This is a genomic window from Paraburkholderia rhizosphaerae (assembly GCF_004366595.1).
Taxonomy (GTDB): domain Bacteria; phylum Pseudomonadota; class Gammaproteobacteria; order Burkholderiales; family Burkholderiaceae; genus Paraburkholderia; species Paraburkholderia rhizosphaerae.
Map to the genome: position 1 here is coordinate 1 of NZ_SORE01000008.1, position 115,343 is coordinate 115,343.

Annotated in this window: 92 protein-coding genes, 2 pseudogenes and 3 riboswitches (1 of these 97 running past the window's edge); of the genes and pseudogenes, 60 read left to right on the forward strand and 34 right to left on the reverse strand. The window is 62.0% G+C overall.

Features of this window, described 5'->3' with window-relative positions:
• Positions 1 to 446 precede the first annotated feature (446 nt).
• From BX592_RS12115 to BX592_RS12135, 5 genes are all read left to right on the forward strand, one after another.
• Entirely contained in the window at positions 447 to 1,652 is a 1,206-nt protein-coding gene (locus BX592_RS12115; protein WP_134192025.1) for a porin, read from the forward strand.
• A gap of 249 nt (positions 1,653 to 1,901) precedes the next feature.
• A complete protein-coding gene (locus tag BX592_RS12120; protein ID WP_134192026.1) occupies positions 1,902 to 2,894 on the forward strand; it encodes a TRAP transporter substrate-binding protein in 993 nt (330 codons plus the stop codon).
• 98 nt (positions 2,895 to 2,992) lie between these two features.
• A complete protein-coding gene (locus tag BX592_RS12125; RefSeq protein ID WP_134192027.1) occupies positions 2,993 to 3,502 on the forward strand; it encodes a TRAP transporter small permease in 510 nt (169 codons plus the stop codon).
• A 6-nt stretch (positions 3,503 to 3,508) separates the two neighbouring features.
• Positions 3,509 to 4,861: a TRAP transporter large permease gene (locus tag BX592_RS12130; RefSeq protein ID WP_134192028.1), complete on the forward strand. Its 1,353-nt coding sequence runs from the start codon at positions 3,509 to 3,511 to the stop codon at positions 4,859 to 4,861.
• 387 nt (positions 4,862 to 5,248) lie between these two features.
• Positions 5,249 to 10,642: an RHS repeat-associated core domain-containing protein gene (locus tag BX592_RS12135; protein ID WP_134192029.1), complete on the forward strand. Its 5,394-nt coding sequence runs from the start codon at positions 5,249 to 5,251 to the stop codon at positions 10,640 to 10,642.
• A 121-nt stretch (positions 10,643 to 10,763) separates the two neighbouring features.
• Here the strand turns inward: BX592_RS12135 and BX592_RS12140 are convergent, their stop codons facing one another.
• Both BX592_RS12140 and BX592_RS12145 read right to left on the reverse strand, forming a co-directional pair.
• Positions 10,764 to 11,534: an HpcH/HpaI aldolase family protein gene (locus BX592_RS12140; protein ID WP_134192030.1), complete on the reverse strand. Its 771-nt coding sequence runs from the start codon at positions 11,532 to 11,534 to the stop codon at positions 10,764 to 10,766.
• 31 nt (positions 11,535 to 11,565) lie between these two features.
• Positions 11,566 to 12,381, reverse strand: coding sequence for an NAD-dependent epimerase/dehydratase family protein (locus BX592_RS12145; protein WP_243849499.1), 816 nt, complete (start codon positions 12,379 to 12,381; stop codon positions 11,566 to 11,568).
• A gap of 854 nt (positions 12,382 to 13,235) precedes the next feature.
• Here BX592_RS12145 and BX592_RS12150 point away from each other — a divergent pair.
• Positions 13,236 to 14,315, forward strand: coding sequence for a purine-nucleoside phosphorylase (locus tag BX592_RS12150; protein WP_134192031.1), 1,080 nt, complete (start codon positions 13,236 to 13,238; stop codon positions 14,313 to 14,315).
• A gap of 210 nt (positions 14,316 to 14,525) precedes the next feature.
• Here BX592_RS12150 and BX592_RS12155 read toward each other — a convergent pair whose 3' ends face one another.
• Positions 14,526 to 15,419 (reverse strand): LysR family transcriptional regulator, encoded by an 894-nt coding sequence (locus tag BX592_RS12155; RefSeq protein ID WP_134192032.1) that lies wholly within the window; start codon positions 15,417 to 15,419, stop codon positions 14,526 to 14,528.
• A gap of 281 nt (positions 15,420 to 15,700) precedes the next feature.
• Here BX592_RS12155 and BX592_RS12160 point away from each other — a divergent pair, with 281 nt between their 5' ends.
• Complete coding sequence (locus BX592_RS12160) at positions 15,701 to 16,810, forward strand: alkene reductase (RefSeq protein WP_134192033.1); 1,110 nt, start codon at positions 15,701 to 15,703, stop codon at positions 16,808 to 16,810.
• 83 nt (positions 16,811 to 16,893) lie between these two features.
• Here BX592_RS12160 and BX592_RS12165 read toward each other — a convergent pair whose 3' ends face one another.
• Positions 16,894 to 17,364, reverse strand: coding sequence for a MaoC family dehydratase (locus tag BX592_RS12165; protein WP_134192034.1), 471 nt, complete (start codon positions 17,362 to 17,364; stop codon positions 16,894 to 16,896).
• 591 nt (positions 17,365 to 17,955) lie between these two features.
• Here BX592_RS12165 and BX592_RS12175 point away from each other — a divergent pair.
• The 3 genes from BX592_RS12175 to BX592_RS12185 all read left to right on the forward strand — a co-directional run bounded on the left by BX592_RS12175 (position 17,956) and on the right by BX592_RS12185 (position 19,518).
• A complete protein-coding gene (locus BX592_RS12175) occupies positions 17,956 to 18,297 on the forward strand; it encodes a hypothetical protein (RefSeq protein ID WP_134192035.1) in 342 nt (113 codons plus the stop codon).
• A gap of 80 nt (positions 18,298 to 18,377) precedes the next feature.
• Positions 18,378 to 18,626 carry an acyl carrier protein gene (locus BX592_RS12180; RefSeq protein WP_134192036.1) on the forward strand — a complete coding sequence of 83 codons (249 nt, stop codon included), beginning with the start codon at positions 18,378 to 18,380 and terminating at the stop codon, positions 18,624 to 18,626.
• Positions 18,586 to 19,518, forward strand: coding sequence for a beta-ketoacyl-ACP synthase III (locus BX592_RS12185; RefSeq protein ID WP_243849525.1), 933 nt, complete (start codon positions 18,586 to 18,588; stop codon positions 19,516 to 19,518). The genes BX592_RS12180 and BX592_RS12185 overlap by 41 nt, the downstream gene beginning before the upstream one ends.
• Before the next feature lie 213 nt (positions 19,519 to 19,731).
• Here the strand turns inward: BX592_RS12185 and hpnI are convergent, their stop codons facing one another.
• The 4 genes and pseudogenes from hpnI to BX592_RS12205 all read right to left on the reverse strand — a co-directional run bounded on the left by hpnI (position 19,732) and on the right by BX592_RS12205 (position 24,364).
• Positions 19,732 to 20,892 carry a bacteriohopanetetrol glucosamine biosynthesis glycosyltransferase HpnI gene (gene hpnI / locus BX592_RS12190; RefSeq protein WP_134192223.1) on the reverse strand — a complete coding sequence of 387 codons (1,161 nt, stop codon included), beginning with the start codon at positions 20,890 to 20,892 and terminating at the stop codon, positions 19,732 to 19,734.
• A gap of 1,022 nt (positions 20,893 to 21,914) precedes the next feature.
• A pseudogene (locus BX592_RS12195) lies at positions 21,915 to 22,568 on the reverse strand (substrate binding domain-containing protein); the annotation flags it as partial.
• An 18-nt stretch (positions 22,569 to 22,586) separates the two neighbouring features.
• Entirely contained in the window at positions 22,587 to 23,249 is a 663-nt protein-coding gene (locus BX592_RS12200; protein ID WP_134192039.1) for a DedA family protein, read from the reverse strand.
• 107 nt (positions 23,250 to 23,356) lie between these two features.
• Positions 23,357 to 24,364 carry a LysR family transcriptional regulator gene (locus BX592_RS12205; RefSeq protein WP_134192040.1) on the reverse strand — a complete coding sequence of 336 codons (1,008 nt, stop codon included), beginning with the start codon at positions 24,362 to 24,364 and terminating at the stop codon, positions 23,357 to 23,359.
• 324 nt (positions 24,365 to 24,688) lie between these two features.
• Between BX592_RS12205 and BX592_RS12210 the strand changes: the two genes are divergently transcribed.
• Complete coding sequence (locus BX592_RS12210) at positions 24,689 to 25,216, forward strand: Ohr family peroxiredoxin (RefSeq protein ID WP_134192041.1); 528 nt, start codon at positions 24,689 to 24,691, stop codon at positions 25,214 to 25,216.
• A 63-nt stretch (positions 25,217 to 25,279) separates the two neighbouring features.
• Here the strand turns inward: BX592_RS12210 and BX592_RS12215 are convergent, their stop codons facing one another.
• The 3 genes from BX592_RS12215 to BX592_RS12225 all read right to left on the reverse strand — a co-directional run bounded on the left by BX592_RS12215 (position 25,280) and on the right by BX592_RS12225 (position 29,147).
• Positions 25,280 to 26,470 carry an MFS transporter gene (locus BX592_RS12215; RefSeq protein WP_243849526.1) on the reverse strand — a complete coding sequence of 397 codons (1,191 nt, stop codon included), beginning with the start codon at positions 26,468 to 26,470 and terminating at the stop codon, positions 25,280 to 25,282.
• 146 nt (positions 26,471 to 26,616) lie between these two features.
• On the reverse strand, positions 26,617 to 27,621 hold the full coding sequence (locus BX592_RS12220) for a methyltransferase (RefSeq protein ID WP_166676343.1): 1,005 nt from the start codon (positions 27,619 to 27,621) through the stop codon (positions 26,617 to 26,619).
• 470 nt (positions 27,622 to 28,091) lie between these two features.
• On the reverse strand, positions 28,092 to 29,147 hold the full coding sequence (locus tag BX592_RS12225) for an AraC family transcriptional regulator (RefSeq protein WP_134192044.1): 1,056 nt from the start codon (positions 29,145 to 29,147) through the stop codon (positions 28,092 to 28,094).
• A gap of 241 nt (positions 29,148 to 29,388) precedes the next feature.
• Here BX592_RS12225 and BX592_RS12230 point away from each other — a divergent pair, with 241 nt between their 5' ends.
• A complete protein-coding gene (locus BX592_RS12230) occupies positions 29,389 to 30,246 on the forward strand; it encodes a LysR family transcriptional regulator (protein ID WP_134192045.1) in 858 nt (285 codons plus the stop codon).
• Positions 30,247 to 30,276: 30 nt separating this feature from the next.
• Here BX592_RS12230 and BX592_RS12235 read toward each other — a convergent pair whose 3' ends face one another.
• The 3 genes from BX592_RS12235 to BX592_RS12245 all read right to left on the reverse strand — a co-directional run bounded on the left by BX592_RS12235 (position 30,277) and on the right by BX592_RS12245 (position 33,511).
• Positions 30,277 to 30,915, reverse strand: coding sequence for a LysE family translocator (locus tag BX592_RS12235; RefSeq protein ID WP_134192046.1), 639 nt, complete (start codon positions 30,913 to 30,915; stop codon positions 30,277 to 30,279).
• An 86-nt stretch (positions 30,916 to 31,001) separates the two neighbouring features.
• Positions 31,002 to 31,634 (reverse strand): glutamine synthetase beta-grasp domain-containing protein, encoded by a 633-nt coding sequence (locus BX592_RS12240; protein ID WP_134192047.1) that lies wholly within the window; start codon positions 31,632 to 31,634, stop codon positions 31,002 to 31,004.
• Positions 31,635 to 32,131: 497 nt separating this feature from the next.
• On the reverse strand, positions 32,132 to 33,511 hold the full coding sequence (locus BX592_RS12245; RefSeq protein ID WP_425021598.1) for an epoxide hydrolase family protein: 1,380 nt from the start codon (positions 33,509 to 33,511) through the stop codon (positions 32,132 to 32,134).
• 54 nt (positions 33,512 to 33,565) lie between these two features.
• On the opposite strand from BX592_RS12245, the gene BX592_RS12250 reads away from it, so the two are divergent.
• The 5 genes and pseudogenes from BX592_RS12250 to BX592_RS12270 all read left to right on the forward strand — a co-directional run bounded on the left by BX592_RS12250 (position 33,566) and on the right by BX592_RS12270 (position 36,530).
• Positions 33,566 to 34,153 (forward strand): TetR/AcrR family transcriptional regulator, encoded by a 588-nt coding sequence (locus BX592_RS12250; protein WP_134192049.1) that lies wholly within the window; start codon positions 33,566 to 33,568, stop codon positions 34,151 to 34,153.
• A 301-nt stretch (positions 34,154 to 34,454) separates the two neighbouring features.
• A pseudogene (locus tag BX592_RS12255) lies at positions 34,455 to 34,781 on the forward strand (lipid-binding SYLF domain-containing protein); the annotation flags it as partial.
• A gap of 181 nt (positions 34,782 to 34,962) precedes the next feature.
• Positions 34,963 to 35,196, forward strand: coding sequence for a hypothetical protein (locus tag BX592_RS12260; protein ID WP_134192050.1), 234 nt, complete (start codon positions 34,963 to 34,965; stop codon positions 35,194 to 35,196).
• A 163-nt stretch (positions 35,197 to 35,359) separates the two neighbouring features.
• A complete protein-coding gene (locus BX592_RS12265; protein WP_134192051.1) occupies positions 35,360 to 35,767 on the forward strand; it encodes an AtzH-like domain-containing protein in 408 nt (135 codons plus the stop codon).
• A gap of 112 nt (positions 35,768 to 35,879) precedes the next feature.
• The gene (locus BX592_RS12270; RefSeq protein WP_134192052.1) at positions 35,880 to 36,530 is read left to right on the forward strand and encodes an HD domain-containing protein; all 651 of its coding nucleotides are present in this window, start codon (positions 35,880 to 35,882) and stop codon (positions 36,528 to 36,530) included.
• A 45-nt stretch (positions 36,531 to 36,575) separates the two neighbouring features.
• Here BX592_RS12270 and BX592_RS12275 read toward each other — a convergent pair whose 3' ends face one another.
• Entirely contained in the window at positions 36,576 to 37,448 is an 873-nt protein-coding gene (locus BX592_RS12275) for a LysR family transcriptional regulator (RefSeq protein ID WP_134192053.1), read from the reverse strand.
• 303 nt (positions 37,449 to 37,751) lie between these two features.
• Here BX592_RS12275 and BX592_RS12280 point away from each other — a divergent pair, with 303 nt between their 5' ends.
• Together BX592_RS12280 and BX592_RS12285 are read left to right on the forward strand one after the other, a co-directional pair.
• A complete protein-coding gene (locus tag BX592_RS12280; RefSeq protein WP_243849500.1) occupies positions 37,752 to 38,573 on the forward strand; it encodes an HPP family protein in 822 nt (273 codons plus the stop codon).
• 55 nt (positions 38,574 to 38,628) lie between these two features.
• Complete coding sequence (locus BX592_RS12285) at positions 38,629 to 39,165, forward strand: carboxymuconolactone decarboxylase family protein (RefSeq protein WP_134192054.1); 537 nt, start codon at positions 38,629 to 38,631, stop codon at positions 39,163 to 39,165.
• A 193-nt stretch (positions 39,166 to 39,358) separates the two neighbouring features.
• Here BX592_RS12285 and BX592_RS12290 read toward each other — a convergent pair whose 3' ends face one another.
• Both BX592_RS12290 and BX592_RS12295 read right to left on the reverse strand, forming a co-directional pair.
• On the reverse strand, positions 39,359 to 40,729 hold the full coding sequence (locus BX592_RS12290; protein WP_134192055.1) for an undecaprenyl-phosphate glucose phosphotransferase: 1,371 nt from the start codon (positions 40,727 to 40,729) through the stop codon (positions 39,359 to 39,361).
• A gap of 68 nt (positions 40,730 to 40,797) precedes the next feature.
• Entirely contained in the window at positions 40,798 to 41,721 is a 924-nt protein-coding gene (locus tag BX592_RS12295) for a helix-turn-helix domain-containing protein (protein WP_166676344.1), read from the reverse strand.
• Between the two features lie 591 nt (positions 41,722 to 42,312).
• Here BX592_RS12295 and BX592_RS12300 point away from each other — a divergent pair.
• Positions 42,313 to 43,224: a peptidoglycan DD-metalloendopeptidase family protein gene (locus BX592_RS12300; RefSeq protein ID WP_134192057.1), complete on the forward strand. Its 912-nt coding sequence runs from the start codon at positions 42,313 to 42,315 to the stop codon at positions 43,222 to 43,224.
• Positions 43,225 to 43,349: 125 nt separating this feature from the next.
• Positions 43,350 to 45,293, forward strand: a complete 1,944-nt coding sequence (prpR, locus tag BX592_RS12305; RefSeq protein ID WP_208327893.1) for a propionate catabolism operon regulatory protein PrpR — start codon at positions 43,350 to 43,352, stop codon at positions 45,291 to 45,293.
• Between the two features lie 230 nt (positions 45,294 to 45,523).
• On the opposite strand, the gene BX592_RS12310 is transcribed toward prpR, so the two are convergent.
• Positions 45,524 to 45,919: a hypothetical protein gene (locus BX592_RS12310; protein WP_134192058.1), complete on the reverse strand. Its 396-nt coding sequence runs from the start codon at positions 45,917 to 45,919 to the stop codon at positions 45,524 to 45,526.
• A gap of 281 nt (positions 45,920 to 46,200) precedes the next feature.
• Between BX592_RS12310 and bcsD the strand changes: the two genes are divergently transcribed.
• From bcsD to BX592_RS12350, 8 genes are all read left to right on the forward strand, one after another.
• Entirely contained in the window at positions 46,201 to 46,665 is a 465-nt protein-coding gene (gene bcsD, locus BX592_RS12315) for a cellulose biosynthesis protein BcsD (RefSeq protein WP_134192059.1), read from the forward strand.
• 107 nt (positions 46,666 to 46,772) lie between these two features.
• Positions 46,773 to 47,600 carry a cellulose biosynthesis protein BcsP gene (gene bcsP / locus BX592_RS12320; protein WP_134192060.1) on the forward strand — a complete coding sequence of 276 codons (828 nt, stop codon included), beginning with the start codon at positions 46,773 to 46,775 and terminating at the stop codon, positions 47,598 to 47,600.
• Positions 47,597 to 48,385 (forward strand): cellulose biosynthesis protein BcsQ, encoded by a 789-nt coding sequence (gene bcsQ / locus BX592_RS12325; RefSeq protein ID WP_134192061.1) that lies wholly within the window; start codon positions 47,597 to 47,599, stop codon positions 48,383 to 48,385. The genes bcsP and bcsQ overlap by 4 nt, the downstream gene beginning before the upstream one ends.
• Positions 48,382 to 50,616 carry a UDP-forming cellulose synthase catalytic subunit gene (gene bcsA / locus BX592_RS12330; protein ID WP_134192062.1) on the forward strand — a complete coding sequence of 745 codons (2,235 nt, stop codon included), beginning with the start codon at positions 48,382 to 48,384 and terminating at the stop codon, positions 50,614 to 50,616. Before bcsQ ends, bcsA begins: the two co-directional genes overlap by 4 nt.
• 13 nt (positions 50,617 to 50,629) lie before the next feature.
• Positions 50,630 to 53,383, forward strand: a complete 2,754-nt coding sequence (gene bcsB / locus BX592_RS12335) for a cellulose biosynthesis cyclic di-GMP-binding regulatory protein BcsB (RefSeq protein WP_243849501.1) — start codon at positions 50,630 to 50,632, stop codon at positions 53,381 to 53,383.
• A 46-nt stretch (positions 53,384 to 53,429) separates the two neighbouring features.
• Positions 53,430 to 54,650 (forward strand): cellulose synthase complex periplasmic endoglucanase BcsZ, encoded by a 1,221-nt coding sequence (gene bcsZ, locus BX592_RS12340; protein ID WP_134192227.1) that lies wholly within the window; start codon positions 53,430 to 53,432, stop codon positions 54,648 to 54,650.
• Positions 54,623 to 59,563 carry a cellulose synthase subunit BcsC-related outer membrane protein gene (locus BX592_RS12345; RefSeq protein ID WP_134192063.1) on the forward strand — a complete coding sequence of 1,647 codons (4,941 nt, stop codon included), beginning with the start codon at positions 54,623 to 54,625 and terminating at the stop codon, positions 59,561 to 59,563. Before bcsZ ends, BX592_RS12345 begins: the two co-directional genes overlap by 28 nt.
• A 179-nt stretch (positions 59,564 to 59,742) precedes the next feature.
• A complete protein-coding gene (locus BX592_RS12350; RefSeq protein WP_134192064.1) occupies positions 59,743 to 60,618 on the forward strand; it encodes a LysR substrate-binding domain-containing protein in 876 nt (291 codons plus the stop codon).
• Positions 60,619 to 60,768: 150 nt separating this feature from the next.
• Here the strand turns inward: BX592_RS12350 and BX592_RS12355 are convergent, their stop codons facing one another.
• Entirely contained in the window at positions 60,769 to 61,851 is a 1,083-nt protein-coding gene (locus BX592_RS12355) for a calcium:cation antiporter (protein ID WP_134192065.1), read from the reverse strand.
• A gap of 156 nt (positions 61,852 to 62,007) precedes the next feature.
• Here BX592_RS12355 and BX592_RS12360 point away from each other — a divergent pair, with 156 nt between their 5' ends.
• Positions 62,008 to 63,162, forward strand: a complete 1,155-nt coding sequence (locus BX592_RS12360; RefSeq protein ID WP_134192066.1) for an acyl-CoA dehydrogenase family protein — start codon at positions 62,008 to 62,010, stop codon at positions 63,160 to 63,162.
• A gap of 123 nt (positions 63,163 to 63,285) precedes the next feature.
• Here BX592_RS12360 and BX592_RS12365 read toward each other — a convergent pair whose 3' ends face one another.
• Positions 63,286 to 63,657, reverse strand: coding sequence for a BON domain-containing protein (locus BX592_RS12365; protein ID WP_134192067.1), 372 nt, complete (start codon positions 63,655 to 63,657; stop codon positions 63,286 to 63,288).
• Between the two features lie 344 nt (positions 63,658 to 64,001).
• Between BX592_RS12365 and BX592_RS12370 the strand changes: the two genes are divergently transcribed.
• Positions 64,002 to 64,652 (forward strand): DNA-3-methyladenine glycosylase, encoded by a 651-nt coding sequence (locus BX592_RS12370; protein ID WP_134192068.1) that lies wholly within the window; start codon positions 64,002 to 64,004, stop codon positions 64,650 to 64,652.
• Positions 64,653 to 64,842: 190 nt separating this feature from the next.
• The gene (locus BX592_RS12375; RefSeq protein WP_134192069.1) at positions 64,843 to 65,181 is read left to right on the forward strand and encodes a DUF4148 domain-containing protein; all 339 of its coding nucleotides are present in this window, start codon (positions 64,843 to 64,845) and stop codon (positions 65,179 to 65,181) included.
• Positions 65,182 to 65,395: 214 nt separating this feature from the next.
• Here the strand turns inward: BX592_RS12375 and BX592_RS12380 are convergent, their stop codons facing one another.
• Positions 65,396 to 65,833, reverse strand: coding sequence for a CBS domain-containing protein (locus BX592_RS12380; protein WP_134192070.1), 438 nt, complete (start codon positions 65,831 to 65,833; stop codon positions 65,396 to 65,398).
• A gap of 231 nt (positions 65,834 to 66,064) precedes the next feature.
• Here BX592_RS12380 and ribA point away from each other — a divergent pair, with 231 nt between their 5' ends.
• The gene (gene ribA / locus BX592_RS12385) at positions 66,065 to 66,712 is read left to right on the forward strand and encodes a GTP cyclohydrolase II (protein WP_134192071.1); all 648 of its coding nucleotides are present in this window, start codon (positions 66,065 to 66,067) and stop codon (positions 66,710 to 66,712) included.
• A gap of 165 nt (positions 66,713 to 66,877) precedes the next feature.
• A complete protein-coding gene (locus BX592_RS12390; protein ID WP_134192072.1) occupies positions 66,878 to 67,822 on the forward strand; it encodes an RHS repeat-associated core domain-containing protein in 945 nt (314 codons plus the stop codon).
• A 287-nt stretch (positions 67,823 to 68,109) separates the two neighbouring features.
• Here the strand turns inward: BX592_RS12390 and bluB are convergent, their stop codons facing one another.
• Genes bluB through BX592_RS12410 form a run of 4 tightly spaced genes read right to left on the reverse strand, consistent with a single transcriptional unit; the run spans position 68,110 to position 71,190 of the window.
• Positions 68,110 to 68,850, reverse strand: a complete 741-nt coding sequence (gene bluB, locus BX592_RS12395; RefSeq protein ID WP_134192073.1) for a 5,6-dimethylbenzimidazole synthase — start codon at positions 68,848 to 68,850, stop codon at positions 68,110 to 68,112.
• Positions 68,834 to 70,147, reverse strand: a complete 1,314-nt coding sequence (locus BX592_RS12400) for a cobyrinic acid a,c-diamide synthase CobB (RefSeq protein ID WP_134192074.1) — start codon at positions 70,145 to 70,147, stop codon at positions 68,834 to 68,836. Before BX592_RS12400 ends, bluB begins: the two co-directional genes overlap by 17 nt.
• A 3-nt stretch (positions 70,148 to 70,150) precedes the next feature.
• The gene (cobO, locus tag BX592_RS12405) at positions 70,151 to 70,753 is read right to left on the reverse strand and encodes a cob(I)yrinic acid a,c-diamide adenosyltransferase (RefSeq protein WP_134192075.1); all 603 of its coding nucleotides are present in this window, start codon (positions 70,751 to 70,753) and stop codon (positions 70,151 to 70,153) included.
• Positions 70,753 to 71,190, reverse strand: a complete 438-nt coding sequence (locus tag BX592_RS12410) for a cobalamin biosynthesis protein (RefSeq protein ID WP_134192076.1) — start codon at positions 71,188 to 71,190, stop codon at positions 70,753 to 70,755. The genes cobO and BX592_RS12410 overlap by 1 nt, the downstream gene beginning before the upstream one ends.
• A gap of 161 nt (positions 71,191 to 71,351) precedes the next feature.
• Positions 71,352 to 71,585, reverse strand: a riboswitch (cobalamin riboswitch).
• 95 nt (positions 71,586 to 71,680) lie between these two features.
• A riboswitch (cobalamin riboswitch) is annotated at positions 71,681 to 71,985 on the forward strand.
• A 64-nt stretch (positions 71,986 to 72,049) separates the two neighbouring features.
• On the opposite strand from BX592_RS12410, the gene cobW reads away from it, so the two are divergent.
• The 4 genes from cobW to BX592_RS12430 all read left to right on the forward strand — a co-directional run bounded on the left by cobW (position 72,050) and on the right by BX592_RS12430 (position 78,792).
• A complete protein-coding gene (cobW, locus tag BX592_RS12415) occupies positions 72,050 to 73,141 on the forward strand; it encodes a cobalamin biosynthesis protein CobW (protein ID WP_134192077.1) in 1,092 nt (363 codons plus the stop codon).
• A gap of 91 nt (positions 73,142 to 73,232) precedes the next feature.
• Positions 73,233 to 77,045: a cobaltochelatase subunit CobN gene (cobN, locus tag BX592_RS12420; protein ID WP_134192078.1), complete on the forward strand. Its 3,813-nt coding sequence runs from the start codon at positions 73,233 to 73,235 to the stop codon at positions 77,043 to 77,045.
• On the forward strand, positions 77,042 to 78,121 hold the full coding sequence (locus tag BX592_RS12425; protein ID WP_134192079.1) for a magnesium chelatase ATPase subunit I: 1,080 nt from the start codon (positions 77,042 to 77,044) through the stop codon (positions 78,119 to 78,121). The genes cobN and BX592_RS12425 overlap by 4 nt, the downstream gene beginning before the upstream one ends.
• 26 nt (positions 78,122 to 78,147) lie before the next feature.
• Entirely contained in the window at positions 78,148 to 78,792 is a 645-nt protein-coding gene (locus BX592_RS12430; protein ID WP_243849502.1) for a vWA domain-containing protein, read from the forward strand.
• 52 nt (positions 78,793 to 78,844) lie between these two features.
• On the opposite strand, the gene BX592_RS12435 is transcribed toward BX592_RS12430, so the two are convergent.
• The 5 genes from BX592_RS12435 to cobG all read right to left on the reverse strand — a co-directional run bounded on the left by BX592_RS12435 (position 78,845) and on the right by cobG (position 84,470).
• The gene (locus tag BX592_RS12435) at positions 78,845 to 79,777 is read right to left on the reverse strand and encodes a flagellar brake protein (protein WP_377681482.1); all 933 of its coding nucleotides are present in this window, start codon (positions 79,775 to 79,777) and stop codon (positions 78,845 to 78,847) included.
• 148 nt (positions 79,778 to 79,925) lie between these two features.
• Positions 79,926 to 81,686 (reverse strand): precorrin-3B C(17)-methyltransferase, encoded by a 1,761-nt coding sequence (gene cobJ, locus BX592_RS12440; RefSeq protein ID WP_134192081.1) that lies wholly within the window; start codon positions 81,684 to 81,686, stop codon positions 79,926 to 79,928.
• Entirely contained in the window at positions 81,674 to 82,420 is a 747-nt protein-coding gene (locus BX592_RS12445) for a precorrin-2 C(20)-methyltransferase (RefSeq protein WP_134192082.1), read from the reverse strand. Before BX592_RS12445 ends, cobJ begins: the two co-directional genes overlap by 13 nt.
• Positions 82,421 to 83,047, reverse strand: coding sequence for a precorrin-8X methylmutase (locus BX592_RS12450; protein ID WP_134192083.1), 627 nt, complete (start codon positions 83,045 to 83,047; stop codon positions 82,421 to 82,423).
• Positions 83,040 to 84,470 (reverse strand): precorrin-3B synthase, encoded by a 1,431-nt coding sequence (gene cobG, locus BX592_RS12455; protein WP_279589184.1) that lies wholly within the window; start codon positions 84,468 to 84,470, stop codon positions 83,040 to 83,042. The genes BX592_RS12450 and cobG overlap by 8 nt, the downstream gene beginning before the upstream one ends.
• Before the next feature lie 98 nt (positions 84,471 to 84,568).
• A riboswitch (cobalamin riboswitch) is annotated at positions 84,569 to 84,746 on the reverse strand.
• Positions 84,747 to 84,942: 196 nt separating this feature from the next.
• Here cobG and BX592_RS12460 point away from each other — a divergent pair.
• From BX592_RS12460 to cobM, 5 genes are all read left to right on the forward strand, one after another.
• Complete coding sequence (locus BX592_RS12460; RefSeq protein WP_134192085.1) at positions 84,943 to 85,572, forward strand: hypothetical protein; 630 nt, start codon at positions 84,943 to 84,945, stop codon at positions 85,570 to 85,572.
• Positions 85,573 to 85,644: 72 nt separating this feature from the next.
• Positions 85,645 to 87,036, forward strand: coding sequence for a precorrin-6y C5,15-methyltransferase (decarboxylating) subunit CbiE (cbiE, locus tag BX592_RS12465; protein WP_243849503.1), 1,392 nt, complete (start codon positions 85,645 to 85,647; stop codon positions 87,034 to 87,036).
• Positions 87,036 to 88,124, forward strand: coding sequence for a cobalt-precorrin-5B (C(1))-methyltransferase (locus tag BX592_RS12470; protein WP_134192086.1), 1,089 nt, complete (start codon positions 87,036 to 87,038; stop codon positions 88,122 to 88,124). Before cbiE ends, BX592_RS12470 begins: the two co-directional genes overlap by 1 nt.
• A complete protein-coding gene (locus tag BX592_RS12475) occupies positions 88,121 to 88,852 on the forward strand; it encodes a cobalt-precorrin-6A reductase (RefSeq protein WP_134192087.1) in 732 nt (243 codons plus the stop codon). The genes BX592_RS12470 and BX592_RS12475 overlap by 4 nt, the downstream gene beginning before the upstream one ends.
• Positions 88,853 to 88,943: 91 nt before the next feature.
• Complete coding sequence (gene cobM, locus BX592_RS12480; protein ID WP_134192088.1) at positions 88,944 to 89,684, forward strand: precorrin-4 C(11)-methyltransferase; 741 nt, start codon at positions 88,944 to 88,946, stop codon at positions 89,682 to 89,684.
• A gap of 82 nt (positions 89,685 to 89,766) precedes the next feature.
• Here cobM and BX592_RS33770 read toward each other — a convergent pair whose 3' ends face one another.
• The 4 genes from BX592_RS33770 to BX592_RS12495 all read right to left on the reverse strand — a co-directional run bounded on the left by BX592_RS33770 (position 89,767) and on the right by BX592_RS12495 (position 92,644).
• Positions 89,767 to 89,904: a hypothetical protein gene (locus BX592_RS33770; protein WP_166676346.1), complete on the reverse strand. Its 138-nt coding sequence runs from the start codon at positions 89,902 to 89,904 to the stop codon at positions 89,767 to 89,769.
• A 482-nt stretch (positions 89,905 to 90,386) separates the two neighbouring features.
• Positions 90,387 to 90,650, reverse strand: coding sequence for a hypothetical protein (locus BX592_RS12485; RefSeq protein WP_134192089.1), 264 nt, complete (start codon positions 90,648 to 90,650; stop codon positions 90,387 to 90,389).
• A gap of 282 nt (positions 90,651 to 90,932) precedes the next feature.
• On the reverse strand, positions 90,933 to 92,417 hold the full coding sequence (locus BX592_RS12490) for a sodium:solute symporter family protein (protein ID WP_134192090.1): 1,485 nt from the start codon (positions 92,415 to 92,417) through the stop codon (positions 90,933 to 90,935).
• On the reverse strand, positions 92,414 to 92,644 hold the full coding sequence (locus tag BX592_RS12495) for a DUF3311 domain-containing protein (RefSeq protein WP_134192091.1): 231 nt from the start codon (positions 92,642 to 92,644) through the stop codon (positions 92,414 to 92,416). The genes BX592_RS12490 and BX592_RS12495 overlap by 4 nt, the downstream gene beginning before the upstream one ends.
• A gap of 332 nt (positions 92,645 to 92,976) precedes the next feature.
• Here BX592_RS12495 and BX592_RS12500 point away from each other — a divergent pair, with 332 nt between their 5' ends.
• From BX592_RS12500 to BX592_RS12580, 17 genes are all read left to right on the forward strand, one after another.
• Positions 92,977 to 93,648, forward strand: a complete 672-nt coding sequence (locus BX592_RS12500) for a MarC family protein (protein ID WP_134192092.1) — start codon at positions 92,977 to 92,979, stop codon at positions 93,646 to 93,648.
• 101 nt (positions 93,649 to 93,749) lie between these two features.
• Positions 93,750 to 96,104 (forward strand): putative bifunctional diguanylate cyclase/phosphodiesterase, encoded by a 2,355-nt coding sequence (locus tag BX592_RS12505; RefSeq protein WP_243849504.1) that lies wholly within the window; start codon positions 93,750 to 93,752, stop codon positions 96,102 to 96,104.
• Between the two features lie 92 nt (positions 96,105 to 96,196).
• A complete protein-coding gene (locus BX592_RS12510; protein WP_134192093.1) occupies positions 96,197 to 97,114 on the forward strand; it encodes an NUDIX domain-containing protein in 918 nt (305 codons plus the stop codon).
• A gap of 238 nt (positions 97,115 to 97,352) precedes the next feature.
• On the forward strand, positions 97,353 to 97,580 hold the full coding sequence (locus BX592_RS12515; RefSeq protein WP_134192231.1) for a PAAR domain-containing protein: 228 nt from the start codon (positions 97,353 to 97,355) through the stop codon (positions 97,578 to 97,580).
• A gap of 27 nt (positions 97,581 to 97,607) precedes the next feature.
• Positions 97,608 to 100,367, forward strand: coding sequence for a type VI secretion system Vgr family protein (locus tag BX592_RS12520; RefSeq protein WP_134192094.1), 2,760 nt, complete (start codon positions 97,608 to 97,610; stop codon positions 100,365 to 100,367).
• A 48-nt stretch (positions 100,368 to 100,415) separates the two neighbouring features.
• Positions 100,416 to 103,559, forward strand: a complete 3,144-nt coding sequence (locus BX592_RS12525) for a DUF6531 domain-containing protein (protein ID WP_134192095.1) — start codon at positions 100,416 to 100,418, stop codon at positions 103,557 to 103,559.
• A gap of 2 nt (positions 103,560 to 103,561) precedes the next feature.
• A complete protein-coding gene (locus tag BX592_RS12530; RefSeq protein ID WP_134192096.1) occupies positions 103,562 to 104,491 on the forward strand; it encodes an RHS domain-containing protein in 930 nt (309 codons plus the stop codon).
• Positions 104,492 to 105,062: 571 nt separating this feature from the next.
• A complete protein-coding gene (locus BX592_RS12535) occupies positions 105,063 to 105,887 on the forward strand; it encodes a ferritin-like domain-containing protein (RefSeq protein WP_134192232.1) in 825 nt (274 codons plus the stop codon).
• A 30-nt stretch (positions 105,888 to 105,917) separates the two neighbouring features.
• The gene (locus BX592_RS12540; protein ID WP_134192097.1) at positions 105,918 to 106,790 is read left to right on the forward strand and encodes an SAM-dependent methyltransferase; all 873 of its coding nucleotides are present in this window, start codon (positions 105,918 to 105,920) and stop codon (positions 106,788 to 106,790) included.
• 121 nt (positions 106,791 to 106,911) lie between these two features.
• Positions 106,912 to 107,175 (forward strand): acyl carrier protein, encoded by a 264-nt coding sequence (gene acpP / locus BX592_RS12545; RefSeq protein ID WP_134192098.1) that lies wholly within the window; start codon positions 106,912 to 106,914, stop codon positions 107,173 to 107,175.
• Between the two features lie 137 nt (positions 107,176 to 107,312).
• Entirely contained in the window at positions 107,313 to 108,230 is a 918-nt protein-coding gene (locus BX592_RS12550) for an alpha/beta hydrolase family protein (protein ID WP_134192099.1), read from the forward strand.
• Positions 108,231 to 108,271: 41 nt separating this feature from the next.
• The gene (locus tag BX592_RS12555; RefSeq protein ID WP_243849529.1) at positions 108,272 to 109,003 is read left to right on the forward strand and encodes an SGNH/GDSL hydrolase family protein; all 732 of its coding nucleotides are present in this window, start codon (positions 108,272 to 108,274) and stop codon (positions 109,001 to 109,003) included.
• A gap of 208 nt (positions 109,004 to 109,211) precedes the next feature.
• On the forward strand, positions 109,212 to 109,292 hold the full coding sequence (kdpF, locus tag BX592_RS35145) for a K(+)-transporting ATPase subunit F (protein ID WP_134192233.1): 81 nt from the start codon (positions 109,212 to 109,214) through the stop codon (positions 109,290 to 109,292).
• 138 nt (positions 109,293 to 109,430) lie between these two features.
• Positions 109,431 to 111,137, forward strand: coding sequence for a potassium-transporting ATPase subunit KdpA (kdpA, locus tag BX592_RS12565; RefSeq protein WP_134192101.1), 1,707 nt, complete (start codon positions 109,431 to 109,433; stop codon positions 111,135 to 111,137).
• Between the two features lie 12 nt (positions 111,138 to 111,149).
• Positions 111,150 to 111,848 carry a potassium-transporting ATPase subunit KdpC gene (kdpC, locus tag BX592_RS12570; RefSeq protein ID WP_134192102.1) on the forward strand — a complete coding sequence of 233 codons (699 nt, stop codon included), beginning with the start codon at positions 111,150 to 111,152 and terminating at the stop codon, positions 111,846 to 111,848.
• A 25-nt stretch (positions 111,849 to 111,873) separates the two neighbouring features.
• The gene (kdpB, locus tag BX592_RS12575; protein WP_134192103.1) at positions 111,874 to 113,970 is read left to right on the forward strand and encodes a potassium-transporting ATPase subunit KdpB; all 2,097 of its coding nucleotides are present in this window, start codon (positions 111,874 to 111,876) and stop codon (positions 113,968 to 113,970) included.
• A 72-nt stretch (positions 113,971 to 114,042) separates the two neighbouring features.
• Positions 114,043 to 115,343: the 5' end (the start) of a sensor histidine kinase gene (locus BX592_RS12580; protein ID WP_134192104.1), read on the forward strand. 1,378 nt of this gene lie beyond the right edge of the window; only the first 1,301 of its 2,679 coding nucleotides appear in the window; the start codon lies at positions 114,043 to 114,045; its stop codon lies off the right edge, out of view.

The window sequence follows — 115,343 nt, forward strand, 5'->3', positions numbered from 1 at the left end:
CGCGTTTCACGCGCGGCTACGGCGCGATGCACCAGATTCACGTGATGCAGGCCGACAAGGGCTGCGACTTCGATTTCCTGCAGCGCGGCGGCGCCAACGCCGACGCGCGGAGTGCGACGCGCGCGAACGGCGGCGGCGAGCCGGAAATTCATTGACGTAACTCAGTGGCGTAACTCGGTGGCGTAACAACGCGGCGGCACATGCACGCGTGCTGCTGAGTCACCACGCCGGAGGGATTCCGGCACTGGCTTGATAAACGCGGCGCGGCAGCGCGAGGAGACCGGGCCGCCGCGTGCGAAAGACGACCTGCATATCAATGCCGCGCGCATCGTCGCGGGCCGGGGGATATGCGGCAACGAGGCGATGGCTGGCGGCCGGGAGGCAGTCAGGACACTCGTGCGGTGCGAACGGCCGCGATTACACCAATCAAAAAAAGGGACAATCAGATGAGACATTACAAGGAAGCTCGAATCGCACTCACCGGCGTCGCGGCGATGTTGGCCTCGGCCGGTGTGTCCGCCCAGAGCAGCGTGACCCTCTACGGCGTGGTGGATACCGGTCTCGCATATCTCAGCAATCAGGCGCCGTCGACCGGCGCGACCTCCGGCGGTCACTCGGTGGTCAAGATGATCGAAGGCGTGTGGGGCGGCGAGCGCTTCGGTTTGAAGGGCTCCGAAGATCTCGGTGGCGGCAATAAGGCAATCTTCCAGCTCGAGCAGGGTTTCAACGCGACCAACGGCACCGCGTCGAAGACCGGCCTGATGTTCAGCCGTGCGGCGTGGGTCGGTCTTGCGAATCAGCAGTACGGTGTGCTCACGCTCGGCCGCCAGTACACACCGTACTACAACATGACCGCGCAATACGGCCCGACGCCATGGCTGACCGGTGCATTCGGCGCACACCCGGGCGATCTCGACGCACTCGATACCGACTTCCGCATCAACAACGCGGTGGTCTATACGACTCCGTCGTTCTACGGCTTCAGGATGAGCGGTATGTACGCGCTCGGCGGCATCGCGGGTAGCTTCAATGCCGGCTCGACGTGGAGCGTGGGCGCGCAATATCTCGCGGGACCGGCGGGCATCGGCGTCGGCTTTGCGCGCTTTAACAACGCGAATGTGAACGGCGGCCCGTGGAGCTCGAGCTCGACCGCGTATTCGGGCACCGGCGAGCAGGGCGTGAGCGCGATCACGAACGGCTACCAGAACGCAGCGGCGCAGCAGCGCTTCGCAGTGACCGGCGGCTACCAGTTCAACAGCAAGTGGGACGTGTCGGCGTCGTACACGAACGTCCAGTACATCCCGGGCATTGCGTCGGGCTTTCCGGATACCGCGATCTTCAATACCGGCGGTGTCGTGCTGCACTTCCATCCGGCCGACCCGTGGGATCTCGCCGCGGGCTATGCGTATACGTGGGCCACCAAGGCCAACGGCATCCAGGACGCCGCGACCTATAGCCAGATCAACCTGACGCAGCTCTACAGCCTGTCGAAGCGCACGCGCATCTATCTGCTCGAAGCGTATCAGCGCGCGAATGGCCAGACGCTGAACAACGGCAAGATCATCAACGCGACGGCGAACATCGCCGAGGAGTCGGCCGCCGCGACTCGCAGCCAGTTCGCGGTGACCCTGGGTATCAACCACCAGTTCTGATGCCGGTCTGTCCGGCGGACGGCTCGCTTGCCGCCGCCGCCGGGTCATGGTTAAAGACTGATCAGGGTTTCTACCGGCCCGCAACCCGTGAAGATGTTTATAGAATTGCGCCTTGTCTTACAACACAGCAGAAGTTGTCATGCGCTCAACATCACGAGACAAGTTGATGCGTGGAGTCAGACAGTCCGACCGGTGGCGCCGGATGCCGCGCAAGCAATCAGTCAATGTCATATCAGAGGAGATCTCAACATGAAACAGAAGCTCGTCCTGTCCGGCCTGTCGGCGCTGGTCGCGGCCTCGTTCCTGACTTTCGGCGCCGGCGCGGCGCAGGCGCGCACGTTCCGCGTCGCCGACGTTCATAGCGACACATTCCCGACCGTGATGGCGCTCAAGTTCATGGGCGACGAGATCAGCAAGTCGACCAACGGCAAGGACAGCGTGAAGGTGTTCGGCAATAGCGCGCTGGGTTCGGAGAACGACACCATCCAGCAGGTGCGCATCGGCGCGATCGACATGGTGCGGGCGAACGGTTCCGCGTTCAACGACATCGTGCCCGAGTCGATGATTCCGTCGCTGCCGTTCCTGTTCCGCGATATGGATCACTTCCACAAGGCGATGTACGGCGCGCCGGGCAAGAAGATTCTCGATGCGTTTGCGGCGAAGGGCATGATCGCGCTGACCTTCTACGAAAGCGGCGCGCGTTCGATCTACGCGACCAAGCCGGTGCTGACGCCGGCTGACATGAAGGGCGTCAAGGTGCGCGTGCAGCCGTCGAACCTGATGGTCGACGAGATCAAGGCGATGGGCGGCACGCCAACGCCAATGCCGTTCGCGGAGGTCTATACGGGCCTGAAGACGGGGCTTGTCGATGCGGCGGAGAACAACATGCCGTCGTACGTCGAGACCAGGCACTATGAAGTCGCGAAGGTGTACTCCGAGACCGAGCATTCGATGACGCCGGAAGTGCTGGTGTTTTCGAAGAAGATCTGGGACACGCTGACGCCGCAGGAACAGGCTGCGATCCGCAAGGCGGCGGACGACTCGGTGCCGTACTACGAGAAGCTGTGGAGCGCGAAAGAAGCCGAAGGCATGCAGACGGTCGAGAAGGCGGGCGTGACCGTGGTGCCGGCGACGAAGGTCGACCGCGCGGCATTCCAGAAGGCGATGAAGCCGGTCTGGGCGAAGTATGAAACGACGCCTGAGATGAAGCAGATCGTCGACCAGATCGAAGCGATCAAGTAAGCGCATCGTCTGCGCGTTTTTCGACTGGGCAATCAGGAGCGGCAGTCGGGGCAGGTCGTGGCGTCGCACACGGGCTGCCCTGTGCGCAAGGAGAACGGATGAGGTTCTTGCGGAATTTCAACAGTATCGTCGCGCGCTTGATGACGGTGTTCGCGGCGGTGTGCCTTGCCGTGCTGGTTGTGCTCGTGATGTACAGCGTGGTGATGCGCTATGTGTTCGACGACGCGCAGGATTACGTCGAGCCGATCGGCCTGTTGCTGGTGCTGTTCATTGCCTTTATCGGCGCGGCGCTCAAGTTGCGCGACGGCGGCCATATCGGCCTCGATTCGCTGGTGAAAGCGATGCCGCCGAAAGTGCAGCGGGGGATGGTCGCGTTCCAGCACGTGTGCCTCGCGGTGTTCGCCGTCGCAGTCTGCTTCGGGTCGTGGGAGATGGCGATCACCACCTTCGACGATCAGATCCCGATTCTGAATCTGCCCGAAGCAATCCGCTATCTGATTCCGCTTGTCGCGAGCGTCTGCATCATTCTTTTCTCGCTCGAACATCTGCTGACGCTTTTCTCCTTCGAACCTACGCTGACGCTCAAAGAGCGCGAGCGACAGACCTGACCCGCCATGGAACTTGCGATTCTCACCGGCAGTTTTCTGGTGCTCCTTGTGCTCGGGGTGCCTGTTTCGTTCGCGCTGGGCCTCGCCTGCGTGGTGACTTATCTGCAGGAAGGCTTGCCGCTGGCGACTGCGATGCAGTCGATGGTGTCGGGCATCAATGCGTTTTCGTTTCTTGCGGTGCCGTTCTTTATTTTGTCCGGCGAACTGATGCTGCACGGCGGGATTGCGGACCGCATCCTGCGTTTCGCGCAGGCGACGGTCGGGCACTTCCGGGGCGGGCTGGGCATGGCCAACGTGGTTGCGTGTACGCTGTTTGGTGGCGTATCGGGTTCGCCGACCGCGGATACGTCGGCGATGGGCGGTGTCGTGATTCCGTTGATGAAGCGCGAGGGGTATAGCGCTGCGTATGCGGTCAATGTCACGACGCATGCGTCGCTGGCCGGCGCGTTGATGCCGACGTCGACCAACATGATCATCTACGCGCTCGCCGCGCAGGGTATTACGGGCGTGGTCGCGGGGCAGGCGATCAGCGGCGTGTCGATTGGCGACCTGCTGTTTTCGGGGCTGATTCCGGTGCTGTGGGTGATGGGCTTCGTGCTGGCTGCCGCGTACTGGCAGGCGGTACGCCATGGCTACCCGCGCCGCGCAGATGGATCGACTGCGCTGCCGAAGTTCCCGGGCTGGTATGCGGTGGCGCGCGCCTTTGTCGGCGCGCTGCCGGGGCTGATGGTGATCGCGATTATCCTGTTCTGCGTCGCGAAGGGAATTGCGACGGCGACCGAGGCCGCGGCGATTGCGGTCACGTATTCGCTGATGCTGACGTTCATCGCGTATCGCACGATGACGTGGCGCAAGCTTTCGATTGCGCTGGCGCGCGCCACTCGCACGACCGGTGTGGTGCTGCTGCTGATCGGCGTATCGAACATGCTGCGGTTCCAGATGGCTTATCTCGAGATTCCGGAGGCGATCCAGCAACTGCTTGAACATGCAACGACTATTCCGTGGCTGATGCTGCTGTATATCAACATCATTCAGGTGTTTCTGGGCACGTTCGTCGATATGGCTGCGCATATCCTGATCACGACGCCGCTGTTCCTGCCGATGGCGATGCACTTCGGTGTAGGGCCGGTGCAGTTTGGCATCATGATTCTGCTGAACTGTTCGCTTGGGCTCGTGCATCCGCCGATCGGATCGGTCCAGTTTATCGGGTGTGCGATTGGCGATGTGTCGATTGGCGAAACTTCGAAGACGGCGTGGCCTTACTACCTCGCGATTTTTAGCGCGATCAATATCGTGACTTACTTTCCGGCGTTTTCGACGTGGTTGCCGAGTTTGATTGCGGGGCATCCGGTGTATTGAGTGTTTGACACGGAAGACTAAACAGGAAGCGCTTGCGAGCTGCACCCCGGGCGCCGGATAACGATCCGGCGCCCGGGGTGTTTCTTTTATCTGCGCGTCGAAAATCCGCACGTGAAGTTCACGAACAAAAGCTGCGGTGCGGTGGAGAAGGTTTCCGAACAATGGTTAGCCTATCGACTAACTGCATGACTGTTAGTTCGAATGGAAGCGATTGCTTGAGATGTCTTTAGTTGCCGATCCTTTTTTGTATTTCGACTGAAAACGTTAGTGGTTTTTCGAAAAATTCTTGTGGAAAACAAACGTGGCTTTTGAAAATTATTGTTCTATCTTCAGGGGAGGGTGTCAGGTAAGAGCGCCTGATTCGGTTTTACCTCGCGGAGATAGATCATGGCCTCCTCATCAGGTAAAGATAGCGCAGGTAAAACGGACGGGAATCGAGGCGGTGGCTCATCCGGCGGAGCCGTTAGTGCATCGGCCGACGGGAGTTTCAGTCAATCGGGCGCGCTGTCGTATTTGAGTTTTCGCCGCGGAGAAGTCGACCCACGAACCGGCAGTTTCAATTATCGAATTTCGGTTGCGCGATTGGTCGGGAACCGGCAAATGGGGCCGTCTATCGATCTTGCGCTAGGCTATGATCACTTCTCGAAAAAATGGACCGATTTCGGTCAGGGGTGGGCACTGAATCTGAGCAGATTTATCGATAGTGACCCATATAAACAGGTGGTGTTACGCGACGGTCGAATTATCGATCTGAAGTTGAACTCGAGCAGCGGTGCTTACGAAATTCAGACTGTGGGGGTGACCGATTTCAAATTTACGAAGCTTGATAACCCGCCCGGCGGCTTTCAGATTGCCTATAAGGACGGAATCGTCGAAACGCTCGCTGTAGTGAAGGACGGGGATACAAGCTGCTATGTAACAAAAATAACGAATGAGAAGGGCTATAGTTTGAATCTTGAGTATCGAATATCGCCGCTCCTGATGGATGTCAATCTGGCGAAAATATCTGACGAATATGAAAATAATCTGATAACATGCGGGCCGCTCGCTTATAATTTCAATACCGGTATCGGTTCCGTAGAAGTGACGCTGTATAGCGGGAGTGGGGAGGTCGAAAGTAACATCACGTTCAACACCTCCACCATGCTGGTGCCCGGGGTTCAAACTCTGGAAAGCTGTAGCGTCGGAATCGATCCACCCGTCAAGACGGTCAAGCTGGCCTACGAGTTAAGAAATAAAACGGATACGGCTCCCGGATTTATGGTGATCACGCAAGTGCAAAGTGATTTTGGTGGCCCGGCGACGGAGACCATCAGCTACGGCGATGACATTAAGGCGCCGCAAGGCGCGCCCTGGGACGTTTTGCCTGCTGTGAAAACGTACGAACTAAAAATAAAATCAGCCGGAACGGATGTCGATAGAAGTGAAAAGCGTGAATATAGTTATGGCGATAGCGAAGATTTCAAAAATTTTCTTGGTTATGACGGGGAGGCTGTGTGGGATGATAATGCAATAGATAATATCTATGCTCGTCCTTCAGATTACTCATATTTTACAACTGAAATTGTGACGATGGATAACGGCGCAAACTCCAGTCAATCAATTTCGCGCACCTATGACAAGTTCCACCGGTTAGTCAGTGAAGTTCAGGAGGTAACGCCGTTTTCGTCATCAGTCAAATTTCTTCAGGTGTTCAGAGCGTATCTTTATCAGGGGGAGGTCGATGCGGATTATCAATCACTTCCATCGCAGTATCAGTTACCTGCCAATGTCGTGGTGCATTATACGGAAACGCAGCCGGATCCGGATGATCCTGAAAACGAAATTGAATATATACGGGAAACAACGCAGGCCACGGATTACGATGAATATGGAAATATACTTAGGCAGGCCGAACAGAATGGTATGGTTTCCGAGTATCAATATTACCCGGCTGAAGGCGTCGAAGATGAATGCCCTGTCGAAAAGAACGGCTTTGTTCGTTATGTCCAGATGATCGAAAGGCACCGGGACGGCGACAGCACCAATCTGATCCGAAACCTGTATCTGTACGTTTCAACTCAAATCAAGGATGGTTATTCCTACGCGGTAGTCGCAAGCGTGGAAGAACACAGAAAGCTGAATGACGTATGGACTAACGAGTCGCAACAGACGGACTACGTGTACTACGATGTGACGCCAGATCAGGGCGACAACCTCGGCAGGCTAAAGTCCAGCACGCTGATCCTGAACGGCGTCAGTGGAATTGTCACCTCATACCGCTACCGGTATTCGACGGACGGCCGGACCTTGACTACCGCCAGGAAAACAAAAGGCGTCGAGGGCACCAGTCTGACCGAAGCTACGACTGTCTCGGCACTAACCGGCTGGTTGCTGAGGACCGTCGACAACCTCGGGGTCGCGACTAGTCTTGCCTATGACAGCGTTGGGCGCCTGACTTCGCTCACGCGCGCGCCAGGCACGGAGTTCGAGAGCAAAACGACCTACAGCTATGCGGTTGACGCAGAGACTTACCTGCATACGAGAACCGAGAACGTGCCGTCGATGGCCGAGGTCAAGCTGACTTACGATGCATTGGGCAACGTCGTGAAACAGGAGGTCGGCGGGACGGTCACCCGTAAGGCCGAGTTCGACACTCAAGGGCTTCTGGCGAAAGAGATTTTTCATGACGAAGGCGTACCGAAGACGGATGGTACTGAGGTATCGCTGGATCTGACGGACGTGTACGAATATGACGGGTTCGGCAATATGGCGACCGCGTCGTATCACGATGGAACCGGAATCGACCGGCATTTCAATATTGGCAACGCGGTGCTGACGGAATACAGGTCGACCGCAACCGGCGACGCTGCAGACCTCAAATTCAATTGCACGGAAACACAGCACGACAAGGCCACGATGGTGCCATTGGTCGTTCGCGAATACGACAGTGATGGTTCGACACTTCGAACTGAAACGACATACGGGTATGACGTGCTGTACCGGTTGTCAAGCGTGCATATAGCCGATGCGGCAGGGACGGAGGAGGAGTACGAAGTCTACTCGTACGACTTCTCCGATCGCATTCAAACGCGCGTGGAACAGGTTCAGACCGAGATGGCGCGAACTACCACGTACACCTACTGGGAGTATGGTGTCGAGCCGAAGTTGACGAGCCTCGCCGTCGACGGCGTCGTGTTGGCGAAGCAGTCGTATGACGATCTTGGGCGTCTTTCGACGACGGATCGGAACCCTGATCTGCCGGAGAGCGACAAGTTGACCACGTACACCTACGCCGCAGGTTATTCGGTGCCGGACACCGTGTTGAACCCTCGCAAGATGCGCGTCGATTGCACCTATTTTCCGCAACTGGGTTGCTTGCCGAAGACGGTGGTACCGGAACAGGATGGAGCGAGCGTGACCTACGCGTACGATAAGGACAAGGTGAAACTGACGAGCGAAACCTGTACCTCGGGCACCGACGTCATGACGCGGACAATCGAGTACGACGCCAATGCGCTGATCAGCAGCGAAACGATCACCGCACCCGCGGGGCAGAGCTATAAGAACGAGTTCACTCGCACCGCTGCTGGAGCGCTCAAGTCCATTACGGTAACGGACGGAAACTACCCACCGAAGAAAGTCGATTACTTTTACGATGACTGTGGCCGGATATCGCGTCTATCGTTCAGCCGCAATGGAGCGAAAGAGCTCGTTATCGATTTGAGGTTTTACTTCGGCGCCTTACCCGGGTATGCAAATTACGATTTTCAGCTGCCGGCCGATCCGAAGGTTTGCTATGCAAACCTGTTTGCGTACGACTACAAGTTACGTTTGTTGCACAGGAACTATGGATTAGTGCAGGGGGAGGATCCGGGGGATTATCAGCCATTCTCGTATGCCGATGCGCAATACGACGATTTGGGCCGGGTGGTCGAGCAACTGGTCGGAACCGTATCCGCCACCGATCCCGATGCGGACCGTGTGACGAAGATCACTCACGCATTTGACAAACTGGGCCGTCTTGCCAGTTCAACTGTGGACGAGGCCTCGACAACCGTGTATCCGAAGGATAGGAACGGTAACGACGTCACGGAATACACGTTCACTTACGACGCCTACGACAACCTGGTTTCCTCGGAGTCGATAGCGAAAGAAACGGGTGCGATTACCACGACCGGGTACGAGTACGCGGGAAAGAACAAGTTCGAGATGACAAAGGCGTCGCAAGGGGGAGGTGCTGACGTCATGTTGACTTATGACGACTCGGGCAATGTGTCAACGATAGCGTGGGCGGACGCCAGCAAGCCGAGCGTTACGTTGTCCTATGACATTTATGAGCAGCTCGTTGGAGCACAGGATGCGGGCGGGGAATCGACGCCTGCGAAGACAGTCGCATTGAGTTACGGCATTGATGGGAAGCTTCAGAAGGAGTCACTGACCACCACCGAAGCCGACCAGTCGACCGCACAGCAGGTCACTGCATTCGGGTACTGCGACGGTGAGTTCAATACCTCGTGGCGCAAGCAGACACCCGGCGACACCGATGCGCAAAGCGCGTCCTATGTCGGTGCGGGCGCGGCCACTGACGCAATGAGCATCTTGCAAGGAAGCAAGGATAACTACACGAAAACCCGCTCTCTTTTGCTACGCGATGTGGCGGGCAGCGTGTACGGCGAAGCGGATCCGGATACCGGGGTGGCGCCGGACGTCACACCGATCGCGTACAGCCCATATGGGTATGCGGGCGACTTGATGGCGCAGCCGTCCTGTGACCCGATTCGCTTCAAGGGGGCGCGATTCGACCCGCTCACCAGTCTGTATCATCTCGGCGATGGCAATCGTTCGTACGATCCGTCGTTGATGCGGTTCCTGCAATACGATGTCGTCAGTCCGTTTGGAGACGGGGGGCTGAACCCCTACGCGTACTGTGGCGCAGACCCGGTCACGTACTTCGATTTGACCGGCAACGACCGCAATCTGCCGATCGTATTGGGTGTGCTTGGCATTGTGTTCGGGCTATTCGCGTTTGGCTTCGGAATTGCGGCGGCGCTAGCCGCGGCGAGCAGCGTGTTCGGCGCCGTCGCGGCGGGCGGCGCGATCATCGGGGGACTTGCGGGTATTGCCGGCGGCGCATGCGGGATCGCCGGAGCAACGGTGGAGGACGAGGAAACCGCGCGTCAATTGCAAACAGCCTCATTTTCGCTGGACATTATCAGCCTGATTCTGGGTGTGGGGTTTGCCGTGCTGCCGGCGCTGCATCGTGTTACAAGACATCTGGTTGCGAAGATTTCCACGGCGAGAGTGCTGAGGGCAAACACGCAGTTCACTCACATGGAAAAAACGGGCTTTGCGATCTCTCCGGCGGTCCGCATTGATGGCATCGATGAGCCGGTGCATCTTTTGAAGGCCCACGGGGGCATCGGCAAGCTGACCATGCCGTCGCGAATACCTGACAAGGTGCGCCGATTGACAGGTACTACCGATTACTACTATCGCGAAACAGTGACTACGGAGAATTTCGACAGATTTGCGACGCGGGTAGATGAGCTGCTACGCACGACATACACGAAAAGCGATCCCAATGGGGCTGTGTTGATGCTCGCTTGCGAAGGGTCCCTGACAGGTCACATGGCGAATGCACAGGCGCTTGCGAAATTGTGGAACAGACCGACTTACTCATTTCCGGGACCGACGGTCCATACAGCTTTTGCAAAGGCGGCGAAAGGACCCGGATCGGATATGGTTGCTTACGCAGCACCATGGTTTCCTAAAGTGCGTGGGCCGCATCCGCGCGCCTAGGTTCGTCGCCTTACGCAGTGCCAGCGCGACGCCCGCGACTTCAATCCAGTCAGTCACGTGCGTCGCGGTCGTGCGCAAACCGTGCAGGCGGCCGCATTTCGCGGCCGCGCAATGCACCGCATCAGGCCCCCGCCTTATACCGCGCCACCAGCTGATCCGCCCCCCGCGTCAGAATCCCGACATCCGACCCAACCGCGGTAAACGTGCACCCCAATTCAATACACCGCCGCGCCAGCGTTTCATCACTCGCCAGAATCCCCGCCGGCTTGCCCGTCGCCACAATCCGCTTAAGCGTCTTCTCGATCGCATCAACCACTTCCGGATGCTTCAGATTGCCGATATGTCCAAGCGCCGCGGACAGATCGCCCGGACCAATGAACACGCCATCCACGCCATCAACCGCGGCAATACGTTCGAGGTTCTCCAGACCCAGTAGGCTCTCTACCTGCACCAGCACGCAAAGCTCGTTCGCGCAGTCCTTCACATAGTTCGAAATACGCCCGAACCCCGACGCGCGTGGCGCCGATGCATATCCGCGCACACCATCAGGCGGATAACGCGTATAAGCGACCGCGTTGCGCGCATCTTCCTCGGTCTCGACGTACGGAATCAGCAACGTCTGCGCGCCGACATCAAGCAGACGCTTGATCGTCACCATGTCGTTCCAGGGCGGCCGCACGACCGGCTGCGTAGACGAACCAAGCATCGCCTGCAACTGGCCATGCAGCATATGCAGTTCGTTCGGCGCGTGCTCCATGTCGAGCACCAGCCAGTCGAAGCCGACGCCCGCCAGCAACTCGACCGACCCATGATGCGCAAGACTCGACCACAAGCCAATCTGTTGCTGGCGCGCGGCGATCGCGCGTTTGAATCGATTCACGGCGAGCTGCATGCGGTTCTCCGTAACGATGAAAGAGGGCCAGTCAGCGCGTCGTGTGGCGTCGCTGCGGTGGCGTGAAATCGAAGCTGGCGAAGCTGCCGCCCTGATAGCGCTGCGCGACGCCTTCGAGCGGGTTCGGCCGTGCCAGAATCTCAGCGGCAAAGTCTTCGGCATTCTGCCGCGGCCGGTAACCGAGGCGGGCCGCACCCGCGTTGTCCCAGTAGCTCCGCGTATTCGCGGATACGCCCCAGACCACCTGATAGCCGATGTCCGGCACGTCGATCGACTGTTCGATCAGATGCAGCAAGTCGTCGAAACCGAGCCACGTGCTCAGATGCCGGAACTCGGTGGGCTTTTCGATGCAGCTGCCGATGCGTACGCAGACGCTCTCGATACCGTGCTTGTCCCAATACAGACGCGCGATGCCTTCGCCCCACATCTTGCTCAAGCCATAAAAGCCGTCGGGGCGGAATTCGCAGTCTAGCGCAAGCTTGTCTTCGACCGGATACATGCCGATCGAGTGATTCGAACTCGCGAAGACGATGCGGCGCACGCGATGGCGGCGCGCGCCCTCATAGACTTCGACCAGCCCGCGCAGATTGTTCTCGATGATTTCCGGCAGCGCACGCTCGACGCTTGTGCCCGCCATATGGATCAGCGTGTCGATGCCTTCCAGCAGCCGGTCGACCACGGCCGGTTCGCGCAGGTCGCCATGCATCACGTCTTCGCCGGGCACGAGCGGCTCCAGCGGCTTCGAGCCGGCCGCTGAACGCAGATCGACGCCGCGCTCGAGCAGTGCGCGGCGCAGCACGCGGCCCAACTGGCCGGCCGCGCCGCTCAATGCGATTTTCTTCTTCACGGTGTGTTCGTCCTTGTCGCAAGAGGGGAAATGAGTGCTGGCCATCATCGGACAGCGTGCATAAAGTTGTCAAGCAAATTGGCGGATGGATGTCGGCTTTCGCGGCCTTTGCCACATCATGAAATTGCGCAGCATTTCCGTGTCGAGCTTGTCTTTGTAGCCGTGCAACGCGGTTTGTGCGAGTTGTCCAAGGTAATCGGGATGTACGGTCATTCTGCTTGACAAGTTTTTTCTTGTATAACGACAATTTCGCGATTTGCGGGTGTGCCGTGCTGTGTGGAAGAGCATGGCGCGCCGCGCTCGCTCGAAGCGCTCGGTTTGCCGGCGAACGATATCGCCAATGCAGCGTCGCTCGCGCTACAGAGTCCAATTGCGAATCCGCGCGCGATTAAGGTGGCGGATATCGAGTCGATGCTCATGCGCGCGCACGCAGGCAATATCGCTGCCTGGTGTGGTGTCGCGTCGAGGCAAATTCGCGCGGGTCAGATGGACGCTCAGGCTCGTGCAGTCCGCATGCGCGCTGTCCGATCCGTGTTGCATGAACACGATGAACACCCAGCCGACACCGCGCGGCCTACCTATTCCAGTTGATAGTCGTAGCGCCCGTGCCGTCATGGAATCATCCACAGGCCGAGTTATATCGGCAAATCACGGAAGGGCCGTCCATTTCTGGCGCATGCTTGACGATGCCGTTGAGGAGGGTACTCGCCGCAATCGGTCAAACGGCCGTACCGGACCGTACGCACAAGCCGTTCGTTAATCATCCTCGACAAAGATGCAACATCGATCGCTTCACGCGCACCCCATGGCTATCTTCCCCACTCGATCAGCATAAGAAATGATGAGGACCTAAGATGGTAAATCGCATATCTGGCAAATCAACGGCATGGGTCTGGGCATTGGCTGCCTGCGCGGCGGCCTGCGCGACCACCGCAACCGCGCAGGATGACGATAGTTTCGCGCGTGGCGATGGCGGGTCCAAAGGGCAGCCCGTCAAGGTGATGATCATCTCGATGTTCGGCCCGGAGGGGCAGGTGTGGCTGGACAAACTCGGTCCGTGGCGCGCGATTACGGTGGCAGGGTTGTCGCCGGACTATCCGGCCGTGCAATGCAACCGCCACGAAGTCTGCGTGATGACAACCGGCATGGGGCACGCGAATGCCGCCGCATCGACAATGGCGCTGACGTTTTCGTCGCGTTTCGATCTGCGGCACACCTACTTCATGGTGGCCGGCATCGCCGGTATCGACCCGCAGCAAGGTACCGTGGGCTCCGCGGCGTGGGCCGACTATCTGGTCGACTTCGGGATTCAATGGGAGATCGACGCGCGCGAGATTCCGGCCGACTGGAACACCGGCTATCTTGGCATCAATACCAAAAGCCCGATCGACAAACCACCACTCGACTACCGCACCGAAGTGTTCCAGTTGAACACGCGTCTGGTCGATTCTGCGTTTGCGCTGTCACGTCACGTGACGCTGTCGGACAGCGCGCAGGCGCAGGCCGCGCGCGCCAGATTCAACTATGCGCCGGCCAACCGGCCACCGAGTGTGATTCGCTGCGATACGCTGGCCGGCGATACGTGGTGGTCGGGTACCGCGTTAGGCGAACGCGCGCGCCAATGGACCAAAATCCTGACCGATAACAAGGGTACGTATTGCACGACGCAGCAGGAAGACAACGCGACCTATGAAGCGCTGAAGCGAGCGGCCGCGGATCACCGGGTTGATTTGCAACGCGTCGCGGTGCTGCGCGCCGGTTCGGACTTCGACCGGCCGTATGCCGGGCAGACAAGCGCGGACAATCTGCTGAACTACGCGTCGCAAGGCGGCTTTACGGTCGCGCTCGACAACCTGTTCCTGACGGGCAATCCGCTTGTGCAGGATATCGTGTCGCATTGGAGCGAATGGAAAGATGGCGTTCCGCGGCGCTAGGTGCAAAGTTGAGGGCGTTCTTGGAGTGTTTGCGCGCACAAGCCATTCGCGGCAATGCGCTCAACGTTTAGCCGCGCATCAATGCGTAGTCGCTCCGCTGCCAGGTGATGCACGCGCCCGCTGGCCATGACCAGCGGGCGATCAGCGTTTCGACGCCGCGACATGTGCCCAGACGGGAATCGTCCAGCTAAAGGCGGCGATTCCGTTGAATCAGGAGCCGTCAGGAAACAGATTCCGGCTCAGGAAATCGACGAACACCCGCACCTTCAGCGGCGTCATACGTCCCGATGGCCAGAGTGCGCGAAACGGGATGCGATCGTCGGTGAACGCTTGCAGTACGGCGACGAGCGATCCGCGCGCCAATTGCGCGTGCACTGTAAATTCAGGCACGCAGGTCAGGCCCCTGTGATGCTCGGCGAGCGCGATAAGCGGCTCGACTGCGCTCGCGACGGCCGTCGACGGCAGCTCGACGTCGAACGGCACGCCGTCACGCACAAAAGGCCAGCGCCTCACGCGTCCGGATCGGGAGAAACGATGCTGCAAACACGCATGCGTGATCAGATCTTCGGGCACAGCCGGCACGCCTCGCTCAGCGAGATACGCGGGTGACGCGACGATCACGTGCGAATAGTGGCCCAGCGTTCGCATCGTCAGTTGCGAGTCGTCGCTTTCGCCGGTGCGTAACACCGTGTCGAAACCGTCCTCAATGACGTCCACGATGCGGTCGCTAAAGTCGATATCCAGCTGCACGTCGGGGTACTCGCGCATAAATGCCGCTAGCACTGGCATCAATAACATGCCAACCAGAGGAATGCTTACGCGCAGGCGGCCCGCGGGGGTCGCACGCGACTGGGCTAATTCGGACTCCGCCTCGACGATCTCGCTGAGAATGCGCTGACAACGCGCGAGAAACAGCTCGCCTTCCGGCGTGAGCCGCACACTACGCGTGCTGCGGTGAAATAGCCGCAGGCCAAGGCGCGCTTCGAGCCGGGCAATCGCCTTGCTGACCGCGGACGCCGATATGCCAAGCTGTCTTCCCGCTTCCGCAAAACTCAGCGTTTCCGCCGCGCGCGTGAAGATCGCCATGCCGCTCATGCGATCCATCGCGCCGCTCGTTCGCCCGTTCGCAGACGGTAAATTGCGCGAGGCCGACGGCGCTGACGCGAAGTCCATTTTGACCATCACCCGGCTCCTGAAAGAGGGATGCACCGCAGATTGTGCATCCAGTTTCGACCATCGCACGGAGATTGCGGACATATTTGTCCGCAGTCACTCGACACACAGGCCGTTTTTCTCAGACGGAACGGCGTCTACATTTGCGTCAACCGTAGCCGCTTGTTCGCACCTTCGCGGCTATCCCTGAACTGCATGTGTGGAGAGTCAAAATGTCCAAGCTCTTTTCGAACGTAACAGTGGGTCCGTACTCATTCGACCATCGTGTGGTCCTCGCGCCGCTGACCCGCATGCGCGCCGAAAGCGGCGCACGCCCCGGCGCGCTGATGGCCGAATACTATGCTCAGCGGACATCGCCGGGCGCGCTGCTGATCGCTGAAGCGACTATCGCCGCGCCCAATGGCAACGGCTATCTGGGCGCACCTGGTATGTTCGACGACAGTCAGATTCCCGGCTGGAAGAAGGTGACCGACGCGGTGCATGCAAAGGGCGGCAAGATCTTTCTGCAGCTTTACCATGCGGGCCGCCAATCGAACGCGCAATTGCAACCCGACGGCGGCCGCCCGGTGGGGCCTTCCGAATTGCCGCACGGCGGCCTTGCGTACACGGAGTCCGGCTGGGTGCCGAACACGCCGAATCGCGCGCTTGCGACGGAGGAGATCCCCGGAATCGTCGAGTATTTCCGAACCGCCGCTGAACGCGGTGTGAAAGCGGGCTTTGACGGCATCGAACTTCACGCGGCGAACGGCTATCTGTTTGATCAGTTCCTGCAGGACGGCAGCAACAAACGCACCGACGTATACGGCGGCTCGATCGAGAACCGGGCCCGCCTGCTGCTCGACACCACGCGTGCGGTGATCCCGGTGTGGGGCGCGGACAAGGTCGGGGTGCGCCTCGGCCCGAGTGGTTCGTGGGGCGATATGTCCGATAGCAATCCCGAAGCGCTGTTCGCGCACGTTGCGTCGGCACTGAACGAACTCGGCATCGCGTACCTGCATCTGATTGAGCCGCGCATCGCCGGCAATGTGGAAGACGGGACGCGTGACGCGAACCCCGTTGCCGCAAAGAGCCTACGCGCGTACTTCGATGGTCCGATCATCGCCGCGGGCGGCTTCGATGGCGAAGGCGCCGAAGCGATGGTGCAGTCAGGCGACGCGGATCTCGTCGCGTTCGGCCGGCATTTCATTGCGAACCCGGACTTGCCCGAACGTCTGCGCCGCAACCTGCCGCTAAACGAATACGACCGCGCGACATTTTTCGGTGGCACTGAAGTTGGCTATACCGATTATCCGTTCCATGACGAACTGGCCGTCGCGATATGAAAAGCAACGCTGCGGGCTTTCGATGAGCTAGGACGTCCTGGTCGGGGGGGGCGAGCAAAGCCGAGCCACGCGATCAAATGTGATCAAATCTCCGCGCGTTGAACCTCGACTTGTGGTTTCGACCGTTCGGCAAGCGAGGTCGTCAACACCACGGCCTCGCCTTGCACCACGACGCGACCGTCGACGTCACAGATGGTCTCCAGCACCGCGCGTCGCCGGCCCGTCAGTATTTCTTTTACCGTGACGGTTGCGCAGACGGTATCGCCGATCTTCACCGGATGTCTGAAGCTGAGGTTTTGCGACAGATAAATGGACCCGGGGCCCGGCAGGCGCGCGGCGATCGCAGCGGAGATCACGGAAGCCGACAACATGCCGTGCGCGATACGTCCGCCAAATGGCGTGCGCTTTGCGTATTCTTCATCGAGATGAACAGGGTTACGGTCGCCGCTTGCACCCGCGAACAAAAACACGTCGCGTTCGGTTATCGTCTTCTTGAACTGCGCGCTCATGCCGACCACCAGATCTTCCAGGTCGTATCCACCCACGTCATTCATTCTTGAATCCCCATTGTGGTTTATGCGGCGCCGGCATTGCCGGAGAAAGGTGTCCATGTAGCAAAAGCAGCGAGCGCTCAGCGTAGAACAACTTTGACCCGGATAAAGTGAACTTTTGTCACGTTGCAGACCGGCGTGCGGCGATACTGCGTTCTTCTTCAGGGTTCAATGAGCGCGAGGCGTTCCACCTGGTGACCGGAAGACTAAGCGGCCAACCGATATAACCCGTAAGCTGGATCAGCACCTCAGTCAGTTCGCTACGTGTCCAGCCGATTTGCAAGCTGGACTTCAGGTGCGATCTGACGGCGGCAGGCTGGCTTCTTCACGCAACGCGGCGAGGCTGGGGCAAGAGATCGCGGAGATCGAGAAAGGGGTCAGCGACGCTCGGATATCGCCGGATGCCGAACCACAGTTAGCGAACGACAAGCCGCTGCTTGCGACGATCCGTTCGCTGGTCGCGTCGGTGGCGTCGGATACCGTAAGCCTCGTGGACGATCTGCCGCTCGTGAAGGATCGTCAGCGCGTTCGACTGCGACGATGGCCCTCTCGTTGTCGAGCAGCTATTGGCTGACGACCGCTTCGACGCGATGCGTGGATCGCGACTCTTACTTGTCCGACGCGCGCGGACGCGCACGTCCGGACGTGTTTGAGCGCATCGCACGCCTTCACGCGTCGAACGCAGCGGCGATCTCGCAGCATCGGCCGCGGCAGTTGCGTACGCGCATCGTGTATGCACTGGCTACACGTGGCAAGAGCGTCACGTCGAACGAGCAGATGGTCGCTCATTTGCGTGAGCTGACCAGCGGACAGATTGCCATCAACGCGTTCGATGACGACCACAACTCGATTGTTCGAGTGCCTTCAGTGCAGCGTGTCGCGAAGTTTCTGAACGGCGCAACGGCTAACGAACCGCGTCTGGTCCGCGTGAAATAAGCGCAACTATGCGCGCGAAACAATTTGCTCGAGAAAGGAATGCTTCATTCCCTTAACCTTGATCTTACGGAAATGCCGAAATGAGCAACCAGGCTAATGCGGTAATGGTGGATGGCGTCAATGTGACCACGGAGCAGATTCTCGCGTGGATCCAGCAGTGGACCGAGACGAACAATCTGAAGGTGCCGTCCGATCTGAATCAGACCTTCGCCGAAGCCGGGTTCGACTCGATGCACTCGGTCGAACTGGCCTTCTTCCTCGAAGAACGCCTCAAGATCAAGATCGACGATACGGTGCTGTTCGACTATCCGCCGGGTGACGAACCGTGAACTTGCGTCGATGGTTGATACATCGGACGAGTGGATCGCACAACGCACTGGCATCAAGGAACGACGGATTGCGGCGGATGGAGAAAACACCTCCGACCTTGCGATTCGCGCATCGACCGCCGCACTGAAGCACGCCGGCTTGAGCGGTTCGGACGTTGACCTTGTCGTATTGGCGACATGCACGCCGGATCGCACGATGCCGGCGACCGCCGTTCGCGTGCAGGCTGCGCTCGGTATGACCGCGGGCATTGCCTTCGACGTCCAGGCGGTCTGTTCCGGATTTGTGTTCGCGCTGTCGGTGGCCGACAACATGATCCGGCTCGGTCAGGTGCGCACGGCCGTCGTGATAGGCGCGGAGACGATGTCGCGAATCATCGACTGGAAGGACCGCAATAGCTGCGTGCTGTTCGGCGACGGCGCGGGCGCGGTCGTGTTGCACGGTGAACGCCGGACGGGCGGCCAGTCAAGAGGCATTCTGTCGACGCACCTTCTTTCCGACGGGCGGCATCAGGACAAGATCCATACGGACGGCGGAACGTCTTCGACTCAAACGGCCGGAAAGATGCATCTCGAAGGACGTGAGGTGTTTCTGCATGCGGTCGTCAATCTCGCGGAAGCGTCGCAGCAAGCATTGGCGGCGAACGGTCTGACGCAGGACGATCTGGATTGGGTCGTACCGCATCAGGCGAACCAGCGCATCGTTCATACGCCAGGCGAGAAACTGCATCTGCCGAAGGAAAAGATCGTGCTGACCGTCGACCATCATGGCAACACGTCCGCGGCGTCCATTCCGCTCGCGCTCGCGGAAGCCGTCGGAGACGGACGCATCAAGGAAAACGATCTGGTTCTGACGCCTGCAATGGGGTCCGGCTTCACGTGGGGGCAGCGTTGATCCGGTGGTAGCGATGTGTTCGTGCAGATTTATCGCGTCGGCGACGCGTGAAACGCCGCTGCCGGGTCTTCCCGCGATACGAGTCATACGGCCACTGCGAGGCAAGGCCGGGCCGAGCCGTTGCCCGTCCGGCATATTTCACGGCAAAGCGATGGTGGCCCGTGCTGGCGCGCCGTCCTCGCGACGCGGGCGCTGCGCAGTTCGCATGGCAGCCTATTCGTCATGGACAGGAGACAGTAGCCCGTCGCCGTCGACGTTGAAGCTGAAGCCACGCCACACGACGCGAGTCGAGAAGAAACTCGCGATAAAGATCCCGAACGATAGTATGTCCGACATCGGCAGCAGCCATAGATGCCGATGGGTCTGACGTACCGCGCGGTCGGACTGCCACTTAAGCACGACGCGGGCTGCGAGCGCGACACCGGCAATGCACCAGGCCCACGTCGCGCCGCCGGACATCAGTAGCGCCAGTATCGCAAACGGCAGCGGATGCATCAGTGCGGAACCGAGATGTCCGAGCGGGTCGATCGAACGGATCGTGCGGCTCCAACGCAGTTCGTGCGCGAAGAGCTTCGTGAAGCGGGTCTCGACACACGCATGCCTGACCGCAAACGGCGGGATGGAAACGGTGGCGCCGGTGCGCCGGACCGCGCTGCCGATCGCGTGATCTTCGGCCAGATGATGCGAGAACTGCGCGAGACCGCCGATGCGCTCGAGCATCGCGCGCTCCATTGCAATGGTCTGACCGAAGCACGGGCGCGCCCGTCCAAGCGCAAGCCCGGTGACGACGCCAGGAAGGAAGTGGTAATTCGTCGCGGCGGCGGCGAAGCCGGGCCACCAACCTGGTGCGCACAGACCGCGATACACGCAGGTCACGAGTCCGACCCCGGGCGACTGCAACTCGCCGACGACACGCCGCAAATAGTCGCGCTCGACCGTGACGTCGCTATCGGCGAAGCAAAGCACGTCGTACTTCGCTTGCTCGAGCATATTGACCAGGTTCGCAATTTTTCGGTTCGGACCATACAGCCGCGAATCGACCACGACGTCCACCTGTGCGTGCGGGTAACGTTCGCGCAGTCTGTCGACCGTTTTGAGCGCGACATCGTCCGGGTCGTGTACGCCGAACAGATACTGGATCGGCCCCGGGTAGTCCTGCTCAAAGAAACTGACGAGATTTTGCTCGAGGTTCCACTCGTCACCACACAATGGTTTCACCAGTGTGACGCTCGGAAAACTGGTCGGCTGCGCGCATGAGCGCGCGAAAAAGGCGCGCACGAGCATGGCGGCGAGCCATGTGTAGGCTGTTCCGAGCACCGCGGGCACGGCGAACAGGGCCGCGAGTGTGATGCCAAGAACGTGGACGATATGCAATGCGGGGATATGCGACGCGGCAACCCGCGAAAGCACCACGACGATGCATAGAAAAAGGATCGTGGCGTACCGTTTCGCGCTCGTCCGCGTGGTGCTCCGTAGTTCGCTGCGCGCGTTCATCAGGCCTCACGCGAGTGCGTAAGTCGGGCCGGTGGTTCCAGTGTCGATGTATTCATGAAGAGAGTGAGAGTGATTGTCGCGCGGTTTCGGGATTGTTAAATGAGCGCTTCGGTATGCTTTCCAATCAATTTCGTTTAATTGACATTTCGGTCAGGCATCGCGAATTCGTGCTTCACGTTGTGTAACCGCAAATGGTAGCAGCCGCAACTGAAGAAAATCTTAAGCAGCGCTTTCGTCACCGTGATTTGCGCGACGATTTTTAATTACGCGTGGTTACGGCATTGTTCGTGGGCGATGCAGGGCAATCACAAGACGAAATCGTTTTCCTAGCATAGTTCTATTTCGTAAGCTTTTCGAAGTAACTGGAAAAAACTCGATCGGCATGAGCTGGCGCGTCATGTTGCCGATGCCATTGCGATCCGTCCTGCTGAAGTTTACAAACCTGCGGGATGGCGTGCTGCGGGGAAACGACGTGCATACGACCTGACGAGCATGCTTTTCGTCACTCATGGTTTTCCCCGAAACGAGTGACCACGGCCGATCATCAGGGTGACCCGCGAGACGCAGACTATCCGCACAATATGACAGCCGTGCACGAGCGTCCATTGGCTCGTCGCGCCGCGGGTCGCCGTACGCTTCGTGCCGCCGCTCGCGGCGTCATGCAACAACGAAGGCGCGTCTGCTCTATCGAACCTCCGCGTCCTTTCGATGCCAATCTGCTTCACTTCGAAAGACAATGGGTGGCGCACATGCGCTTTATCCGAACGTCACGCGCTTTCAGTCATGAGCGTGGGGATGACTGGAGTCAGCCGTCGTTCGGTCGAACACCCGTAGAACGAACGCGATGTATGGAGGGGATGGAAACGCCATGCACCCGTTAGCGTGAATGGCGTTCTCCAGGGTTAAAGATCGAGGGCATGCATGCGTGCCGTCATGTAATCGACGAACACGCCAATGTGCGCAGGAAGAGGCTGACGGTCCAGATAGCAGAGGTAGTGACCGCCGTCGTTTGGCGCGTACTGCGAAAGGCATGGTACCAGTCTGCGTTCAGCGAGTAGGCCACAGACCTGATAAGCGGGCAATTGAGCGATTCCGAGTCCATCGAGGACCGCCTGCACAATCAGGCCCGCATCGTTGAACGTGTGCCGTGCGAAACGCTGGTGTCGTTGCACAAGACCGTCAACCTTGAATTCCCACGCCTGGATGCTGTCTGAAGCGATCCGGAAATTGATGCAGCGGTGCCTCGCCAGTTCGGCGACATGTTGAGGCAAACCGTGCGCGCGCGCGTAAGCGGGCGATGCGCAGACAATTCTTTGCATCGGCATCAGCCGACGCGCAACGATGCTGCTTCCGCCCACGCGATCCTCGCTAAACGAGACGTCTATCGGATCTGTCGCCAGGCGGGCGGGGTGATCGCTCAACAGCAGTTCCAGCGCGATCTCCGGATATTGAGTGTGAAAGCCGCTTAATAGCGGTGCGACGATCTTCCGGCCGAATCCCGGCGTCGAGAGGATGCGAAGTTGGGCGCATTGCGGCTCAGGTCGGAGACTCGGCATATAGACGCGTGGAAGACATCATATTTTGGTTGAAGCACCCGCGCCGATCGGTAATCGTTCACGGGTTCTTTCAGGCAATAAGCGCCGGACGTGCCGATACGCTATAACCAGCGCCAGCGCGACGACAATTGCCATCAACGCCTGCCAGCCGTAACGAAAGAAAAGCGCAACCGTGCGGTCGATCTGCGACGCGAACATCGCGCCAACGGACAATGCGACCAACGCCCAAAGGCCAAGCCCGACGCAATCGTGCAAAACGAACGAGCGTAGCTGGACTGCCATTGCGCCGCATAGCGGCGCGGCGATCAACGACAGTCCGGGCACGAAGCGCGCGATGAGCAGCAGACGAACGCCCCAGCGTCCAAAGAAGCGCTCGATAGCGGCCATGCGCGTGCGGTGTGCCATCAATAAGCTGCACACGCAATGAAACGTGCGTTCGCGATAACGCTTGCCGCTCTGAAACCAGACAAGATCGCCGAGCGCGCCGCCGATGACCGCGGCGGCGAGCATCGCGCCTGATTGAGTGAAGGTGGACGACAAACCGTCTGTCGCAAACGACAGGCTCGCCCCGGCGATTACCAGAGTGGGCGACGCAGGCAACGGCAGGCCCACCGAAGATCCAAACACACTCAGGAATACGATCAGCACGCCGTATTGCGCGATCAACTCGTGCGACAACATGATGTTCTCCTTCACCTGCAGCCAGGCGTCAGGAGCAATCGTAGGCGTGGAGAACGCGCGGCAGTAGGACCGCGATGGGGCTCACCGTGTTGACGTTGCCTCAACAATCAAGGGCAAAACGGCAGGGAAACGACTTCGGTGGCGCACTGCAAATCGAGCGCGCGGATCTGCTCGGTCATATAGTCGATAAAGACACGAATGCGCGCGGGCAATTGCTTGCGGCTCAGATAGCACGCATAGTGGCCGCGATCGTTCGGCGCGTACTGCGGGAGGCAGACATGCAGACGGCGCGCGCGCACCAGTTCGCTCACCTGATAGGCCGCGAGCTGCGCAATGCCGTGGCCGGAAAGCACCGCCTGCAACACGAGTTCCACATCGTTGAATACATGCAGCGCTTTCGGAGTGACTTTCTGGCTGACACCGCTCACCTTGAATTCCCATTCGGCGACGCGGCCCGAAGCGAGGCGAAAATTGATGCAGTGGTGAACGTCGAGTTCTTCGACTGTGCACGGCAAACCGTGTGCGCTTGCATATTCGGGCGACGCGCACACCATCATCTGCATCGGAATCAACTGCTTCGCGACGATCTGGCTGTCGTCCATCTTTCCATCACGAAACGCGACGTCGATGCGCTCCGCGGTGAAATCGGCGGGGCCGTCTTTCAGCATGAAATCGATCGAGATTTCAGGGTACGCCGCATAAAAGCCATTGAGCAGCGGCGCGATGATCTTGCGACCGAAGCCCGTTGTCGAGCAGATGCGCAACTGGCCGCGCGGCGGTCCCTGGCGAAGTTCGCGCATGTCTTCGAGCGCCTGGACGATGCGCTCCACGCCCGGATTGCAGTTCTGGTAGAAGAGCTCGCCCTCGCGTGTCAGCGCCGTGCTACGCGTGGTGCGCTGGAAGAGCCGTGCATCGAGCTGCGCTTCGAGTTTCTGGACGTTACGGCTAACCGCCGAACGGCCAATGCCGAGCCGGTCGCCGGCCTTCGCGAAGCTGCCTTCGCTGACCACCGCGAGGAACGAAATCACGCCGGCGTAGCTGGTGGCGAAGCTGGATGCGAGGGTATCTTCGCTCACTGCGGGTGAGGAAGTCGTCAGATCGGTCGAGACGAGCATGCGCGATTCACCGTTCAGTTTTCGAGCCAATGCAGCAAACTACCGCAAAGCTGCGGCAGCCGCCGACCTGTGTCGGCAATCCGCACGAACCGGGACTGAGGCGCCGGGCCGGCATGCGTACGGCCGCCTGCTTTTTCGAATCTGCATTTATACGCAACGCTTACATAGGTTACAACCCTACCTTTCCCTAGCTCATTTTCGTCGGATGTTTCGATTGTTGCTTCCAGGGAAACATCATGCGCACGCGAGGGCCGCTTCCGCGTCGCCCCGCTCGTGTCTACGATGAGCAACAGGGGAAATGGCTTTAACTTAACGACACCAGTCATGGATAAATTGACTCCGCCACCGCTGACACTGCTCGATAAATATCATGGTCCGGAGTTCCAGGGACTGTATACGGCTCAGATCCGCGTGACGGGAGGGGAGGCCGCACACGGCAGAGCGTCCGGTGTGATTCGCTCGGACGACGGCAATCTCGAGCTGGATTTGCGGTTACCCGAGGCGCTGGGCGGTCCAGGTGGCGGTACGAATCCCGAGCAGCTGTTTGCGGCCGGCTATGCGGCGTGCTTTCATGGCGCGCTGATGCTGATCGCCGCGAAAAACGGCATCGAACTGGGCGAGGTCGCGGTCGATGCCGCTGTGACGTTTGGGCGCGACCCCGTGGACGGCATGTATATGTTGACCGCCGACATTAGCATTCATTTGCCCGGTGTCGAGCGCGCGATTGCCGAGCAGCTCGTGCGCAGCACCGAACGCGTGTGCCCATACGCGAAGATGGCGAGGGAGGGAATCGCCAGCGTGATCTCATTGCACGTGGACGTGCCGGCTGCCGATGGCGGTGTAGCAAAGTAAAGCCCGCTGCTGGTTTTAGCAGCGGGCAACGTTGTTTGCCGGCGCCGTCAAGCGAATGGAGCGTTATTTGGGCAACGCGATGCTCTGCCTGACTGCTGTTGTTCTGCAAAGAAGCAACGACAGGAGCACTGCGACGAAGGCGGGAGACGCGATTACCAGATAGATATGACCCACCGAAGCGGCGTGCTTTAGCAAAGAACCCACCGCGAGCGGAGCGAAGACCTGCCCGAAGCGCCCGATCGCCACGACGCCACCGACACCTGACGCGCGTATCGAAGCGGGATAGATCAATACGGCGATTGCCAACAGTTGCGCGCTTGTCGAGCCGATGAACGCGCCCGTAAGCAGCGCGAAAATATCGAGCAACAGCGTGTTTCCGCCCGACTGACCGAGCATACACACGGCGATGGCACCGGCGAGAAAACTCAGCGGCAGCGTGACTTGCGGCCGATAGCGGTCGAGCAGACTGCCTCCGCACAAGGTGCCCAAAACGCTTCCCAGATTGAACACGCCGACGACCAGCGCAGTTGTAGTTTCGTGTGTACCAAGCTGATGCAGGAGCGGGGACGTCCAGAGCGCGACGTCGATCAATACGACAAAGCAGGTCAGCGACACGGACCACAGAAGCAGTGTGGGTCCTGCACCGATGGCGCTCAACACATCGCGGGGGGAAACGCGGGGGAGCTGACGGGTCGTTGTGATCTCAGTTTGCGTATAGCGGTGATCGGCCTTTGTCCACGCGCGTTGCCGAGCCGCCGTTATCGCCATCACGATGACAATGACGAGCGGCACCGCCCCGCCAAGGTAGAACACCCACGGCCATCCCAGCTTCGGCGCGACGTGCGCGGTGAGCATCGCGCCGACAAAACCTCCCGCCGGGATGCCTGCGAACAGCGCCCCCGTCACAACGCCGCGCAGGCGCCGTGGAACAAGCTCGGCACACAGTGCAAGAAGATTCGGCAACGCGGCGCCCAATCCAACGCCGGTCACGAAGCGACACGTCAAAAGCGCAGCGACGCTCTTCATTTGCGGCAATACGAATGAAGACACGGCGAACACGATGACGCTCGCCATCAGGGTCGGCCATCGTCCAAACCGATCGCCGACCGGGCCAAGGCAACACGCGCCTAGCGCGGCGCCGAGCAGGCCCGCGGAAAATATCTGTCCGAATGCGGCAATTGGAATGCCCGTGGCTCGCGCAATGGCAACGGCATTGAAACCGATGGTCTGTGTATCCAACCCGTCCATCAGCACAATCAGCAAACACAGCGCGACCATCGCCCAATCCGGTCGCATCGGCTCGACACCTGCTTCAAAGCTGTTGTCCATTATCTGTTCGGCGCTGATCCGGATAACGAGTGATTCGTTTTGTTTATCGGCGGAAAGGGCGGCTACATGCGCTATACGGCTTCGGCCTCGATTAGCCAGAAGCGGGTGGAACTCGGCTTGACCGCGGTCAGAGCAAATCCGGTCGCGGAGAACAACGCGCGGAACTGGTCAATGCTGCGTTCCCGGCCACCTAGCACGACCATCATCGTTAGATCGATTAGCGGGTTGAAACGGGCGTCGCCCGGCTCACCGACGATCATTTCCGCGACGATCAGACGGCCGCCGGCGCGAATCGATCGTCTGCAATTGCGCAGAATCTCGATGCAAGCAGCGTCGTCCCAGTCATGCAGGATAAGTTTGAGCAGATATACATCCGCTGGCGGCAGCGCATCGGAGAAAAAATCGCCTGAGACTGTCGAGAACCGGCTAGCGAGGCCGCGCTTTAGCGCTGCATGCATTGCCGCGTCGGCAACCTCTTGCCGATCGAACACTACGCCGTTAAGCGAAGAGTTCGCCTCCATAAGCGCATGCACAAAACTGCCGCTCGCGCCGCCGACATCCACGACGACATCAGCGGCACGCGTTTCAACGAGCTTGCCGACTTCGCGATCGAATGACACCGACGCGCTTCGCATCGCGTCGGAAAAGATCGCCCCTTCGGTCGGGAACCGGGAGAAGTATTCCCACAGGTTGCAGCCGAGGGTGGCGACTGCCTGCGGTTCGCCCGTTTTGATCGACACGTCCAGTCGTCCCCACGGCAACCAGTGGGAATCCGCGGTCTGCGCGAGCGCATAGCTTCGAAGCGAGGCCGGGTCGTCTGCACGCAATGTGAGAAGAACTGGCGTCGCGGCAAAGGTGGACGTGCCGCTATCGTACGTCATCAGTCCAACCGACACGCAGGCTCGCATCAAACGATCTGTCGCATCGACATCGAGATTCGATGCTTCCGCGATTTGAGTCGGCGTGCTCAACCCATTGTCGAGATGCTCGACCAGCGAATGAACGCATACCGCACGTATGATCTGCGAAATCTTGAATGCGGCGATCATCTCGAACATCCGGGCGTGCGAGTTCATTGCCGCGGACGACTCAGCGCGATCCGACGACCGCGGGGCGACATTACTCTCTTTCATTTTTGCAAGGACATCCAGGTGCCGATGACGCGACCCAGCCATTGAACAAGTATCACCATGGCTGCTTTTGCACGTTGTGACGTCAGGTGAGCGTCATCAACCGATTGATGCAATGCACCTCAGCGCTCTTGAAAGAAGCACTGAGGCGATTGACTTCCGCTTTACTTTACCGGTTGATCCGAAATTGATTTTGACTATGACGGACGAGTTCGGGTCAAAACGGCCGCGTCACTATGGGCTGCGCTCTGAATTTGCCGAGCGAACCTATAGCGGGAACCTGACATCAAGCATTCGCTTTGCTGTCTTGATGATTCGGCCGCGGCGCCTTCTCGTGCGCGCATCGTCATTGCGGCCGACGGAACCCGCAACACACGGAATACGCCTGCGATGTAAAGGGCCTTTGCCCCCACAAGTCAACCTGGTTTGTGCCACTGCCGCCATTGATTGGGTGTCTCGCCAGTCATCAGCTTGAATACCCGCGTGAAGTGGCTTTGCGCGCTAAAGCCGCACGCTTGCGCGATCTGCGTGATGGTGTCGTCGCTATGCGCTAGCCGCGACTTGGCCTTCTCTATACGAAGGTTCATGAGCCACCGATGCGGCGTCTCGCCTACCTGTTGAGTAAAGGCCCGCGCGAAGTGGCGCACGCTAAGTCCCGCCGCTTCGGCAAGGATCGCAATACTCAATTTCTCGTGAAGATGATTGTCGGCGACCTCGGTGACGCGCTGCAAACGCCACGCGGGTATGAGCACGCGACGCTGGTCAGTTTCCGTCGTGGTGCCCGCGCGTTGCAGCAGATGCGCAATGAGTGCCATGAGTATGCCCTCGGCCAGTAGCGGATCGGTCGGGTTCTGCGCGAGCGACGCGCGCCACAAACGTTTCATTCCGCCTGCGATGAAGGGGTCTTCCCACGTATAGTGCGTGAGCGAATCAAGCGCTTGTGCGAGATTGTCCGGCATCGCGCTACCGAGTACGCTTTGCATCGTACTTGTGGGTAGCAACAGCAACAGAAGCTTGCGATGTCCTTCCACGCGCCACCGGCTTTCAAGGCCGGCCGGCACGACGAGCAGTCGCCCAGGGATCGCGCTGCAATGGCGCCAGCCGTCTCCGATGTTCCATGACCAGCGGTTTTGCGCCACACTCGCGAGCGGCAGCGCTAGCACCGTTTCCGGGATCTCGGGGTCCGTGAAGTCATGATCGGACAGCTCCGCTTCGATCATCCCAAAAGGCAGCCGCCCGCTTAGCCCACGATGCCGCTGCGGAAATGTTGCGTATTCCGAGGTGCGGAAAAACTCTGCGTAGTTTGACCAGCGCTGCCCGGTAGCACGCGGGTTGTCGTTCGATTGCAGCTTGTCGGATGACTCGTTTGCTGCCGTGGCCGACGACGTGGCGTCGTCCGGTGATTTCTTTTCGCTCGGATTACTAATTGCGTTCAAGACGCTTGCCTCGACCAGATACAGTAGTTCGCTCAATCCAGACACGCACGGCCAGATGCCGGCGGATCACCTTTCAAAGTCCGTCGAACGCAGCATCGATGTGCTGCATGCGGAATCTTTCGCTTGTATTGGGGGGGAAGACAGCAGGTCGAGCGCCGCGTTGAGCAGCACACTTCCTCGTCGGACGCAGAAGAGGTGAGCCGCAAACATACCTGAGCGGTTTCACGGATAATAGCGAAACTTTTTTATTGCTTTGATTAGTGTTGCTAATGCGAAGATGACGAAGAATCTTGAGATTGGTTTGCTCCGTGCATTCGTCACGATCGCCGACCACGGCAGCATGACCGCTGCCGGAAATGCACTGCATCTGACGCAAGGCGCGATTAGTCAACGGATCGCACGGCTTGAAGCACTGTCCGGGCAGCTGTTCTTTCGCGATCATCGGGACGTGCGGCTTACGCCAGTGGGAGAGCGGCTACTCGGACACGCGCGGCGTCTGCTCGATCTTCATGATGGCCTGGTCGCCGAGATTGCGGAAGATGCGCTGGCTGGCAAGATTCGTCTCGGCGCGCCGCAAGACCTCGTCAGCACACACCTCGGTTCAATTCTGAAAGCTTTTGCTCAATCGTATCCCCAAGTCGAGGTGTCACTGGTTTGCGACGCATCGCCAGAACTATTGAGAGTGCTCAAGCAAGGGAAGATCGACATCGCGCTTGTCGAGGAATTGCCCGGATCTTCGCGCGGAGAATGCCTGGTTGTCGATCGTCTCGTGTGGGTGGGCGCAAGAGGGGGCACCGCGCATAAAAAAAGTCCGCTACCGATCTCAATGGTTGCGGAGACATGCGCGTTTCGGCGGCCAGTGCTGGACGCGCTTCGTAAGCAGGACAGATCGTGGCGCACGATGTTCGAAAACGGTAGCCACGATGCAACCGTAGCGACCGTCCGTTCCGACCTGGCGATCACGGCGTTCCTTGCGTCGACGGTGCCACCGGGACTCGATATATTGGTGCCGCAAAGCGGACTGCCTGTGCTTCCTTGCTTCGAGATCAATCTTTATCTGTCGGCGCGCAGGAGTCCGCCCGCGGTCGTTGAACTTGCGCGTCACCTGCGGGATGGCATGATGAGATGCCGCTAGACAGCGGCATCTTCGCGTCGCCCCGATCGTTCATGCCAACATGACGAGGCGAATGGCCAGTAGAACCAGTAGAGCGCCTAAGATCACGTCGACCGGGCGACGCAATCTTTCATAGACCGATCTCGTCGATCTTGAAGAAAAGAAGAGGGCAAGTGCCAGATGCCACGAGCCGGCGATAAAGGTAATGGTGAATATCGATGCGCAGCGAACCCAAAGCGGCGAACTCGACGGTAGGGTCGCTGCGAAGAGGCTGCCAAAAAAGACTAGCAAAGTCGGATTGGTCAGGTCGGTAATCAGACCTCGACGCAACGATACCCAGCCGTTAAGCACCGACCCCGGTCGTGTCGGCGCCGACGCGGTCGTTCTTTCCCGGGACATGAAACTCGCCAGAATCAGGCTTGCGCCGAGATAGACCAGGTAGATCGCGCCGAACAGTTTGACGGAATGTACGAGGTTCGGCAGTTTCGAGGTCAGGAAGCCAAGACCGAAGGCCGCTGTGGTGGACCAGATAAAGCAACCGAGTGCGACACCCGCGGCTGCGAAAACGCCATTCCTGCGAGCATTGAGAGAAAGCGACGTGACGTTAACGAAGTCGGGGCCCGGTGACGCACAGGTGACGAAGTAAATCGATGCAAGGCTAACAAGATTGTAGGTGTAAAGGCTGGCCATACGGTTTCCGGTTTATTCGGGAAATCAACATTCCGGCCGTGGTCCCGCTTGATCAGGCAGGACCACGGGTACACCGGGCAACCTGTCTATAGCGAGTAGTACAGTTCGAATTCGACCGGGTGCGTGGTCATGCGAACGCGCTGCAGTTCCGCTCCCTTCAGTTCGAGGTAAGCGTCGAGCATGCCGTCCGTGAACACGCCGCCGCGCGTCAGGAACTCGCGGTCCTTGTCGAGCGCTTCGAGCGCCTGATCGAGGCCGGCACACACGGTCTTCACGATGCAGCCCGACATATCGGTGCTCCACTGCACCGAGTCGAAAATGAAGAATTCGGGTTCCGGACCGAAGAATGCCGTGTCGCCCAGACCGGTGCTCTTCAGGTATGCTTCAGCGCGCTTCGCGAGCGAGCGCGAGTCGCGTCCGTAGCCCTTGCCGTCTGACGGTTCGATCACGTCGCAGGTCAGCACCAGGGTCGATTCTTCGTAGAACGGATCGACGAAGGCAGTGTTCGGATCCGGCACGAGCAGCATGTCCGACGCTTCGATGCCCTTCCAGCCGGCAATCGATGATCCGTCGAACGCATGGCCGCTTTGGAACTTGTCGTCATCGAATGCCGAGACGGGGACCGACACGTGTTGCTCCTTGCCTCGTGTGTCGGTAAAGCGCAGATCGACAAACTTCACTTCATTCTTTTTTATCAGTTCCTTGACTGATGTCACCATGTTATCTCCGTCTATTGCTTCACGTTGTCAGGCACCGTCATCCTGATACGTCATGAGATTAGGATGCCAGAGGGTTGTCGGGGTCTTGCGACTGCATAACGCGCAAAACTAGAACAAGCGACGGACTCACGCTATTCCAGGCCATCATTCGTCCCCATCCTGAACGAAAGAACGTCGCCTGCTGCGGCATTTCCCGTAATACGCAGCGTGAAACGCGTGCAACTAAGTGTTCTCAACGCGCGGCGGCTCCCTCAAACCGGGTACGCGCGTGCTTGAACGAATCCGATTGCCGACTCGCGAAACATCTCGTGCTCCGCGGAGAATGCAAAGTGACCTGAGTTGACAAATTTGACGATCGGGAACGGGGCAGACCTGGTGACGTTGCATTGCGCGCGACGATGCGGCATCCTGGTGACCGTGCGGTCGTGCGCGACTGACGTATTCATTCGTACATGGGAGAGCTCAAAGTACCGGTCGAGCTCAAGCGGAGCTTCGACTCATTGTGTGGAAGTTGCGTCGCGCAATACACGGAAGGCTTGCCACATTTCCGTTGCGAACAGTTCAGGCTGTTCAAGCGCGGCGAAGTGTCCACCTCGGTCGACTTCGTGCCAATAGAAAAGATTCGACCATGCAGCCTCGGCCCACGCACGCGGTGCAAAGTAATTTTCACGTGGCGAGAGGCTGGCAGCCATCGGAAGCTCGATACGAGCGGACGATGCGCGAGTCGATGAAAAAAATGTGTGTTCGCGGATTGTCTTGCCGGCGCAACTCTCCCAGTAAAGGCGGGCACTGCTGGCTCCGGTCCCGGTAAACCAGTAAAGCGAAATATCGTCGAGCATCTGGTCACGCGTCAGCGCATCTTCCGGATTGCCGCGATTGTCCGTCCATTCGCCGAACTTCTCGTACATCCACATCGCCAACGCCAGCGGGGAATCGTTTAGTGCGTAGCCGATCGTCTGCGGGCGGGTGTTCATTTCGTCCGCATAGCCGGCGTTGCGGTCGAGGAACAGGCCGATCGATTGCAATGCCCGCTGCTCGTCGTTTCCGGGACGCGTCGGAAGCACTTCGGGCGCGACCAAAGGCAGGTTCACGTGTGCGCCGATCAGACCTTCGGGCCGCTGGCTGGCCAACGCATGCGTGATTGCAGAACCCCAGTCGCCGCCTTGCGCGACCCAGCGTTCATAGCCGAGCCGTTCTCGCATCAGCACAGCCCACGCTCTTGCAATGCGCTCAATGTTCCACCCTTTTTCGGCGGGTTTATCCGAGAATCCGAAGCCGGGTATGGATGGCACGACCACATCGAACGCATCGTCGGCTCGCCCGCCGAACTTTGTCGGATCGGTGAGCCGTTCGATCACATCGAAAAATTCGATTACCGAACCGGGCCATCCATGCGTGAGAATCATCGGAAGCGCTCGCGGATGCGGCGAACGTGCATGAATGAAATGAATGCCGATACCGTCGATGCGCGTACGGAACTGTGCAAAGCGGTTAATGCGCGACTCGAACTTTCGCCAATCGTATTGATTGACCCAGTAATCGACCAGCGCTTGCGCACAAGCCAGCGGCACGCCTTGCGACCAGTCGTTCACGGTCTCACGCTCGGGCCATCTGACGAGCTTCAACCTTAGGCGCAGGTCGTCGATAGCGGCTTGCGGAACGTGAACTTCGAAGGGCGTAAGGCCTTCCGTGACGGGCGGAAGTGCGAAAGCGGGGCAGCCGCCGGGGATGGAATGTTGCGTATCGGCGGAGTAGCAAGAGGCGGCCATGTTTGGCTCCATGTGCGGCCTGCCAGCGAAGCCATCACTGGCAGAGCGAAGGTGATTGTTTTTTGTGGCATGTGCTACAACTGTGGGGCCATCGTCTTCTTTCCTCATTCCGCCGTCAAGTATTTTCTTTAACGATCGCTACAACACGCGTATACTCACGACATGGGACGAAAAATTTCATTCGACTATGACCGGGCGCTTGACGCCGCAACGTTGCTGTTCTGGAAGAACGGCTACGCGGAAACTGCGTTGCGTGACCTGCTGGAAGCGATGGAGATCGGCGAGGGTTCGTTCTACAACACGCTCAAGAGCAAGAAAAATCTTTATCTGCTGTGTTTGCAGCGGTATCAGGAAAAGGAACTGCATGCGCGCGTGCACGCGTTGGCGTCAGCGCCGACCGCGGCGCTTGGCATTCGTGCATTCTTCGGCCGTATCCTCGATCGACTCGACAACCCGAATAGTCCGTCACGCCTGTGTATGTTTGCCGCGATGGCCGAGGAAGAAGTGCTTGCGGAGCCGGACCTCCGAAAACGCGCGGAGAAAGGTTTAGACGACGTCCGCACTCTGTTTCTGGCACGGCTGACCCATGATAGGGACGAAGGCGTGCTTGCGCCTTCGCTTAATCCGCCGGTCGTTGCGGCGGTCATTACCACCTACTTGCAAGGGCTCTGGCGTATGGCGCTGGTCGGCTATGATCGTGGCGGTTTTGAACAGCAAATTGAAACATTCCTGAGTGGAATGGGGCTTTAAAGCACTTATAGCGTGTTCGTCCGGGGGCGGAAAAATGAACAAAAAGAGTTCGCGACTTCGCATCGCTGCTTCGATTTGACGGGAAAGGACGCGTTTTACGCGTTGCGCAATTTAGCCGCAGTTTTGCCAAAGCCGAGCTGACACCGACCACGCTTGACCCGTCAATCCGCCCCCGGACTCTTGCACATCCGCTGTATGCATACCGAAAGGGCCGATCATCGGCGGACGTGCGCCGCCAATCCGTTCAAACCCGGGCCACGTCACCCATCGCGTTTGCCCGGTTCGTCCGATACGGGTTTTCCAGTGTGGGGAAGGCGCATTGCGTGTGGGAGGGAAATCGGTCGGCTACTACAGCACGGTATCGGGATCATTTGGCTTGCAGGCAGGTGCACAATCAAAAGCGATGATTTTCCTGTTCATGACCGAGGACGCACTAAACAGCTTCCGCCATTCCAAAGGCTGGTCGGCCGGCGGTGAAGGGTCGGTCGCGTTGTTGAAAGTCGGAACGAATGGCGTACTCGATACGACAACGGCCAGCGCACCGGTCAACGCGATCGTGCTGACCAACGCGGGTGTGATGGGAGACGTCTCACTGTCCGGAACCAAGGTGTCCCGACTGAAGATTTGAGCGTGGAAGGCTCATTGCGACCCATGCGTCGACCGTCTTTTCCCCTGCGGTATCGAGCGCCGCCGGGTCGGCCGGTCGTACTGCGAGGCTTATCAGATGCATTACATGGTTGCACTCCAGTGACGTTAGCCTTTGTGGCCGTCAATGAACGGCGCTCCCTTGCCAAAGATGCGAACGATGCATGCGCCACTACGTGAGCTTGAAATTTGTTATTCTGAATTACATGCTCAAACGGATCAAAGCTAGCGCTGTCGATGCCACGCATCAGATCGGTCCGCGGCGCGGACCGCATGACAGCGACAATCTGCGCCACACCATCGTTCACGCGGCTTTGCGGGGACCCGTTACCGGCTGGCGAGAGCGCGACAAAGCAAGTGTGTCGAAATACCGAAGCGCCGTGCATGTCCGGAAATGACAGTCAATCCGTCATTTCGGTGACGCTCCGCGACCGATATGCTTCAGACATTCCGAATAGTCACTTAAGCGAATATGCGCAACACAAGGTGCCGCGGCGATTTCACCGGGACAGGTGAAGGCATGCGGTCTCGCAAAGTCTGGTCGATATCGTCATTTGCTTTATGAACGTCAATATTCCGTATGTCGTCGCCGAAGTTGCAGTTGCCCATGCTGCGTACGAGAAAGCCTTAGCAGACAACGACATCTTTCAGATCAACGCGTTAACCTGGACAGACCCGCAGGCAGTCCATTACCGTTTAGAGGACATGCATCAACGCGCGCGCCAAAGCCGCAAACTGAACGCAAGCCTGCACCCGTTCAGTAACGGCAAAACGGCCGCAACCACGACGATCACGACGTTCGAACACGACCACGCTACCGTGAACACGGAGTTTCCCGAGCTGTATGGGCGACGGACTGTGGTGTGGGCGCGTATCGGGCCCGACGCTCAACCTGAGGCAGGTTTGCATGGTGGCTGGAGAGTCGTCGCGTCGCATGAAAGCGTGATGTACAGTCGTCGGTCTTTCTAGCTCGCGCGGATTGCGCGAATGAGTTTCACTGAATCGGAAGCGCCAGGCACTCGATGAATATCGACCTATAATCGTTCAGACATCCCGCGACTGGACGCGATGGAGGACAGCCATGACGCTTGGCGAGATTTCGGGCGTGACGATTCCCGACAGCAAATTGGCGCAGGAGGTCACGGAGTTTGTTCGCGATACCGAGAGCGATCTTCTGTTCGACCATTCCACGCGTGTGTACTACTGGAGCGCGTTCGCTGCGCAGCGCAAAGGGGTGGTATGCGATCCGGAACTGCTTTACACGTCGGCGATGTTTCATGATCTTGGTCTAACCGACACTTTCCGCGAGAGCCAGCTTCGCTTCGAGGTAGATGGTGCCAATGCCGCACGCGATTTTCTACGCAGGCATGGGATCGCAGAGAGCGATATCAGCAGCGTCTGGTTCGCTATAGCGCTGCACACCACGCCGGGTATTCCGCAGCACCTGGATCCGCTTGGTGCGCTCACCGCGGAAGGCGTGATGATGGATCTCGTGGGTATGGGGTACGACGAATTCTCCGACGAGCAGCGCCGCGCGATTGTTGCCAGGTACCCGCATCCGTCGAACTATGCGGAGGACATGCTGCAGAGCCTTTATGAAGGGCTCAGGCACCGACCGCAAACTACGCAACGTACCGGCCTCGCCGACGTGATGGCCGAAAAAGACCCACACTTCCAACGCAGCGACTTTTGCAGTCTGATGCGACGTTCGCGCTGGGTAGTCCGGGATTGAAGCAGCACCGATTGCTCATCAGCAGCGCCCAATCGATGCGGATTCCTACCGTTTATCCGAAAAGGCAGAATTTTCGCTGACGATTTTCACCAGAAAATCCATGACAGCCCGTATTTGCGGCGAGCGGCGCAAGTCCCGGTGAACCGCCATCCAGATATCCCGCGAAAACGCTTCGCCACTTTGCGTGACGCGCTGCAGCTTCGCGTCGGCAGCTGCCAGGAAATCAGGTAGACCCGCTACGCCGGCGCCAGCACGAGCCGCGACCAGGTGGCCATTGATATCGCTGATTTCGCAGGCAATCGGCCTTTTCGCCGCAACGCGCATCAACCATTTCTGCTGCGGCACGCCGACGAAGCCAGCGTCGTAAGCGATGAACTCCCAGGCGGACGGATTATGCAGATGCGGATAGTCCTTGCTCGCATACAGGCCGAACGATACACGCCCGAGCTTTCGCACAACGCTGGTGGGTTCCTCGGGGCGAGCCAGTCTCAGCACGACATCTGCCTCCCTCCGACTAAGGGAAACCTGTCGCGCCTCGCAGGAAACGGATAACTGTACGCCGGGATTTGAGCGACGAAAGACCGCAAGATGCTTCACCAGAAAATTTGCCACGAGAACGGGCGGTGCGCTCAATGTGACCTTACCGCTCAGCGGAGAACGGCTGGCGTCGAGGAATCGTTCGATAGCGTGCGCGCCTTCCTCCATTTGCTGCGCCAGTTCGAATACGCGCTGGCCGATCGGTGTGAGCTTGCATGCTCTGGGTTGACGTTCGACCAGGATGGCCTCGATTTCGCCCTCTAGCGCGCTCAAACGCCGGCTGATCGTCGCGTGGTCGACCTTGAGGCTGCGTGCTGCGCCCGATAGTGTCCCGATGCGAGCTACGGCGAGGAAATAGCGGATATTTTCCCAATCAGGCATCGGTGCACTTTCTCAAGGATGGATTGCAGGTTTGGGCATATTCGCACAATTTCCAAACATCTATCATCAGTCTGGTTAAGCCGATAACGTCTACTCGTGATGAGCATTTCCATACGCCAGGACCCACGTTGCAGGTTCACCGACGCGTTGAATCTTGGGGCAGTACTGTCGCTTGTGTTGCTTGCAGTTGTCGCCAAGGCGGCGCTTCTGACGGGCGCGTTCTATGTGCTTTTTCCCGAACTGGCCGCACTGAGCTATGACGTATTCACACGCCCGGCGGGTTCGTGGGCACGCTCGCCGATCATGCTGGCGATCACGCCCGCTGTGACCGCCGCAATGGGTACCGCAGTCACGCAAGCGATGGTCTATGGCCTATGGTCGGTGGCGGTTGCAATTGCCGGCGCGACGTTGATCATCTGGTTGATGCGTTCGCCGATCATGCCGGCCATTTCCGCGGCGTTTCTGCCCCTTGCATTCGGTATCACGAGTTGGTGGTACCCAGTCTCCATTGCTGCAGTGATGACTGTTCTGGCTGGTGTCTCCATCGTCTACAGCCGTATGTTGACTTCGGGCGACAGGCAGCGGGTACCCGCACTGGACACCGAGGCGCGAGCCGATGAGGTTGAGGTTGCACCGACGCGACACAAGACCTCGCTACGCGCCTTCCTCTTCTTCGCGTTTCTGTTCGCCGTGTATGTATTGGCGTCCGTCACGGGTCTTCGGCTGATCCTGTTTCCGCCACTCGTGATGATCGCATTCGAGATCTTTAACAACGCTGACAGCCGTCCATGGGCAAAACGGCCACTCGTTTTGCCGCTTGTCTGCTCGATGAGCGCGGGTGTTGGGCTAGCCGTGCTGGTGGCCTTCGGGGCCGGCCCGCTGTCAGTCGTTATTTCATTGCTGGTCGGAATTCTCGCGTTGCGCGCGCTGCGACTGCACTTTCCACCCGCGCTGACGGTGGGTCTATTGCCACAGATCATGCCGCACGCTGACTGGAGTTTCGTGCTCGCCGTCGCATTAGGGTCTGCGACGCTGACCGGCGCATTTCTTCTCGTACGTCCTCTATTGCTCAATCAAAGCGTAGCGCTCGCCGCAGACCGAAGCGGGTCAGGCTCACCGGGCTGAAAAGTGGCGATGCCGCGCGATACCCCTGGTTTCCCCTTACCTGAAGGAAAACATCATGCCTCGTCTCCATACCATCGCATTGTCCGAAGCGACCGGCCGCGCATCCGAATTGTTCAAAGGTGTGAAAGCCGCTGTCGGCAAGGTCCCGAATTCATACATCGGCATTGGCGGGAATAGCCCGGTCGCGCTGGAGGCCGTCCTGAACCTCGAGGTATCGCTTATGAGAAGCAGCCTGGGCGCGCGCGAAATCGAAGTCGTGAAACTGGTGGTCAGCGATACAACCGGCTGCGACTATTGCCTGGCCGCGCATACGCTGATGAGCAAAAAGATAGGCTTTGACCGTGAAGCCATTCTGGCGTTGCGTCAGGGTCGACCATCGGGTGACGCGCGCAACGACGCATTGGCCAGGTTCGTGCTGCATCTGATCACCACGAACGGCACGGTTCAAACCGATGTGGTAATGGCTGTCAAAGAGGCCGGTTTCACGGATGCGCAAATCGTCGATGTTGCGATGGCGATAGCCACGATTATGTTCACCAATCTGTTTAACCGCATCAACGACACGACGCTCGATTTCCCTGCGGCGGACTAAGCACCAATGAGCTATCGCCCCCGAAGGCAACCGCCGAAGAGGGGGCGGTAGTGAACCCGGAATTCCGTGCATGTCCATTGCTCAACAGCCGCTGAGCGTCGCTGATCCGTTGCGGGAAAAGCTGGCGGTGGCGCTCGGTTAACGCGTTGCTTGCCGGAATATTGGGTCTTCTTGCCTGGGTACCTGCAGCAGGTTAGTACGCGTTGCTGCCGCCAAACCCGCGGATCACCGTCATGCCGATGATTTTCAGGTCAAAGCCCAGCGTCCAGTGCTGGATATAGTGAATGTCGAACATCACGCGCGCGGCCATTTTCTCGACCCGTTCGGTTTCCCCGCGATACCCGTTGACCTGCGCCCATCCGGTGATGCCGGGCTTGATCCGGTAGCGGTACATGTAGTGCTGCACGAGGTTCTTGTAGTACTCGTCATGCTCGACCGCATGCGGGCGCGGGCCGACCACCGACATATCGCCCTTCAGCACATTGATGAATTGCGGCAACTCGTCGAGGCTCGAGCGGCGCAGAAAGCGCCCAATGCGCGTGATCCGCGCATCGTTGCGACTGGCCTGCGTGACCTCGCCGGGCCGGTCGGCGTCCTGATGCATCGTGCGGAATTTGTAGATCGAGAACACCTCGCCGTTCATCCCTTTGCGACACTGCCGGAAGAAGACCGGCCCCGCAGACGAACATTTCACCGCAATGGCGATCGTTGCCATCAAAGGTGCGAGTGCGATCAGCGCACACAGCGCGAAGAGTCGATCGAATACCGCTTTGGGCAGTGCGCGCAGCCCGCGTTCGGGCGCCGCGACCACATTGAGCACCGGCATGCCGAGGCATTCGACGATCGCAGGTTCCGGCAGCGTGCGCCCATTCAGCGCCGGCACAATCCGGATATTGACGAAGTCATCGCGAAACGCATCGACGATCTGCTCGACGCACAGCGTCTCGTCGCGCGCATCGACGATCCATAGTTCGCTGATCCGATGCGCGCGCACCAGTTGCGTAAACGCATCCAGTTGCCGCACGGCGGGGATATCGGCGACCCGCGTATCGTGCTCGAGCGTGGTATCGAAGATCAATTCGAGCGAGAACGCGGCGTCGCGTTTCGATCCGAGCCGGGTGGCCAGTTCGTATCCATCGTCGGCCGGCGCGACGATCGCGACGGGCGTGCGTCCATAACCGCGGCAGCGCAGCGCGCGCAGCGCAGCGTACAGCGAATAGCGCGCGATCGGCATCAGCACCGCGGCAAGCACCGTCCAGCTGACGATCCAGTTGTCGCGCGGTCCCGCGCTGGGATAGCTGCTTGAAATGACACCGATCGCCAGTTGCGCGGCAAGCCAGCTGCCTAGCGCGCGCGACGTCGAACGCGCCGCGTTGCCGACGTCGCGCGGCCGATAGACGCCTGACAGATGAAACGCAAACAGTGCGAGCACCAGCGCAAGCAGACCGAACAGACCGTCGACATGCGATGGAGCGGCGGTGTCGCCATAGACAAGCGAAAGCGCGATCAACGCGCCGACCGCGATCATTAGCAGATCGGCGACTTGCAAGACAAGAGAAAACATGGGGACGTGAAGCGAAGAGCGGTGAGAGTGGAAGGGCAATGCGATGCGCGGCCGCATCGGTTGCGCGCTTACGCGGGCTCGCGGCGCACGCGACTGCGATACTCGGTTGGCGAAATCTGCACGATCTGCCGGAACAGACGCGCAAGGCACTCGCCGCTCGTCAGTCCGCAACGGCGCGCGATCTTGTCGACGGGCAGGTCGCTTTGCGCAAGCAGCGCCGACGCGAGCTGCACCCTCGTGCGCCGCAGATGCTCGGATGGCTTGATGCCCATCTCCGCCCGGAAATGCCGCAAGTACGAGCGCTCGCTCATGCCGGCCTGTTGCGCCGCCGTTGTGATCGAAATGCGCTTGTCGCAGTTGCGTGCGATCCACTGAGCGCTGTCGCGGATCTTTTGCCTGGTGGGTTCGTGATTGTCCAGCGCGACCGATATCGGCTTGGGCAGGCTCGTCCATGAAAGCTGCGTCGCGACGTCGCGCGCGATGTCGGCGCCCAGATCGTGGCGTACGGTCTCGAGTGCGGTCTGTACGGCTGACGCCGCTGGCGTGCAATGAGGCGCCGCGGGACGATGCGCTCGGGCGGCGTCAAGGATCGCGCCGCCTTCGCCGATCGCACAGACCGTATCGACGGCGGCGCTCGCGTCGATCAGCCACGACAGGAGCCGCGAATCATCGACAGCTTGCGCCGCACCGTCGCCGCCGGCGATAAACAACGCGCGAAAACCCAACTGCAGTGCGGACTGATCGGGGAGGCGCTGCGTGAGCACGGCGATACGCAGTGAACTGGTCACCTGCTCGCCGTTTGTGGACAGAAATACTGTTTTGTAGCGCCGTTCCGATCGCCCCGCATCAAGCCGGTTTGCCTTCTCGAATACGTCAGCGACTTCCGCCGCTTGCAACAACGAAAATTGATCGAACAGCACGATGCCGATCAGGTGCGGCGCGCCGCGCGGTAGCCGCCGCGCGGGCGTAAAAGCGTAGTCGACCCAGCTCATCTTCGGTACATCTCCACATGGCATCAGATACGCTGGGCCGGCCGCCCGCAATGCTGATGCGGTCCGATGACAGGTGTTTTACGCGATGCGCACCTCCATCCCAACGTGGTTGCCTGGAGCATAAACAGCGCATCACAAAGGAAATATAGGAGCGCTCCGATTTCGTATGAGGAAAAGTCTGATGCGAGGTGATGGTTGACGAGAATCAATGAAAGCGGCACTGGCGACGCACAGTGATCCGTCCGGAAACCCGCGTGCTGCTTAAGTTTCGCGGCGATGTGCCGTTAGGAACATCAAGCGGAGCGGCAATCGGAACGCGCATGCGCGCACCCCGCATCGGCTCGACGATGAGCGGGCCCAACGCCGCGACCCTCAATACATCGATTAAACAGTTGTATCGAATTGTTCGGCATCGCCCGGTTTCGCGGTGCGCAGCCTTTACAATTCTGCTTGAATTTTCATCGCTAATCTGGCCCTTATGACGAAGGATCGCTGCATTGCGCCGCGGCTTCGTCAGGCACCGGCAGACGCCGATGGTCACGCTGGCATTACCGCGGACACACGCGTCAGCCGACGAACATGGAGTAACAGATGTCGAATCGTCGTTTCGACAGAAGCGTCGCCGGTTGGGCCGCACTGACGCTGGCCATCGCACTCGGTGGTTGCGTGAACGTGGCCCAGCAGGGTGACGGTCCTGATGCGGCAGCGTCGGGTGTGCCGGCCGCCGCCGCGCCGGCCGCTGCGGCTTCCGGTTCCGCGAGCGCTGCGCCGGCCGCTGCGGCGCCGCAGGCCGCCGCAAAACCGGCCGCGCCGCCTCAGGCAGTGAAGCCCGTCACGTACAAGGTGCATCGCGGCGACACGCTCAAGCGAATTGCGCAGAAGCACCACATCACCGTCAAGCAGCTGCTCGCGTGGAACCGGCTGAAAGCGTCGGCACGGGTCAAACCTGGTCAAACGCTGATTGTTTCGTCGCCCGAAGCAGCACGCAATGCGACAGCGGATGCGTCGAGCGCTCCGGCGGCAGATGTCGCATCCGCTGGCTCGCAGCAACCGACGACGGGTTCGAGCGCGGAGCCTCCGACTGCGCAGGAAGCACGTGAAGTCGCAGCCGCGCTATCGCGCCATGCGAACGGCGTGTCGCTCGCATGGCCGGCGCAGGGCAGTATCGTCGAGACCTTCCAGCCAGGCGAAACGCGCGGCATCGAAATCGGCGGCAAGCCAGGCGACCCGGTGCGCGCGGCGGCCGACGGCAAGGTGATGTATGCGGGTACCGGTCTGAACGAGTATGGCAGTCTGATCATCGTTCAGCACAACAAGGACTTTCTGACTGCGTATTCGCACAATCGCAAGCTGCTGGTGAAGACAGGCGATTTCGTCCGCAAGGGACAGACGATTGCTGAGATGGGCAGCGAGAACAATACGCGCGTGTCGGTCGGCTTTGAAGTGCGCCGCGACGGCAAGCCGGTAGACCCGATGCCGTATTTGCCGCATGATCGTGGATAGATGTCGGAAAATATCTGCATGATCGACGCGGATATCGATAAAATATCAATGTCGGATCGGCCGATTTCAGATTCGGAATCGCGCGCATAATTGAGCGATCAGTGTGTCTGTCGCCGATTGCGCCTATGAACCGCCTTTCCGATCCGCATTCCCATCCCCGCGTCTGGGCCATCGGCATCAGCAAGTTGCGGGACCTGTTCCGCGACATCGCCGATGAATACAACGGCCGCGCCGATCTGCAACTGGTGTCGCTCGGTTACGAAGATGCCGTCCGCGAAATCGAAGCCGCCGGCGCGAAGCGGCCGGACGTCGTGGTCGCCGCCGGCTCGAACGGTACCTATCTGAAGGCGCGCATCGATGTCCCCGTCGTGCTGGTCAATCCGACCGGCTTCGACGTGATGCATGCGCTAGCCCGCGCGCGGCGCGACGCGACATCGGTCGCGCTCGTCACCTACGGCGAAACGCCGCCCGAGGCGCGCCGTTTTGCCGCCGCGTATGGGCTCGACCTGTTATTCGCGTCGTATCGCTCCGAGCAGGACGCGCAAGCCTGCGTGCTCGATCTGCGCGATCGCGGCGTCGATGCGGTGGTCGGCCCTGGTCTCGTGACTGAAATCGCCGCGCGCGTCGGCATGGAAGCGGTGTTTCTGTACTCGCGCGCGTCGGTGCGTGCGGCGCTCGATACCGCGCTCGACGTCGTGCACGCGACGTGGAGCGAGATCGCGCGCCGCCAGCGCCTCGATAACGTGCTGCAGCACTTGCGCGACGGCGTCGCGGCGCTCGATGCACAAGGGCGCGTCGAAGCGATCAATCAGCGTCTTGCCGCGGCGCTTGGCATCGAAGCGGCCGCGGCGGTCGGCCGGCTGCTGGCCGAACTCGCGCCGGACCTCGCACACAGCGCGCTCGATAGCGAAGGCGAATCGCTCGAAAACGTGCGCGGCGTCAGCTACGTCGTTCATCGCGGGCCGCTGGTCGAACGCGGCGTGACGAGCGGGATGGTGCTGACGTTTCAGGAATCGCGCGCGGTCGAACGTCTCGATCGAACCTTGCGTTCGCGCCAGCGCACGCGGCAATTCACCGCGCGTTACCGGCTCGACGATCTGATCGGCGAGTGCGACGCGATCGACCGCGTGCGCACGCTGGTGCGCCGCTATGCGAAATCCGATGCGACTGTGCTGATTCTGGGCGAAAGCGGGACCGGCAAGGAAATGGTCGCGCAGAGCCTGCATCAGTTGAGCGCGCGGCGCGACTTTCCATTTGTCGCGATCAACTGCGGCGCGTTTCCTGAGGCGCTGCTGGAAAGCGAACTGTTCGGCTACGAAGAGGGCGCTTTTACCGGTGCGCGGCGCGGCGGCAAGGCGGGCCTGATCGAAGCCGCGCATCGCGGCACGCTGTTCCTCGATGAAATCGGCGAGATGCCGCTGCCGTTGCAAAGCCGCTTGTTGCGCGTGTTGCAGGAGCGCGAGGTGGTGCGGCTCGGTGCGACCGAGCCAACCCGCATCGACGTGCGGATCGTCGCGGCGACGCATCGCTCGCTGACCGATGCACTCGACGCGGGCGCGTTTCGCGCGGACCTGTTCTATCGGATCAACATCCTGAATATCGGGTTGCCGCCGCTGCGCGAACGGCAAGCGGACATCGTGGCGCTTGCCGCGGAACTGCTGTATCAGGCCGCGCGGCGTGAGCCGCGGCTCGCCGCGTATATCGGCAGTGCGCAGCAGGCCGCGCGCGTGCTTGCCAAGGTGCGCGAGCCGCTGTGCCGTCACGCATGGCCAGGCAATGTGCGTGAATTGCAGAACGTGATCGAGCGGATTGCGGTGGAACTGGCGGACAGTGGCGAAAGCGGCGCACGGGTGCTGAGCGTCGACGTGTTGCGGGCGATCGCGCCGGAGGTGTTCGACGATGCGTCGGCTGGCTTGCGCGAATTGACACTGCGTCAACGCAGTCGCCGTATTGAAGCCGACGAAATACGGGCGGCGCTCGAAGCCTGCGGCGGCGATCGCGACCGCGTATGCGAGATGCTCGGCATCAGCAAGACGACGCTATGGCGCAAGCTGAACGCGGCGGCGTAATGCATCGTCCGGGACGCGGCATCGGACGCATCCCGCAAAGTCTCACCTTCGTACGACGCAGTATTCGATAGGAAGCATTGCCAGGCAATGCGTCGCCCGCGCAATAGCTATCTTCACGGTGCGCGGTGAGAATTCGGATAGATTGAGCATGCGCGTTGCGCGCCATCGCGCGTCACCCGCGAAGGTGAGAAAGTTCGGGACCCGACACATAAAACGCGCGCATCGCGACGTCAGGTCTGGACCTGTCGCAACACCTGCGCGACTCGTCCATGCTGATGCAGCACGTCGGCACTCGCCTGTAAAAGTTGCCGATAGCGCAGCAGAAATCCGTTGTCCGGTGTCTCCTGCGAGAACAGCGCGACCACACCTTGCGCGGCGCCGATCCGCTGCTGCGGTGTCGCGTCATCGGCATCGAGCATTTCGTCGACGTTTGCGATAACGGTCGACAAAGGCGCAAGCCACCGGAACCCCGGGTTGTTGATCAGAGCCTGCAAGAACGCGGCAGGCGTGACCGCGCCGAGCTCCTTTTCGTAGTCCGCGCGTTCATGTTCGAGGATTGCCTTATGCAACGCGAGCAGCGGCTTTCGAACATCAGCCAGAAATTGAGTTGCGTCGTGATCGTTCATGATGCGGCCTCCGGTCATCTAATCGGGTAATGGAAAAACGCATGCAGTGATAAAGCAAAATTCGAAGTCAAGTGCTGTTGCATGCGCGCGGAAAAACGTCGTTCATTTCACACAACACGCTGTCTGGATGCGGTTCGCATCGAAGTTTGCATTTTTGTGCGTAACGAACGATGCTATGCTTGCGACGCCTTGCTGGAGTTCGCGAAAGCTGTTCAACGCCGCGTCGGTCCGGCGTTTGCCGGTGCTAATGCAGTCAACGAAACGTGAAGAAATTTCCGGACATGCAAGACGAACACACGGCCCCGTTACTCGACTATTACACGAGACATCATGCTTCAACGCAATGGCGCGCTTTTCTGACCGCGCTAGCCGAAGAATTCGAAACGCAACTGGAAACGGCGCAATTGCGCGAGCTGATGGCGCGCATCGGTGTCAGATTTGCCGATGCGCATCCGGCCATCGCGTGCGCGACGCTTGACGATCTCGCGTCCTTCTTCAACAAGACATGGTCATCGCTCGACTGGGGCTTTGTGAATCTGGTCGAGCAAAACGATTACCTGGCAATCGAACATTTCTGCGCGCCGCTCGCGGCATTCGGCACAGCCGGTGCGATCTGGACGCCTGCGTTTCTCGAGGGCGCATACCAGCGCTGGCTACACGCGCTCGGGGCAGGCACGCTGGCGCTGCAGCAGGTCGAGACCGGCAATCTACATGCATTGGAATTCCGTCTCGCGAAAGCTGCGTGAGCAACACGACCTTCGAAATGTGAACGGCGTAGGTCGATCGCAACGCGATCATCGCGCCAGCCAGAGAATGAGAAAGCGGGTCCGACGGGACCTGGAGGTACGCGAACATGAGCGTTTCAGACGACATCGATAATCTCTTCAAGCGGTTCGGTGGCGACCCCGACCGCTACCAGGAAGTCGCGCGCGACGACGCCGTCAAGCATGCCACGTCGCGCTGGCCGCTGCTGGCCGCAGTCGACATCGCGCACCCGGGGCAAGTGCCGGGTGCCGGACAGCCGGCGTCGCGCACAGCGTCCACTCAGGCGAAGTCCCCCGTGCAGGTCGCGGGTGTGCCGGCCGCGAATGTAGCGATCGCGGGCGCGGCCACGCGTGATCGCACCACGTTCGGCATGTCTTCCACGCCTCCCACGTCGGATACGCCGCGCGAGCCGCTGTTCGCACGCGTTCACCGGCATGCGACGATGCCGCCGCCGGTCGAACCGTCGCGACCGGCATCCACGCGTTTCAGCGCAGCGCGTGACGAGCGGGCCGCTGCAAGTGCAAACGAAGTAGCGCCGCCTGGTCCGCCGCGCGAGGAAACTTCGCGTACGTCAGTCATGAGCGCCGCGCACGCGACCACGATGCCGCCCGGCGTTCCGGCCGCCGCAGCCGCCGCGGCAGCAGTGCCCGCGGCAACTCCGACGCGTGACGAATCGCGTCAGTCTCAGGTACGCATCCTTACCGACCGAAAGCAAACGTTTGCACGGGCGCCCGCCCCAGGCGCTGCGCCCGCGCAGTCGCAATCTCAATCCAGTCCGCGCGCGGCGTCTAACGGCTCGATTTTGTCGGGCATGTTCGCAGCCCCGGCACCCGAGCCATCGGCGCAGCCCGGGTCGCGCGAGCTCTCGAGCGTGTTCACGCGACTGGCCGGCACGCCGGGCAGCGGGCGGCCATGAAAGTGATCGCCGTGGTCTCCGCAAAAGGCGGCGTCGGCAAAACGACGCTGGCCGCGAATCTCGCGTCGGTGCTTGGCTCGACCGGGCATCGCGTGATCGCCGTCGACTTCGATCCGCAAAACGCATTGCGCTTGCACTTCGGCGTGCCGGTCGATCATTTCGACGGCCTCGCGCGCGCAAGTGCCAGCGGTAACGCATGGCGCAGCGTGATGTTCGACAGTATCGACGGCGTCACCGTGCTGCCGCACGGCGTGCTGAATGAAGACGATCGCCGCGCGTTCGAAGCGCGCCTCGACAAGGACCCGCATCTGGTGCGCGAATCGCTCGATGCGCTTGCACTCGAGCCATCCGACATCGTGCTGATCGACACACCGCCGGGCGCGACTGTCTACACGCGCGCCGCATTGATCGCTGCCGGCTTCGTGCTCAACGTCGTGATCGCCGATGCGGCGTCGTATGCCGCGATCCCGCATATGGAACGACTCGTTCAGACCTATGCGGTGCCGCGCGCCGATTTTCTGGGCGAGGGCTATGTGATCAATCAGGTCGACGTCGGGCGCGATCTGACCAAAGACGTGCTGAAGGTGCTGCGCGGCTCGCTCGCGCCGAACCTGTTTCCCGGCGTCGTGCATCTGGATCAGGGCGTCAGCGAAGCGCTCGCGTACGACACGACGGTGATTCACTACGACCCGTTGTCCCAGGCGTGCGCCGACCTGCGCGCGTGCGGCGACTGGCTCGATGCGAGGCTGAACGGGCGGACGTCGTTGCCAAGGAGCGTCGCATGAGCGCCACGCCGGAAGACATTCTTGCCGACACCGACTCGGAGCCGCCGCGCCGCTCGCGCTTCGACCGTTTCGCATCGCGGATGGTCGACGGACGCCTGCTCGGCAGCAAGATCGTCGCAGTGCTGTTCGGCATTTTCGCGCTCGCGGTGCTGTATTTCGTGTGGACGGTGCCGTTCGAACCGCTGCAGCAACTGATATTCGCGGTCTGCTGCTTCGTCTGCGCGCTGCTGTTTCGCCGCGCGCAAGGGCACTATGCGACGCTGGTGATGATCATGCTGTCCGTGATCGCGACCGGCCGCTATATGTACTGGCGGCTCACCGAAACCACGCACTGGCAGCACCCGCTCGATGCCGCGTGGGGCCTGCTGCTCGTGAGCGCCGAAGTGTACGCGGCGCTCGTGCTGATGCTTGGCTACTTCCAGACCGCGTGGCCGTTAAAGCGCAAGCCGATGCCATTGCCCGCGGATCGCAGCCTGTGGCCAACCGTCGACATCTTCATTCCAACCTACAACGAGCCGCTGTCGGTGGTGAAGCCGACCATCTATGCGGCGATCGCGCTTGATTACCCGAGAGACAAACTGTCGATCCACGTGCTCGACGACGGCCGCCGCGCCGAATTCAAGGCGTTCTGCGAGGAAGTGGGCGTCGCGTGGACGATCCGGTCGAATAACCGCCATGCGAAGGCCGGCAACATCAACGAGGCGTTGAAGATTACCGACGGCGAATATCTGGCGATTTTCGACTGCGATCACATTCCGACGCGCTCGTTCCTGCAGATCGGACTCGGCTGGTTCCTGCGCGACAAGAAGTTGTCGATGCTGCAGACGCCGCACCATTTCTTCTCCGCAGACCCGTTCGAAAAGAACCTCGGCACGTTCCGCAACGTGCCGAACGAAGGCGAACTGTTCTATGGGCTCGTGCAGGACGGCAACGACCTGTGGAACGCGACGTTCTTCTGCGGCTCGTGTGCGCTGCTGCGCCGGACGATGGTCGAGGAGATTGGCGGCATCGCGGTCGAAACGGTCACGGAGGACGCGCATACCGCACTGAAACTGCACCGGCGCGGCTACACCACGGCCTATCTCGCGATCCCACAGGCCGCGGGCCTCGCGACCGAAAATCTCGGCGGCCACATCGGCCAGCGTATCCGATGGGCGCGCGGCATGACGCAGATTTTCCGCATCGACAATCCGCTTTACGGGCGCGGGCTGTCGTTCGGGCAGCGGCTCTGCTATCTGAACGCGATGATGCACTTCTTCTACGGCATCCCGCGGCTCGTGTTTCTGACCGCGCCGCTCGCGTATCTGTTCTTCAACGCGCACATCATCGAGGCGCTCGCCGGGACGATCGCGGTCTACGCGCTACCGCACATGTTCCACGCGAGCATCACGAACTCGCGGATGCAGCGGCAGTTCCGCCATTCGTTCTGGTCGGAGGTGTATGAATCGGTGCTCGCGTCGTACATCACCGCGCCGACCTTGCTCGCGATGATCAACCCGAAGCTCGGCAAGTTCAACGTGACCGCGAAAGGCGGGCGCATCGAAGAACAGTACTTCGACTGGAGCATCTCGCGGCCCTACCTGATCCTGCTGGTGCTGAATCTGCTCGGTTTCGTGGCCGGCGGCTGGCACATCGCGACCAACTGGCATTCGCACAGCGAGGTGCAAACGACGATCCTGAACCTCGCGTGGACCGGCTACAACATGCTGATTCTCGGCGCGAGCGTTGCCGCGGCACGCGAGCAGCGCCAGGTGCGCAGCACGCCGCGTGTCGCGATGCGCTTCCCCGCATCGCTGCGTTTCACGACCGGCCGCACGCTCGCGTGCGAGACCGTCGACTACGCGGAGGGCGGTGTCGCGTTGAATCTGCCGGGCGACGTGCATGTGCCGTTGCACGAGAGCGTCGTCGTATCGCTGTTTCGCGGCGCCGAAGAGTTCGTGTTTCCGGCCGACGTCACGTACTCGGTGCCGGGCCGCGTCGGCTTGCAGTTCGCGCCGCTCACGCGCGCGCAGGAGCTCGAGTTCGTACAGAGCACGTTCGCACGCGCCGACGCGTGGACCAGTTGGGCGGAAGGGCGCGAGCTCGACACGCCGCTACGTAGCCTCGGGCACGTGTTGAGCGTCGGCGTCAGCGGGATAGCCGGGCTCTTCGAACATCTCCACGCCGACTTGCGCGCGCTTATCAGCGGCAAACACAAGACGGCAACACAAGACCCCAAGACCGGAAAATAAGGCCATGAGGAACATGCGACGTGACAACGACGCGCGCAGTGACTCGTCCGGATCAACACGGCATGGCTCGCCCGACAGCGCGCCGTGCGGCTCGATCGCAAGCTGGATGTCAGGCATGCAGGCACGCGCGGGACGCGGCCTGTTGCGCGTGGCCGGCGCGTTGAGCGCGTGGCTGACCGCTATCGCGCTACTCGGTGGCGGCGGCGTATGTCCGGCGGCACACGCGGCGACTACCGCTGCGCAGACCGACGCAAAACCATCGGCCGTCGCGCCACGCAACGGCGAGGTCGGCGCGCGTCAAGAAGCGCCGGTCACCGCGATGCCGTCCGGTGCGGCGGACGGTTCGACGTCGGCGGGTTCAAAGTCGCACAGTTCGACGTCGTCTACCGCGCAGTCGGCGGGGCGCTCGTCCGCGGCTGCGAGCGTGAATGCGGCGAGCGCTGCAGCGGTTGCGGCGACCGCGCCGCTCCCGCCAGGCGATGCCGGCGCGCAGGCCGGAGCGGCGCACGTGCTGAATGCCGCCGCCGCTGCGCTACCGGCGCTCGCGGACCCCGTTGCATCGAGCTTTGCTGCGGTGCACGCCGGCCGCAACACGATGGCCACCACTGCCGATAACGGCTCGCTGACCGCCGGCGGCCGGCGTCAGGTATTCACGTTCGAGCAGTTGGGCGCGCTCGATCCGCTGCAACTGCGCGGCGTCGACAGCCAGAACGGCGTGCCGTTCTCGGTGCGCGCCGACGAAGTCGTCACTGCGGCGACGCTGCATCTGATCTACAGCTATTCGCCGTCGCTGCTGACGAACCTGTCGCATCTGAAAGTGCTGGTGAACGGCGAAGTCGCCGCGACGCTGCCGATGCCGCGCGAGCAGGCCGGCATGCTGGTCGCACGCGATATCCCGCTCGAACCGCGTCTGATTACCGAGTTCAACAACCTGAACGTGCAACTGATTGCGCACGACACACAGGGCTGTGAAGACCCGGCGAGCAGCGCGTTGTGGGCCACGGTGAGCAATGCGAGCGCGCTCGATCTGACGTTCAGCCCGCTTGCGACGAAGCCCGACCTGGGGCTGCTGCCGCTGCCGTTTTTCGATCGCCGCGACATCCGCCGGCTCGAGTTGCCGTTCGTGTTTTCCGCGAAGCCGAATGCGGAAACGCTCGAAGCGGCCGGCATTGTCGCGTCTTGGTTCGGCTCGCTCGCACGCTACCGCGGCGCGCTCTTTCCCGCGCAGCTCGATACGCCGCCCGCATCGGGCAATGCAGTTGTGTTTGCAACCAGTGACGATCACCCGGCCGGCATCACGCTGCCGACGATCGAAGGCCCGATGCTGGCGGTCGTCGATCGTGAAGCGCCGGCGCGCGGCAAACTGCTGCTGGTGCTCGGCCGCGATTCGCGCGAACTGAAGACCGCGGCGACCGCGCTGGCGCTCGGCGAAACGGCGCTGGCCGGCGCGGTGCAAACCATCACGCACGTCGATGCGCCGCGTCCGCGTGAGCCGTACGACGCGCCGGCCTGGCTGCCGACCGACCGCGCAGTGAGTTTCGGCGAACTGACGCAGCCCGGCGAACTCTCCGTGTCGGGCTACAACCCGGACGTGATCCGCGTGAATCTGCGCGTCGCGCCGGACCTGTTTACGTGGCGCTCGAAGGGCATCCCGGTCGATCTGCGCTACCGCTTTACCGCGCGGCCGGCGCCGGACCGCTCGACGCTCAATATCAACGTCGACAACACGTTCGTGCAGTCGCTGCGCATTCCGGCGGTGCCGTCGTCGATGCTCGATCTCGGCCGCTGGCTGAACCGGCTGCTGCCCGATCACACGGCGCAGGCGCAGCGGATGATCTACATCCCGCCGCATCTGCTGACGTCGCAGGCGCAGTTGCGCTTCCACTTTTACTACGACATGCCGAAGACGGGCGAATGCCAGGGCCAGCTGATCGACAACGTGCGTGGCGAGATCGATCCGGATTCGACGATCGACCTGTCGTCGTTCCCGCACTTCATGGCGCTGCCGAACCTCGCCGCGTTCGCGAATAGCGGCTTCCCGTTCACCCGGCTGGCGGACCTGTCGGAGACCGCGGTGATCCTGCCGGCGCAGCCGGGGCCGGCCGACCTGAGCCTGTATCTGATGGTGATGGGCCGCATGGGCGCATCGACCGGCTATCCAGTGACCGGCGTGACGGTCGGCGCACCGAACGATATGTCGCGCCATGCGGACAAGGATCTGCTGATCCTTGGCGCGCCGGGCCAGCAACCGTTGCTGACGACGTGGGAGCAGTCGATGCCGTTCTCGTCCGATAAGGATGCGCGGCGCTGGCCGCTGTCGAATGCGTCATTCCGGCTGACCAACTGGTGGTATGGCAATCGTGGCGGCGTACGGACGGCGGGCCGTGCGGATTTGTCGCTGGTCAACGCATCGGGCGATGCGATTCTGACCGGCTTCGAGTCGCCGTTGCGCAGAGGGCGCAGTGTGGTCGCGCTGATCGCCGCGCCCGGGCAGTCGGATGCCGATCTGATGAGCGCGCTGCTCGATCCGGATCTGGTCAGCCAGATCCAGGGCGGCCTGACTGTTGTGCGCGGCCGCACCCTCGAAGTGGTGTCCAACGGCGACGTGTACTACGTCGGCCGTTTGTCGCCAATTCAATATTTGCGCTGGGCGTTATCCGAGCATCCGTTGCTATTGCTGATCGGCGGCGTGATCGCGGCGCTGATTTTCGCGGCGCTCTTCTACCGGCTGCTGCGCGCGATCGCGGCGCGCCGGCTGCTGGATTGATATGCGGGCGCTTCGTGACCTTGGCTCCCGTGCAGCCGCGCAACTGATGCGCCGCTTTGCGTCGGCGTTGGCGTTGACCGGCGCGCTCGCGTGCAGCGCGAACGTCGCGCAGGCGGCGCAGCCCGCGGCTTGTGACGACTGGAGCGCGTACCGGCAGTTCATCGCGCACTTCATGCAGCAGGACGGCCGCATCGTCGACTTTTCGACCGCGGTTCAGCAAAGCACATCCGAAGGGCAGTCATATGGGATGTTCTTCGCGCTGGTCGCGAATGACCGCGCGACGTTCGACCGCTTGCTCGCGTGGACGCGCGCGAATCTGTCGGCCGGCCGTTTCGACGCCAACGACCTGAAGCTGCCCGCATGGCAGTGGGGACGCAAGCCCGACGGTTCGTATGGCGTGCTCGACGTGAACTCCGCATCCGACTCGGACGTGTGGATTGCGTACGACCTGTTCGAAGCGGCACGGCTGTGGCACGAGCCGTCGTATGCGAAGCTCGGATGGGCGCTTGTCACGCAGATCGAAAAGCAGGAAGTGGCGACGCTTGCCGGTTTGGGCCCGATGCTGCTGCCTGGCCCGCACGGATTCCAGACCGCTGACACGACGCGTCTGAATCCGAGCTATCTGCCGTTGCCGGTGTTGCGCGCGCTGGCGGCTCAAGCGCCGTCGGGGCCATGGTCGAGCATCGCGGCGAATGCGTACACGCTGGTCAAGACCACCGCACCACGCGGTTTTTCGCCCGACTGGGCAGCGTGGCGCGCCGGCCGTTTTATCGTCGATCCGAAACGAGGCGACATCGGCAGTTACGACGCGATTCGCGTGTATCTGTGGGCCGGTCTGACCGACCCCGCCGATCCGCTGGCGAAACCCTGGCTCGATGCAATCGGCGGCATGCGCGAGCAGGTCGCGCAGACCGGCGTGCCGCCGGAGCGCGTCGCGACCACCAGCGGCGCGGTGCAGGGCGAAGCGCCGATCGGCTTCTGGGGCGCGCTGCTGCCTTACTTTCGCGCGCTGAACGACGCGCGCGCGGCGAACCTCGCGCAAACCCATCTCGCAGCGTTCGGCGCGCGCGCGTCGGATGCGCCGGCCCCCAGTGCAGCGGCGGCGTCAGGCACGTCGGCGGCCGCGAACAACATGCCTATCTATTACAACGAGGTCCTGATGCTATTCGGCACCGGCTCCGCCGACGGCCGCTACCGTTTCGATGCCAACGGACGGCTCGTGCCGCGTTGGGAGAAGCTATGCGTACCTGCCCACGCGCACTCGTAATCGGCGCGCTGCTCGCGTTTGGCGCGGCCGCGCCGGTTGCGGTCGACGCGCAAGCGCCGGCCAACGACGCGCTCAAGGTGCTGATCGACCAGGGCAGGTACTGGCAGACGCATCAACGCGGCGACCTTGCCGAGCAGGCGTGGCAGAAGGTGCTGCGGGTCGACCCGCAGCAGCCCGACGCGCTGTACGGGATGGGCATCGTGCTGATCGACCGCAAGGACCGCGCCGGCGCGCAGCAGTATCTCGCGCGTCTGCGCGCGGCGGCGCCGAATTACCCGTCGACCGGCGAGCTCGCGCGGCGTCTGGGCGAAACCAGTCCGACCGATCAGGCCGTCAACGAAGCGCGGCGGCTCGCGCAGGGCGGCCAGGCCGCGTCCGCCGCGCAGGTGTACCGGCAGGCGCTCGGCACGAAGCCGACCGATCCGCAGCTCGCGCGCGAGTATTACCAGACGCTTGGCGGTACGCCGCAAGGCTGGGAGGAAGCGCGCCGCGGCCTCGAGCAGCTCGCGCGTGAGCATCCGGACGATCCGCGCTTCGCGCTGGCGTACGCGCAGCATCTGACGTACCGCGAAGCGAACCGGCGTGACGGCATCAACCGGCTCGCGCAACTCGTGAACGATCCGACGGTCGGCGCGCAGGCCAAGGCGAGCTGGCGGCAGGCGTTGTTGTGGCTCGGCGTGCGCGCATCGGACGCGCCGCTTTTTCAGGCGTATCTGAACGTCGTGCCGGATGACGCTGCGGTCAAGGCGCGTGCCGACTCGATCGCCGACGAGGACCGCCGGGCCCGCGAGCGCGCGCAGCAGAATGCCGAAGTCGATGCGCGCGGACGCACCATCGCGGAAGGCTTTGCCGCGCTCGACCGTGGCGATCTGGTCACCGCGAAGGCGCGCTTCTCGTCGGTGCTCGCGAGTTCTCCGAACGACGCGGATGCGCTGGGCGGCATGGGCATCGCGTACCTGAAGCAGGAGCAGTTCAAGGATGCGCACGACTACCTGCAGCGTGCATCGCAGTCAGGCGGCGCCGCGCGTTGGCGCGAGGCGCTCAATAGCGCGACCTACTGGATGTACACGAGCGAAGGGCTCGGCGAACAGAGCAACGGCAATTTCGCGCAAGCGCGCGCGTCGTTCGAGCGGGCGATTACCGTGAGCCCTGGCGATGTCACCGCGCACGTGGCGCTCGGTGATCTGCTGATGCAAACCGGCGACCCGCGCGGCGCGGAAGCGGCGTTCCGGATGGCGCTGCGGCGCCAGGCGGATAACCCGGACGCGATTCGCGGGCTGGTCGGCGCGCTGGCCGCGCAAGGGCGCGGCGACGAAGCGCTGGCCTTCGCGAACCAGTTGACCGACGAGCAGCGCGCCAAAGTGGGCGGCGTCGACAAACTGCGCGGCGCCGCGCAGGCGGCGCAGGCGCGCGCGGCTGAAGCGCGCGGCGATCTCGGCAGCGCGCGCACGCTGTTTGAAGACGCGTTGCAGAACAATCCGGATGATCCATGGCTGCGGCTCGACCTCGCGCGTATCTATGCAAAGCAGGGCGCGTACTCGACCGCGAAGAGCATGATGGACGGTCTCGTCGCGCTGCACCCGGATATGCCGGACGCGCTGTATGCGAGCGCATTGCTGGCCGCCGACATGCAGGACTGGCGTTACGGACTCAGCCAGCTCGACCGGGTTCCGGCCGAAAAACGCACGCAACCGATGACCGTGTTGCAGCATCGTCTGTGGGTGCATCAGCAGGCCGACGAAGCGACTGCGCTCGCACGCGCCGGACGTGCCGCGCAGGGGCGCGCGCTGTTGCTGGCGGCCGAACCGCTCGCGGGACAGGACCCGGAACTGATCGGCGCAATCGCAACCGCGTATGTGAATACCGGCGACCCGGCCCGCGCGCTGATGATCGTGCGTAACGCGCTGGCGCGAGCGCCAGGCAATGTAGGCCTGCAACTCACCGTCGCCGGCATTCTGCTGAACACCGGGCAGGACGCCGAACTGGGCGCGCTGATGCGCCGGCTTGCGGCGACGCCGCTGACCGCGCAGCAGAGACAGGATTTCGAGCGGATCAATGTCGCGATCGTCGTGCATCGCACGGACACGCTACGCCAGGCCGGCGATCTCGCGACCGCGTATGACGTGCTCGGACCGTGGCTCGCCGCGCGTCCGGATGATCCGGACATTCTCGCGGCGCTCGCGCGGCTCTATACCGCGGCGAAGGATAACTCGAACGCGCTCGCCACTTATCGTCTCGCGCTTGCGCAAAAGCCGGGCGATGTTGGCTTGCTGACTGCCGCGGCCGGCGCCGCGACGTCGACGCGCGACTTCGGCTATGCCGAGACGGCGATCAAACAGGCGCTCGCCGCGGCGCCGAACGATCCGGACGTGCTGGCGGCCGCTGGCCGGATGTATCGCGCGCAAGGCAAAAACACGCTTGCCGCGCAGTATCTGCAGCGCGCGCTGTATGCGCAGAACGCAGCGCTGGCGCCCGCCGGAGCGGGTGCGGCGGGCCGGCCACCGAACGGCTGGAATGTGCCGCTGCGTCCGTCAGGACCGATTCCGCCACCTGGTATGAATCCGTTTTCGAACAAGGTGACCGGCGATACCAGCGGCTTGCGCTTGCCTGCGATGCCCGTCGCGGCGTCGTCGTTCGACGCGCGGTACCGCACCTCGGGCGGCGTGCCGCCCGGTGCGCCTGTGAGTACCGCTTTGTCTCAACCGTATCCGATGCCTGCCATGCCTGCTTATCTACCGCCGATGCAGCCGGCCCAGGACGCGGCCTATGTCGCAGCCGGGCCCGCCATGCCGATGAATTCGCTCGCGCCTGCGCTACCGGCAGCGCCTTCAGGCGGAGCGGCCCGCGCGGCGTATGCGGGCGCGCAGGCCGTGACACTGGCCGATGCCGGAGGTTATGGCCCGGACGAGTACGGCTCGGCGCAAGCCGGCGGCGGGCGGGCGCCGGGGCAGGCGTATCCGGCGCAGCCTTATCCGGCGGAACCGACTCCGGCGAGCGGGTATGCCGCGCAACCCTATCGGTCGCAACCGAACCCGGCAAGTGCGTATTCCGCGCAACCCTATCCAGCGCAAGCGTATCCGCCGCAGGCCGCGTATCCGCAGGGCGCGGCTGCGCAGGCACCGTCCTACGCGCAACCGCCGACGGGGTATGCGCAGGCGGGCGGCTATGCACCACAGCCGGCCGACGGATATGTCAGCACGCCTTGGCCGATGTCGCCGCAGGCCGCTCAAGCGACGCAAGCCGCGCAGGACGGAGCCTATGCACAGGGCAACACCGGCACTGCGAAGCGGCGTACATCCGGTACGAACGCACGCACAACGATACGTCGCACCGTGCAGAACGTGCCGCCACAAGGCGTGAATCAGGCTGCCTATGCGGATGCGTATGCGGCGGGATACGCAGCGGCCTACGCTCAGCAAGCCTACGCGCAGGGTTACGCGCAGCAGCAGCCGGTTCCACAACAACCGCAGCCGGCGTATGCGCAGCAGGCTTACCCGCAACAGCGTTATCAAGCTCCGGGGTATCCACAACCGTACGCAGCACAAGGCGCGCAACCGCAGCCTTACGTGCCGCCACCGCCGCCGCCGGGCTATACGAATCAGGGCTATGGCCTCGTGCCGTATGTCCCGCAGCCGCCGGCGCCGCGCATGAGCGCGCAGAGCCAGTACGCGCCGTATCAGCCGCAGGGCGCCGCTGCCGAGCCGCCGTCACAGGCCGCGCAACAGACATTGACGGTCGAAGAGGAACTGGCGCAGATCAATCGCGAGCAAACCAGCACTGCGGGCGGTGGCATTATCTTTCGCAATCGCGATGGCGAAAACGGCCTGTCGAACCTGACTGACATCGAAGCACCGCTGCAAGGCCGGATCCACGCAGGCGACGGCCATGTCGTGATCACCGCGACGCCGGTACTTCTCGATGCCGGCACATCGGATGCCTCACCGAATACGCTCGCGCGCTTCGGCTCCGGCGCGTTCCAGCAAAACACCACGCCGTCGGGCTCGCAGCACGCAGCCGGTATCGGCGCGTCGATCGGTTATGAGATCGGCGGCCTGAAGGCAGACGTCGGCGCGACGCCGTTCGGCTTTCGCGAGCAGAACGTCATCGGCGGGCTGCAATACAACGGCGGCATCTCGGACAAGGTGACCTATAAGGTGACCGCCGGGCGGCGCCCGGTCACCGACAGTCTGCTGTCGTACGCCGGCACGACGGACAATGCGACCGGGCAGGAATGGGGCGGTGTCACATCGAATGGCGTGCGCGGCGACCTCGCGTGGGACGACGGCACGAGCGGCGTCTACGTGAACGCCGAGTTCCAGTACCTCGAAGGCACCAATGTAAAGAGCAACACGGCAGGCAAGGGCGGCGGCGGGTTCTATACGCGCCTTTACAAGGACGAAGACCAGACGCTCACGGCCGGCGTCAACACGACGCTGATGCACTACGCGAACAATCTGTCGTTCTTCACGCTCGGCCAGGGCGGCTACTTCAGTCCGCAGCAGTACATGATCCTGAATGTGCCGATCCGCTGGTCCGGCAGAAACGGCCACTTCTCCTACGACGTCGGCGGCTCGCTGGGCGTGCAGCACTACCGCCAGGACAGCTCGCCGTATTACCCGACGAACGCAGCCGAGCAGGCATCGGCTGCGAGCCAGAACCTGGCTCCGGACCCGGGCGCCGTGTATCCGTCGCAAAGCCACACCGGCGTGTCGTACTCGTTCGACGCAGCCGGCGAATATCAGCTCGCGCCGCAGTTGACGGTCGGGGCATCCGCGTCGTTCAGCAACGCGTACCAGTATCGCGAGCTGCTTGCCGCCGTCTATGTGCGCTACGCCTTTACGAAACAGACCAGTTACATCACGACCTACCCGCCGACGCCGGTCAGGTCGCCGTATTTGCCGACCAACTATTGAGCCGTGCCGCGCCGCGCGCGACGCGCGCACCGCAGCCTGATCAGGCGAACCCGGAAAACGCGTATTCTTGCGTGGCCGGGCTGCCGCAATGACCGTCGCGACGCAATGACGGCCGTCGCGGCCAGGCCGGTTTCCGATCACCTTTCACGACACGCGCGGCTTCGCTTAGCCGTTCGACCATGCGCCGACTTCCGCCGCTCAATGCACTGCAAATCTTCGAGACCGTCGCGCGTTATCGCAGCTTCACGCGAGCGGCCGATCACCTATGCCTGACGCAAGGCGCGGTGAGCCGGCAGATTCTCGCGCTCGAGGACTACTACCGGTTTCCGCTTTTCAAGCGGCACGCGAAGGGGCTGACGCTGACCGCGGAGGGCGAGCAACTGCTGCCGGCGGTCAAGGAAAGCTTCACGCGTATCGAAGAGGTGTCGCTGCGGCTCACGCGCCAGCGCACCGACCTCGCGTTAAAGGTCCCGACCTGTGTGATGCGCTGGATGCTGCCGAAGATCATGCAGTTCCAGACCGAGTACCCGGATCTGCACGTGCAGATCACGACGACCTGGCAGCACAACGTCGATTTCGAGGCCGAGCCGTTCGATGCGGCGATCGTCTATGGGACGTCCGCAGGGGCGGGGGTGCAATCGCTGCCGCTGTTCGAGGAACGTTTGACACCGGTGTGCGCGCCGCAGCTTGTCAAGGACAAGCCGCTTGTGCACGCCGCCGATCTCGCGCGGCACACGCTGCTGCATCCGACCCGCGATCATCGCGACTGGAAGATGTGGCTCGAACATGTCGATGCGGCCCGTGACGTCGACGCGGCGCGCGGCCCAACCTTCGATACGCTCGATCTCGCGACGAACGCGGCGCTGCAAGGATTCGGCGTCGCGATCAGCGATGTCGTGCTGATCGAAGAAGACGTCGCGGCGCAGCGGCTGGTGCGGCCGTTCGATGCGGTGCTGACGACCGGCGCGCGCTATTACCTGGTGTTCCCGGACAGCGTTGCGCATCAGCAGAAGGTCGATCTGTTTCGAGCGTGGCTTGCTGCGCATTGCGCGTAGCAAGACGCGTCGGGCCGCGGATCGGAGTCCGGCGCGACGGTGCGGCGGGTGCATCCGAGGCGAGCCGGGCAGACGCGTATGCAGTTGGGACGTCGTCAGATGACGGAATCGCGCCCGAAGCAGCGTCGCCTGACGCGGCCTGACCTGCGCTCAAGGCACAACCGACAGAAACAGATACGCGGCCAGCAGCGACAGATGCACCGCGCCTTGCAGAATCGTCGTGCGGCCGGTGCTGAGCGTTAGCGTGCACACGATCAGCGTCAGAAACAGCAGCACCGAGTCCTTGCCGTCGATGCCAAGCACCAGCGACTGGCCCGTCCACAAAATCACGATCGCGACCGTCGGAATCGTCAGGCCGATACTGGCAAGCGCCGAGCCGAGCGCGAGGTTCAGGCTGGTCTGCAAACGGTCCGCGCGCGCGGCGCGCACCGCCGCAAAGCCTTCGGGCATCAGCACGAGCGCGGCGATCACCACGCCGACCGCGGCCGCCGGCGCACCTGCGTCGACCACTGCGCGCTCGATCGACGGCGACAACTGCTTCGCGAGCAGCACGACCGCAACCAGCGACACGAATAGCAGCAGCAGGCTCACCAACGCGACAGGCAGGCTGGGTGGCGCTGCATGGTCATTTTCATCGTGCGTGTTCGCAAGAAAGTAGTCGCGATGCCGGATGGTCTGCACGAACACGAATACGCCGTACAACACCAGCGACGACACGCCGGCAAACGCCAGCTGCGACGTGGACAGCACCGGGCCCGGAATGGTGCGCGTGTAGTTCGGGATCACCAGCGAAAGCACCGACAGCGACGCGAGCACCGCGAGCGTCGCGCTCGCCCCGCGGGTCTGGAAATCCTGCTCGCGATGGCGCAACCCGCCAACCAGCAGACACAGACCGACAATGCCGTTGCAGACGAGCATGACCGCGGCGAACACCGTATCCCGCGCGAGCCCGGCTTTTTCCGGTCCGGACGACAGCATCACCGACACGATCAGCGCCACCTCGATGATGGTGACCGCAACCGCGAGCACGAGCGTGCCGAATGGCTCGCCGACCTTGTGCGCGACGACCTCCGCATGGTGAACACCCGCGAATACCGACGCGGCGAGTGCAATACCGACCAGCGCGATCACCACCGCGTGCCCGGGCCACTGGAGCCCGACGCCGAAGACGATCCACGCGGCAAACGGGGCGGCGATGGTCCAGCGGGGCAGCACTGACGAAGAGGTGGCCATGCGTTCATTCCTTTTGTTATACGGTGAGTGAGTCGGCCATCAGCCGCGAAGGTAGCCAACCAGGATTCACATATTAGTTTAAGAATGCATCGTAACTTGTTAAAATATAAGGGAATTAAGCGTTGAATAAGGCGGCATTCCCGGAGGCGCCTCAAGATGATCAGAGATCAGGAAACATTGAACCTGCTGCTCGACAGCATTACACGCTTCGTTCGTGAACGGCTTGTGCCGAATGAGGAAATCGTCGCGCAGACCGATCAGATTCCAGCCGGGCTGCTGCAGGAGATGAGGGATCTCGGGCTCTTCGGCCTGTGCCTTCCCGAAGAATACGGCGGCCTCGGCCTGACGATGGAAGAAGAAGTGCGGGTTGCGTTCGAACTCGGCAAAACGTCGCCGGCGTTCCGCTCGGCGATCGGCAGCAATAACGGAATCGGCTCGACCGGCATCGTGCTCGACGGCACGCCCGCCCAGAAGCAGAAGTATCTGCCGCGTCTGGCGAGCGGCGAACTGATCGGATCGTTTTGTCTGACCGAGCCCGAAGCCGGTTCCGATGCGGCTTCGCTGCGCACGACGGCCGTGCGCGACGGCGATCACTATGTGCTCAACGGCATCAAACGCTTTATCACGAATGCGCCTGAAGCGGGGCTGTTCACCGTGATGGCGCGTACGGATCAACACATGAAAGGCGCGGGCGCGATCTCGGCGTTTGTCGTCGAGGCGGGCACACCGGGACTGGCGCTTGGCAAGATCGACCAGAAGATGGGACACAAAGGCGCGCATACCTGCGATGTGATCTTCGACCATTGCCGTGTGAGCGTCGCGAATCTGATCGGCGAGCGCGAGGGGATCGGCTTCAGGACGGCGATGAAGGTGCTCGACAAAGGGCGTCTGCATATCGCCGCGGTGGCGACCGGTGCCGCCGAGCGCATGCTGGCCGACGCGTTGCGCTACGCGATCGAGCGCAAGCAGTTCGGCAAGCCGATCGTCGAATTCGAACTGATCCAGGCGATGCTCGCGGATAGCCGCGCGGAAATCTACGCGTCGCGTTGCATGATCGTCGATGCGGCGCGTCGACGCGATGCAGGCGAACGCATCACGATCGACGCGTCATGCGCGAAGATGTTCGCGACCGAAATGTGCGGACGGGTCGCGGACCGCGCGGTGCAGATCTTCGGCGGCGCGGGCTATATGAGCGAATATGGGATCGAACGTTTCTACCGCGACGTGCGGCTCTTCCGCATTTACGAAGGCACGACGCAGATCCAGCAGATTGTGATTGCGCGCGAGATGCAGCGGGAGTTTGGAAACTGAAGCGGTGACGGACCGGATCGATGCGGGAACGGCGGAGGGGGCGCGGGCGTTTGCGTGGTGTTCACGCGGTGTTGCTGTGGGCACCGCTCTTTACCGGAAAGAGCGGTGCGTGCTGCGGACGGGTTACTGACCGACCGGGCGAATCGTCAGGTCGTTCTTGACGTTCTTCACGCCCGACACGTTCTGCGCGACTTGCGTGGCCTGGTCGACCTGCGGTTGCTCCGGCACCGAGCCTTCGAGCACCACGTCGCCGGTGTTGGCGTTCGCGCGGACGATGATGTTCGCGGCGCTGATACCCTTCGCCTTGGCGAGCGCGCCGCGCACCTTCTTCGCGAGCACACGGTCGGCCTTCTTCATGGCCTTGTGCTGTTGCTTCGCGCTCGGCTGGGTGCTCATATCCGCACCTTCGGCTCCGCTTGCCTGAGCGTACGCGTTGATCGACGCGAGCACGATAAGTGCGCCACCAACCATCTTGATTGCCTGGATCGCCTTCATTCACATTCTCCTGTTGTCATGCTTAAGCGACGGTCAGCCCCTGAATGGGGACCACTGCACTGCAAACTTCTGTACTTCTGGGATGAAAACGCGCGGGACGGTGCTGAGGTATTACGGCGTAAACCCCGAATGCAACCTGACGACAAACTGTGAAACCAGCCGTTACGGCTGCCATGCGAATGTCTGTCGGAGTGTAAAGATACCGCAATTGGTTCCACAGTGATCGCTTAAGGAAAGCGAATGAGGTTTTGGCACAACGGATTTGACGAAGACGCGCAGTCTGCCTTGCGTTCGCACGCATCACGCGCTCTGCGCGGCTCGCGTCGAGAGGCCCGGCGGCGGCGATGAGCCACGAAAGCGCGCGCATCGTCGCGCTCAGTCGCGCCGCGTTGCCGGTCGACACGGTCGAACTGGCGCGCTATCTGATCGGCAAGTGCCTGGTGCACGACACGCCGCAAGGGCCGATCAGCGGCCGCATCGTCGAGACGGAAGCCTATCCGGTCGGCGATTCGACCGGGTACGCGTTCATCGGCCGCCGTGACTACAACGAACCGCTGTTTCTCGCGCGCGGACACGCGTATGTGCGGCTAACTTATGGCGTGTCCTACATGCTGAACGTGTCGAGCGAGGCCGAGGGGACCGGCGCCGGGGTGCTGTTGCGCGCGGTCGAACCGTTGGCAGGAATCGAGCAAATGCAAGCGCGTCGGCCAGGCATCAAGCTACGCGATCTCGCGCGTGGGCCCGGACGGCTGAGCGTCGCGTTCGGTGTCGGGCCGTTGCTCAATGGCGCCGATCTATGCACCGGAAAGGGCCTTTGGCTCGGTGCTATCCGGCATGCGTTGGCCGCACCCGTCGCGGCAACGACGCGCATCGGGCTGTCGCGCGAAATGCACCGGCTATTGCGCTTTTATGAGCCGGGAAACCCGTTCGTCAGCGGTCCGCGCAGGCTGTTGATGGCGCGCGGTCCGGCAATCGATATCGATAGCGAAAATTAAGCGATGCGATTGGGCGACATCGTGTTGCACGCGGCGCGCTCCGTCATGCCGGAGTCCGTATCTTTGCAAGTATTGCAATTAAGAATCTGCTGAATAGGGGTTTTCCCCCGATGAGCCGCTGATTAAACTGACTTCACTGATTCCTGCATGGGGCAGGAAGTCAAGCAAAAAAATGTTGGAGGTAAAGATCATGAAATCGCTCATCAAGGCTGTCGCTATCGCTGCTGTTCTGGCTGCTCCGGTTGTGTCGTTTGCGCAATCGAACCAGGCGCCGGTGACCCGTGCTCAGGTTCGCGCCGAACTGGTCCAACTGGAAAAGGCGGGTTACAACCCGGCGATGTCGAACGACGCGACCTATCCGGCGGACATTCAGGCCGCGGAGCGCCGCGTGCAGGCACAAAACGCTGCGCAAGGCGTCGCGCAGCAGCCGACCGCGGATTCCGGGTATGGCGCGGTCGAGGGTGGCACTTCGCAAGCAGGCAAGCCGATTCAGATTGACCGGTCGCAATCGGTTTATTTTGGTCACTAATTCCGGTCACTAATCAGGCTAACAGGCCAGGCGGCTGATCGGCAGCCCGCCAGTAGCGCAGCAAGACAAGCCGACCCGCGTCATGCGAAGACGCGGGCCGGTTTTTTCGCTGGAGAGTCGAAGGAACCTCCGCCGCCTGAGCGGCGACTGCGCCCAGCCCGTCGCGCTTGAGCGCATTTTTGGCCAACCGCAGGTGCGATGCGGCACGCGGGGCTCAACCCGCTCCGGTGATGTAGTGCTCGAGTTGCTGGATCGTGAACTGCTGCTCGGCAATGATGTTTTTCACGAGATCGCCGATCGATACCATGCCGATCAGCTTGTCGTGTTCGAGCACCGGCAGATGGCGCATGCGGCGTTCGGTCATCAGCGCCATGCACTCGTCGGTGGTCTGCTCCGGCCGCACGAAGCGGACTGCCTTGCTCATGATGTCGCGCACCGGCGTGGACTTCGAAGAACGATCCATCAGCACGACCTTGCGCGCGTAGTCGCGCTCGGTCACGATGCCGGCGATCGCGTCGCCTTCGGTGACGATCAATGCGCCGATCTGCTTGTCGGCCATCAGTTTGAGTGCGTTGTAGACCGAATCCGACGCGCTGATTGTATAGACGTTGTGGTCCGGTTTCGTTTTGAGTACCTGTGCAACGCTGGTCATAGAGCGGCTCCTATCGCAGTGCAGCACGCCGGGCGGCATGCATTCGTCAGGGACTGGTCAATGCAGTATAGGCGGCGCGGGCGGCGGCTGCGACGCAAGCTCGGTGCTGCAGCGCGCGCAGCGGCGGTCCTGGATGCACGCCGGATGGGTGTTCTCGTTTAGCGGTAAACTCCAGTTCCGAACTTAATCCCCGGTCGTTTACGGGTTCATGTCTGCCATCCGCTTAACGCCATGCCCACGCCTCACGATCCGTCGGTCGCCGACGGTCAGTCCACCCGAGAATGCGTCGTGCTCGACGCGCAAGCCACCCTTCCTACCCGCTACGGCACGTTTACCTCGTATGTGTTTCGCGTCGCGGACGGCGACGCCGAACATGTCGCGCTGGTGATGGGCGACGTGGCGAACAAGCAGTCGGTGCTGACGCGCCTGCATTCCGAATGCCTGACCGGCGACGTGCTGGGCTCGTACCGCTGCGATTGCGGCGAGCAGCTTGACCTGGCGCTGCGTTATATCGCCGCCGAAGGGTGTGGTGTGCTGCTTTATCTGCGCGGTCACGAAGGGCGCGGCATCGGCCTCACCAACAAGATCCGCGCATATGCGTTGCAGGAGCAGGGGCGCGACACGGTGGAAGCGAACCTCGATCTCGGCTTGCCGGACGATTCACGAGAGTACGATTCGGCGGCCGGCATTCTCCGCGTGCTGAAGGTCACGTCGGTGCGGTTGATGAGCAACAATCCGAAGAAGTTCGACACGCTTGCTAAACATGGCATTCCGGTCTGCGAACGTGTCGGGCTGGCCATTCCGATGCGGGAAGAAAACGAACGATATATCCGCACGAAGCAGTCGAAGTTTGGCCATTATTTTGATGAGAATGAATAGCCAGCCGGTTCGAGTTTGATACTTAACCTGTGGTAAAGCCTTCGCTGCGCGCGTGTAATTCAAGTTACATTTAAATTTGAAATAATCGCGCGTTGTCCTTTAATGAAACCGGAAGCAATCGCTTGATCAGACTATCGAAGTTGTGAATCGTCTTGATGGTGCAAAATGGGACTACAACTCGCGGGTGTCGATTTTTCCGGTAGTTTGCTGTGTTCATTTGCCGGGACGACACCACAGCTTTTCGCCTACTCTCCGTTCGGTGCAACGCTCGACGAGGGGGCACCCTTTGGCTTCAATGGTGAGAGGTCAGATCCGTTGACAGCGGTATTTCATCTGGGCAATGGTTATCGAGCGTTTAGTCCGATGCTGATGCGTTTTACGTGTCCCGATAGTGAAAGCCCGTTTGGAGCCGGAGGGATAAACTGCTATGCATATTGCGGGAACGATCCGGTAAATTCCGTCGACCCGGATGGGCATGTGTTCGGACTTAAACTGCTTATCGGGGAAGTAGCAGAACGCGGGGCTCGACGTGCCGAAGCAGAGATCGAGGCGGAACGTGCAATGTCCAAGGCGGCCAAGGAGGCGGACGCTGCCAGCGCGGCATCTGAAGCGTCTTCGACTGTTGCGGATGACGAAGCCGGTTCCGATTTGACCGTTTATCGTTCCGACAATCGATCTCCAGGGACAATAGCCAGCAAGGGCGGTTTTTTTCCATGGTCACCGACCACCCCCCATTTTGTTGAAAACATGGCAAAAAATCCCTTCGAGTTTATTCAGAGCCATATTCGTAGCGGCAATCGCGGTATGATTTCCACCGGCCGGACAGACGAGACCGGCGGGATCATAAAAAAATTCACATATAAAATGACTTTCTCCAATATGAGGCAGGTTGCCTCCACGGAGGAGACCCTGGGAATCAAACCCACGGCCCGTCGAAATGCACTTAATCCAAAATTGTGGTTGAATGCCCCGACTGCTTCACAGTCGACCGTGCGCGCCGCCGAGAGCAAGCTCGAATTTACCTTCGGGCATGGAATCCCAAAAGATAACATTGTGGCCTACCGGGAAGGTGATGGCGAGTGGCTCCCATTCCCCAAAATTAAACGCTAACACCGTGGGACGCATTCCCCGCTAATTGGCGCGAGAGAGCCCAATAAACCGGATGAAGTGGTTGCAAGCAACTTCGTCCGGGTTACCGTTCAACGCGAGTCTGTGATCGACCCTTGCACGACACTACGGGCGCCGCCGGCCACCCAGATACCACGCCACCAGTACTGCGCAGATGATTAACCCAACCACCTTGCCGAACAAGGTCGGCGGGTACAGACACAGCAACAGGAAACAAACCAGCCAGATTATGTGTGCTGCCGATATTTTCCGCGGTTCTTTCATCTTCGTTATTCCGGTGGTCGCGTCTTTGCCGATGGCTGTTGATGTGGTTTTTTGTCATGCAGCGCCGCTGAATCCGTCGAAGCTGCAGTCGCTTTCAACGTCCGCCCATCCGGCCACCGGTTCTCAAACACACAGTCGCCCAGCCGCGCCCGCGTCGCCCAGTGTTCCATTTCAAGCATCGGTTCCGGATAGTAGTCGTCGATCTGCCCCACGCAGAGTATCGCAACTGGCTGTGCGCCGTCAGGCATATGCAGCAACGCCCGCACCTCATTGGGATCGAACAGCGACACCCAGCCGATGCCGATCCCTTCCGCGCGTGCCGCCAGCCACATGTTCTGGATCGCGCACGCGACGGAGGCCAGATCCATCTCGGGTAGCGTGCGCCGGCCAAAAATATGCGTTTCGCGTCCATCCATCAGCGCCACGACCAGCACTTCCGCGCAATCGCGCATCCCTTCGACCTTCAGCTTCATAAACTCGTCGCGCCGCTTGCCAAGCGCATCGGCGGTCTGCAGCCGCTCGCGCTCGACCGCGTCGTGCAACGCGTCGCGCAGCGCCGGATCCGTGATGCGCGCGATGCGCCAAGGCTGCATATACCCGACGCTCGGCGCATGATGCGCGGCGTCGAGCAACCGCTGCAGCACGGCCGGATCGACCGGACCGCGCACGAAATGGCGCATGTCGCGGCGTTCGTAAATGGCGCGGTAGACCGCCGCGCGATCGGCGTCGTTAAAAGGCTTTGCCATGGAAAAGAGCCGCGGTGAAGGCCGGATTCGACGGCCAGTAGCTGTGCATATAAGTCGCGACGATCGAGCCGGAACGGTAAACCGCCTCGCCGGCGGTGTCCGATTGCGGACGCGTCGCGTGCAGCACGGGCGTGAGCGGTGTGCTCACGTGCGAGTAGTGGAACGTGTGGCCGGTCAATGTGCCGAGTGGGCCGTCGAGCTGCTGCATGCCAAGCGCCGCGAAGCGCTTCTGCATACGCACCTCGCCGGGCAATAAGCCGAGCATCGGCGTGGTCGCGCCATCGATCGTCGTCAGGCTTTCAAGCAGGTACAGCATGCCGCCGCATTCCGCGAAGATCGGCTTGCCCGCGGCCGCGTGTGCGCGTACGGACGCGGCGGCGCGCGCATTGCTTGCGAGCGCCGCCGCATGCAATTCCGGATAACCGCCCGGCAGATAAAGGGCAGTCCCAGTCTCCGGTGCGGCTTCATCCGCGAGCGGCGAAAAGAAGCTCACGCGCGCGCCAAGCGCTTCGAGCAACGCAAGATTCGCCGGATAGATAAACGAGAACGCGGCATCGCGCGCGACGGCAATATGCGCGCCATCGAGCAAGCGCGGCAGCGGTGCGGCCGACGGTGATGGGTTCGATAACGACACGAAGCGCACCGCGGGCGGCAACGCAGCGAGCGGCGTCGATGCGAGCGCATCGGCGGCCAGATCGAGGCGCCGGTCGAGGTCCGCTATTTCGGCAGCCTGATGAAGACCGAGATGCCGGTCGGGCAGCTCGATGTCCGCGGTGCTTGAAATCGAGCCCATCCAGCTCATCCCGGTTGGCACCGACTCCTCAAGCATCTGCGCATGCCGCGGCGAGCCGACGCGATTCGCGAACACGCCGCGCACCGCAACGTCCGGGCGGTAGTGCGCCAGCCCGAAAGCCACCGCGCCGAACGTCTGCGCCATCGCTTTCGCCGAAATGACCGCAACGACCGGCACGCCGAACGCGGCCGCGAGGTCCGCACTGCTTGGCGTGCCGTCATAGAGGCCCATCACGCCTTCGATCAGGATCAGATCCGCGTGCTCCGCGGCCTGCGCGAGCAGTTCGCGGCAGGCCGTCTCACCGACCATCCACAGATCGAGAGACATCACCGGCGCGCCGCTCGCGCGCTCGAGAATCATCGGATCGAGAAAATCGGGGCCGGTCTTGAACACGCGCACCCGCCGGCCTTGCCGCCGGTGATGGCGAGCGAGGCCCGCGGTGATCGTGGTTTTGCCTTGTCCGGACGCGGGTGCGCTAATGAACAGGGCAGGGCAGTCCGGCATCGTTCAGAACTCCACGCCGCGTTGCGCCTTAACATGCTGCTCGCGGTAAGGATGCTTGATCGCGCGCATCTCGGTGACGAGATCGGCCGCTTCGACCAGCGCATCGGGCGCGTGACGGCCCGTGACGACCACATGCAGCATCTCCGGCCGCGCGGTAAGCACCGACAGCACTTCGTCGAGCGGCAGGTATTCGTACTTCAGCACAGTATTGAGTTCGTCGAGAATCACCATCTGATAGTCGCCGCTTTCGATCATCCGCTTCGCTTCCGCCCAGCCTTTGCGCGCGGTCGCGATGTCGGCATCGCGATTTTGCGTATTCCATGTGTAGCCGTCGCCCATCGTGACGAACTCGCAATTCGGCAGGCTGCCGAGGAAATCGCGTTCCGACGTATGCAGCGCGCCTTTGATGAACTGCACGACGCCCAGCCGCATACCGTGGCCGAGCACGCGCACGGCCATGCCGAACGCTGCGGTGCTCTTGCCTTTGCCGGTGCCGGTGTTGACGATCAGCAGGCCCTTTTCGATGGTCGCTTCCGCCTGTTTTTTCTCATGGCCTTCGCGACGGCGCTGGGTCATGCGCTGATGCGATTCGGGATCGGTTTTCATTAAAGGTCCTTTATCTGACGAGGTAACGGTGGTGCATGTTTGACAGTTGCGTGTGCAACGGTATCGTCGACGGCAATCGCGACAGCGACGCCGTTCGACACGCGCTTCGGTATGAGGAGTTGGCCGTCGGGTAGCGCGAGTCGTGCGCAGGGCTCGCAAACGCCGTCGACGCCGAGATGCGCGCGGACGATGTCAGAGGGTGTCGTCGACGCAGCAGCGCACGCGGCCGCAATCTGTTCGCGCGAAAACACGCGCAGCGGCAACGCGTGGCGCGCGCAGAATTCGAGGATGCCGGGTTCGTTCGCTTTGACGTCGACCGTAGCGACCGCACGGATTTCATCGATCGAATGTGAGCCGAGCGCATCGCGCACCGCCGCGTCGATCTGTTCGACGCGCGTGCCGCGCTTGCAGCCGATGCCGACGGCGAGCCGCTTCATTGCGGGCCGCCGGGAAATGCGCGAGGAACCGCGCGGTTGCGCGCGGAGCAAAGAGATGTCATGCGATGCCACATAGCGTGCACGTCGCAGCAATCTGCCGCGCGTCGTGCGTGGGCGCCCGTATCCGTCCCCCGCGGAACCGGCGACTGGCGACCATGACGTTCGCCCCCTCGCGTCCGGCCGGTATCCGGGCTGACGGCCACATGCGCGTCGCCTTCCCATCGGCGGATAACCGACAGTGGCATCGAAACGCATGCGCGGACCTAAGGCCCGCGGGCCGCTTACCGTTGGCGGGGACAGCACAGGTTGAGCGGGCATGGCCACGCTTCCTGTTTCCCGTTTAACCGCATGTGCACAAGACACGCGAATGCGGCACCGGACGCGCGCAATACGATAGCATACGGACCAGCCGTCGCCAGACGACGAGGGCAGTCTGTTTGGCTGATTGATCGCAACTGGCGGTTCCTTGACGCCCCCGCGCCTCGCGCCTACACTCGCACCGACTTCTGGTGCTCGCGCGCGCGTTTGCGGCGTGCGCGGTTAAACGGGAAACAGCGGGCCTGCAAGCCCTTCACGCGGCCGAAAAACGCCGCCGAACGAAGGCTTCGGGTCAACCTGTGCTGCCCCCGCAACGGAAGGCGAGTGCATCGCGGTGCGCGATGCAGAGCCGGCTTCGACGCCCGCGCGCAAGGCCGCACGGGCAACAAACCACTGCGCGAGAAATCGTTCACTCGTGTGGGAAGGGGAAGCGGCGCTCTCGCCAGCCCGGATACCGGCCAGAAGCCCAGGGTTGACGCCGCGGGGCGCGGCGTTCCGTCCATCACTTCTTCGCGCGCGTTACGTCGCGCTCAATTCCGCCATGCAAACCCAGATGCGCAAAATCCCGGTGACGGTCATCACCGGCTTTCTCGGCAGCGGCAAAACCACTTTACTGCGCCATATTCTTCAGCACGCCGGTGGCCTGCGGGTCGCGGTGATCGTCAACGAGTTCGGCGAACTCGGCATCGACGGCGAAATCCTCAAGGGCTGCGGTATCGGCTGCGACGAAGAAGGCCGCGAAACCGAAGGCCAACTGTATGAACTCGCGAATGGGTGTCTGTGCTGCACCGTGCAGGAAGAGTTCTTTCCTGTGATGGAAGAGCTCGTCGAACGGCGTGAGCAGATCGATCATGTGCTGATCGAAACGTCGGGCCTCGCGTTGCCGAAGCCGCTCGTCCAGGCGTTCAACTGGCCGGCGATCAAGAACAGCTTCACCGTCGACGCGGTGGTCACGGTCGTCGACGGCCCGGCGGTTGCAAGCGGCCAGTTCGCCGAAAACCCGGCCGCCGTCGACGCGATGCGCAAGGCCGATCCGAACCTCGATCACGAGTCGCCGCTGCATGAACTGTTCGAAGATCAACTGTCCGCGGCGGACCTGGTCATTCTGAACAAGACCGATCTGCTCGACGATGCGCGTCAGGCCACGGTCGAAGCGACGCTTCGCGAAGAGATTCCGGCCCAGGTGAAAGTAGTGCGCGCACAGAATGGCCAGCTCGATCTGCACGCGCTGCTTGGCCTCGAGTCCGCATCGGAAGAAACGATCCACCTGCGCCACGATCACCACGGTTCCGCCGACGATGCCGATCACCACCACGACGATTTCGATTCGGTCGTCGTCACCGCTCACGCGCCGTCGCGCGACGCGATGATCGCGGCGCTGCAACGCGTGGTCGAACAGCACACCGTGTATCGCGTGAAAGGCTTCGCGGTATTGCCGGACGCGCCGATGCGTCTGGTTGTTCAGGGCGTTGGACGGCGCTTCGACAGCTATTTCGATCGCCGCTGGCGGCCCGACGAAGCGCGGCGCGACGCACCGGCGAGCCGCTTTGTGATGATCGGCGAGGACCTTGAACAACCGGTGTTGCAGCGCGCGCTGGACGAAGCGCTGAGCGCGCACGCACAGCGGACCTGAAACAGGCGCTAATCCATAGCGTGCCCCCGAGCGCGTCGCAAGAGCGGCGCGAACTGAACGAACGCGATACGAACTGAAAGGCGGCACGAATATGCATTTGCTGCGCACCACGCCGGGCGGCTTCGTCGACGATACGAAGGGCGTGATCCGGATCGATCAGCGACCCGCGGAGATCGTCGTGCTGAGTTCCGCGGACACGACGCTGTCGCTGCTCGCGAGCGTCGTGCCGCGCCTGCCCGCGGGCTTTCCGAGCGTGCGTCTGGCCAACGTCACGTATCTGCGGCAGCCCGCATCGGTCGACTTTTATGTCGAAGACGTATTGCAGCATGCGCGTGTCGTGGTCGTCGACCATCTGGGTGGAGAAGCGTACTGGCCATACGGCATCGAACAGGTGGTCGCGCTCGCCGAGCGCAAACAGCAGACGCTCGCGATGTTTTCCGGCGACTTGCAGGAAGATCCGAACCTGACCGCGCGCAGCACCGCGGACGCGCAACTGTGTCATCAGCTGTGGCGCTATTTGCGCGAAGGCGGTCCGCAAAACGCCGAGGCGTTTCTACGCTGCATCGCACATCGCGCGCTGGGCTTCGGTCAGGAGCCCGCGTTGCCGGTGCCATTGCCCGCCGCCGCGCTCTATCATCCGCGGCACGACACGCCGACTGTCGCCGACTGGCAAGCGCGCTGGCGCACCGATGCGCCGGTGGTCGCGATCCTGTTCTATAAGGCGCATCTGCAGGCCGCCAACACGGCGGTATTCGATGCGCTAATCGACGCGCTCGAAGCACGGCAGATCAATCCGCTGCCGATTGCGATCACGTCGTTGAAAGACGCGTTAAGCCGCGATGTCGTCGAAACGTTGTGCGAGCAACATCACGCATCGCTGGTGCTGAATACGACCGCGTTCGCTGCGAGCGCGATTGACGATCCCGCGCCGCTCGCGCTGGCGGGCGACGCGCCCGTGCTCCAGGTCATTTTGAGCGGCGGCAACCGCGCGGACTGGCTGCAGGACAATCACGGCCTGAACTCGCGCGACATCGCGATGCACGTCGCGCTGCCCGAGGTCGACGGCCGCATCATCACGCGCGCGATCAGTTTCAAGGGGCTCGCGTATCGATGCCCGCATACCGAAGTGGACGTGGTTCGCTACCAGCCGGACCCGGAGCGCGTCGCGTTTGTCGCGGAGCTGAGCGAGCGCTGGTGCCGGCTGCGCAGCGTCGTCAATGCGGACAAAAAGATCGCGTTGATTCTCGCGAATTACCCGGCAAGCGAAGGGCGCATCGGTAACGGCGTCGGGCTCGATACGCCGGCGTCGGTGGTCGGCATACTGAACAGGTTGCGCGACGAAGGCTATTGCGTAGCGGATAACCTTCCCGCTGACGGCGACGCGCTGCTGCGCGAACTCACGCAAGGCGTGACGAACGACCCGGCGGTGCGCGACTTGCGGCCCGCGCTGCAAAGCTTCGCGCTCGCCGACTACGAACAGCGATTCGCGCGCCTTCCCGCGTCGTTACGCGAGGCATTGAACCTGCGCTGGGGGCCGCCGGCGCAAGATCCGACGGTGCGGCGCGGCCGCTTTATGATCGCCGGCTGGCGTTGCGGCCACGTGTTCGTCGGCATCCAGCCTTCGCGTTCGCGCGAGCAGAACGACTACGCGAGCTATCACGACGCGGAACTCGTGCCGCCGCACGCGTATCTCGCGTTCTATTTCTGGCTGCGCGATCAGTTCGGTATCGACGCGCTCGTGCATGTCGGCAAGCATGGCAATCTCGAATGGCTGCCCGGCAAGAGCGTCGCGCTCAGCGATGCGTGCTGGCCCGATGCGATCCTCGGGCCGATGCCGCATCTGTATCCGTTTATCGTCAACGATCCGGGCGAGGGCAGTCAGGCGAAGCGGCGCGCGCAGGCGGTGATCGTCGATCATCTGATGCCACCGCTCACGCGCGCCGAGAGCTACGGCCCGCTGCAAGACCTCGAGCGGCAGGTCGACGAATACTACGAAGCGCTGATGGTCGATCCGCGCCGCGCGAAGCTGCTGAGGCGCACGATCCTGTCGACCATCATCGAACACCGGTTGCACGACGAATTAAGCATCGCGAAGCCCGCCGGCCAGGACGCGGAAGACGCGTTGCTGACACGCGTCGACGCATGGCTGTGCGAGCTGAAGGAAGCGCAGATCCGCGACGGCTTGCACACGTTCGGGCAGTCGCCACGCGGCGTGCAGCGGCGCGATACGTTGCTTGCGCTCGGCCGCTATCCGGTCGGCGATGGGCAACGCGCGAACGCCGGGCTGATTGATGCACTCGCGCGCGATTTGCGCATCGACCACCAGTTCGACCCGCTGAGCGCGGACTGGTCCACGCCGTGGCAGGGCGCACGGCCTGCGCTGTTGCAACAGGTCAGCGATGCGCCGTGGCGCCACAATGGTGATGCGCGGGAGCGTCTCGAACTGCTGGCAGGCGTGTTGATTGCCGGTTTATGTGATGTTCACGCGACCACCGCGACCACTCTTCCGCACGCCGCCGAATTGCCGCAGACAGCGCTCGTGTTGCAACGACTCCACGACGACGTGTTGCCACGGCTCGACGCCTGCGGCGAACAGGAAATGCGGCAATTGCAGCGCGGCCTCGAAGGGCGCTTCGTGCCGCCCGGACCGAGCGGATCGCCGTCGCGTGGACGCCCCGACGTGCTGCCGACCGGCCGCAACTTCTATTCTGTCGACACGCGCGCGATTCCGACTCAAGCGGCGTGGGCGCTAGGCGTGAAATCCGCACAGCAATTGCTGGAACGCCATCTGCAGGAACACGGCGATTACCCGCGCGCAATCGGCTTGTCGGTGTGGGGCACCGCGACGATGCGCACTGGCGGCGACGATATCGCGCAGGCATTGGCATTGATCGGCGTGCGTCCGAAGTGGGCGCCGGGCAGCCATCGCGTGACCGACTTCGAAATCATGCCGATTGCCGCATTCGACCGGCCGCGCATCGACGTGACACTGCGTGTGTCGGGCTTCTTCCGCGACGCCTTTCCGAACGTGATGCATCTGTTCGATGCGGCCGTGCAGGCGGTGGCGGAACTCGACGACGAACCCGGGCATCTGAATCCGATTCGCGCGCGCGTGCTGCGTGAACGCGACGCGTGGATTGCCCGCGGGCTCGACGCACAGGAGGCGCGCAAGCGTGCCGGCTGGCGCGTATTCAGTGCGCGTCCCGGCGCATACGGCGCGGGCTTGCAGGAAATGATCGATGCTCGGCAGTGGCAGACCGACGCCGATCTCGCGAATGCGTATCTTGCTCACGGGGGCTATGCGTATACGCAGAAACAGGACGGCGAAGACGCGCGCCACGCGTTCGGCACGCGGCTCGCGACGCTCGACGTAGTGTTGCAGAACCAGGACAACCGTGAACACGACGTGCTGGACTCAAACGACTACTACCAGTTCCAGGGCGGCATGGCCGCGGCCGTCCGGCATTTTTCCGGCAGTCAGCCGCAGTTGTATCACGCGGATCACAGCAATCCGAACGCGCCGCGTGTACGCACGCTAAACGAGGAAATCGCGCGCGTGATCCGCTCGCGCGTCGTCAATCCGAAGTGGCTCGATGGCGTGAAGCGGCACGGCTACAAAGGCGCGGCGGAGATCGCCGCCACCGTCGACTACCTGTACGGCTACGACGCGACCGCGCGCGTGATTGCCGATCATCAATATGCGCTGGTCGCCGATGCGTATCTGAACGACGCGGATACGCGCGCGTTCCTGCAAGCGCACAATCCGCACGCGCTGCATGGCATCTGCGAGCGCCTGCTCGAAGCGATGCAACGCGGGCTGTGGCTGGAGCCTGGCGCCTATCGCGAACAGATCGAGCAGCATCTGCTTGCGAGCGAACAACAGATCGAAGGAACACGAACATGAACGGAACCCATCGCGTAACGCCCGACGTCGCCGCAGCCAGCAGCGCGCCCGTGTTTCCGTTTTCCGCGTTACTGGGGCAAAGCGAACTGCAGCAGGCGCTATTGCTGGCCGCAATCGATCCGGGCATAGGCGGCGTGCTGGTGAGCGGCCCGCGCGGCACCGCGAAGTCGACGGCGGCGCGCGCGCTTGCCGAACTGCTGCCAGATGGCCGATTCGTGACGCTGCCGTTGAACGCGAGCGAAGAACGCCTTGTCGGCACGCTCGATATCGAAACCGTGCTGCGCGACGGCGCGGTGCGGTTTTCGCCGGGTTTGCTCGCGGCCGCGCATCGCGGCGTGCTGTATGTGGATGAAGTGAACCTGCTGCCCGATGCGCTGGTCGATGCGTTGCTCGATGCGGCGGCAAGCGGCATCAATACGGTCGAGCGCGATGGCGTGTCGCATAGCCATGCCGCGCGCTTCGTGCTGATCGGCACGATGAACCCGGAAGAGGGCGAATTGCGCCCGCAGTTGACTGACCGTTTCGGTCTGATGGTCGCGCTGCAAAACTGTTTCGATCCGCAGATGCGGCAGCAGATCGTCAAGGCACGGCTCGCGTTCGATACGGATCCACACGCGTTTCGCGAGCGCCAGGTGCGGCAGCAGGACGATTTCGTGCGCCGCATTCGCGCCGCGCAGGCCGCGCTGCCGCAACTCGTGTTCGACGATGCGGTGCATCAGCATGTCGGCACGCTGTGCATCGGCGCGCAGGTCGATGGGATGCGCGCCGACCTCGTGATGCTGCGCGCCGCGCGAGCGCTTGCGGCATTGGAAGCGGCGGACGCGGTGACGGTTGCGCATGTGGATCGCGTCGCGCAATCAGTGTTGTTGCATCGGCAACGAAACGGCGACGCGCCAGCGCAGCAGCACAACGCAGAGCCCGATCGGCAGAAGCCACAGAGCGGCGCCTCCGGCGCTTCGGGCAACACACGCGAGGAACCAGCTTCAGGCGAAAGCGATTGGGGCTATCTGCCGCCTGAACCCGTCCGCACCGCGCACGTAAAAGGCGTGATCCCGCTTACATCAAAAAAACGCTGAGCCATCGAAACAACGCCGCCGCTGGCGTGTCGCGCAGCGGTTTTCGATGGCCAGCAGGCAACGGCGCGGCGCACGCTCGCGGGCAATCGGGCACACGCATCGAATGGCCGCGCACGCTCGGGGCCAAAGGTCCGCACCCGCTGCGTGCCGATCATCTTCGCTTTGTGCGCGAAGCGCCGTCGCGCGGCGCGCTGCATTGTTTTGTGCTCGACTGCTCCGGTTCAATGCTTGCAAACGCGCAACTCGCGCTGGCGAAAGGCTTGCTCGTCGCGCTGTTCGGGCGCGCACGCGCTGACCGGCACGAGGCCGCGCTGATCTGTTTCGGCGGCGTGAGCGCGGATCTTCGCTTTGGCCCGGCGATTCCGCGCGGCTGGAGCGAACGCTGGCTGAATCCCATTGGTGGCGGCGGCGGAACGCCGTTTGTGCCGGCCATCGAGCGCGCCGCGCAGTTGCTCGCGCGCGCGGCGCAGCGCAAGCCCGCGCAGGCGCGTTGGCTATGGGTGCTGACGGATGGGCGTAGCGGCGGCACGCCGGCACGCCCGGACGACGCGGACCGCGTCGTCGTGATCGACTTCGAAAGCGGTACGGTGCCGCTCAATCGATGCGAGCAGCTCGCCCGGAGGTGGGGCGGCGAATGCTTGACGCCCGCTCGGCTGATCGCGCGCCCGTAGGCGGCTGGAAAGCACGCTGGCGCCACCGCATTGGCGGATTGACGCACCGCCATTAACGCACCCCATTCGACCAATGCGAAATATCGTCGATCCGGTCGAACACAAACGACTTCAACGCGAGTTGCTGCGCCGTATCGAGATGCTCGAACTCAAGCCCATGCGATGCGAGTCCATCGGCCGCCAGCGCAGCTTGCGCGTTACGCACGATCGCAGTGGTTTCGATCAGCATCTCGGTGTCTTTCGACTGCAGGCGGAATGACACCCGCACCCGCTGTCCGACCTTGCCGATCAGCCACGGCGTACCGAACGACATGCCGAGCGCGCTGATCGTCTGCATCACGCCGAGTCCTTCGTAGCCGTCGCCGTCCGGGTTCAGCCCGAAGCGCACCGGCAGTTTCGCGCGCACGCGAATCGACTTGCGTTCGCGCAGCCGCCGGATCACGCCGGGCTTTGACAGCACGACATAGTCGAACGGTGAATGGCAAACCGCGTCGACCGTGCAGACGAAACGGAACACCGCCTGACTCGCAATCGCGACGATCTCTACGTTTTCACCCACCGTCAGCGATAACGCGCGGCCGTCGACGAGCGGCGGCATCACAAACACCGACTGATTCGGCGCAAAGCCGATAATCCGGCTCGGATGCATCGGGCCGCTCGCGTTTTGCGGCCGCAGGCCGATCAACGCGCCGATCGACAGATGCGTGTCTTTCAACGACAGCGGCGTGTCTTCGTCGTCGGCGCCATGCGATTTCGCGGCGGACGGTGAGTCCGGCGTTTCAACCCGATCGCCGCGGCGCGGCTTGAAATGCTCGAATAGAAAGCGGCGTTCATCGGCGCCGATAACGACCGCGCCGCGCTCGAACAGCAGCGAACCGTCGGCATCGACGATCGGCCATTCGAGCGGCGTGCCGATCGGCACGGCATCGATGTTCAGGGGCGCGGAGGATGCGGCGATGGCCGGCGCGGCGACGTTTTCGTCAATTTGCATGGCGGCGTGGATATTCAAGGATGAACGGTTATCCGTTGATATCGTCCGTCGCTGGATGAGTCGAGATAGGGGAAATCCCTAGCAGTTGTGCGCGCAATCGCGTTGCATAACGCGCAGTCGGCGCTGCGCCTCACCTGATGCGTCATCGATACCAGCGCGGCGTGTAAACCCATTCACGTTGAGCGCTGTGCGTGTCCTGAGTTGAACGGCGCGCAAAGCCACGCGTCGTGGACGAACCAATGATCACCATTGTGCGCATATCGACATCCGTGGATTTCAGCTCGCCAAGTGTCGTCGTAACCAGCGATGCGCCGGGCCGGCCGATATCGCGTCCCAACACCACCCTGGTGTGCGGCGCTCGCGTTGCACGCACGATGTCGAGCGCCTTGTCGAGTTGCCACGGTCGCGCACGCGACACCGGGTTATAGAAGGCCATCACCAGGTCGGCTTCGACCGCATGCGCGATACGTGTTTCGATGATCGACCACGGCTTCAGATTGTCGGATAGCGACAGCATGCAGAAGTCGTGACCGAGCGGCGCGCCGGCCTGTGCGGCGGTAGCCATTGCCGCCGATACGCCCGGCACGATATCGAGTTCGACGTCGGCCCAGTCCGGCTCGCCAGCGGTATCCAGCGCTTCGAGCACGGCCGATGCCATCGCGAACACGCCCGGGTCGCCGGACGACACCATCACGACGCGCCGTCCGCTGCTTGCCAGCTCGAACGCATGACGGGCGCGCTGCATCTCTTCGCGATTGTCGGTCGGGTGAACCTGCTGGTCCGCACGGAACGGGCCGGCCATCTCGACATAGGTCGCGTAACCGAGGATGTCGGTTGCCTGCGCGAGCGCGGCGCGCGCGGCCGGCACCATCAGGTCAGCGCTGCCGGGACCCAGGCCGATCACGGTCAACCGGCCACGTGCGCGGCCGACCGTGTCCGGGTCGACCGGTTGGTCGGCAATGGCCAGTGCGATGCCCGTCGCGGTATCGACGACGGTGCAATTCGACGGCAACATGGCGGTGCTTAGCAACGCGCGAGACGATGCGGCGCCCGCGTGCTCGCCAGCGACGCTTGCGGCCGCCGTGAAGCGCAGTGGCGCACCTAGCGCATCCGCGGCTTGCGCAAGCGTTGTGTTGCCGATGCCGGTTGCGGGCGCAACGATTGCCGCGAGCGCCTGCTCCGCAAGTCCGTGCGCGGCAAGCGCATCGCGTATGCGGTGCACTGCATCTTCGCTATCCGTTAGCGCAACGACCACGCTGCGCGGATGAATTACCAGTTCGTCGGTGTTGCCGTTCCATGCGAGCGGCGTGATGCGGATCGCGCGCGTTGCATGCGGCGCACGCGGCAGTTGCGCATCGTCGAGCCAATGCGCGTCGCCTTCGACGCGGGTGCTTTCACCGGCAAGCAGATCGGACACGAAACGCTTGCCTTGCACGAGACTCGCGAGCGCATAGCCTTCCGGCGGATTCAGCACACAGGTGCCAAAGCGCAGCTCGCCGCTGGTCGTGATCGCGGGCGGCACGTCGAGCACCGCCGCGATCTCGCGCGCCATCACATTGACGCCCGCGAGACCGCCGAGCAGCGGCACGACCGCGCTGCCGTCTTCGGCCACCGCGAGCACCGGCGGCTCCGCGCCTTTATTCGCGAGCAGCGGCGCGACACAACGGATCACGATGCCCGCCGCGCACAGCGCAATGATCGGCGTGCCGCTCGCATACAGTTCGCGCAGGTGCGCGCCCAGTTCGTCGTACACGATGTCGCCCGGATCGGCTTGCGCATCCACTGCGACGCGTCCGCGCAGCCGATGCACACGCGCATTGGGATAGCAGGCTTGCAAGCGGCGCGCAGTCGCGAGCGCGCTGCCGCCGAGAATCAAAATCGCAGGCGGCGTTACCCTTGCCATTTTTCCCCCGGCACGACGAGCAACGAAAAGTACGGCGACGCCATCGGATCCACATCGGCAAGCGGCACGATGCGCTGGTTCGACATCGTCGCGCGTTCGACGTAGAGCGCGCGCTTCGCCAGCCCGAGTTCGTCGAGCACGCGACGCACCTTGTCGAAATTACGGCCAAGCTTCATGATGACCGCCGCGTCGGCATCCTCAAGGCGGCGTTTCAATTCCGCTTCGGGCAGCACGCCGGACAGCACCGACAAAGTCTGATTGCGATAGACGAGCGGTGCGCCGAGCACGGCCGCGCCGCCCAGCATCGAGCAGACGCCCGGCACGACTTCGGCTTCGAAGCGCGGCGCGAGGCGGTCATGCAGGTACATATACGAGCCGTAGAAGAACGGATCGCCTTCGCAGATCACCGCGACATCGCGGCCGGCGTCGAGATGGCTCGCGACGACTTCGGCCGCGGTGTCGTAGAAGTCGGCGATGATCGCTTCATAGGACAGCGGCGGCTCGAGTGCCTCGGTGGTGACCGGATAGACGAGCGGCAGGCGCACTTGCGAATCCGACAGATGCGTTTCGATGATGCCGAACGCGTTGCCCTTTTTCCCTTTCGCGACAAAGTACGCGACCACCGGCGCGCACCTCAACAGGCGTAGCGCTTTGATGGTGATCAGTTCGGGGTCGCCGGGCCCGACGCCCAGTCCGAGCAGACGGCCGCGCGCGGCGCTAAATGGTTGGGTCAACTATTCTTCCTCCGACGCAAGCGCATTGACGGCGGCGGCGGCCATCGCGCTGCCTCCGCGTCGGCCATCGACGACCACATACGGCACTCCGCGGCTGTCGGCGGCCAGCGCGGCCTTCGATTCCGCCGCGCCGACGAAGCCGACCGGGAAGCCGAGAATCAGCGCGGGGCGGGGCGCGCCCGCATCGAGCATCTCGAGCAGATGGAACAGCGCGGTCGGCGCGTTACCGATCGCGACGACGCTGCCCGCCAGATGCGGCCGCCACAATTCGAGCGCGGCCGCCGAGCGCGTGTTGTTCAACTCGCGTGCAAGGGCCGGTACCGTCGGATCGCCGAGCGTGCACAGCACGTCGTTCGACGCCGGCAACCTCGCGCGCGTGACGCCTTCGGCGACCATGCGCGCATCGCACAGAACCGGCGCGCCGTTTTTCAACGCGTCGCGCCCGGCGCGGCCCGCGCCGTCCGAAAAGCGCAGACTGCCGACGATGTCGACCATACCGGACGCGTGAATCACGCGCACCGCGAGTTTTTCGAGGTCGGCGGGGATGCACGACAGGTCGGTCTCCGCGCGAATCGTCGCGAACGACTGGCGGTAAATCTCGCTGCCGTCGCGGATGTAGTCAAGCATCAGGGGGACTCCTCGTCAGTCGATCGAGTAGATCGGCTGCGTGTTCGATCGTCAGATGGCGGGCGACGCAGTCGCCGAACGCGGTGCTGGAGCCGCGTGCGGCGGTGTTCGGCTGGCCGCGTTGGTATAGGTCGTAACGGCCGGGTTCGACCGCGAGCAGTGTAAACGGCACCGGATGCGCCGCCGCGCACGAGCGCGTGCAGCCGCTCAGATGGACTTCGGCAGCGGCGGGCAGGCGCTGCGCGAGTTGTCGCGCGTCGGCCTTCGTATCGGTGTGCGACTTTGCGCAGCCTGGCGAACCCGCGCATGCGATCAACCGCGCGAACGGCTGTGTACGGTCGCATGCGAAGCCGAGCGATGTGAGCCCGTCCGTGACCGCCGGTGCAGCATGTGTGTGGACATCGGGCAACAGAACGCTTTGCCATGGCGTCATTCGCAATGTGCCGGTGCCCGCTTGTTGCGACAGCGCGGCGAGCGCGCGTAGCGTCGATGCGTCGATACGTCCGAGCGGCGGCGCGCCGCCGGCATGCGACATGCCGGGTTCGCGCTGCGGATGCGCGCCAAAGCGCAACGACGGTTGCGCACGCGGCCGGCGCCATGCGGTGACGCACGCATCCCGTAGCAGCGAAAAACCTGCGCGAGCTTCGACCCGTTCGAGAACCGCGGCAGCCGGCTGCCGCGCGAGCACCTCGCGCATGCGCGTATCATCCGGCGCCGCCATATCCAGAAACGTGTGCAACAGCGCATCGATCAGCGCAATGACGTGCTCAGGCCGCACCGCCGCGAGTGGGGCTTCGTCAGTCGGTGCGATTGGCGGACAGCCCGCGAGGCCAAACGCGAAACGCAGGCCGCCGTCGCCCGCATCGCCTTGCAGCGCGGCGAGCCAGATGTCATGCGGATGTTCAAGCATCGCCAGGTGTTCGCCGCCGTCGAGCAGCAAAGCGAATTTCGGCGAGAGCGCCGCGAAGCGCGCTTCGCTTTGCAGCAACGCGAGAATCTGCGAGGCGAGACCGGTTGTATCGATCAGCGCGCCGCGATCGTGACCAGCGGTGGGGCTGATCATCAGATTGCGCACATCGTCGGCTGCCGGGTTGGCCAACTGCGCACGCGCCGCTCCTTCGTCCGCCGGCGCATGCGGGCCCAAACCCGACGCGAGCAGTCGCTCGATCAACGCGTGTTCTTCGCCCGCGCGTACTCCGCGTATTTGCAGATTCGCGCGATTCGTGATTTCGACGACACCGGACGCATGCGTTTGCGCCGCATCGGCAATCGCGCGTGCGTCGGCGGCGCTCAGCGCGCCGCCCGGCAGCCGGATCCGGCAGATACCGCCGTCGCGGGCCGCGACGATCCGCAGCAGACCCGGGCAGGCTGAACTGCGGGGCTGGCTGGCGGAGTGCGCGGTATTGGCGGGGGCGTGGTTCAAATCGATCACCGGGTTAGCGTCGCGTGACGGCCCGGGCGTCTCTCGCCGCGTATGCGGCGAGCGAGCTCGGCATCGGTACACCCCGCCCGATGTTGGCTGGCACGACAGTCTGGCCGGCAGGTCTCCTGGCTCGCAGGTCATGGTCCGCACCAGCCTTCCCGGTTGAACCAGTGGCGGTTGAGATGTGGACTCGCTGCATACAGTTGCGGGGGCAGCCACGTGGTGATGCGTGTTCCCTCTTCGGCCCCGAAGGGCACCGGCGACGCCTCGTATTATGCCCTGATTCGGTACGCGCAATCGCGCCGGCGGCGTTGCCGGAGTAGTACGCGGATAGCGCCTGCTAGCCTGACGCGCGAGGAAAATGGGCTCATCGTCAATGCGCAAGGAGGCACATCCACCCGGTCCATTCGATCGCATTCTTCAGTATCAAGTGTCCGTCCACCGAACAATTTGAACTTTGAAGGAATCGAAAATGCAGACTTTTAACACCTATGGTAATCCGCAGATTCAGTTTTACGGCTACGACTCCGACGGCAGCAGCGCAAACCAGGCCACGCGTCAGCCGCCAAATGGAGTGCCCGTTTCGCGCAATCCATCGACTGCCGGCGCACAACGGGACGACGGCGGTCAAGCGCGGATCCTCAACAAGGATCTCGCTCTTTTGACGCCCATCCAGAACCGGTACAACGCGCTGTCCGGACAGATATCCGGCGTCGCGGCGGACGTAAACAGCCTGAAGGGCGATGTCGCCGGGGTGTCGGACCAGGTGGGCGGCGTGAAGAGCGACGTCGCCGGGGTGTCGGCGCAGGTAAACGGCCTGAAGGGCGATGTCGCCAACGTGACGACGCAGCTGGGAGACGTGCAAAGCGGTGTGACCAGTATCGAGGGCAAATTCGCTGGCGTAGCCAAAGACATCGGCCAGATCGACAAGAACATCGATACGCTGCGGAACTGGACCGAACAGAACAGCCGGACGCTGTCCGGCATCGATACGAAACTCGATAACATCGATACCAGGATTCAGCAATGTTGCGTCAGCAAGCACACGCCGGCTCCGACTGGCACTGAAAACACGAATAAACCGGCATCTGTGACCACGTAACCGGCCTTTTCGACGCAAGCGCCGCGCGAGCCAGCGGGCACTTCCGCCCGCTGCCCCTCATTTAATCGCGAGTTGAAAGCCGTCGCCGCGCGCATTGCGCGCGCGCAGGCAGCTAGGTCGCTTTGGTTCGAAGAGAAACCGGAGCGCGCCGCGAGCGCTGTATCATTGCTGTTCTCCTGGCGACCTCGCTTCATATCGATGTCGACGAATTCATCGCAGCAACCCGGTCCGCAATTGGCTCCACGCAACGAAAACGGCAGCGCGCCGGTTTGGCTCACCGTCGTGGGAATTGGCGACGACGGCTTCGCCGGTCTTACGCGCGCCGCACGGCGTGTGCTTTTCGACGCGTCGGTGGTCTACGGCGCGCAGCGTCATCTGGCGATGCTGCCGGCGCGGCTGCGCGCGCGCCGCGAGCGCTGGCCGAGTCCGTTCGACATCGAGCCGCTGCTTTGCGAACCGCACTTGAACGTCTGTGTGCTGGCAAGCGGTGACCCGATGCTGTTCGGCATCGGCGCGACGCTGGCGCGCCACGTCGGCGCAGAGCAGATGCGCGTGCTCCCGGCGCCGTCTTCGCTTTCGCTCGCCGCCGCCAAACTTGGCTGGCCATTACAGGACGTGGCGACGGTATCCGCGGTCGGCCGTCCGCATGCTGCAATCAACGCGGCGCTACACGATGGCGCGCGACTTTTCGTGTTGAGCAATGATGGCGCGACGCCGGCCGCGATTGCCGCCTCTGTCACTTCGCGAGGTTTCGGCGAAACGAAGATAACCGTCTTCGAACACCTTGGCGGTCCGCTCGAACGCCGTATCGACGGCTTGGCGCACGCGTGGGATACAGCGGAATGCGCGGCGCTGAATCTGATCGCGCTCGATTGCAAGGCCGGTGACGATCGGCCGCGCGTCGCGTTGACGCCCGGCTTACCCGACGATGCGTACATCCACGACGGCCAGTTGACCAAACGCGACGTGCGCGCACTCACGCTCGCACGTCTCGCTCCCGCGCCGCGTGAGCTGCTATGGGACGTCGGCGCCGGTTGCGGCTCGATCGGCATCGAATGGATGCGCGCGCATCCATCGTGCCGCGCGATTGCGGTCGAAGCGAATGCGCAGCGCCAGCGTTTCATCGAACGTAATCGCGAGGCGCTTGGCGTGCCCGCGTTGCAACTCGTTGCCGGTGCGGCGCCTGCCGCGCTCGCGGGACTCGCTACGCCCGACGCGATATTTATTGGCGGCGGCGTAACCGCGCCCGGCGTGTTCGATGCGTGCTGGAGCGCATTGAAGAGCGGTGGCCGGCTGGTAGCGAATGCGGTGACGCTCGAAGGCGAAGCCACGCTGACCGAATGCCGCAAGCGGCACGGCGGCACGCTGACACGCGTCGCGCTGGCCGACGTCCAGCCATTGGGCGGATTTGAAACATGGCGGCCGGCGTTGCCAATCACGTTGTACGAAACCGTCAAACCCTGATGCGCGACGAGACGCCCGAACAGCCGGCGCCGTTGCGCAGCGGCTATACCACCGGCAGTTGTGCAACCGCGACATCGCTTGCGGCCGCGCGGCTGCTGCTCACCGGCATGGCCAGCGACGCGGCCGAGATCGTGCTGCCGAAAGGGCAGCGCGTGACGCTCGCGCTGACGTTCTGCCGCACGAGCGGCGACGGCGCGCAAGCCGGCACGGTCAAGGACGCGGGCGACGACCCCGACGTCACGCACGGCGCTGTCGTGTTCGCGCGCGTGAAGTTGCGCGCGCAACCTGGTGTCGCGTTTCACGCGGGGCCTGGCGTCGGCACGGTCACGCGCGCGGGTTTGACACTGCCGGTCGGCGAACCGGCGATCAACCCGGTGCCGCGCCGGATGATGATCGAACACCTGACCGCGCTTGCTGCCGAGCACGGCTATGCAGGCGGCTTCGAGGTCACGATTGGCGTCGAGGGCGGCGAAGCACTCGCATTGAAGACGATGAATCCGCGGCTGGGCATTGTCGGCGGGTTGTCGATTCTCGGTACGACGGGTATCGTGCGGCCATTTTCGTGCTCCGCGTATATCGCGTCGATTCATCAAGGCATCGACGTCGCGCGCGCGAATGGTTACACGCATATCGCGGCCTGCACCGGCAATGCAAGCGAGGATGCGATGCGCGAACTCTATCGTTTGCCGGATATCGCGCTGATCGAAATGGGCGATTTCGCCGGTGCGGTACTCAAGCATCTGCGGCGCGCGCCGGTTGAAAAGCTTAGTCTGTGCGGCGGTTTTGGCAAACTCAGCAAGCTGGCCGCCGGGCATCTGGACCTGCATAGCCGCCATTCGAGCATCGATTTGTCGCAGCTCGCGGATTGGGCGGCCGCGCGCGGCGCAGCGCCGGCTCTGCAACAGGCGATGCGCGGCGCGAACACCAGCCAGCAGGCGCTCGCACTGGCGCACGACGCCGGCGTGCCGCTCGGCGACATCGTGTGTGCGCGCGCGCTCGACGTGGCGCGGGAGGTGGTGCCGGATGAGGTCGGGGTCGAAGTGTTCGCGATCGATCGCGCGGGCCATTTCGTGGGTACCGCACGATGACGCGCATTCTGCTGCTAGGCGGGACAGGCGATGCGCTGCAGATTGCCCGCACGCTTCGCGCATCGGATGTCTACAGTCTCGCGGGAATCGGCAAGGTTCCGGTTGATCTGGCTTGCGCGGTGCGCGTCGGCGGTTTTGGTGGCGCGCACGGGCTGCACACGTACCTGGTGAATGAGCGCATCGGTTTGCTGATCGATGCGACACACCCGTTCGCTGCCCGCATCAGCGCAAACGCCGCATCGGCGTGTCGCGACGCGCAGGTGCGCTATTGGGCGCTGCGGCGCGCGCCCTGGCAGCCGCAGGCTGGTGACGACTGGCACATGGTCGATAACTGGCCGCAAATCGTCTCGGCATTGACGCGCTACCGGCGCCCGCTCTTTACGCTTGGCCGCGAGCCACTCGGACATCTCGACGAAATTCCGTCTGATCAATACTGGGTCGTGCGCTGCCTCGAATCACATGCGGGCAATGCGCGTGCGTCGGTGATCGGCGCACGCGGGCCGTTTACGATCGACGGCGAGCGTGCGTTGTTCGCCAGCTATGACATCGATGTGATCGTCACGAAGAACAGCGGCGGCAGTGCAACGGCGGCCAAGCTCGACGTGGCACGCGAACGTGGCTTGCCGGTTGTGATGACGCGGCGTCCGGAATTGCCGCCGGCCGACCGCGAATTCGACAGTCCGGCCGCGCTATTGCAGACGTTGCGGGAGCTGGCGCCGCATCGCTGAATCGCCGCGCTGATATGTCATTGCCTGAATGGCAGCAGACGGACGCAGCGAGGCCGTTGCGGCCACAACGATATTTCCGGAGTCCTGATTCATGACAGTGTTTTTTATTGGCGCCGGGCCGGGCGACCCCGAGTTGATCACGGTGAAAGGGCAGCGCCTCGTGCGCACGTGCCCGGTGATCCTGTATGCGGGTTCGCTGGTGCCCGATGCGGTGCTTGCGGGGAACGTCGCTGAAGTGGTGATCAACACTGCGGAGCTCGACCTTGACGCGATCGTCGCGCTGCTCGCCGATGCTCACGCGAAGGGGCAGCATGTCGCGCGCGTGCATTCGGGCGATCCATCGCTATACGGCGCAATCGGCGAGCAGATCCGGCGGCTGCGCGAGCTGCGCATACCTTACGAAATTGTGCCCGGCGTGACGGCGACGGCCGCATGCGCGGCGACGCTCGGCTGCGAACTGACACTACCCGACGTTTCGCAGACGCTGATCCTGACGCGCTACGCGCGCAAAACGTCGATGCCGGAAGGCGAGGAACTGGCCGACCTGGCCCGTCACCGCGCGACGATGGCGATTCATCTCGGCGTGCGGCATATCGCGCGCATCGTCGAGGAACTGATACCGCACTATGGTGCCGATTGCCCGGTGGCTGTGGTGTACCGCGCCAGCTGGCCCGACGAGGAGAAGATAATCGGTACGCTAGGCGATATTGCAGCAAAAGTGCAGGGCACCGACATCGAACGCACCGCGCTGATACTCGTAGGACGTGTGCTGACCGCCGAGCACTTCGCTGAATCGACGCTCTACGCCAAGGGGTCAGCGGCTGACGACTGACCCGGTTTTGAACGGTACGCTTCGTCATGGCCGACGAAGAGTCAGCGTCGGACGCCGACGCTGACTGACCATGCAGCTTTAATCAACCAGCGGCGACACCCGACGGTCCAAAGCCGTACGTCAGGCCGGAAACGTGCAAGTGGGTAACGTTGCCCTCGTCGTCGTTACGGGTCGCGTTACCGGTCAGGTGCCAATGCTTGCCGCCGCGATCGATATCCACCGTCGCCCTGTCTCCCTTGATTCTGACCTGTGTGTCGTCTGGGCCTGGGCGATTGGACCTGGTGTCGCCTGATTTGAGCCAATTCATGTCCTTTGTTCTCAGGCCACCGGATATTCCGAACGCCGAGTCCCGCGCGGGACCCCCGATAGCAGGTTTTCCCGGTTCGGAACTGGATGAGTGCCGCAACTTGCCTGCGTCCCAGACTTGCGAATCTGCCAACATTGCGTTGTTCATTTGTGAAGTAACTTGCATGGTTGCATCCTTCCTGAAAGGGAATAATCCGGATTGGGCAATTCAACTGACAGACATCGAAACATCGTCTAACGCGAGATAACCTCCGCAGGTTGTGCACACGTCTCCATTCTTTATCCGGAGTTGCCTCATCAGGTGGTATCGGGACAGGCTCGCAATGAAACGCGGGGGGCCGTTTCAGCATCAACGAAAATGCTCACATGCATCGATCCGTCCTCCCGCGTCCACGCTCATTTGGAACCGTAGATCATCGTTTTATCGACGTTATCGGCGCCGGTTATCGTCGACGAAAAGATCGTGCCGTCCTTCCTGTAGTCCAGCTCGAACCCGACATGCCCGTTAGCCGATTTGTTCTGGCTGAGAATTTTTTTACCATCTTCGTCGTAATAGATGTACTGGCCCGCTTGTCCGCCAGCCCCGCTCGGATTGAATTGAACCTGCTTCTGTCCATTAGCGTAAGTGTTTGGGGCTGGTGGTATGTTCGAAACGTTCATCTGATACCTTTGTTTAATTGAAGTGAAATGAAATACGATAAGTAAATCTATGGATTTACGAATGCCTATCAAGCTAGTTCAAGAAGACCTCCCTATCGTCGCGTGACATTAAGGACATTCTTGCTTCATGCCGCAGGCATCAGGTGGTGTGCTTGTACGCGAAACGCGTGACACGGCCGTTGGCGAATCAGCGCAGGCGGGGAGGGGCTGATCGGACTTCACCCGCCCGGCAGTCAACCGGCGGGTGAAGTCCGAACTGGAGGACGGGGAGAGCGCGAGAGATCAACGCGTACGCGCGCCCGACTGCTCAGCATGCAATTGCGTTTGTGTCACCGCACTAACAATAGCCAGCACGATTACGTTCAACGTGAGCGCAAGAAAACCGATATTCACGTCTTTCAGCATATCCGGCAGGAAAGGCAGTAGCTGACCGACGCTCAGATGCATCACGCTTGTCGCCGCGACGACCAGCACGCCGACCGCGATGCCGCAGAACGCCCCTTGCTTCGTCACCCGATTACCCGGTGCGAGGCTGCAGACGAGGGCCGGAAACAGTTGCGTGACGAAGTTGTAGCCCATCAGCAGCAGCGCGACGATCGTCTCGCCGCCATGCAGCGTGAACAGTACCGCGACGAGTGCGACCAGCGGCACCAGCATCCGCGCGAGCCTCGCAACGACGGCATCCGGCGCATGCCGCGCCAGCGCGCCGCGATAGATGTCGTTGGCGAGCAAAGTGGAGGCGGTGGTGAGGATCATCGAGCCCGGCACCAGCGCGGTCAGCACGCCGGCCGCACCGACTACGCCGACGAACCATGGGTCGAAGGTCTGGAGCGTCAGCCGGAACAGCGACAGGTCGATATCGCCGCCTTTGAGTCCCGGCACCCGCAGCGTTGCCGCGAAGCCGACGAAAAACACAAACAGCAAAATCAGTTGATAGATCGGCAGCACCATTGCATTGCGGCGGAAGATGCGTTCGTTCTTTGCGGTAAACACCGAGCCGAACGTATGCGGCCACATGAAGAAGCCGAGCGCGGTCAGCAGCACAGTCGACTGGAACCATACGATGCTGGTGCCCGATCCTTTTTCCGCGAGCGTCAGAAAGCCGGGCCGTGCGGCATCGATCGCACGGAACATCTCGCTGAAGCCGCCGTAATGGTGAATTGGCAGATAGATGCCGAGAAACAGCACGACCCCGAGAATCAGGATGTCTTTCATCACCGAGTTCCACGCGGAGCCGCGCACGCCCGATGCGATCACGTAGATCGCGACGACCACGGCACCGATCCAGATTGCCGCCGATGATGAAATCGCGCCATACGACGTAGTCGCGACAATAATGCCGAGCCCCTTGAGCTGCAGCACCAGATACGGAATCAGCGCGGCAACGTCGACCACCGCTACCAGCACGCCAAGCGCACGACTATCGTACTTGCGCGCGAAAAAGTGGGGCTGCGACACGAGCCTATGCGTTTTTGCAAAACGCCATACCGGCGGCAACAGCCAGTACGACAGCACATACGCGAGCGTGGCATACGCAAGGATGTAATAGACAGGCGCGCCTTTACCGTATGCAAAACCGCTGCCGCCAAGAAACGTGAAAGTCGTGTAGATCTCGCCGGCCATCAGCAGGAACACGAACGCGGTGCCGAAGCTGCGTCCGCCGACGGTCCACTGTTCCAGATTCATATCGTGGCCGTGACGCGCGCGTATGCCCAGATACAGCGCAAACAGCGTTACCGCCGCAATGATTACCAGTGCTGTGCTCATCGGCGGCCCTCCGCGGCGGCATTGGCCGCGCCAGGCTCAACGGGCTCGCGGTTGACCGGATCGAGCCGGTAGATGATCGCCATGATCACCGCGCTGAGCACGACCCACATCACGATCCAGGCGAGTACCAGCGGCATGCCGAGCATCAGCGGTTCGACACGATTGACAAACGGAACGCCGAGCAGAATGCCGATAAACGGCAGCACGGCGAGCAGACGGTAGGACATAGGCATCTCCTCGAACGATAACTGCGTTGCGGGTCGATACGTGATCGGAAAGCGGGCCTGCGGGTCCGACTGTATGCCGCCTTGTTCGCGTACGCCAAGCGATCAAAAATGTGAAGGAGAATTGAAAGCTATGCGGTGCAGATGAAGGCACGCATACCGGATGCCCGGTCGAATGCGTTGGCCGCGTGCGACTTTCGCGACCCCCGCTCGTAGCAACGCATTTCGCATGCAGCGACGGCGGTGCGGGCCGGTAACGGTACACTGTGCGCGGCGCGCCCGCTTCGGACCACCGGACGCGGACCGTATGAAATCTGAACGCGGACCTGAAAAAAATGATAACCAGCCTCGTCTCCGAAATCCTGTTTGGCTTCACCGGCTTGATCAGCATCATTAATCCGTTCGCGATTGCGTTCGTGTTTCTCGACCGTACCGAAACGCTAACGGTCGAAGAGCGCGCGGCGCTTGCAAGGCGCGTGTCGATCAACGCATTCTTCGTGCTGATTGTCGTATTCTTCATTGGTACGCCCGTGCTGCATTTTTTCGGTATCTCGATCGAGGCGCTGCGTATCGGCGGTGGGCTGGCCGTGGCGGTTAGCGCGTGGAATATGCTCAATGCTCCCGAAACGCGCGCCGACGTCTCGGCCGCGAAGCCGGTCGATCCGGACAATGCGATGTCGAAAGCGTTCTTTCCATTGACGATGCCGCTCACCACCGGGCCCGGTACGATGGCGACCGCGATTGCGCTCAATGCGAACCGCACACACAAGCTATCTGAGTTCCTGCTGTCGTCGATCGCCTCGGTGGCGATCTCGGTGCTCGTGATGCTGGTTATCTATTTCACGTACAGCCGTTCGGCGTATATCGCGCACTTTCTCGGCAAAGAGGGAACCAAGGTCGCTTTGCGTGTGTCGGCGTTTTTGCTGTTATGCATTGGCGTGCAGATCATGCTGACCGGTTTCTCCGAATTTCTTGCCCCGCTTGCGGGGAACTCGCCTGCTTCGTGACGGCTGCGTTGCAGATCTTGAATTCGCATCGGCGTTAGCGTAAACCCGGGTGTTTGAATCGCGTTCGTTTGCCGTTGTCGCGTTGGGGAGCGCACAGTTCGATGAACCGCCAGGATACCGCAGACCGGATGACCGACAGCCAGCCTGATAACAGGTCCGACCGCGAGGCCGGCTCCACGCATAACAACGGCGGCTATCGGTCGACCGTGGCCGCCCAGGTGCTCGAGTCGGAGCGCGCGGTGTTGCGCCTGCTGACGCGCAGCGCGCCGTTGCCGGAGCTGCTGGCCGAGGTGTGCCGGCGCGCCGAGGCATTGCTTGGAGACGGCGCCGCGTGCTCGGTGCTCGTGCTCGACCCTGACGGACGTCATGCGAAAGTCGGCGCCGCGCCGTCGCTGCCGCCCGCGTATTGCCACGCGCTAGGCGGCTTCGAAATCGGGCCGCGCGCCGGTTCCTGCGGCACCGCGATGTACGAGCGCCGCATGGTGGTCGCGGAAGATATCGACGGCGATCCGCTGTGGACTGATCACAAACATCTCACTGCGCCACATGGTCTGCGCGCGTGCTGGTCGATTCCTTTCGAAGACGAAGCGGGCGGCGTGCTCGGCGCGTTCGCGGTCTATCACTACGCGCCGCGCCGGCCGACCGACGTCGAGGAAACCATTTTGCGCGACATCGGACGCAGCGTCGGCCTCGCGATTCATCAGGACCGCATTCGCCAGCGCCTCGCGCAAAGCGAGGAGCATCACCGGCTGGTCGTCGATCACCTGAACGAAGGCATCGTCGTGCAATCGCGCGACGGCGAAGTGCTCGCGTGCAACCCGAGCGCGATGCGCATGCTGCGCGCGACGCCGGCGATTATCGGCGCGAACATCCACGACGTGTTGCTGCATGCGCGGCGCGAAGACGGTTCGGTGATCGAAAGCCCGGAGCGGCCGACGCTGAAGGTGCTGTCGACCGGCAAGCCGGTGCTCGGCGTGACGATGTCGGTCGAGCTCGCGATCGGCGAGACGATCTGGGTGATTGCGAACTTCGTGCCGATTTTCCGGCCCGGCGAGCCGGAGCCGGGTGCCGTGCTGGTGTCGTTCAACGACATCGGCCCGGTACGCGCCGCGCAGCGGCAGCTAAAGTATCTGGCGACGCGCGATCCGTTGACGGGGCTCTACAATCGCGCATATCTGTCCGACCGGATGCGCGATCTGCTCGGGCCGCCCGCAAGTGGTTACAGTGGCGGCGAAGTGCCGCGTGTTGCGGTGCTATTCGTCGATCTCGACGGCTTCAAGAAGGTCAACGATACCGCGGGCCACGAAGCCGGCGACGCGCTGCTGTGTAGTGTCGCGCGGCGTCTTGCCGCCTGCGTGCATAAGGGCGATACGCTCGCGCGCGTCGGCGGCGACGAGTTTGTGATCGCCGTGAGCGGCTACGAAAGTGCTGCACACCTGACCGCGCTCGCGCGCCAGATCCTCGAGACGGTCGCGATGCCGTTTGCGGTGGCGGACAACGAATACTATCTGGGCGCGTCGATCGGCATTAGCGTGTGCCCGGAAGACGGACGCGACGCGACCACGCTGATGCGCAATGCCGATTCCGCGATGTATCAGGCGAAGCAGCGCGGGCGCAACGGCTTCGAATTCTTCACGAAGGAATTGAGCCAGCAATTGCAGCGACGTTTCGCGATCGAGCAATCGCTGCGGCGCGCGCTGGCTGCCGACGAACTGCGCCTCGTGTACCAGCCGATCGTCGATGGCGTGAGCGGCCGCACGATCGGCGCGGAAGCGCTGATGCGCTGGCACAACGAAGCATTGGGCGACGTCTCGCCGATCGAATTCATTCCGGTCGCCGAGGACACCGGCCTGATCGTCACACTGGGCCGCTGGCTGCTCGAGCGCGCGTGCGCGCAGGCCGCCGAATGGCGCAAGACGATCGCGCCGGATCTGACGATCGCGGTGAACCTGTCACCGCGGCAGTTCAACGACGGGCTCGTGCAGGAGGTCGCGCAGTCGCTGTCCGCGGCTGGGCTCGATCCGGGCGCGCTCGAACTGGAGATTACCGAAGGCCTGCTGATGAGCGAGCGCGCGCCGGTGATGCCGATGCTGCATTCGTTGTCGCGGATGGGCGTGCGAATTTCCGTCGACGACTTCGGCACCGGGTATTCGTCGCTGTCGTATCTGAAGCGGTTTCCGCTGCATAACCTGAAGGTCGACCGGTCGTTTGTCGCCGGCTTGCCGGATCATCGCGACGCGGTCGCAATTACGCATGCGGTGGTCGCGATGGCGCATTCGCTCGGGATGAATGTGACGGCGGAAGGTGTCGAAACGTCCGCCCAATCGGCGTTTTTGCGTTCGATAGGATGTGACCGGCAACAGGGGTATCTGTTTGGACGGCCGGTTGCGCCGGGCGAATATACGCGGCGGCTGACTGAAGTGGTCGGGCAGGGGGGGAACGCAGCGGCGGGGTAGCGCTGTATCGCCGTGTCGCCGTGTCGGTCATGTTCGCGTGCGGGTGGGTGTCGTAACATGCATAAGGTTCGACAACCGGAGCGGGACACGACATGCCGTTCAAATCACTGGACGCCGCCGCCATCGAAGCATCGTTGAGCGGGGAGACCCGTCAATATCTGGCCGGTGCACTGAAGCGGCCGCAGCCTCTGGTACATATTGCCGACGCGGATATCGAGGTCGGCATCTCCCACTATGAACAAAGCGGGTTTGAACCGGCGCATCGCCATGCGCGTGCGAAGGAATACCAGTACGTGCTGTGCGGGATGACCGAGTATCAGGACCTCGATACCGGCGAGGTGCATCGGTTTCGCTCGGGCGATTTCTATGTGATCTATCCCGGCACCGCATACGTCCAGCGCATCAAGCGCGACACGCGCATTCTGTTTTTCAAGTATCCCGCTGGCAATGACAAGGAAAGCGTGCCGATGACGCGGGCGATCGATACGTGGGCGCGCGAGGCATTGCGTGTTACGCGGGTTGATCTGAATGCTGGTGGAGGACGCGCGGGGGCTGATGCACAGCCGGTGCCGGCCGCGAATTCGCTGAAGCCCGCGGTGGCGGTCGCGGTGTTCGATGCGGCGAGCCGGCTGCTGCTCGTCAAGCGACGCGACAGCGGCTATTGGGCGATGCCCGGTGGCACGATGGAGTTGACCGATTCGCTCGAAGGCTGCGCGCGGCGCGAGGTGCGCGAGGAAACCGGCGTGGAGATCACGATTACGGGAATGGTCGGCACCTATACCGATCCGGCCACGATCATCGTCTATACGGACGGTGAAGTACGTCGTGAATTTTCGATTCTGCTGGCCGCATCCTCTGTGAGCGAACACCTTTCGCACGATGACGAATCGACTGATGTGCAGTGGGTCGATCTCGACGGGTTAGCGCGATTTCCGATGGTCGTTGCGCAGGCAAGACGTGTGCAGGACGTACTTGCATGGCGCTCGAGTCGCGCCGTGTTCATCCGGTAAAGCCGATTGCGACGCGACGCATGACCGATCGCCGCGCTGTCGGATTTGTTTGAACAACCATCTTAAAAATTGCACCACTCCTCGCCTGCTGCTATAAATCGCCGGTCAATATTTGTTCGCATAACAAACTGAATCAGCAAAGCAAGGCCTTTTTGCGGGAAGGGAAAGGCAACAGGCTTTCCTGATATCGGCGAAATCCGGGAGTCGTTGCAGCGTGAGAGACATACGGGGCCGTGAGATGGCGCGGCTGGGCGACACCACCGACCACGGCGGCGTGGTGATCGAAGCATCCAGCGACCTGATGCATCAGGGTAGGCGCGTTGCGCTGAACGGCCACCTCGTCGCGTGTCCGATGTGCCATGGCACTTTTCCCATCGTCGCCACCGGCAATCGCACCCACAAGGGAGTACGCGTTGCCTATCTCGGTGACCGGACGACGTGCGGCGCTACGCTGATGCGCGCGTGAGGTCCGTTACGCATTTCAGAATCGCCTATGTACGAATCCATGCATCCGCGCACGCTGGCGCTCGCGGGCGCCGCCATCCCGACCGCCGACGACGGCCAGCCGATTCTTGTGCCCACCCGCGTGTCAGGGTCCGATGCGCTCGGCAAACTTTTCGAGTACACGGTCGAAGTTAAAACGCCTGACGCGCTCAACTTCTTTTCCGACGTCGGTGCCAATGTCGACCTCGATGCGCTGGTCGGCACGGAAGCGACGATCTCCATCGAAATCACCGGCATCGGTACCTTCACGGCGGGCATGCCCGGGAATACCGGAGCGGGCAATATCGGCGCCGGCACGCGCGAAATCACCGGCCTTGTCGACGCCGCGCGCATCGTGCGCGAACAGGGCCGCTCGGTCGTCTATGAGCTTGTGTTGCGACCATGGCTGCATCTGGCCACGCTCAACCGCGATTGCCGCCTGTTTCAGGGGCTGAACGTAGTCGAGATCACGGAGGCCGTGCTGCAGGCATACGCCGGGTCGTTCGAACTGCGTCTGGCCGGCCCCGGCCTCAAAGGCGGCTATCCGAAGCGTGATGTGCAACGACAGCACTTCGAGAGCGATTTTGATTTCCTGCAGCGGCTATGGGCCGAATGGGGCATCTGGTGGTGGTTCGAGCATTCGGGAGGGCATCACCGTCTGGTGCTGGCCGATACGCTCGGGGCCTTCCACCGTCATGGCGCCGCTTACGAGGTGATCCGTTACCTCGCGCCGGGCGGCGAGCGTATCGACGAAGAACATATCGATGCGTTTTCGGTGACGAGTACGCTGACGGGGGGCAAGGTCACCAACGTCGACTTCGACTATATGGCCCCGCGCATGGGCCAGCAGATGTTGCCGTTCAGCGGGAACGAAACCAATCCGCGCGACACGGCGAACGCGCTTCAGGAAGTCTACCAATGGGGTGACTTCGCGCAGCCTCAAGCGGGCTGGCAAGGCCTGAACGGCGAGCGCAACGACGCAGGCGCGGAAGCGGCGCATCTCGCGCGCGTCAGCTTGGAGGCGCTGCGTTGCGAAGGCTTGCGGGCGAGGGGGCACGGCAACATCCGCGGACTTGAAACCGGCAGGACCTTCGCGCTCACGGGCTATGCGCAAGACAAAGCCAACCGCGAATACGTCGTGATCGCGTGCGCGCTGAACATGTCGGAAGTCGCCGTCGAGGCAGGCGCCGCGCAGATGTTCAGCTGCGAATCCGACTTCGAGGTGCAGCCCGCCGACAGCTATTTCCGGCTGCCGCAGTCGACGAGCAAGCCGCGCACCCATGGACCGGAATACGCGGTGGTGGTCGGCCCCGCCGGCCATGATGTCTGGACCGACGCGCAGCACCGGGTCAAATGTCAGTTCCCGTGGGACCGTCAGGGGCGGTTCGATGAGAACTCGGGCATCTGGATACGCGTGGCGATGCCGTGGCAGGGGAGTCAGATGGGTGCGTCGTTCGTGCCGCGAATTGGTACGGAGGTGCTCGTCGACCACATCAATGGCGATCCTGATCTGCCCATCATTGTTGGCTGCCCGGCCAACGGCGGGAACCGGCCAGCATGGATGCTGCCTGGCAACCAGACGGTGTCGGGTCTGCGCAGCCGGAGCTTCGACGGCGGCGGTCAGGCCAACCATCTCGCGTTCGACGACACGAAGGGAGAGTTGCAGGCGCAACTGGCAAGCGACCACGGCACGTCGATTCTGAGTCTGGGTTTCATCCGCCGCCTGGCCGGCAACAAAGGACGTCAGGATGCACGCGGCACCGGATTCGAGTTACGCACGGACCTGTGGGGCGTGCTGCGCGCCGCCAGGGGGCTGCTCGTGTCCACGCAGGCTCGCGCGAGTGCGCAGAACCACGCGAAGGATCTTGGTGAAACGGTTGCCCGGCTGACGCAGGCGCGCGATCTCCAGCAAAGCATGGCAGCGCTTGCGCAACAGCACGGCGCGCAACAGCACGACGCCGACCAGAGCGACGTCGCGAGATCGTTGAAGACGCAGAACGATGCGATACGCGGCAATGGCGCCGCGGATGGCCGCGACTTTCCGGAGTTCGCCGCGCCTCACCTGCTGCTCGCGAGTCCGGCCGGAATTGAAATGACAACGGCCGGCAGCACGCATATCGCGAGTGACGAAAATCTCGCCCTCACCACGGGTGGGCATGTCGGCGTCGCGGCAGGCAAATCGTTTGTTGCGAGCATTTCCAACCTGTTCTCGGTGTTCGTGCACAAGCTCGGCATCATGCTGATCGCCGCGTCCGGCAAGGTCCGCATCGAGGCACAGGACGACCGGATCGAACTGATCGCGAAGAAGACGCTGGAGCTTATCAGCACCACCGACTGGATCGAGCTGAAGGCGAAACACGGGATCCGCCTCAATGGCGGCGGGACGGAATTGGAGATCAGCCCGCAGGGACTGCTGGGCTTCACGAACGGCCAGCATCACGTCCACGCGGCAACGCATTCCACCGACGGTCCGCAGGCCAAAGGCGGTGGCTTTCCGGCCGCGCCGCAGTCGTTGCCGGGACAACTCGAGGTGCTGCGTCGCTATGCATCGGGCTCGCCTGTCGGCGGCAGTGATTTCAAGGTGACCGACAGTCTGGGCGCGGTGCACCGCGGCACACTCGACGCAAACGGGCGCGCCGTGGTGAGCGGTCTGCAACCCGGCGCCGTGAACGTTGCATTCGGCAAGGATCCGCATGATCCGTGGGTGATCGGCAGCTTCCAGCGGCCTGCGGCATGGCAGCCGGCGGACCTGTTCGAGCACACCGCCTGAGCGCGCAACCGTATCTCTCAGAAACAGACAACAACGAATCAGCAGGTCATGACCAGTCAGCCATCCGAAGACGACGCCGTCGATGCCGCCACCGTCCCGCTCAACCAGGTTGCCGTTGCCGATCTCGCGGCGGGCGCCGCCGCGTTCGACGCGTGGCTGCGTGAATGCAGCGGCGGCTATGTGACACTCCAACGCGTCAAGGAAGTGTCCGCGGCGTTGCCGGTGCTCGGCAACGTGATCGCCGCCGTCGACGTATGCGGCGATATCGCGACGCTCATCCGCAACCGCAACGTCAAGCGGGCGGAGATCGACCAGATGCTCGACTGGGCGAGCCTGGGCATCAACCTGATCGGCGTGTTGCCGATTCCGCCGGGCACGGCCGCCGCGCGGATGACGCTGCGTCCGACGCTTGGCATCGTGCGGCAAAGTGTCAAAAACGGCGCGAAGGAACTGGGTGCGGCGCTTGTCGCGGTCATCGCGGGGCACTTCACGGCCAGCTTGATGGGGGAACTGCAGCCGTTCGTCGAAGAGGCGAAAGCGCGGCTCAAGGAGGTGCTCGCGGAATGCGGCAAGGAGGCGGAAAAGCATCTGAGCGCGCTGGCCGCTGCGCTCGACGCGATCGCGAGCGGCCGCCTCACCGACCCGAATGCGAATCTGCGCGCGGCGAGCCGCAAGGCGTCGCGCGTGTCGGCACGCGCGCTGGTGCACGATCCGCTGGACACGCTGGATAACATGCTCGGCGCGGTGTGGGAAGTGAGCAAAGCCGGCGTGAAGGCGGAGATCAATGCGGTGGTGAGCTGTCTGCCGGACGCCGCAACCGGTCTGATCCGCACGCTGGCCGCCGACGTCCGCGACTTTATCCCGGTCGTGAAGCAGCAACTCGCGCGTTTGTCGGGCGACGATGTCGGCACGATCATGCACATGCTCAACGTGCTGATCCAGGCGATACAGACCTATGAAGCGAAGAAGCATCACGTTGAGGCGACGGTCAAGGGCAATGCGTCGAACCAGGCCCGGTTGAATGGTGAGGGAGGACGGACGGAGGCGAGTCGATACCAGGCGAAAACACGGAAGCCCGGGCCGTCAGCCTGCAAGACTTGCGCGAAAGGTCAGCCGGCGCCCGGCAGCACAGGGTCGATCGGTTTCGCACTGGGCGACGAGTCGTTCACGCATACCGATTTCGTACTGCCGGGTGTACTGGCGGTGGAATGGGTACGCGCTTACCGGTCGAACTTCGACGCACACGATACGGCCGGCCCGCTTGGCCCAAGATGGACCACACCGTTTCACGCGAGCTTCGAGCCGGGCGGCGACGCGCTGATCTATCACGACGCGTCGGGGCGCAGTGTCCGGTATCCGCTGCTGGTTGAAGGCCAGAGCCATTACGACCCGATCGAGCGCATGACGATTACGCGCGCCAGCGGTGATGAGGTCTCAATCGGTTATAGCGAACAGCTGACACAAACTTACGTGCGCTACGGCAAACGCTTCGTGCTCGCGAAGGTCGCTGACCGCGCAGGCAATGCGCTTACGCTTGCGTACACAGATGGACAACTGGCGACGCTCGCATCCAGCGCGGGTGCGGTGGTGGGTTTCACGCACGACGAAGCGGGCCGCATTACACACATCGCGCTGCTCGATGACAAGGGCCAGCCGATTCGCACGCTCGCCGCGTACCGTTACGACGACGCTGGCGATCTCGTGGGCGCAACGGATGAGAACGGCGCCACGCGGGCTTACGCGTATTCCCATCACCTCGTTACCCGCTACACGGACCGTACCGGGCGCGGCATGAACCTGCAGTGGGACGGCACGCATGTGGATGCGCGGGCGGTGCGCGAATGGGCCGACGACGGCACGTTCGATACGCGGCTGCGCTGGCACGACCGGTTACGCCTGACGTTCGTCACCGATGCGCGAGGCAATACGACGCAGCAGTACTACGACATCGACGGCTATCCGTATCGGATCGTGTATCCGGACCGTACCGAGGAGTGGTTCTTCCGCGACGCGGCGAAGAACGTGGTGCGGCATATTTTTGCGGACGGCGCTACCGAGCAGTTCACGTGGGATGGACGCGGCAACCTGACCTCGCATACCGCGCGCGATGGCCGCACCGCGTACTACGTGCACGATGAACGCGACAATCTGACTGGCATCCAGGACCCGGAAGGCCACCGGTGGGAGCGGTATTACGACAGCAAAGGCAATGTCGTCGAAGCCACCGACCCGCTCGGGCGCGTCACGAAATACGAATACAGCGGGGCCGGGCTGCCGGTGGCGATCATCGATGCGAAAGGCGGCAGGCAGCAGATCGCGTGGCGGCCTGACGGACAGATGGCGAGCTTCACCGACTGTTCGGGCAAGACATCGAGCTGGAAGTACGATGCGCGCGGACATGTGATCGAAGCGCGCAATGCCGCGGGCGAGACTACGCGCTACGAGTACGAGGCGGGACAACTGGTAGCGCTCATTCATCCCGGTGGCATGCGCGAGGCGTTCGAACGGGATGCCGAGGGGCGGTTGCTTGCGCATACCGATGCGCTGAACCGTCGCACGCAGTACCGCTACTCGGCCGCCGGGCTGCTCGCGGCGCGCGTGAACGCGCTGGGCGATACGCTCGAGTATGCGTGGAACCGGCTGGGCCAGATCATCACGTTGCGTAACGAGAACGGCGGCGAATACCGGTTTGCGTATGACGGGTACGGGCGGCTCGTATCGGAGCAGGATTTCGATGGACGTGTGACGGAGTATTTCCGGGAGGACGGTAGCGGAGTCGTCACGCACCGGCGTTCGGGCGGCGTGATGCAGGCGTTCGGCTACGACGCGATGGGGCGAGTGGCCCGGCGGCGCGGCTGGAAGGCGCAGTACACGGATGCCGGACGGGTGTTTCTCGAGCCGGTGGGTGGCGCGTCGGTGGATGAAGAGGTATTCGCGTACGACGGTTTTGGGCGGGTGCTGCAGGCGTTCAATGCGCACTCGGGCGTGTGGCGTGCTTATGATCCGGTGGGCAACCTGGAGCAGGAGAGGTTGCATATGCGCGGATCGGCGACGAGATTCGTGCGTTCGTTTATCGGCATGAATACGACGAACTCGATGCGCGCACGGCGACCGTGCGGCCGGATGGCCACCGGCTGGACTGGCTCACGTACGGCTCCGGTCACGTGCACGGGTTGCTGCTCGATGGTGTGAGCGTGGCGAACTTTTCACGCGACGACGCGCATCGGGAGACGGGGCGCGAACTGGGGAACGGCCTGACGCAGATCACGGCGTACGACGAAGCGGGACGACTCGCGCATCAGGTGCTGAAGGGCTCGAATCGCAAGGTGATGGAGCGGCGTTATGCCTACGACGACGCGGGGCAACTCGAGCAGATCAGCGATCTGCGCGGCACGATCCGCTACGCGTATGACCCGCTGGGACGGCTCAGGCAGATGCAGGGGAGGTTGGGCGAAGAGCGTTTTGCGTTTGATCCGGCGAGCAATATTCAGGTATCCGATGAACACGAGGCGCGCGGAGTGCGTGCTCCTGTGCTGCTGGACAATCTGCTGAAGCAATATGCCGGCACGCGCTTTGAATACGATGAACGCGGCAATCTGGCTGTGCGCGTGCGCAACGGCGAGCGCATGGCGTTTGGCTGGGACAGTTTCAATCGCATGGTGTCGGCGGGCGATCACCGGATGCAGGCGACCTATCGCTACGATGCGCTGGGCCGGCGCATCACGAAGCTGACTGAGCCGTGTGTGTATACGTCGATTAATGATGGTCCGGGCTACCGGGACGTGCTGCGTGCGCGTTTGAAGGCGGAGCATGGCTACGGGCTGACGGTGTATGGGTGGGACGGCGATACGCTTGCGTGCGAGACGGACTGTGAGAAGCGCACGGTGACGCATTATGTGTATGAGCCGGGTGGATTCACGCCGCTGCTGCAGGCGAGTGGGCCGCTGGGCGCGGGTGTTGATCGCGAGGCGGGGCGAGGGCGTGAAGGGCCGCAGCCGTTTGCGGCGGTGGCGTACTACCATTGTGATCAGATTGGCACGCCGCAGGAATTGACGGATGCGGCAGGTGAGGAGGTTTGGAGCGCGCATTACCGGGCGTGTGCCAGCGGACTTATAAACCGATAGTGAAGCGAATGAATGTGTCAAATTGTTAAATCCTGATTTAATCAACAAATCGGTATGGATTGGTTATTATTTTGAGACTCACTGAAAACCAACGAATTACCGGCTTCGATGGGAATCGTTATTTTTAAGACGATCGGATGAAAAAAATAAGATCGAATCGCTTGACTCCAGCTCGTCAGTAATTCTAAACTTGCAGCAATTCGGTTCGAATGTACTACTCTGCCATCAAAGCTTAAGATGAATGGTGAAAGGCAGCACCATCCTTCGAGGAATTGCTGTTTTCGCAGCGAAGTCGGAATGTAGGGATGACTCATTCCTGCGCACGATCAATTAGTTTTTCTTTCGTGGCTTTGCCTGCGCCCTAACGACGCGAGAGACATGTTCTGTATTTGCTCGAATAAATCTATCGGTGAGATAGTAGCGCTTCAAAATGATATCCCACTTTCGTTCCGGGAGATGCTTGAGTGTTACACATCCTGCCTGTCAGGGTGCGGTTCGTGTATCGAGCTAATTCGTGAGCAGCTCCTGAAAAAAGACTTGCTGATTGAATAAAATGGCTGAAGAATTAAGTATGCTTTTTCCCTCGCTGTTTGATAGTCTCGAACGTGCACGTTGGAATATGTATTCGGATATTCCATGGAATCAATTCGATCGAAGCCTCATCAATGAATCGCAATTACATGGCGTCAAGATGAACGCCATTCTTGAGTGGTCTTCGATGCCGACTGCAGAGATGTTTTTGCGCGACAATCAGGGCGATACTGATTTTTCCGCATTCATTTCGATCTGGTTCTTCGAAGAACAAAAGCATAGCCTTGCGCTACTCGAATATCTCCGCCGTTTTGCGCCGAACTTTCTACCCACCGAAGCGGAATTGGCCGCAGTGCGATTTCCATTCGATCCGGCGCCGGCGCTGGATAGTTTGGTCTTGCATTTCTGCGGGGAGGTTCGCTTGAACAACTGGTACCGGTGTGCCCGGGAATATCACCGCGAACCGGTCATTCGGGCTATCTATCAACTATTGGCGAACGATGAGGCTCGCCACGCGCGGGCCTACTATCGATACATGCAGCGTGCGTTGGCAAAACAGCCCGCGCAGGCACGGGCATCGTTTTCGAAGATTGGCGTGCTGATGACTAACCCGCGTATGAATCGCGCAATGCATCCAACCAACTTGCATGTCAGTAGGACCCTGTTCCCGGACGACACCGTCAATGGCCGTTTGCCCGACCCGGACTGGCTGATGCGCTGGCTTGATGAGGAAATCCACTTCGACAAACAGTGGGAACAGCAAGTCGAGCGCGGAATCCTGCAGAACCTGTCGGCCTTGTTCGGTCAACAGTTCGATAGCCCACGTGCGCTGCGTCAATATCAAAAATCACTGGCTGCTCATTAAAGCAGTTCATTTTCACGCAGCAGGCTAAACATGGCGACCAAAGCGGACATCGCTTACCACTACGACGTCGATAACCATTTCTATGCGCTGTTTCTCGACCGCTGTCACCGTGCTTACAGTTGCGCGGTCTGGGAGGGCGCGGCTTCTCTCGAAGAAGCGCAACAGCAAAAACTTGCGCGGCTCAGTCGCTTCGCCGGCATCCAGGCAGGGCAATCGGTGCTAGATATTGGCTGCGGATGGGGCGGCATGATGGCTTATGCACTGGATTCCCTCGGCGTCGCCGCAGTGACAGGCGTCACGTTGAGCGAGGACCAGTTCGATTTTTTGAATCAGTTGCGCCGTCCGCAATTCGACATCCGGCTCAGTTCGTGGCGGGATTTCGTTCCAGCCTGCAAATTCGACGCACTGGTTTCAATCGGCGCTTTTGAACACTTTGCATCATTGGATGAACGCGATGCGGGCCGGCATCGTCAGGTCTACGCCGATTTTTTCGAATGGTGCCGTATGGCGTCCGGCGATCGGGCACGTCTCGGATTGCAGACAATCGTGACATTACGCGCGCCGGAAAACCTCCAGGAGGTGCGGGATACGCGCTACCTGCTCGAACGCGTGTTCCCCGGATCTGCGTTGCCTACGGTGAGCGACATTCAGGCGGCCGTCCAGGATCAGTACGAGATCGTCGAAGCCCGTCAGATCGGCGTGGACTACGCCCGCACGCTGATCGATTGGCGTGCACGCTTGCATCGCCATCGTGCCGAAATTGAGCGCCGCTACGGCGAAGCGCTTTTCGCGCACTACGATCATTATTTTCATGCCGCAGAGCGCAGTTTTCGTGCGGGGATAGTCGGATTGATTCAGTTAAGTCTGAGCCGGGTGCGACCCAGCCTCCAGTTCCGTCGATGATTCCCGATGCGTGTGGCGACACGCCTTCCGGCGCTGTGTCGGAATTGGCATGTCGGGCCACGCCTTATGAGGGTTGACGCCGCACTCGTCACATAGAGATTCTTAAAAGATGGAGTTCGATATGTCTCAACAAAACGTTCTGGAAAAGGTGCAGTACCTCATTGCTGAAGCGCTGGATTTGAAACCTGCCGAAATCCACGCAGAACAGTCATTCCGCGGCGACCTGCGCGCGGATTCTCTAGACAGCGTGGAAATAATCATGTCCATCGAAGAAGCATTCGGCGTGGAGTTCGACGAGGACAGCGCCGCGAAGGTCGAGACGGTCGGCGACGTGGTTGCTTATATCGAACGTGCGTTGGCGCAGAAACATGCCGTTTCTGCGTGAGTCTCCGCGAAGTTGGGCGGGTTAGTAGCCTGGATCGTTATCGGCTTCTTAATCCGCGCAGTCATTCGCCTGAGAGGCGACACGGCGCGAGCATCGTGCTGCGTCGCCTCCATCATCGATCGACAGGAACCATCGATATGATCAACGAAGTCACGTTGAGCAAGAGTCCGCTTGCCATCCGGATCTATGTCTATGCGCTGCGTGTGCTGTTCTCGCTGTTGCAACGGTTGTCTCCCAAACTGGCTTCGCGGCTGGCGCTCCAGGTCTTTCTCACCCCGCCGCGAACCCGCGCCAGCCGCTGGGAGCGTAAGTTCGAACAGCAAGGAACATACGATGTCGTGCGTGTCGGCGACAAGCAACTACGGTTACTTCACCACGGCACGGGAAGTCAGCGCGCATTATTGGTTCACGGCTGGGGAAGCCGCGGCACGCATCTCGGCAGCTATGGCGAGGCTTTGGTTGCGGCTGGCTACGGCGTGTACAGCCTGGATGGCCCGGCGCATGGGGAATCGACCGGTTCGTCGACCGACATGATGGAGTTTGCGCAAGCCATCGCGGTTGCTGCGCAAAGTATCGGGGGGGTTGACCTGGTGGTCGGTCATTCGTTTGGTGCAGCTTGCACGCTGCTCGCGATCGATCGTTGCGCGTTGAAGGCGAAACGGTTGGTGCTGATCAGTTGCTTCGCCGACGCTGTCTTTATCACGGAAGCATTTGCCCGCTTCTTCGGCATCAGTCACGCAGTGATTCGCGAAATGCGAATGCGGCTTGAGCGGCGGTATCGAAACGAATGGGACTGGGCGTCTCTTGCCCCGAAGCGGCTGATTCGCAAATATGACAATCCGATCTTGCTGATTCACGATTTATACGACGACGAGGTGCCCTTTGAGCACGCGCAGGAGCTTCGGGCAAATCACGCCAATGCCCAACTCTTTTCCACGCGAAATCAGGGGCACCGGAAAATCCTGCGTGACAGGACCGGAATCGACGCAGCTATTGCCTTCCTGAATGCGTCCGCAACGCTGCCCGCTTACCCTGAACCCATCCGCAAGATCTGATGTTAACGCTGTGCAAAGTTCTGCTTGGTCCGGTTCTGCTGATGCAGGCACGCCATCTAAGGCGCACGGCATTGCGCCTTCCGGAAGCGGCCGGCCCGCGCAGCGGGGTAGAAGGAGAGGCACCGCAGTGTCCTCCGCTACGAATTCTAGTCGTTGGCGATTCGTCCGCAGCGGGCGTTGGGGTGGAAGCTCAGACCGACGCACTGGCACAGCCTGTCGCAAGGCTATTGGCGACACGCACAGGCCGCCAGGTGGAATGGCAACTGGTTGCAAAGTCGGGCGTCAATACAAACGAGGCGCTGGAATTACTGTCGCACGTCGAACTCGCGCCTGCCGACTTTCTGGTGACGGCATTAGGAACCAATGATGTGACCTCACAGCGTGCGCCTGCCCAGTTCATGGCAGACTACGCACGCTTGGTGGAGGATCTTCGCCGCCGCACCGGTGCGATTGGGCTGGTCGTTACGGGGTTACCGCCATTGCGTATTCTCCCTGCCGCGCCTCATCCGTTGCGCTGGTATCTAGGCCGCTATGCCGCCTGTCTGGATCGCCTGCTCGAAGCATGGGTGCGCCTCGACGCAACGGCGCGTTATGTATCGCTGGAATGGGCCGCGAAGCCCAAGGAAATGGCGCGAGACCTCTTTCACCCCGGGCACGGTCAATATCGGATCTGGGCCGAGCTAGTCGCCGAGCAACTCGTCGCGTTGTTGGCGCATGATCGCCCATCACACAGTGTCGAACCGCACCTCACACCAACCCCACAATCCTCTTAACCCCACCTTTACATCGGCGTACGAAACTCAGCGCGCCTTTGAGGCCGTTTTATCTACAGTACCGACAGATTTCCACCACTGAGTCTGTCGATATGCCGCTACCTGTCCCTGTCTCCGGCCACGCTGGCCTCCATCACGCGTGCGCCGCCCATGCGTCGCCACGCGCGCTTCCCGCGCACGTGCGCCGTCCGGCAATCGGAGCGCAGTCATGATCGCGCTCGCCGGCCTGCTTGCCGCCGCAGTGTTCGTCTACCTGTTCTACGCGCTGATCAAGCCCGAACGGTTCTGATTGGGCGCTATCGCGCCTATGTTCTTCACTCATCCCCCATCATGAACGACCTGATATTCGTAGTCGTGTCGGTAGCCTTTTTCGCGCTTAGCGCAGGCTTCGTTGTCGGACTGAACCGGATCTGAAAAGGAGCCCATCATGTTCGACGATTTTGTTCAATTTGCGCTGGTGCTAATCATCATGACCGGTTTGACAATCACGATGGGCAAGTGGCTCGCGCGCGTGTTCACCGATGAACGTCATCTGCGCATCGAGCGCTGGACCTATTCGCTGCTCGGTGCGAACCCCACCGAACGCATGCCGTGGACCCGTTACGCGATGGCGCTCGTGCTCAGCAACGCGGCGATGATGATGCTCGGTTATCTGCTGCTGCGTGTGCAAGGACTGCTGCTGCCATTCGATTCGCTGCAGCGTGCCGCGCAAACGCCCGACCTCGCATTCAACACCGCGGCTTCGTTCATCACCAATACAAACTGGCAGTCGTATTCGGGCGAATCGAGCCTGTCCAATTTCTCGCAGATGGCCGTCATCACGTTTCTGATGATGGTGAGCGCAGTGACCGGCGTGGCCGCGTGCGGCGGCTTTATCCGCGCGCTGTGCCGCAAAAGCGCACACGACATCGGTAACTACTGGGTCGATTTCACGCGCGTGATGTATCGCGTGCTGCTGCCGCTGTCGTTTGTGATGGCGCTCGTCTACGTGTGGCAGGGCATGCCGCAGACGCTCGCGAGCGAGACTGTCGCATCCACGCTCGAAGGGGTCAAGCAGCACATCGTGCTGGGTCCGGTCGCGAGCATGGAATCGATCAAGCACCTGGGCACCAACGGCGGCGGCTTCTTCGGTATGAACGCTGCGCACCCGTACGAGAACCCGACGCCGCTGACCAACACGTTGCACATCCTGAGCATGCTGCTGATTCCCGCGGCGCTCACCTACGCCGCAGGCAGCATGCTGATGCGCCGCCGTCAGGGCTGGGCGTTCTTCACCGCGTTCCTGATCATGTTTATCGGCGCGCTTGCGATTGTCTACACCTGCGAGCAGCATGGCAACGTGAACTTCACACCGCTGCATGTCGATCAGCAGCCGTCCGCGCTGCAGGCAGGCGGCAATATGGAAGGCAAGGAAACACGCTTCGGCATCGGCCAGACGAGCCTCTTCATCGGCGTGACAACCGCCGCGACCACCGGCTCGGTCGATGCGATGCACGACTCGCTGACCCCGATGGGCGGCTTCGTGACCCTTGCGCAGATGATGCTGAACAATGTGTTCGGCGGCGATGGTGTCGGCTTTATCAACCTGATCACGTTCGCGATTCTGACCGTATTTATCGTCGGCATGATGATCGGGCGCACGCCGGAGTTTCTCGGCAAGAAGATCGAAGCACGCGAAATGAAGCTCGTGATGCTCGCGGTGCTCGCGCATCCGATCTGCATCCTTGGGCTGACCGCGCTGGCCGTCGTGTGGCCCGCGACGCCCGCCAGCCTCAACAACCTCGGCCCGCATGGCTTTAGCGAAGTGCTGTACGCGTACACGTCCGGCACCGCGAACAACGGTTCGGCGTTCGCCGGCCTGAATGCGAACACACCGTTCTTCAACACGACGATCGGCTTTGCAATGCTGTTCGGCCGCTTCTTCACGCTGCTGCCGATGCTGGCCGCTGCCGGCTCGCTCGCCGCGAAGAAGAGCGTCCCCGAAGGTCCGGGCACGCTGCCGACCGCCACGCCGCTCTTTACCGTGCTGCTGGTGTTCGTCGTGCTGCTGGTCGGCGGGCTGACCTTCTTCCCGGCGCTCGCGCTGGGCCCGATCGCCGAGCAACTGATGCTCGCGAGCGGTCAACTGTTCTAAGGATCGACAGTCATGAGCACAATCAGTGAATCTCACACGCAAAGCGTGCCGCTGCTGCACGGCGTCGCGCGCCCGGCGTTCGCGTCCGCGGTGTTCTTTATGCTGGTCACCGGACTCGCGTACCCGCTTGCGACGACCGGCGTCGCGCAACTCGTGATGCGTTCACAGGCAAACGGCAGCATCGTCGAGCGCGGCGGCGTGCCGATCGGCTCGCTGCTGATCGGACAGAACTTCACGCAGCCGCAGTATTTTCATCCGCGTCCGAGCGCGACGACCGGTCCCGATCCGGTCCATCCTGATCAGACCATCTCACAGCCGTACAACGCGGCGTTGAGCGGCGCGAGCAATCTCGGGCCGACCAGCAAGTCGCTGATAGGCCAGGTCAGCGCGCGCGCAATCGCGTATCGCAAGGAAAACGGCCTCGCGCCGGACGCGCCGGTGCCGGTCGACGCGGTCACGGCGTCCGCCTCCGGCCTCGACCCGGATATCTCTGTGGCCAACGCGATGCTGCAGGCCGTGCGAGTCGCGCACGCTCGCGGCCTATCGATCGATGCGATGCGCACGCTGATCGAGCAGAACACGACACGCCGTCAGTTCGGCGTGCTCGGCGATCCGCGCATCGGTGTGCTGAAACTGAACCTCGCGCTCGACACGGCGGCCGCCGCGGCCACTACGCGGCGACAGCCTGCGTCGGCACGCGGTACTCCCTGATAGCAATGACTTTGCGAGAAGCACCATGAATGTACAAAACGAGTCGTTGGCGCCCGCGCATACGGCGGCGTCCGCCGCGCCGACCCCTGATACGCCGCAAGTGGTCTGGCAAACCATGATCGCGGATTCGTTCCGCAAGCTGTCACCGCGCGCGCAATGGCAGAACCCGGTGATGTTCGTCGTCTATATCGGCAGCATTGTGACGACCTTGTTGTGGCTGCAAGCGATCTTCGCGCATGGTGAGGCACCGGCGGGTTTTATCTTCGTGATCGCGTTGTGGCTGTGGTTTACCGTGCTGTTCGCGAACGGCGCCGAGGCGCTCGCCGAAGGCCGCGGCAAGGCGCAGGCGGCCGCGCTGCGCGGCGCGCGCAAACGCGTGCTCGCGAAGGTGCTCGATATGCCGCACTATGGCGCGCCGGTCTACCCGCTGCCAAGCGATGAACTGATCGCCGGCAAGTACGTGCTCGTCGAAGCCGGCGACATGATTCCCGCCGACGGCGAAGTAATCGAGGGGGTCGCGTCGGTCGACGAATCGTCGATTACCGGCGAATCGGCGCCGGTGATCCGCGAATCGGGCGGCGATTTCTCGTCGGTGACCGGCGGCACGCGCGTGCTGTCGGACTGGCTGATCATGCGGGTCACCGCGAATCCGGGCGAAGCGTTTCTCGACCGGATGATCGCGATGATCGAAGGCGCGAAGCGAGGCAAGACCCCGAACGAGATCGCACTGACCATCCTGCTGGTAGCGTTGACCGTGGTGTTCCTGCTCGTTTGCGTGACGCTGCTGCCGTACTCGGGCTTTGCCGTGGCTCTGACGAAGAGCGGTCACGAGGTGAGCCTGACCGTGTTGATCGCGCTACTCGTCTGCCTGATTCCGACCACGATCGGCGCGCTGTTGTCCGCGATCGGTGTGGCCGGTATGAGCCGCATGTTGCGCGCGAATGTGATTGCGATGTCCGGACGCGCGATCGAAGCGGCCGGCGATGTCGACGTGTTGCTGCTCGACAAGACCGGCACGATTACGCTCGGCAATCGCCAGGCAAGCCGCTTCGTGCCGGCCGACGGCGTCGACGAACAGATGCTCGCCGATATCGCGCAGCTCGCGTCGCTGGCCGACGAAACGCCGGAAGGGCGCTCGATCGTCGTGCTTGCAAAGCAGCGTTTCAACCTGCGTGGCCGCGATCTGCACGATAGCAAGCCGGTGCCGTTCAGCGCGCATACGCGCATGAGCGGCGTCGATATCGGCGCACGGCAGATCCGCAAGGGCTCCGCTCAGGCGATACGCGCGCATGTGCGTGAGCTCGGCGGCGTGTTTCCGGCCGGCACCGAGCGAGCGGTTGAAGACATCGCGCGGCACGGCGGCACGCCGCTCGTGGTCGCCGATGGCGAACGCGTGATCGGGGTGATCGAACTGAAGGATATCGTGAAGGGCGGCATCAACGAGCGCTTCGCCGAATTGCGCCGCATGGGCATCAAGACGGTGATGGTGACCGGCGACAACCGGCTGACCGCCGCGGCCATCGCGGCCGAAGCAGGCGTCGACGACTATCTCGCGGAAGCCACGCCGGAAGACAAGCTCACGCTGATCCGCCGCTACCAGGCGGAAGGGCACCTTGTCGCGATGACCGGCGACGGCACCAACGATGCACCGGCACTCGCGCAGGCTGACGTCGCGGTCGCGATGAACAGCGGCACGCAGGCGGCGAAGGAAGCCGGCAACATGGTCGACCTCGACAGCAATCCGACCAAACTGCTGCGCGTGGTCGAAGTAGGCAAGCAGATGATCATGACGCGCGGCGCACTGACTACATTTAGTGTCGCGAACGATCTGGCCAAGTACTTCGCGATCATTCCCGCCGCCTTCGTCAGCACGTGGCCCGCGTTAGCCGCGTTGAACGTGATGCATCTGCATAGCCCGCAAACGGCTATCCTGTCCGCGGTGATTTTCAATGCGCTCATTATCATCGCGCTGATTCCGCTTGCATTAAAAGGAGTACGTTATCGCGCTGAACCCGCGCAACGCCTTTTGTCGCGCAACTTGTTAATCTACGGGGTGGGAGGTGTGATCGCGCCATTCATCGGTATCAAGCTGATCGATCTGGTGATCACACTACTTTTGTAGAGCTTTCGATGCGTCTTTTTTACGATTCCCACGAAAGTCTTTACAGCATTTTTATGGACCGTTGTGAAGGTAATGGAAACTGCTTCCGGACCCCGCGTTCAGGGAACGGAAAATCAATATCAATCGGCCGATGTTGAGCGGGGCAGGCTAAAAATTTTCTTCGGTGCCTGTCCCGGCGTCGGCAAGACCTGGGCGATGCTGCAGGCGATGCGCCGGCAGCGCGACAGCGGTGTGGACGTTGCGATCGGCGAGATCGATACGCACGGCAGCGAAACGCTGCGCCGGCTTGTCGAAGGATTGCCCGCGCTGCCGCCCAAGCATGTGCATCATCACGAACGGATGTTGCGCGTATTCGATGTCGACGGCGCGCTCGCCGCGCGCCCGTGCCTGGTTGCGATCGACGAACTGGCGCGCGCGAACGTGCCGGGAGGACGCCACGCGAAACGTTGGCAGGATGTCGACGAGCTGCTGGCAGCGGGTATCGATGTCTATGCGACGCTAGACGTTGCACAACTCGAAAGTCTTGGCGATACGGTCAGCAATATGACCGGTGTACGGGTGCGCGAAAGCGTGCCCGACCGGTTCTTTTTCGATGCGGCCGATGTCGTGCTCATCGATGTTCCTGCTGACGATCTGCTCGCGCGTCTGCTATCGGGCAGCGCACGTCTGACGGCCGCGGCCGAAAGCGCACGCAGCTACCTCGTGCGCGCGAATCTGCTCGCGCTGCGCGAACTGGCGTTGCGCTGCGTGGCCGATCGCGCGAATGCGGACGTGCACGGCCAACGCCTGAAAGGGCGCCTGCGTACCGCGAGTGCGACACGCGAGCGGATTCTCGTCGGCGTGCGCGCCGAACCGTCGCACGAGCGGCTGATTCACGAAGGCGCGCGTCTTGCGCAGCATCTGCGCGCCGAATGGATCGTCGTGCACGTTGATCAGCCCGCCGACGTGCGCGATCCGCACGCGCGGGAAACGCTACTCTCGCTCGCGAATCTCGCCGATAGCCTCGGCGCCGAGTTCGCGAATCTGCCTGGCGAGGATGTCGCGAGCACGCTGGCCGGCTATGCGCATGAGCGTGGCGCGACGCGGCTCGTGCTAGGCAGCGATCCGCCGCGCGCGCGTTGGCGCGCGATTAGCGCAGCGCTTTGCGGCGCGCGTATTGCCGAACGTGTCGTGCGCGCGAACCCGCGGCTCGGGCTCGTCGTGGTCGGCACGTCGGTCGCGCAAGCGGCCCCTGCGAAGCTGCTCGCGCAGCGCCGCGCCGACACGCCGTTGAACGGGCTGATTCTCGCGGTCATCGCGTGTGCATTGACGACGCTGATCGCGAGCGCGCTGCTGCACTTCTTTGCGACGCCGAACGTGGTGATGCTGTTCAT

Excerpts from the sequence above, each read along its gene's own strand:
- BX592_RS12300 (WP_134192057.1), top strand. The coding sequence starts at position 42,313 with ATGTCGAATCGTCGTTTCGACAGAAGCGTCGCCGGTTGGGCCGCACTG.
- bluB (WP_134192073.1), bottom strand. The coding sequence starts at position 68,850 with ATGGCAAAGCCTTTTAACGACGCCGATCGCGCGGCGGTCTACCGCGCC.
- BX592_RS12375 (WP_134192069.1), top strand. The coding sequence starts at position 64,843 with ATGAAATCGCTCATCAAGGCTGTCGCTATCGCTGCTGTTCTGGCTGCT.
- cobJ (WP_134192081.1), bottom strand. The coding sequence starts at position 81,686 with ATGGCAAGGGTAACGCCGCCTGCGATTTTGATTCTCGGCGGCAGCGCG.
- bcsA (WP_134192062.1), top strand. The coding sequence starts at position 48,382 with ATGAGCGCCACGCCGGAAGACATTCTTGCCGACACCGACTCGGAGCCG.
- BX592_RS12285 (WP_134192054.1), top strand. The coding sequence starts at position 38,629 with ATGCCTCGTCTCCATACCATCGCATTGTCCGAAGCGACCGGCCGCGCA.
- BX592_RS12520 (WP_134192094.1), top strand. The coding sequence starts at position 97,608 with ATGTACGAATCCATGCATCCGCGCACGCTGGCGCTCGCGGGCGCCGCC.
- cobM (WP_134192088.1), top strand. The coding sequence starts at position 88,944 with ATGACAGTGTTTTTTATTGGCGCCGGGCCGGGCGACCCCGAGTTGATC.
- BX592_RS12495 (WP_134192091.1), bottom strand. The coding sequence starts at position 92,644 with ATGTCCTACCGTCTGCTCGCCGTGCTGCCGTTTATCGGCATTCTGCTC.
- bcsD (WP_134192059.1), top strand. The coding sequence starts at position 46,201 with ATGCAAGACGAACACACGGCCCCGTTACTCGACTATTACACGAGACAT.
- BX592_RS12425 (WP_134192079.1), top strand. The coding sequence starts at position 77,042 with ATGAACGGAACCCATCGCGTAACGCCCGACGTCGCCGCAGCCAGCAGC.
- bcsQ (WP_134192061.1), top strand. The coding sequence starts at position 47,597 with ATGAAAGTGATCGCCGTGGTCTCCGCAAAAGGCGGCGTCGGCAAAACG.
- BX592_RS12290 (WP_134192055.1), bottom strand. The coding sequence starts at position 40,729 with ATGTTTTCTCTTGTCTTGCAAGTCGCCGATCTGCTAATGATCGCGGTC.
- BX592_RS12155 (WP_134192032.1), bottom strand. The coding sequence starts at position 15,419 with ATGGATCGCATGAGCGGCATGGCGATCTTCACGCGCGCGGCGGAAACG.
- BX592_RS12535 (WP_134192232.1), top strand. The coding sequence starts at position 105,063 with ATGCTTTTTCCCTCGCTGTTTGATAGTCTCGAACGTGCACGTTGGAAT.
- BX592_RS12410 (WP_134192076.1), bottom strand. The coding sequence starts at position 71,190 with ATGAAGCGGCTCGCCGTCGGCATCGGCTGCAAGCGCGGCACGCGCGTC.
- BX592_RS12510 (WP_134192093.1), top strand. The coding sequence starts at position 96,197 with ATGCCGTTCAAATCACTGGACGCCGCCGCCATCGAAGCATCGTTGAGC.
- BX592_RS12120 (WP_134192026.1), top strand. The coding sequence starts at position 1,902 with ATGAAACAGAAGCTCGTCCTGTCCGGCCTGTCGGCGCTGGTCGCGGCC.
- BX592_RS12200 (WP_134192039.1), bottom strand. The coding sequence starts at position 23,249 with ATGTTGTCGCACGAGTTGATCGCGCAATACGGCGTGCTGATCGTATTC.
- bcsB (WP_243849501.1), top strand. The coding sequence starts at position 50,630 with ATGCGACGTGACAACGACGCGCGCAGTGACTCGTCCGGATCAACACGG.
- BX592_RS12210 (WP_134192041.1), top strand. The coding sequence starts at position 24,689 with ATGGATAAATTGACTCCGCCACCGCTGACACTGCTCGATAAATATCAT.
- BX592_RS12235 (WP_134192046.1), bottom strand. The coding sequence starts at position 30,915 with ATGGCCAGCCTTTACACCTACAATCTTGTTAGCCTTGCATCGATTTAC.
- BX592_RS12245 (WP_425021598.1), bottom strand. The coding sequence starts at position 33,511 with ATGAGGAAAGAAGACGATGGCCCCACAGTTGTAGCACATGCCACAAAA.
- BX592_RS12550 (WP_134192099.1), top strand. The coding sequence starts at position 107,313 with ATGATCAACGAAGTCACGTTGAGCAAGAGTCCGCTTGCCATCCGGATC.
- BX592_RS12260 (WP_134192050.1), top strand. The coding sequence starts at position 34,963 with ATGCGCCACTACGTGAGCTTGAAATTTGTTATTCTGAATTACATGCTC.
- BX592_RS12115 (WP_134192025.1), top strand. The coding sequence starts at position 447 with ATGAGACATTACAAGGAAGCTCGAATCGCACTCACCGGCGTCGCGGCG.
- BX592_RS12160 (WP_134192033.1), top strand. The coding sequence starts at position 15,701 with ATGTCCAAGCTCTTTTCGAACGTAACAGTGGGTCCGTACTCATTCGAC.
- BX592_RS12490 (WP_134192090.1), bottom strand. The coding sequence starts at position 92,417 with ATGAGCACAGCACTGGTAATCATTGCGGCGGTAACGCTGTTTGCGCTG.
- BX592_RS12515 (WP_134192231.1), top strand. The coding sequence starts at position 97,353 with ATGGCGCGGCTGGGCGACACCACCGACCACGGCGGCGTGGTGATCGAA.
- kdpA (WP_134192101.1), top strand. The coding sequence starts at position 109,431 with ATGTTCGACGATTTTGTTCAATTTGCGCTGGTGCTAATCATCATGACC.
- BX592_RS12240 (WP_134192047.1), bottom strand. The coding sequence starts at position 31,634 with ATGGTGACATCAGTCAAGGAACTGATAAAAAAGAATGAAGTGAAGTTT.
- BX592_RS12130 (WP_134192028.1), top strand. The coding sequence starts at position 3,509 with ATGGAACTTGCGATTCTCACCGGCAGTTTTCTGGTGCTCCTTGTGCTC.
- kdpF (WP_134192233.1), top strand. The coding sequence starts at position 109,212 with ATGATCGCGCTCGCCGGCCTGCTTGCCGCCGCAGTGTTCGTCTACCTG.
- acpP (WP_134192098.1), top strand. The coding sequence starts at position 106,912 with ATGTCTCAACAAAACGTTCTGGAAAAGGTGCAGTACCTCATTGCTGAA.
- BX592_RS12400 (WP_134192074.1), bottom strand. The coding sequence starts at position 70,147 with ATGCCGGACTGCCCTGCCCTGTTCATTAGCGCACCCGCGTCCGGACAA.
- prpR (WP_208327893.1), top strand. The coding sequence starts at position 43,350 with ATGAACCGCCTTTCCGATCCGCATTCCCATCCCCGCGTCTGGGCCATC.
- bcsZ (WP_134192227.1), top strand. The coding sequence starts at position 53,430 with ATGCGCCGCTTTGCGTCGGCGTTGGCGTTGACCGGCGCGCTCGCGTGC.
- BX592_RS12140 (WP_134192030.1), bottom strand. The coding sequence starts at position 11,534 with ATGCAGCTCGCCGTGAATCGATTCAAACGCGCGATCGCCGCGCGCCAG.
- BX592_RS12135 (WP_134192029.1), top strand. The coding sequence starts at position 5,249 with ATGGCCTCCTCATCAGGTAAAGATAGCGCAGGTAAAACGGACGGGAAT.
- BX592_RS12505 (WP_243849504.1), top strand. The coding sequence starts at position 93,750 with ATGAACCGCCAGGATACCGCAGACCGGATGACCGACAGCCAGCCTGAT.
- BX592_RS12370 (WP_134192068.1), top strand. The coding sequence starts at position 64,002 with ATGAGCCACGAAAGCGCGCGCATCGTCGCGCTCAGTCGCGCCGCGTTG.
- BX592_RS12460 (WP_134192085.1), top strand. The coding sequence starts at position 84,943 with ATGCAGACTTTTAACACCTATGGTAATCCGCAGATTCAGTTTTACGGC.
- BX592_RS12270 (WP_134192052.1), top strand. The coding sequence starts at position 35,880 with ATGACGCTTGGCGAGATTTCGGGCGTGACGATTCCCGACAGCAAATTG.
- BX592_RS12350 (WP_134192064.1), top strand. The coding sequence starts at position 59,743 with ATGCGCCGACTTCCGCCGCTCAATGCACTGCAAATCTTCGAGACCGTC.
- BX592_RS12380 (WP_134192070.1), bottom strand. The coding sequence starts at position 65,833 with ATGACCAGCGTTGCACAGGTACTCAAAACGAAACCGGACCACAACGTC.
- BX592_RS12230 (WP_134192045.1), top strand. The coding sequence starts at position 29,389 with ATGACGAAGAATCTTGAGATTGGTTTGCTCCGTGCATTCGTCACGATC.
- cobO (WP_134192075.1), bottom strand. The coding sequence starts at position 70,753 with ATGAAAACCGATCCCGAATCGCATCAGCGCATGACCCAGCGCCGTCGC.
- BX592_RS12390 (WP_134192072.1), top strand. The coding sequence starts at position 66,878 with ATGGGACTACAACTCGCGGGTGTCGATTTTTCCGGTAGTTTGCTGTGT.
- BX592_RS12360 (WP_134192066.1), top strand. The coding sequence starts at position 62,008 with ATGATCAGAGATCAGGAAACATTGAACCTGCTGCTCGACAGCATTACA.
- BX592_RS12275 (WP_134192053.1), bottom strand. The coding sequence starts at position 37,448 with ATGCCTGATTGGGAAAATATCCGCTATTTCCTCGCCGTAGCTCGCATC.
- BX592_RS12485 (WP_134192089.1), bottom strand. The coding sequence starts at position 90,650 with ATGAACGTTTCGAACATACCACCAGCCCCAAACACTTACGCTAATGGA.
- BX592_RS12525 (WP_134192095.1), top strand. The coding sequence starts at position 100,416 with ATGACCAGTCAGCCATCCGAAGACGACGCCGTCGATGCCGCCACCGTC.
- ribA (WP_134192071.1), top strand. The coding sequence starts at position 66,065 with ATGCCCACGCCTCACGATCCGTCGGTCGCCGACGGTCAGTCCACCCGA.
- BX592_RS12310 (WP_134192058.1), bottom strand. The coding sequence starts at position 45,919 with ATGAACGATCACGACGCAACTCAATTTCTGGCTGATGTTCGAAAGCCG.
- BX592_RS12280 (WP_243849500.1), top strand. The coding sequence starts at position 37,752 with ATGCTGGCGATCACGCCCGCTGTGACCGCCGCAATGGGTACCGCAGTC.
- BX592_RS12475 (WP_134192087.1), top strand. The coding sequence starts at position 88,121 with ATGACGCGCATTCTGCTGCTAGGCGGGACAGGCGATGCGCTGCAGATT.
- bcsP (WP_134192060.1), top strand. The coding sequence starts at position 46,773 with ATGAGCGTTTCAGACGACATCGATAATCTCTTCAAGCGGTTCGGTGGC.
- BX592_RS12125 (WP_134192027.1), top strand. The coding sequence starts at position 2,993 with ATGAGGTTCTTGCGGAATTTCAACAGTATCGTCGCGCGCTTGATGACG.
- BX592_RS12365 (WP_134192067.1), bottom strand. The coding sequence starts at position 63,657 with ATGAAGGCGATCCAGGCAATCAAGATGGTTGGTGGCGCACTTATCGTG.
- kdpC (WP_134192102.1), top strand. The coding sequence starts at position 111,150 with ATGAGCACAATCAGTGAATCTCACACGCAAAGCGTGCCGCTGCTGCAC.
- cobW (WP_134192077.1), top strand. The coding sequence starts at position 72,050 with ATGCAAACCCAGATGCGCAAAATCCCGGTGACGGTCATCACCGGCTTT.
- BX592_RS12450 (WP_134192083.1), bottom strand. The coding sequence starts at position 83,047 with ATGCTTGACTACATCCGCGACGGCAGCGAGATTTACCGCCAGTCGTTC.
- BX592_RS12220 (WP_166676343.1), bottom strand. The coding sequence starts at position 27,621 with ATGAACTCGCACGCCCGGATGTTCGAGATGATCGCCGCATTCAAGATT.
- BX592_RS12165 (WP_134192034.1), bottom strand. The coding sequence starts at position 17,364 with ATGAATGACGTGGGTGGATACGACCTGGAAGATCTGGTGGTCGGCATG.
- BX592_RS12345 (WP_134192063.1), top strand. The coding sequence starts at position 54,623 with ATGCGTACCTGCCCACGCGCACTCGTAATCGGCGCGCTGCTCGCGTTT.
- BX592_RS12540 (WP_134192097.1), top strand. The coding sequence starts at position 105,918 with ATGGCGACCAAAGCGGACATCGCTTACCACTACGACGTCGATAACCAT.
- BX592_RS12150 (WP_134192031.1), top strand. The coding sequence starts at position 13,236 with ATGGTAAATCGCATATCTGGCAAATCAACGGCATGGGTCTGGGCATTG.
- BX592_RS12265 (WP_134192051.1), top strand. The coding sequence starts at position 35,360 with ATGAACGTCAATATTCCGTATGTCGTCGCCGAAGTTGCAGTTGCCCAT.
- BX592_RS12555 (WP_243849529.1), top strand. The coding sequence starts at position 108,272 with ATGCAGGCACGCCATCTAAGGCGCACGGCATTGCGCCTTCCGGAAGCG.
- BX592_RS12205 (WP_134192040.1), bottom strand. The coding sequence starts at position 24,364 with ATGCTCGTCTCGACCGATCTGACGACTTCCTCACCCGCAGTGAGCGAA.
- BX592_RS12295 (WP_166676344.1), bottom strand. The coding sequence starts at position 41,721 with ATGAGCTGGGTCGACTACGCTTTTACGCCCGCGCGGCGGCTACCGCGC.
- BX592_RS12250 (WP_134192049.1), top strand. The coding sequence starts at position 33,566 with ATGGGACGAAAAATTTCATTCGACTATGACCGGGCGCTTGACGCCGCA.
- BX592_RS12470 (WP_134192086.1), top strand. The coding sequence starts at position 87,036 with ATGCGCGACGAGACGCCCGAACAGCCGGCGCCGTTGCGCAGCGGCTAT.
- BX592_RS12355 (WP_134192065.1), bottom strand. The coding sequence starts at position 61,851 with ATGGCCACCTCTTCGTCAGTGCTGCCCCGCTGGACCATCGCCGCCCCG.
- BX592_RS12500 (WP_134192092.1), top strand. The coding sequence starts at position 92,977 with ATGATAACCAGCCTCGTCTCCGAAATCCTGTTTGGCTTCACCGGCTTG.
- cobN (WP_134192078.1), top strand. The coding sequence starts at position 73,233 with ATGCATTTGCTGCGCACCACGCCGGGCGGCTTCGTCGACGATACGAAG.
- kdpB (WP_134192103.1), top strand. The coding sequence starts at position 111,874 with ATGAATGTACAAAACGAGTCGTTGGCGCCCGCGCATACGGCGGCGTCC.
- BX592_RS12180 (WP_134192036.1), top strand. The coding sequence starts at position 18,378 with ATGAGCAACCAGGCTAATGCGGTAATGGTGGATGGCGTCAATGTGACC.